Origin of the sequence: Acinetobacter sp. P1(2025) (genome assembly GCF_051390655.1) — a bacterium.
Lineage (GTDB): Bacteria > Pseudomonadota > Gammaproteobacteria > Pseudomonadales > Moraxellaceae > Acinetobacter > Acinetobacter junii.
This window is the reverse complement of record NZ_JBPKBJ010000005.1, coordinates 1-95,190: the sequence shown is the minus strand read 5'-3', so window position 1 is coordinate 95,190 and position 95,190 is coordinate 1. Positions and strand designations below refer to the sequence as shown.

Genomic DNA, 95,190 nt, shown 5'->3' with positions numbered 1-95,190 from the left:
TGGGTTATGTATCACCTTTTGAGTTTGAAGCAATGTACTATGATAAGATTAACCCGTTAGGTCAGGTGGCCTAACTTAAATAAAAAAGTCTCCGACAAACCCGGTACGGTTCATGATAATCAATGGTACAGTCAAAGTCAGCTTGGCCCAACCTGAAAAAGCAGGGATACGTCTGTTGGCAGATTTCCTCAATCAGTATTGTGCCTTCGCTAAAGCTCAAACGCAGACTCAAAGTCAAAACCTCAATACGATTACCAATCTACAACCCATCATGAAGCTCTATGCCTACCTATTGATGGGGTGGAGAGGAGAGTGGAGCCAATCCACAAGAACCTTGATAACACAATTGTTTGACCGAGACATGGTTCATCCCAATGACCAACAGTTTCTCAAACAGATGATGCAACAGAATCATCAATTCGACTTTTTTGATATCTTGGATGAAATCACACTGATTCAGCACAGCCTACCTCCTTCGTTAAGCCTTGCTTTGCTCGAAGAAGTATTGGTGTTAATGAATAAAAGAAACTTTGACGCTGAAACAGCACGCAGCCATTTCTTTCAGATCAGTACAGCATTCAATGTTGAGCAACAAACAGCATTCGCCATACTGACCAAGTATCCTGCATATACAGATACCCAAGCTAAGCAGCATGCTCCTCAATCTTCCATACCGATCCATCAGCTGACACCCGTACAACTCGCTGCCTGTGAGTTACTTGATATCACCCCTGAACAATTAGATCGACCAAGCCTCACGCTTGCCTACCGTCGTAAGATGGCTGACTTCCATCCTGACCAATACCAACAATTACCTCCAGCAGTGAGGCAATTGATTGAACAACAGGCGCAGCAGATCAATCAAGCACGCAGTTGTTTAGAAGCTCTGCTAGCGTCGCTTTGACGGAAAATCAAAATAAAGAAATTTCAGATACATATTACCTATTTGAACAACCAGCACCAAGCGAACGCAATGAATCGCTGACGACTGTCCAAACACAAATCAAGCCTTATCAAATAGAGGATAAAATAATGATGAATAAATTGAAGACTTTCCTATTGCCTGTACTACTCATACTTCCTTTGAGCTTATCGGGATGTGGTACTGAATTTAATCCTGAACAAATGGAAGTTACGCTCAATACAGAATATAGCCCAGGCGGATTATACGATCGGACTTATGTGATCCTCACCATCCGTTCACTCGATGCAAATCCAATCACACTGAATAAAGTGGATGTGAATAATGGCCGTTGTGGATATACCGCACGCTACCGTAATCCCATTCAATTACCAGCACATTTCCAAATGGGCCAAGCCTTAGAGTTATATTTAAACTGCTCTTACGAATCGATTGTGAAAGTTGATATTGAAACAGATCAAGGTGCAGCAAGTTATCGCTTTAAATAACACGGCAAAACTCAGGACGAGTATCACTGTATAGCGTAAAAGCAAGCAAACAACCATGCCCAAATTGGGCATGGTTTTTTTATGCCTACAGAGAATGCTTGTCATCACTTTACTCACTACGAGGACACTCATGATGAATCCCGTACATTGTCCTTATTGCCATTCAGATCAAGTGATCTTGAAAGCCACACAAGCGCATGGCCCTCAGTATTTTGAAAAAATCCTAGAAAATTTCTCACCCTTCACGATGGCTGTACTTGGAATAAAGCTGGCAAGAAGTGCGGGCATTCCCCCCTATGTCGGTGGATTGATTGGTGTAGTTGCAGGGGGCGTATTGATCTTGGTCAGTCAACATTACTTTTATCGACATTACCACGCGGCTCAACATTACCAATGTTTGCAATGCGGACAAAGCTTTGCCGTGGCTGATTAAAGAATTACCGCATTCATCACTGTCTCAACGCTAGCTGCAACAACCCTTGCTGCAACACCCCTAAACACACTGCATTTTAAGTTTTAAACATCACATCTTTATTTTTATAGAGGAATTCTGCTCATGGCACATTTAGTTGAAACAATGGCATTCACAGGTCAAACCCCTTGGCATGGATTGGGAAATCAACTCACGCCCAATCAACCCATCGAAGTTTGGGCACAACAAGCAGGTATGGATTGGCGTATTGAATCCTCTGATGTCAGTTACATGGCGAAAAACCAACGCGGACAAAACATCATCTTACCCTTTGAAGAACAACGAGTACTGTATCGCTCAGATACCCATGCACCTTTATCCGTGGTGAGTCAGCGCTTTCAAGAAGTACAACCCAAAGACATTTTAGAGTTTTATCGTGATCTGACTGAACAATCAGGCTTTGAGCTGGAAACCGCAGGAGTACTCAAAGGTGGGAAGAAATTCTGGGCATTAGCCAAAACTGGACAGACCTCAGCACTGAAAGGCAAAGATGTCAGCAATGGCTATATTCTTTTAGCGACGGCGTGTGATGGTACCTTGGCGACTACCGCACAATTCACCTCTATTCGTGTGGTCTGTAACAACACCTTAGCCATTGCACTCAAAGCACAAAACGCTGGATCGAACAACACAGGTGTGGTTAAAGTCCCGCACAGTACTCGTTTCGATGCGGAAAAAGTCAAACAGCAATTGGGCATTTCAGTCCGAGCATGGGATGAACACATGTATGAAATGAAGCAACTGAGTCAACGTAAAGTAACGCAACAAGAAGCAGCCGCTTACTTTGATGCGGTATTTAACAATACTAATCTGAGTATCGCTGAACAGGATGAAAGCATTATTCAGTTTTATCGAAATGCAGCCATGCCGAATCAAACAAACTCATCAAAAGCCGACAATAAAACCGAACCGAATGGACGTGCCATGTCAAAAGTCATGACTATGTTTAACGGACATGGACGAGGGGCAGAACTCAGTTCAGCCAAAGACACAGCCTATGGTTTACTGTGCGCAATCACGGAATTCACTGACCACGAAAGACGAGCGATGAGTACAGATCATCGACTCGATTCAGCATGGTTCGGAGCGGGGGCAGCGATTAAACAACGTGGCTTAGAACAAGCACTCAGAATGGTGGCATAAATTCAGTTTCAGTTAAGCAAGCTATATTAGCCTAAGCAATAACACCCTTCGCCACATTCTTCAGATGTGGCTTTTTTTATGCCTGAAATTTAGCTTTTACGATTTTATTCATACAGGAATATTCATAATGAATAGTAATACTCAAATTCAAAATACTTTAAACCATCTACCCTTATTGCCTTATGTACCTCAGCTTAATCCAACCCCACCTACCCAACAGGTCGAAGTAGGCACCCGAAGCAAACGTCATTCATCCAATCCAGCTCAAACTAAACAACCACGCAAAAGCAGAACACCTGTTGCTAAACGCTTAGCTAACACCAAGCAACTCAATTACCAGCAATGGCTTGAAGTCAGAAAGCAAGGCATTGGCAGCAGTGATGCTGCAACGGCCTGCGGACTGAATCCCTATATGTCGATGCTCGAACTCTGGATGATTAAGACAGGACGCATGCAACAAAACATTGAAGATGAAAGTGCAGGCTATGCACCGTTGTATTGGGGGAAACAGCTTGAACCTTTGGTGGCTGAATACTACAGCATGCATACCAACCATAAAGTCCGTCGAGTTAATTCCGTGCTACAACATCCTGATGAAGACAAACACTTTATGTTGGCGAATTTGGATTATGCCGTAGTCGGTAGCGATGAAGTGCAGATTCTAGAATGTAAAACCGTAGGGGAATATGGTGCAAAGCTTTGGCGGGATGGTGTACCACTGTATGTACTGTGCCAAGTGCAGCACCAACTGGCGGTAACAGGCAAACAAGCGGCACATATCTGTGCCTTGATCTGTGGACATGAAACCAAAATCTATAAAGTGACAAGAAATGAAACCGTGATCCAGCACATCATCAATGCTGAACGTCACTTCTGGCAATGTGTGGAATCAGGTATTCCACCGAGTGTCGATGCTTCGGATTCCGCTGCTAGAGCCTTACAACAACTTTATCCAGAGCAGATACCTCTGACCGTAGAAGACCTCAGCCAAAATGAACAGGCTAACTATCTCTTTAATCAATTACTTGAGGAGCGGCACAAAGTTGAACAACACCAACAGTATTTCGATGAATTAAAACATCAAATACAAATGATGATGAAAGATGCAGAACGTGCTGTGTTTACAGGTGGCTCAGTGACATGGAGGAAGTCACAAGACTCTATCAGCTTAGACACTAAGGCTTTATTGAAACAATACCCTGAATACCTCCAGCAGTTCCCACAAACTAAAGTGGGTACACGGCGTTTTCAGATTTATCCGAATGGTGGATAACTCATTCTTTATCCACAATGTAAAAGTCAAAAATAATGAAAGCATGACCAGTAGTATTAAAGTCATTCATTTGAAAGCATGGTTTTAACTGTGCTTTTATATTTCAACATCTCGTTTCAATAGACCACACAAACAACTAGCTCAGATTAAGAAACCCTACGTCCTCTGGGAACGTAGGGTTTTTTATGGCTTAACTTTTAAACTCCATAGAGGATACATTATGATCAAAGGTCTCGCAATTACACCACCCGTACTAGGTCGTATCAGTATTGGCAAGGTCGTGGAAAAGAATGGTAAGCGTGTCCCTGAAAAAGATGATCAATTTACTATTACCAGCCAAATCCAAGGAAAAGATGGGTGGATTAAGCACCCCTTGGATGAACAACTACGAGCTAAAGCACCGAACCAAAAACTCAGAAGCATTCCAGTGCGTATGATCTTTAACGATCCTGAACTAAATTTAAGGGCAGAGTACAGTCTGTTTGACCGACAAACTGGACGATTAATCTGCTCAGGCAATGGTGAAACCTGTCAGCGACTTGGACAAAATGGCATTGAACAACATCCATGTCCATCACCTGATTTATGTCCGTTGGCTCAAGGTGGACTATGTAAACCTTATGGCAGACTTTACGTCAATCTCGATGAATCGGATGAATTCGGTACATTCATCTTTAGAACCACAGGTTTTAATAGTATTCGAACTTTGGCAGCACGATTACGTTATTACAGCTCGGCTTCAGGTGACTTGCTTTCATGTTTACCATTGCAACTAATGCTAAGAGGCAAGAGTACCACTCAAAGCTACCGTACCCCGATCTACTACGTGGATTTAACCTTAAGGGATGGCACAAACCTGAAAGATGCGATTAGTTCAGCCAATCAGATCGATGAACAAAGCAAGGCAGTAGGATTTTATCAGGAGGCGTTGGACCATGTGGCACGGCAGGGTTATGGCAATGCCAGCTTTGAGGTGGGAGGTGAAGAGGGGCTGGATATTGTTGAGGAATTTTATACAGATGAATCAAGACCAGAACAGTCTCAACAAACACATGACCTGAGCCATGTGCAGGATATTCAGAAAGGCTTGCAGCAGTCGGTGCAGGCTTTGAATTGAAATGAATTTAATTAGAAAAGAGTACTCGTACTCTTTTTTTTTTGCAGATTTTGGTCTATAGATAAGAAGATATTCACTTCTAGAATATCTAAGAGATGGATTTACTTTAATAACGCTTTTTAGTATTTTGTTAGCAAATCAGAAGTATGTCCATCGTTATGCGTTCAAGTAGGTTGTCTAAGCTTATACTCGCATTTATCCTGTTCTTGTTTACGATAACAATTACGGGAGTTCATGCGTGGGCACCTGTTTTACTTGAAAATATTGAACACCAACATGAATTAAGTATTGTTGTGGAAGATGATGCATCTAGTCATTGGTCTTTGCAGCACTCAAAGGATTCTCCCAGAAGTACTGCTGATCATGAGGCAGAAGTACATAGTTGGAAGAATTTTGATGAGCCAATCTACCATCACTCGGTGAAGCCTATTTCTTCTGATAGTGATCTAAGCATAGACCCTGTGTTTATTCTAAGTTTTATCACTGCTCTTATTTTTCTGTTCTTAAAGTTATCTGAACATCAGATTCGGGTATTTGACTTTAGAAAAAGAATATTTATTTTACGTAATTCTTATACCTATACAAAAGCTCTTATTGTTCTAAGAAATTGATTTTTCTATACAAAAAATAATTCTTCATTTTTTTGTATAGGTAAAGTCATGTCTAAAATTTATCAGCTATTTCTTAGCTGTGGTTTTGTAGTAACGGCAGCAAACGCATTTGCGGAAACGAATTATGCTGAACTACAAAAGCAGGTAATCGCAAGTGATGCTGTACTCAATAGCTTACAGCAGTCCGAGCAAGCTTATGAAATAAATCAAAAGTTTGCTGGTATATTAAATAATCCGACTTTCAATGTGGAGTTGGATAATCTCGGTAATTCTAAACTGAAGGATTTGGATGGCCCAACAACCTTGTTGGGACTGTCACAAGAGATTCCTCTCAGTAATAAACTTTCCTTGAGAAAACAGATTGCGAGTTTTCAAGGTGATCGTAATGAGTTCGAAATAGCAAAACGTCAGGCTGAACTCAAAGCAGATTTAAGAATCTGTATGGCGAACTGGTATGTAGCTACTCGGCGTGCTGAAATTTATTCTTCTGAGAGTAAATTGAATGCCAGACAAGCTAACGTTCTTTCCGAACGGCTTAAGTACGGGCGAGTAATTCCTTCCGATGCTCAACTAAGCATAGCACTTTCATCTGAATCGAAATTGCGCCATCAAAATGAAGTGAAGAAGATTCAGTTCCAGAAAAATCTGTGCTCTAAGTTCACTTCCAACCTGCCAAGTAATGCATTGGAGGTTCCGTTAAGCTTTAATTTCACAAACAAAATAAGTTTGTCTGAGCAAGAAGCAACACTGAATTCGAAGCTGAAAAAGACTCAGTTTGAACTGGCCCGTAAAGAAGCAATACCAGATATTACTTTGGGAGTAGGGGTTAGGAACTACCAAGAAACCAATGACAAAGTCTTCCAAGTTTCAACGTCAATACCTCTCAATGTCTTTAATCGAAATAAGGGCAATATTGCGATTGCTCAAGCAGAGCATACGAAAGCAGAAACACAGTCTGTGCTTGTGAGTCGTAACTCTAAAATTGAATTGGAAAACAAATCAATTGAGGTTTCAAATTTAATTGATGCGATTAAGCAATATGATCAAACCGTTTTGCCCGCAACAAATGAAAGCCTGCGAATTGCAGAGATGGGTTACCAAGCAGGGAAAAACTCTTTACTTGAGTTCAATAACATCAAGCAAATTTGGCTAGACAAACATCTTGCTCGATTCGATTTGTGGTTGGCTTTGCAGACAGAAATTGCAGAAGTCGAGCGCAACTACATTACTCATTTAGATCAAGAATAAGGGCAAGAATATGAATAAACAAACCAATACATTGATTGCAACTGGTGTCGTTGCCTTACTTATCGTCTTATGTGCTATTGCTTGGTATAAAACCGGAAATAAGACACAAGCGAGTGGACATGGTGAGGTCGCCGAAGAAAAAGTAGCTGTAGCTGGAGATGAGAAAGGACCACACGGTGGTCGTTTGTATCGAGATGGAGATTTCTCTGCTGAGGTTAAGATATTTGAAGAAGGAGTGGAACCACACCTACGTGTTTATGGGTATTTGAAAGACAAGCCACTTAAACCTGAAGACTTAAAAGCGAATATTTACATTAAGCGTTTAGATGCTGAGCAGAATATTCAATTTAAACCAGAGAGTGATTACTTGATTGGAAATGAAATTGTCTATGAGCCACATTCGTTTCTAATGGTTGTAAATGTCGATTATCAAGGAAAAAAACATACTTGGAAGTGGGATACGAAAGAAGGTCGTGTCACCATGTTAGACAGTAGTATTAAGAGCAGTGGTTTAGAGCTTTTAAAAGTTGAACCAATGATGTTTGAAAATGCTTTGGAACTGAAAGGTGAATTGAAGTTTCCTGATAATTTTGAAAGCCTTGTTGCACCAAAAGCCAGTGGAACACTGATAAAAACCTACCGTAATATTGGGGATAAAGTAAGTCAAGGAGACTTACTTGCTGTTGTCCAAAGCCAAGATTTAATTCGTTTTAATGCGGATCGTAAAGTTGCTTTGGATACTCTACGGTTTGCTCGCCAAAAAATGGAACAAGAACGAGCATTATGGCAAAAGCGTGTATCACCTGAGATTGATTATATTTCTGCAAAGAGAGATTTTGATGCTGCTCAAACTCGTGCAAATGAGTTGAATAACTTAATAAGCTCTTATGGCGGTTCAGGTAATGGAACAGTTGAAGTTCGTGCAGCAATGTCAGGAACAATATTAGAAATCCTTGGTGCTGTTGGATCTAATGTAAGCTCTTCAACCCCTATTTTTAAAATCGCAAATACTTCGCAACTCTTGGCGGTAGTAAATGTTCCTGCTGACAAGCTTAATGCTATAAACCCTACAAACAGAGTCAAAGTTAAACCTCAAAGTCCGACAGGCACAGAAGAGGCATTGGGCAAGATCAAATATATTAGTGATGTCATCGATACTAAGACACGTACAGCGCAAGTATTTATTGAGATACCAAATCAGTTTAAGTGGCGTTCTGGACAGTTAATTACGGCTCAAATATTTGAAAATCAAAGTCAAAAGCCAATGGTTGTACGTGAAGATGCGTTACAGAATTTCCGTGATTGGGACGTGGTATTCATTCGTGTTGGTAACGATTTTGAAGCTCGACCTCTGGAGCTTGGCGATAAATACAATGGGTATGTGGAAGTTAAATCTGGATTACGAATAGGACAGGTTTATGCCGCAGGAAATTCATATCTTTTAAAAGCAGAGCTAGGTAAATCTGGCGCTACTCATGACCATTAAGGGGAGTAGCGAATATGTTTGATCAGATTGTTAAACTCTCGATTAAGAATCGTTGGCTTGTACTCATCGTATTCCTATTTGTCGGTGCATTGGGGGCTTATAACTATTTTAAGCTACCAATTGATGCTGTTCCCGATATTACGAATGTACAAGTTCAGATTAATAGTGAAGCTCAAGGACTCTCTCCAATGGAGATGGAGTCTCAGGTGACTTATCCTATTGAAACGGCTTTGGCTGGTATTCCAAATTTAGACTATACCCGATCAGTCTCTCGTTATGGCCTGTCACAAGTGACGGCAATTTTCAAAGAAGGGACGGATATTTATTTTGCCCGACAATTAGTGAATGAGAAGCTACAAGGGGTGACACCAAATCTTCCCGTTGGAATTGCAACTTCTATGGGGCCTGTTTCTACAGGACTTGGCGAAATCTTCATGTATACCGTTGAAAATGCCAAGAACAATCCTAATCCACTTTCACCAACGGAATTACGCACCTTACAAGACTGGGTGATTAAACCTCAGCTTCGAAATGTAGAGGGTGTTAATGAAATCAATACCATTGGTGGTTATCTCAAACAATTTGTAGTTCAACCTGATTATGCTTATTTACGTAGCATAGGGCTGGATCAGAAGGCAATTTTAGAGGCTATCTCTAAGAACAGTATGAACAAAGGCTCGGGATATATTGAGAAAAATGGTGAACAGTATTTAATTCGCTCTGATTCTCAAATTAACTCGATTGAGCAAATCCAGAATATCCCAATTACGACGAGCAATGGTTATATCCTCAGATTGAAAGATGTTGCCAAAATATCGATTGGTCACGAATTACGTACAGGTGCTGCGACTAAAGATGGGCAAGAAATTGTACTGGGTACAGCATTCATGCTTATTGGCGAGAACTCACGAAATGTTGCTCATGCTGTTGATCAAAAACTACAGCAAGTTCAAAAATCATTACCAGAAGGTGTAGAAGCAAAAGCCGTCTATAACCGTACAACTTTGGTTGATGCAACGATACAGACGGTGAAAAAGAATCTTCTAGAAGGTGCGATTCTGGTAATCGTTGTTCTGTTTGTATTTCTTGGTCATTTCCGTGCCGCGCTGATTACAGCTCTAGTTATTCCATTATCAATGTTGATGACAATCACAGGTATGGTGAACCAGAAAATTAGTGCCAACCTTATGAGTCTTGGGGCACTAGATTTCGGGATTATTGTAGATGGTGCTGTTGTAATTGTTGAGGCTTCCTTAGCAAAGTTGGCAATTAAACAAAAAGAGCTTGGGCGAGTTTTAACAAGGCAAGAACGCTTTACGACTGTGTTTGAAGCGACTAAAGAATCCCGCAAAGCGATTCTCTATGGTCAATTGATCATTATCTTGGTGTATCTACCTGTAATGACTCTGACTGGTGTTGAAGGAAAGATGTTTACACCAATGGCTGCAACAGTGGTTATGGCTTTAGTGGCAGCAATGATTCTTTCAATTACGTTTGTCCCTGCAATGGTGGCATTAGTCACTACCGGTGAAATTAAAGAAGAAGAGTCAAAAATCGTCCATGGCATCAAAAGATTTTATAACCCAATTTTAGATTGGTCTTTAAATCATAGATATTTGCTAATTGCTTTTGTCTCTATTTTCTTTGTTTTTAGTGCAAGTCTTTCGACTCGTTTAGGCTCAGAGTTTATACCTTCCTTGGATGAGGGAGATGTAGCACTACATGCCTTGCGTATTCCTGGCACGTCGTTGACTCAAGCAATTGAAATGCAATACACGTTAGAAAAAGAGATTAAGAAAATTCCAGAAGTTCAGACTATTTTTGCCAAAGTGGGGACTGCTGAAATTGCGACTGATCCTGTTCCACCTAACGTTGCAGATAACTTTGTCATGCTGAAACCTCGTAGTCAGTGGCCTAATCCTGATAAGGAAAAGTCTGCGGTTGTTGCTGAAATTGAACGCGTATCTAAAGGCGTATATGGAAATAATTATGAGTTTACACAGCCGATTCAAATGCGTTTTAACGAACTTATTTCAGGTGTCCGAACCGATGTTGCCGTAAAAATTTATGGTGATGATTTGGAACAGTTACTTGAATCAGCAAACGCTGCCGCTAAGATTTTAGAGGGAGTCAATGGTACTGCTGATCTTAAAGTCGAACAGATGTCTGGTTTACCCATGGTTTCTGTTGAGCTGAAAAAAGACATGATTGCCAACTATGGGCTTGATGCAGAGGATGTACAAAAACAGGTTTCTAGTCTAATCACAGGCGAGACAGCAGGTAAGGTGTTTGAAGGAGATCGAAAGTTCGACATTGTGGTACGCATGGACCAAAACTCGGTAACAGACCTCGAGAAGCTTTATCAGATTCCTGTGAGTTTAGCTGATGGTTCTAGTGTTCTTTTATCAGAATTGATCGAGTTAAAAAATGTTCAAGGACCAAACCAGATTTCTCGCGAAAATGGTAAACGTCGTATCGTCATTACAGCAAATGTTCGTGGAACAGATATTGGTAGTTACATTTCAGAAGCACAATCTAAGCTGAATGCTGATTTTAAATTACCAGATGGTTATTGGCTGACTTGGGGCGGTACGTTTGAGCAAATGGAATCGGCTTCAAATCGTCTTATGGTTGTAGTACCGATTGCTTTAATTCTGATCTTTGCCATGATCTATATGGCTTTAGGTAATATTAGAAACAGTATCTTGGTATTCACAGGTGTGCCATTTGCCTTAACAGGTGGTGTGATTGCTTTAGCTTTACGAGATATTCCGTTCTCAATTTCTGCTGCCGTTGGCTTTATTGCCTTGTCAGGTGTGGCTGTGCTGAATGGATTGGTTCTTGTTTCTGCTATTCAAAGGCTTCGAGTGCAAGGTGAAAGTGTCATTGATGCGGTGAGACATGGTGCAATTGAAAGGCTACGTCCCGTATTAATCACGGCTTTAGTGGCTTCTTTAGGCTTTATCCCAATGGCTTTAAACGTAGGTATTGGTTCTGAAGTTCAACGTCCAATTGCAACAGTTGTGATTGGTGGAATCATTTCATCGACATTACTAACTTTGATTATTTTGCCGACCTTGTATGTGTGGTTCAACCAAGGTAGATCAAGAAAATCTAACGATGCCGCTGAACAGGTCGTTTAGGGGCATCTTTAATGACAAATATATTGCGAGATAAACAAAGCAAATTTGTGATGATGTGGCTAGTCTGCATGATCAGTCTCGCTTTATGTTTGCACTTTAATGAGCATGTAACTGTAAATGAATTTCAGAGACACGTTTCAATTGATGCAATTCACTCTCACCATCATGAGATAAGCCAACAACATTCACATAGTCACCAAGATAATTACTATGAACATTTTGTTGGCTATGACGCACTTAAATCGACCGCTTTAGCCCATCTCTTAAAAGGGATATTGATTCTAGATTGGTCAAAAGAATATGTTTATCTGATGGTGAGTCGTATTTTTAAACCGCCCAAAAAGTTAATGGATTTTCAATTCATTTTAAATTTTGGAGTTTGATATACATGCAAATTATTGCTTCACATATTGTGAAATTAAGTGCTTACATAAAGCTATTACTTGCTTTATTCATCATATTGGTAAGTCCTACACTTTTTGCTCATGGAGTAGCAGAAGGTGATAAGGGCTATATTCAAGAAATTTATGGCGTTCATGTCATTCCATTCATCTATTTGGGTGCGAAGCATATGGTCACTGGATATGACCATTTACTATTTCTTGTTGGCATTATCTTCTTCTTATACCGAATGAAAGATATCGGCTTGTACGTCAGCCTATTTGCACTTGGGCATTCGATTACGATGCTGGTGGGTGTTTATTACAATATCTCGATAAACGCCTACATCATTGATGCAATCATAGGTTTTTCAATAATTTATAAGGCTCTTGATAACTTAGGGGCTTATCAGCGTTGGTTTGGTTTTCAACCAAACACGAAAATCGCGACTTTAATTTTTGGTCTGATTCATGGTTTTGGACTCGCAGTAAAAATTCAGGAATATGAAGTTCCGAGTGATGGACTGTTGGCAAATTTAATCTCATTCAATATTGGGGTTGAACTAGGTCAGTTTATGGCTCTGTGCATCATCTTGTTATTATTGACGTTTTGGAGAAAGACACCTTATTTCTTTAAAACAGCCTATCAAAGCAATGTCTTCCTCATGTTCCTCGGTTTTTTACTTGTTGGCTATCAACTTACTGGCTTCATTACTCAATAAGGATCTAAATTATGTATAACGCTGAAATTCCAAAAGATATCGAATTGCCTTCTTCAAAAAAGTTAATTAAATCAACAGCAATTGCTGCCGTAAGTGCCGTTGTTGTGTTAGTTACTTGTGTCATGCCTGCGGAGTATGCAATTGATCCGACAGGTATGGGTAAAGTGCTTGGTTTAACGAAAATGGGTGAAATTAAACAATCTCTGGCTGAAGAGTCAGAGAATGGTATTAATTTTCAACAGGTAGTGAATAACTCTGATTTAGTTGCCACAGAAATTTCGACTGAAGTAGCGACTGAGAATGATCAAATGATTATGCCTGCTATTAATAAAGAGAGCATTAGTATTGAGCTTAAACCGGGCCAAGCTACTGAAGTGAAACTGACGATGCCACAAAGTGCAAGTGTCAACTTTGATTGGAAAGCTGTAGGAGGTGGTCTTAACTATGATACCCATGGTGATCCTGTGAACGCTCCTAAAGGGTTCTATCATGGCTATGGAAAAGGAAAGAATGAAACAACTCAGCAGGGTGTCTTAAAGGCAGCTTTTGATGGCAAACATGGTTGGTTCTGGCGTAACCGTACGGAAAAGCCAGTGACTGTAACTCTACTTGTAGAAGGGCAGTTTAGTGAAATGAAGAAAGTCTTTTAAGTTTTGATCGATCTCCTTGGAATAATATTCCAAGGAGATTCAATTGCTAAAGAAGTCAGGTTCTAAAAGGAATCCATAAGATGCTAGAAGTACTAAAAAACACAATATATCGGCATTTGTTTTTGGCTCAAGTAATAGCACTAATCGGAACGGGGTTAATCACAATTGCCCTAGCTTTACAGGCATACGATATTGCAAAGGGGGAGGCAGCTCAAGTTCTCGGTATTGCATTGGCAATTAAAATGATTGCTTATATCGGTTTAGCACCTATAGCATCTGCATTTGCTGAGAGATTACCAAGAAAACAAGTATTGGTTGGACTAGATGTTATTCGAGCATTAACAGCATTGTGTCTACCGTTTGTGACGCAAATTTGGCAAATTTATATTCTCATTTTTATTTTGCAATCTGCTTCTGCTGCATTTACACCAACATTTCAGGCAATGATTCCAGATGTTCTTCCTGAAGAAAAAGACTATACCAATGCATTATCATTGTCTCGATTAGCCTATGATTTAGAAAATATCATCAGTCCAATGATGGCAGCATTTTTATTAACCCTGATGAGCTATCACAATCTGTTTTTGGGAACAGTATTAGGTTTTATCGGTTCTGCTCTATTTGTAGTGAGTGCAAAACTGCCAGTTGCAAAAGTACCTGAGTTTAGAGGCGTTTATAGTCGTATTAAGCAGGGAGCTAAAATTTATTTTAATACGCCAAGACTTAAAGCATTACTTGCTCTAAATCTAGCAATTGCTTCAGCGAGTGCTGTTGTGATTATAAACACCGTGGTATTGGTTCAATCGACATTTAAACTTACTGAAAATGCGACAACTTGGGCATTTGGTTTATTTGGGTTAGGTTCTATGCTTTCAGCGTTCATCTTACCTAAGATATTGGATAAGTTTTCAGATCGAACAGTGATGTTGACGGGAACGACAATTCTTGTAATTGGGTTATTCATTGGTTCTTTGATTGCATCTTATAATGGTTTGTTAGCACTTTGGTTTGTGCTTGGTATTGGATATTCAGTTTCACAGACTCCTACAGGTCGTTTGATTCGCAAGTCTGCATCGAGTGAGAATAGGGCTTCTCTATTCGCAGCCCAATTTGCGTTTTCACATGCTTGCTGGTTAGTGACTTATCCTTTAGTGGGGTGGCTCAGTACTAACATAGGAACATTACAAACATTTATACCTATGGCAGTGATTGCAACTATTTCTTTATTACTTGCAATGCGTCAGTGGCCATCCAAGGATGAGGCTCATTTACCACACAGCCATGATGATTTACCACCAGATCATGAACATGTGATTCAGCATCAAATCAATGGTGTGCATGTGCATGAATATGTGATTGATGACTACCATCAAAAATGGCCTAAATAATTCTTTTCGACTAATAGATTAGAAAAGCATCGTTTGTTTGTTGTACAATTTAAAACGGCTATTTGCATTATATGGTTGAAATTAGTTCTTCATCTAAATATTCATCACCGCCATACAATTCAACTAAGGTTGGAATATAAGCGCCATATTCCAACTTAGTATTCTCTTGCTTGGTTGGAAATGCAATTAAACCCTCATAACCTTTGGTTGATTTTAATGAAGATGATGGAGTCTTTAAAGTTGTAATAGATCGAGCCACTTTGTTATATAACATTTTTGCTCGAAGCACCTCAAAGGTATATCCTCGTCCCATTCGATTTGCGACCCTTGTAATACCATTATGCCCCTCAGTATAAGCATTGGTAATTCTTATTGGCGCATCCCAATAGGTAAATATATCCTCAAAGTTATTATTCACAGTTTTAGCAACGTCACGGAAAGACTTTAAATACTTGGGAATACAGCTTTCCCATTCATGAAACCTTTGTATGGCATCGTCTTTGGTTGTTGCTTCATAAATATTATAAAACTGCTCTTTGAGGTCATAAGCTTCCTTAAATTCAGGATGCCATTTTTCTAAATTTCCTAAAATTCTTTGTTGATCTTCGGTCAATGAATTTGGCCGTCTAAGCAGTATCCACCGTAAATGTTTTTTCAAATTCAGTCGGGCATCACGGTCCAAACTACTTTGTAAAGCTTTACGTTCAGTGTCTAAAGCTTCACTTGCCATTCTCACTACATGAAATTTATCAATGACTAACTTGGCATTGGGTAGGTGCAGACGAAATGACTTTTTGAAGGGTCGCCACATATCACTACAAATCCATTCTACTTTGTCTGCATCAGGCAGTTTGGCGAAGTATGGTATCAATGTATCTTGAGTTCTTTCAGGCAGCATGTCATACAAGCTGTTCATCGCAAGGTTAGTAATGACACAACGATATGAACCCATCAGCATGAGTTCATCAATACCCATAATCGTTGGCGTTTCAAACTTAATATCTCGTTCTAATTCTTCCACGAAATCGAGCGTAATGTTTTTAATGGTGTTCACGACTACACCCGTATCTTCGGCAAGTTGTGTAAAGGTTCGATCTAAGCAACGCTTGCGTACTTGCTGAATCAGCCGATGGGTCGCTCTACGTTTTTCATCTAAGAAGCTGAGTTGAGGGGTAATCATGCTTTTGCATTCAGAACAGCGATAGCGTGTTCGTATCACCTCAATTTTTACTGGTTGCATCTGCAAAGGGGTATCAGCAAAATGATTGATACGCTGACCGTGCTTATATAAGCGTCCACCGCATTCAGGGCATGTTTCCAAATGCTCACCGCTTGGCTGTACGGTAATCATAATACAGCCATCTTCATTACGGTAATCTATCGGCTGTACACCTTCCAGTTGCAGAATATCAATCATGCCCATACTCCGTTATGTTAGACGATGCACATCAATGGTTTCACCATCTTTTAGCAGCTTATACAGCACCTTGATCACATTCTGCATCGCTTGTGCATCGGTCTTGAGCAACAATGCTGATAAGTCTTGATGTGAGGTCAGTGCTTGAATAATTGCGCCTTTCGTTGCCGATGGCAAATTACCTTGCAAGGCTGTGGATTCAGGATTATTTTCAATCTGAGCCATAACTACATCGTTATTTCGTAGAATGGTTACTAAATGATTGATGTATACCACCTGTTCTTCACGGGTAGAAATATCGCCAAAAGTCTGAGCAATAAGATCAATAACTTCTTTCAGATAAGTCATTTTGGTTGGCTGTAAATCACCATTGGCTGTACCTTGGATGGGGGCTAATGGTTGAGGTTCATCCGCTTCGGGATGATCGGTATCATCGGTTTTAAGTTTCTTTTTAAAGATGCCAAAGCCAGTCAGTACCAAGCCTGAAATATCAATTTCTTTAGCAGACATACCATTTAATCGTTTGGATAAGAGCTTGGTAAATGCCGAGAAGTTTTCAAGTTCAGGATCGCCAAAGTCAATAAGCTGTGCTACATAGGAATAAATACGGCTAAACTTATCCAAATTGCCCTTAAAGCGCATCAAGGTTTGTAATTCTACGTCTAATTGCTTGCGCTCAAATTCGGCTTTTTCTGCGCCTTCATCATTACCGTCTGCTTTGGCTTGATCAAATGCAGTTTCCTGTAGCTCAATCGCCTGTTTGAGCATTTTCAGTTTTTGGTTAAACAGGCGGGCGACACGATCGGTTGCTTTAAACAGGTCGGGATGTGTGGTTTCTTTGAAATCATGATTACTAATATCGCGGATAGTTTTAAAACGAGCTGCTTTAAACTCCTCCAAATCATCTTCGGTAATCAGATCAAGTTCTTCAATATTGTCTTTGATGGTATAAACCACATTCGGGTCTTGCACATCCACCATTTTTGCCCCGTTGTCGTACTTTTTGAAGCACTTTAAAATCCATTCAGGGTCATTTACAAAGTCAATTACAAAAGTTTGATCTTTGCCTGTGGTGGTACGGTTTAAGCGTGACAAGGTTTGTACCACTTCAACTTCATTGGCAATGACTTTATCAAGGTACATGGCGCAGAGTTTAGGTTGGTCAAAGCCTGTTTGGAATTTATTCGCCACTACCATTAAGCGATATTCAGGGCGGTCAAATGCGATGCGTAAATCAGAATTAGGTGCATCGGCATTCATATTGGCTTCGGTAAATTCAACATCTTCACCAACTCGAAATAGCACCCCATTTTCTGTATCACCATCTGCTTCATGGCTGATCTGTTTGCCCGTAAGTTTGCCTGAGAATGCCACCAAGACACGGTAGGCACTGTATTCAGGGTTATCTTCAATATATTTTTCCAAGGCAATTTTATAACGTGCTGCCGCAGGGCGTGAACTGGTCACGATCATGGCTTTGGCTTGACCATTAAGCAAATTGGCAACATTGTGGTGGAAATGCTGAATAATAAACTGCACCTTTTGTGTGACGTTGGTGGCATGTAAAGCCATCCAACGGGCTAAGGCTTTCTTTGCTGCTTTAGAGTTGACTCGTTTATCATCATCAACTGCATCACCACCGAGCTTAAAAGCTGTCTTGTACGGCACATAGCCTTGCAATACATCTAAAATAAAGCCTTCGTCAATGGCTTGGCGTTGTGGGTACAGGTGAAACGATTCAGGCAAATTATCATCACTGGCAGGCTCGCCATTTTTGGTACGACCAAACAGCATTTTAGTCGAGTGTTTTGGAGTTGCAGTAAAGGCAAAGTGACTGATGTTTTTGGACTGTACACGCGCTTTTTGAATCTGCTCAAGTAGTTCCTCAACAGTCAGATTCGCCATTGCTTCGCCCGACTGCAATGCCAATGTCGCTTGTAGTTTAGATGCCGTTGAGCCTGTTTGCGAGGTATGTGCTTCATCAATCACGATACCGTAGTTACGGTCGCTTAAACTGGTATTGGTCAGAATCGCTTCCATCACATGCGGGAAAGTCTGAATGGTCACAATAATGATCTGTTTATTGGACAACAGTGCATCTTCAAGCTGTTTGCTTTTAGATTTGCCTGCATGTTCTTTGTCATCACGGTTAATCGCAGCAATTAAGCCTTTCTGATGGTCTAATTGTTGAATGGCTTCCTGTAACTGGTCATCCAGTACCGTTCTGTCTGTCACCACAATGACGGAGTTATAAAACGGTGTACCGTCATTGTGACGCAAACGCACCAGTGAATGACACACCCAAGAAATCGTAGAGGTTTTGCCTGAGCCTGCACTATGTTCACACAGATAATTCAGTCCTACGCCTTTTTCTTGCACATCGGCAATGATTTTATTCACCGCATCAAACTGGTGGTAACGTGGAAAAATCAAGCGTTCCTGTACAGTCCAGTTGCCATATAGATCGACTTTATTTTTCTTTTCCACATAGACAAAGTTATGGAATATTTTCAGCCAATTATCACGTTGGCAGACATAATCCCAAAAATACGCCACTGGATAATCTTCACCTTTAGCCACATCCGCAGGGGGGTTGCCTGCATGTCCCTGATTACCTTTATTAAACGGCAAGAAATAGGTGCTTTCACCATCTAAAGCCGTGGTCATGGCAATTTCAGATTCAGACAAAGCAAAATGCACAATTGCACCACGCTTAGGTGTCAGCAATGGCTCTTTACGTCTTGTTTTAGGGTCTATCGGCTTACGGTCATTTTTATACTGCTCAATGGCATCTTCTAAAGACTGGTTAAACTCGGTTTTTATTTCTACCGTTGCCATTGGCAAGCCGTTAATAAAGAACACAAGGTCCAAAATGCCTGCATCTTTAGAAGGATGATATTTGAGTTGTGGAACAACACGCAGAATATTGGCGTTATAGCGGTCAATGACAGCTTGATTGCGTCCATCTTCGGGTGCGCTTTCACTGAGGTCGATTGTGCCTGCGCCCGCCATACTAAAGCCATTGCGGAAGATATGAATCGTGCCTTTCTTATTCAGTTCATCATCCAAGCGGTCGATGATGCGTTTTTCGGTATTACTACCATTCAGTGCTTGCAGTTTTTCCCACTTTTCAGGCTGTGTCGCTTGAATCCATGTGATTAAATCTTCGGGATAGAGTGCATACTCGGTATGATAATTTTTACTCTGCCCAACCACCCAACCTTGCGCTTGCAGTTTTTGCACAATATAGGCTTCTAAGTGACTTTCGTAATGGGCTTTGTCTGCCAAAATATTCATGCTTTTTCCCCTAATTTTTAATTCTGTTGTAATGCGTGTTGCCAAAACGGGTCTTGATGCCATAACTCAGGCATTCCCATATTGGCTTTAGATAGTGATGGATACTGCTCAATTAAGTCTTTGAGTCGTTTTGCCCATGTTGAATTTGGGCTGATCTTATACAGTAAGGTTTGTATTGCCACCAAAAGCATATAGGTACGCTTCTCATAGCGAATCGCGGTATTACTTAATATGATTGGTTGTTGAAGCCATTGAATTGCATTTGAAGTTGGAATCTTGATACTTCGCCCATGTTCTTTATTCCATAGTCGGCTATGGTGGGCGCAAATATTGCGTACATCATTCAGGGTTTTCAGCCATGATTCTAAAACTTCGGCATGTATTCCTAAGTTTTGAGCAATCTGTTTTTTGGCTTGAGTCGATTTGAGTCCAACATAAAGATGGCTGAGTTCGCCCCAAGTCAGCATTTCAATCATCATCCACGAAGGCGGTAATTTCGGGCTGTCATATTTAGATAAATAGTGGCGTAAGAAGTTTTCTTTACGCACTTTGTCTTTTAAAGCATCTTTATCAGCTTGTGATACAGATTTACGTTGATCAATGGCTTTCTCGTCACGCTCTAAACGGCTTTTTTCTTCCAGTAATTGCCGTTCAATACTGGCAAGCAAACGCATGTGGGCATAGTTATAGCTAAAATGCTGTTCATCGGTATACCAAAAAGCATCATTGGAAAGATGACACAGCACATTGCAAATTTGCGCCCGTATTGCGACTTCAATGCGTTCAATCGCATCCATGACCAAGAGCCTTAACTCCCGATCAAAGATATACAGGTTGAGTACATCATCAAATGTGGTATTGGCTTTGAATTGATGCAATACGTTTGAATTGGCTGTGACTGCTTGCTGAAAAGGAATGGTATAAGCAGATAGGCGATAGTAGCCAATAAAGCTTAAATAGCGGTCTGCCCGTGCAAGATCGGGAATGATCAAGCCACGGTCTTGCCATGTTTGGAGGTGTTCTTGATTGCTTTTTGCCTGTTTAGTGAATTGAACCATCGTCTTTTCTCAGGCAAAAAAAACCTGCCGATTTGTGCGTGAACAAGCGAACTTGAACATAGGCATGGCAGGTATGTTGATAAGAATCATGCAATATGATCGACCAAAAGTAAAGCTAGATTTACAATTTACCAAGAATTTCATGCCACAAACTCCCTTACGTCAATTTTGCCTGTGACCGCATGAGAAATAATCGACTTACGCTGTTCTTCTAAAAGTTCGATTAACTTTTCTTGCTTGGCAATAAGGTTGTCAATTCGGGCAGTTTCGGTGTCGAGAAATGAAACGATTTGGGTTTGTTCATCTTTATTTGGTAAAACAACAGGCATTTTATTTAATTCGTCCATCTTTAAAGATTGACGCATACCTTCGCCCATCGAATAAAATACTTTTTGTAAGTCGTAAGCACGAAACAAATAATTATAAAAATCTGCATTCTGTTTGGTTTTGACGGCAATATATGCAGACGTAATAATTCCGTGATACTTTGAGATAGCACTTCTTAAACTACGTTTATCATTTTGCAAATCCGTAAAGCGGAAAACAATATTATTTGGTTCAATAATTTGATAAGTTTCAAAGGATTCAGGCAATAAACCTTTATTGTCATCAATATTCTTTTCTTTAATATTTCCATAACTTAAAGACAAAACATTAGTTTCTTTTAAGCCAATATTTTTCTTTTTGTTTTCATCAAAAAGATAACCAAACCTTTTTAAATTCCAATGCTCAGGTACATCACCTAACCATTCCACACCACTGTCTTTCATCGGTGCATTAGGATTTAAACCTTTAGTCACAGCATGAGAAATAATCGACTTACGCTGTTCTTCTAAAAGTTCGATTAACTTTTCTTGCTTGGCAATCAGGTTGTCAATTCGGGTGGTTTCTTGTTCTAAAAAGTTTGATATTTGGGTTTGTTCTGATATTGGAGGAACGGATATTAAAAAACTAGATATTTGGCTCTCATTTATTGATGGCACAGCACCGGGATTAACTAAGTATTTGAAATCAATTAAACTCATTAGATAAAATGCAAAATCAAAACTTAGCTCATTTTGGATTACAAACCCCATCATATTATTATCTATGCAACATGGTTGTTGATTAGTTCTAATTCTTTCTAGAAGTAATGCAGCTCCAACTTTTGCAAAAAATATAGAGTTTTTGGGAAAAATTTTTGCTCCAAGTTTTTTTGCGGTTTCTTCACCAACAAAATCAGAGAAACTTGACAAGAATCTCTTATCTTTAGATAGGGAGTTTACTTTAAAGAATGGTATATTTTCCTCAGTGTTTCCTTGATAGGCATGAGGGAATCCTGCGCCACCTTTAAAATAACCGTATCTTTTTAATGATGATATACGCCAATGCTCAGGTACTTCACCTAACCACTCCACACCACTATCTTTATAGCTTGGATACTGTTTAAACTGCATTGTTAAATCTCCCCAAGTAATTGTGCTACTTCGGCAGACAGTTCTTTAATCTCCGCCATAATCTCATTGGGGTGGCGTGGCTGCTCGAATACATAGAAATAGCGGTTAAAGTTAATTTCATAACCTACCACACCCACTTGACCGTCTTTGCTATCGGTATAACTGGTATCAATTACCGCATCAGGCGCATGAGGAAGTACCTCTTTTGCCATATATGCAGCAATATCTTGATTTAGCGGGATGTTCTCGTAATCTGTAAGTTCACTGTCCATTTGCACTTCACCGTTAATTTCTACGGCTTCGGCATCAGGATTTTGCACCCCAAACGCAGCGATCAAAGCATTCTTTAAGCCCTTACTGACTTTGCTGAGGGGGAGATTTTTCAGGAATGTATTGTCAAACCAAGCATAGTCTTTGCTGTCACCAAACTGCTGCTCAATATAAGCCGATACCGCATTTTGGTCGCTGTCGGATAACTTGCCAAACTCTTTCGATGCTTTAAACGATTCCAGTTTTTCCGCATCAAATTGAAGATCAATACGCAAAGGACGCAAGACTTTTACTCTGCGATAGCCAAAATCGGTATAGTCAAAAATTTTGCTGACTGAGCTTTGTTCAAAGTCGGCATAAATACGGCTAATTTCATCAATCGAATTTTGGTCAATAAACTTGCGCTTGTTGCCCTCATTCTTGCGCATAGATGAACCCATGCCTGTAGCATCAATGAGCTGTACTTTGCCTTTGCGCTGTTCAGGTTTACGGTTTGAGATCAACCAAATATATGTACCAATACCTGTACGGAAGAAAATATCAGTCGGCAATGCCACAATTGCTTCGAGATAATCATTTTCTAAAATGAAGCGTCTAATCTCCGACTCGCCTGAGCCAGCACCACCGTTAAACAATGGTGAACCTGATAGCACAATCGCACCACGACCACCACCATTTTCAGGCAGTTCTAGTTTGGAAATCAGATTTTGTAAAAACAGCATTGAGCCGTCACTGGCTTTAGGCAAGCCCGCACCAAAACGCCCATTTAAGCCTTTTTCTTTATGCTCTAATTGAACCGCACTGGCATCTTTCGCCCATGACATACCGAAAGGCGGGTTAGAACATTGATAGTGGAAACGCTGCCCTGCAAATAAGTCATTACTGAGGGTACTGCCCAATTTAATATTTTGCGATAAATCACGGCTTGGGTCAGATTCTAGTTTTTTTAGCAGCATTGAACCCAATGCGACAGCATGAGTTTCAGGCTGTAATTCTTGTCCGTGGGGTACAAGTACAGGGGCAACTTTATAGCGGTCTTTAAAGCCATCTACATAGTTCATCATGTCGGTTAGGAAGCCCGATGTACCGCACGTTTGATCATAGATAGTTCTGATTAAACCATTCTTTTGTTCAAACAGCTCATTATCAGGCTCAAGCAATAAAGTCGCTGCCAAATGCACAATATCACGCGGAGTCATAAAGTCCTCAGACCCCGTACCGACTTCCGCACCAAATCTTGCAATCAAATGTTCATAGACATTACTCATGGTGCGGTCAGGAACAACATTCGGATGTAAGTCGATGGCAGCGAAATTATTGCAAATGCGTAGCAGTAAATTCGCTTTAGAAAGCTTGTTAATCGTTGTATTGAAATCAAACTGTTCAAAGATCACACGCACGTTATCTGAGAAGTTAGCAATATAATCTTCTAGGTTGGCTTTTGTTTTTGTTCCACCTAAATTAGATAAATTATAATTAGAGGTATTGTAAAACGGATTCCCACTCACATTCTTGAGAATGTCATCCATCATCATGCCTTGATCTTTGAATTGGTTATAAGTATTGAGAACGGCATTTTTAGTTGGCTCAAGTACACATTCCAAACGTCTTAATACCGTAAAGGGCAAAATGATTTTACCGAACTCTGTATGCGGAAAATCACCCCAAAGATCATTTGCATTGTTCCAAATAAAACTTGCCAGTGTAGATTCGGTATTGTTTGGTGCAGAAGCCATTTTGTTTTTCAACCTTATTTTGCAATAGTTAAATATTATGCAATAAAGGTAGATTTCTCAACCTTGAAATACAATATTTAAAAAATTCAAATCTGACTACTTTTTTATTTCATAATAAAGACTTAATGTTAAAATTTATCACAGGATAATCATTAGGCTTGGTGTGAGATGCCAAATAAGCAAGAAAAAATGACAGCATTTGGACAGTTTCGTATCTTAAAAATTGGAACAAAGTATATTCAAGCTGAACTGATCGGTAGTGTAAAAAATTATCAAGCCCAACTTGTCAAAAATACCGTACTAGCAGATATAAAAATAGGTGCAACCATTTTTCTGCGAGTAAATGATCAATCTACCCAAAACAGATACGGCACTAAAGTTCAGTTTGAACCAATTGAGCTTTTAACTGACCAAGCTGAAATTGAGAAATACATTTTGGCTGACAGGAAGCGAGTAGCAGAAATTTACATTCAAGCAGCACAAGAAAATTTGGATAAAGGTTGGTATAGCGGTGATGCCATAGATAAGGCACTATTTTTTAGCGCAAGTCATCCAACTTATAAACCAATCAATATTGAGCTACGCCACAGACGACTCAAAAATATCATTCATGCTTGTTGTAATTATCAGCACAAAACAACAGAACACTTCATTCATTTGTGTCGAGCAACTATAGATATGTACAAAGATGAGCAACGATTGAGTGATTTGGAATTGAGCAAGTTTGAACAAAGCATCATTAAGATTCAATCTGATTTGAATTTATCAGAAGAAAATGCTCAACAAAAAACAAATGAATATTTGAGTCAACTAAAAGGATTATTAAAAAGCTAAACTCACTTTCAACCTTATAATGCAAATTTTAAAAACGATTAGCTCAAGTAGTTTCAACCTTAGATTGCAAAATTAGAGTTTGTTAAGTTAAAAATAAGGTGAGATTTATAAAAACCCCACCCTAAAATGCAAATAGCCTTTTTTATTAAAGCTAAAAATTTATGTACCAATATACAAAATTAAGCCACAGAATGCTGAAGCAAAAATGACATACATGACTTTGACTTCAAATTGAAATAAGGCAATAAATGCTGCTATCGCAATAACCATTGCTTCATAGTTGAATGGATGGTCGAATCCATTTGGCCACAAAACGTGGTAACTGAAGAAAAGTGCAAGATTCAAAATTACACCAACAACAGCGGCAGTGATTGCCGTCAAAGGTGCAGTAAATTTTAATTCATTATGGGTTGATTCAATCACTGGTGCGCCAGCTAGAATAAAAATGAAAGAAAACAGGAAAGTAAACCAAGTCACAATCATAGCACCCAGCGCACCCGCTAAGAACAGATGCTCATTGCCTAACAGAGCATGATTAAAGCCACCTAAGAATCCTACAAACGCAACAACCATAATCAGAGGACCTGGGGTGCTTTCTCCAAGGGCTAATCCATCGATCATTTGTACTGGACTCAACCACCCGTAAAAATTAACAGCACCTTGATAAACATAAGGTAATACTGCATAAGCACCACCGAATGTGAGCAATGCAGCTTTAGTAAAGAACCAAGCCATTTGAGTATAAGCATGATCCCAACCAAGCGTTGAAATCAAACTGATAATTGGTGCAAGCCATAGTATTGCTCCAATCAAAAGTATCTTAGCTAAATGTTTCCAACTAAATATTGCATGTTTTGGGGTAGGTGTATCATCATCAATGAATGCGGGACCATAATCTTTTTTACCTTGTTGGTGTGAACCTCCGCCTGTAAAAACGTTTGGATATTTTTTACTTGCTAAATATCCAATGATCGCAGCCGTTAGAACGATTAACGGGAATGGCAAGTTAAAGAAAAATATAGAGATAAATGCAAGCGCAGCGATTGCCCATAAAAACTTATTTTTCAATGATCGGCTACCAATCCGATATGTCGCATGAAAAACGATAGCAACAACAGCAGGTTTAATCCCATAGAAAAGACCTGCAATAATAGGAACATCACCAAATCTCACATAGACCCATGAAAGACCTATCAGGATAAATAAAGATGGTAAAACAAATAGGATTCCTGCAACTAATCCACCAATGGTTCGATGCATCAACCAACCAATATAAGTTGCTAATTGTTGTGCTTCTGGCCCAGGCAGTAACATGCAGTAGTTAAGAGCATGTAAAAAACGTTTTTCTGAAATCCAACGTTTTTGTTCAACGAGTTCTTGGTGCATGACCGCAATTTGTCCTGCTGGCCCACCAAAACTAATAAACCCCAATTTCAACCAGAATAGGAATGCTTGCCAAAATGAAACTGACAGTACCTCTTGTTCTGGTTGTATAACAAGTTCTTGTTCCATGATTATTCTCTTGATAGGTTGGCATATAAGCCATCGAAAATGTGATTCGATAATGCAAATAATTGGTCATCATCACTTATCTGACTTCGAATTCCTTGAATAACTTTTTCAATACCGATCGCTTCTGGAGGCTCAATCCCTCCTACATCAAGGTAATGAACAATTTCAGCGATTTTCTTTAATGCGGGTGTTTCTAAATTAAAACTATGTAAAAGAACCTCGAAGGTCACCCAATTATTGATGTGGCTGAAAGTTGCACCATCAAAATCGAATCCTAATGCTTCTTCTGGGCAGTCACTCGGTGTTTCTAACCAAATGAATGTTGGTGAGGTATCAATAAATGTTTTGATTAACCATGCAGAGGCTAGACGATCAATCCAAGGTCTTTTACGTGTTGCCCAAGTTCTATTTTGATAACTAGCTTTTTCTAGAAGTTGAATATGTGCTTGTATCGCTTGAGGCTCATTCACTTCACCAAGACGTGCAATTGAAAGTTCTAATGAAGATAGCTCATTCAAAACCTGTGCCTGAGTCTCATCGGGGTAGAAGTCAATTTCTACAAGCGCATCGATACTTTTTCTTAATTTACGAACTTGCTTGAGTAGCTCTTTTTTTTCATCTTTAGTCTGTCGATCTCTTAACTCAGAGAGTTGTTTATAGAGAGTGTCGTATTCTTCTTTGCGACTGAAAAAAGGAGCAAGTTCAATATTTAAGGGTTGCTCAGCATGAAATATATAAGCAGATCCTTGCTCTGAAATAACATCATTAGCAATAGGGTCAAACTTTTCACTATGCGAAATAGGGAGTAAGTAGACCCCATCTCTTAGAATTGCTGCACCACTTGCTTTGAGAGATCGCCAGACTCTCATTCGAGTGGTTGTGTTCTGCGTAGGCAGTGAGGATATGAGTAAAGATATTTTCATGTTATATACTTAACTTATTTGTTTAGTATATTACTTTTATTTTTATTGTGGTACAAATATGAAGAAATGATTTCTTATATCAGAATAGATATTAAGATGAATGTAAAACTGAAGTTTCTATAGGGCACAAGATGATTTGATAATGTAAGTGTTAAAGAGGCATAAATTGCTTAAATGTGAGAGTTTTGAAAAAGTACTCTTTAAAAAAAAGAGAACTTTTAACGTTCTCTTTTACATGAAATATTAGTCCAAAATTGTTAACTGGCTTCGGCGTCGTAGTGCTTCTAAATTTTGATATTTATTTACCAGATTAAAGGTAAGATTGTTAACCTCGTCTAGGTGCAGACATAGATCATTTGTTAACTTCGATAGATCAAATTTTTCCTGAGCTAAAACTTGAAAGACCTTATCGAGTAAAAGAGAAGACTCATGGGCGATTGGATTAGGTTCATTATTTCGTCCTCGTTGCGCTAATTGTTTATAAATACTTGTGGCATTCCAATCAGTAATAATACCTAATTTACTATAACGATACGTTAAGGCAGCAGCAGAAACTTGCCATATCTCTTTTTTGGACAGGATACTTTTTAATGATGGGATTCTTAGCGGATCTGCTAGCAGGCTTCTACGTGGCATTAAAAAGGCGGAAGCAAAAGCATTTGCTTCTTGTTCTACGTGGATACCTTCAATTATTCCATGTTTGTGCATAACTAAATGACCTAGTTCATGGGCTAAGTCGAATCGACATCTTTCAGCTGTTCTGGATGTATTTAGAAAAATAAATGGGCGGCCACTTGTCCATCTACAGCACGCATCAACATCTTGAGCTTCATCTGTAAGAGAAAAAACTCGAATACCTTTAGACTCTAAAAGTGCAATTAAATTGGGAATAGGCTGTTCTCCTAGTCCCCAAGCTTTTCTTACTGTATCGGCACATGCTTCAGGATAAGAGTATTCAAGATAATAATTACCCTCATCCTCATTAGCTTCGTCTAATGATTCAATTGTATCCGTAGAAAAGTCGCTTCTTAATTCATGTAAATCAGGTACATTGGGAAGTGGCAACTCAAAGTTCTGATCAATCCAGTCACTGATCATTTCAGCTAAGATAGTTTGGCTGATTGCCATATCTCTTTTTTTAGCTGTCATTTTAGATAGTGCTCTAAAACTAACAGATTCGACATGAATTTTTTCTACGTCATTTCCATAAAAGAAGCTGAGAGGAAAATCGAGAATCTCAGCTGCTTTTTCTAAAATTCTTTCATCAATTTCTTGGTTGTTATACCAGTTTGAAACAGTTCTATCAGTTACGTTTAATTGATGAGCCAAATCTCTCTTGGTCAAACCACGACGTTGACGAGCGAGATCGAAACGACCCATATTGAACATAATATTGCCTCTTAAGCATTTTTGCGTCTGATTTCAAAATCAATCGACGGGGGAGTTGGGACAGGGGAAAGAATACTATCAAATTCAGACTCAGGATCGAAACTAATTTCTTTTAAAATAATTCTTTCATGGTACTCAGCAAAGAATTTACCATTGTCTGTGAGTTTTGAGGGGCATGATAGCTCGCTTCTAATTATTTTGTTTTTATAATCAATGTAGTACATCAAAACCCAGCACCAAGTGTCTACAACTGCTTGTTCAGTTAACATGTCACCATGTAATTGAGCATTCGCAATTTTAGCAAACATACTTCCTTTGGGATTTCTATTTCTAGCAACCTTTCCAATCTTTAGGGATTCTGTATTTGAAGGAGTTTGTCCCTTTAATCCAACACATGTATTTCCCGCCATAAAGCTAATTAAAATCCCTCGTTTCTCATTACGAACCCATTCAGAGTTCCCTTGGGTGTATTTTGAATAACCTTTGGTTAATAGTCGTTCTCTTAAAAAAGCGGTTCCTTCAGCAAAATGCCTATAGCCACCATAAATTTTAGGGTGATTACTTGTTGTCTCATTACGTGCTGTAAAACCATCTTCTATGACTCCAAGTAAAACCTTCGAGTCAAAATCAAAAACTTCTTTTAATCTATTTTGGGCATCAAGTGGATCATCAATTGTTAGGTATAATGGCTGCATAAAATTGGCTCTATTAGCTTATCATTTATTCAGCATACATATTTTTAGGTGAAAAAAATAGAAATATTCATAGTTTTTGGTTAAAAAAATAGAAATTAAATTGTTTCAAGATTTATAAGAAACAATAATATCGATTGGTAGGTATATTCGTAGGATTTAGGTAGAATTGTGGATAATTCATGAGTTGTTAACATTTTACGAGGTTTTTTTAACAAAAGACTATTTTTTTAATTACTGTTAATAAGTTTCTACACCAATTTTACACCTCAAACTTTTCTTACTTTAATATATTATTGATTTTAATTTATATTTTAAATATTTTTCTCCAATCCATCATTGGGGCAACGGAAATACGTGGCTTTAATGATTCAAGTGGTTGCATAAAATATTCTCGGATGTGGACAAGAAAAGAAAGGGCAGCATTATACGAGTTTTAGGAAAAATTCACCAATCATCCTCATCCTTGAGAAATCTAAATATTGGTTTATCTAAAGTTGATGCATTGCAGTGTTTTTTCGAGTGAGTAGTAAATCTAATAAGCTAAAGATCATACATGCCAGAACTAAGCCAATACCTGCAAAGCAAGTCATCGTCCAACCACCATGGTTCCATGCAAAAATTCCTAAAGCAGAACCGCACGCGCCACCGGTAAAATAAGCAGTCATATAAATGGCATTAATACGTGATTTTGCATCAGGGCGTAAGCGAAAGATTATGCTTTGATTGCTTGTGTGGACTAATGCAAGCGCCAACTGAATCAGTGCAAAACCCAAGATATAGCTAAATAAATAGAGTTGACCAAAATAAAAAAATATCCAACTCAAGATAAACAATCCACAACCCATCCAAGTGAGTTGATTGGTAAATCCCTGATCCGCATATTTACCAATATATTGGGTTGATAAAGCACCAAAAATACCAACTAAAGTCACCATACCAATAAATAAGTCAGGTAATTGATGTGCAGAGCTAAGTAGTAAAGCAATCGTTGAGTACAAGATACTCACTGCTGCAAAAGCAAAACCACCTGTCAGCGCTCTCAGCACTAAACGTTTTTCTTGTTTTAATAGTTGCCCCATTGAAACAAATACTTGCCCATAATTCAGTTTCATCTTCATGACGTATGGCAGACGGCTTTTAAGTGCAAAGGCAAGAAACAGCATCAAAATTCCACTGACGATATAAATTACCTTCCAATGAAACAAGTTTGAGAATAAGCCAGCTAGGCTAGTCGACAAAAGAATACCGACCAGTAGTCCACTCATTAAAAAGCCTACAACTTCACCTGTTTTCTCAGGTTGAACCGTCATCGTTGCCAACGGTATCAATACTTGTGCTGCTACAGAAAATAATCCAGCCATAATGGTACCGACCCAAAGCATCGGTAAGTTCACTGAGAACGCACTGATAAACAATCCCGCTGCACATAAGCTCATTAAGAGTGGAATAAATTTGGTTTTATTCACCACATCGCCCATAGGGACAATAAAAAGTAAACCGAAAGCATAAGAAACTTGCGCAAAGGTAACTGTAAGAGCAGCTTGGCTTTGACTAACAGAGAAATACTGCTGTATGGAGTGGATCAGTGGTTGACTATAATAGTTTGCACCGGCACATAGACCACATGCAGCCGCCATAAACCAGAGTAAGGCTTTATTTTCACTAATATCTTGAGTGTTAGGCATAATGTTCTCTTAAACTGGTTTACACAGTATATGCAGTTGCTTCGATTTCAATTTGCATACCTTCCAATGCTAAACACGGCACGGGAATGAGCGTACATGCAGGAAATGCAGCATTTTTCCAAAAGTGTTGAATAGTCTGTGTGAGCAAATGTAGCTTTTCAGCATTGTGATTGACAATTAACACGCGCAAAACAGCAATATCTTTGAGCTGTGCTTGTACTGAATTGAGTGCTGTTTGAATATTATAAAAGACTTGTTGTACCTGTTGGTCAAAATTCTGTGAAAGTTCACCTTTATTATTTTCTCCGCCTTGCCCTGAGATATGAATGATCTTCATATTAGGCTGAACGACAGCAATGTGACTATATCCATTTAGGCTAGGATCATACAGCCCATTAGGATTAATGAGTTTGAATGCGAGAGAATCTGAATCTTTCATGACTAAACCGTTCGTAGAAATTCTAAAAATGTTAGTATCAAAGCTCAAGTTAACTAGAGGTCAAGCAGATTTTGAAAAAACAACAATCTCCAAGTTGGCTAACGATAGGTGAGCTTGCAAAGCGAAGCGGTGTAAGCGTTCCAGCCATTCGCTTTTATGAGGAAAAAGAATTAATTTGGGGGATACGAACGACAGGTAATCAGCGTCGTTATCAAAGGGCAATGCTGAGGCGTATTGCTATTATTAAAACAGCGCAGCAAGTTGGAATATCATTACAACAAATCAAGCAAACCTTCGAAACTTTACCTAAACATCGCAGTGCGACAAAAAAAGATTGGCAAATCATGTCTCAACAGTGGCAAGGACAACTGGATCAACAAATTATGATGTTACTCCAATTGCGACAGCAGTTAGATCAATGTATTGGATGTGGGTGCTTATCTCTGGAACAATGTCCTTTACGAAACCCTGACGATTGTCTTGCTGAAGAAGCAATGGGAGCACATTTTCAAAAAATTTTGTTTTTGATAAATCAAGACGACATTGATATTCCAACATAATGTCTATTTTTGCACTAAAATTGTGCAATATGGTGCTTTTAGTAAGACAATCTCCTATAAATATCACTTGAGAAAATGCCATTTAAACTTTTTACATTTCTTTTTTAGTTTTCCAATCTTTTTTTGCGTAGTGAGATCAACCCAATCTTAAGAAAAATGAATCAAGTGAAAGTGAAATAAGCTGTTGTTATCAGATAAATTGATAGAAAAGTCGCATTTAAAACCAGTAAAACTTTTAAACAAGCCAATCCTTCTCATTAAATGCGTGATTAAGATGCAAATTGACCTAATCAATTGATATATACATAAGCAAATCGAATCATTCAGAGACGATCTGCGACCTTTATGTATCAGAGATAGTGAGAGAGGGTTTTAGTTTATTTATGAGATATCGCTATACAGGCTTTTATATCAATAAAAGCTTAGGCAAGAATTGAGCTGTATTGATAATAATCAAATCGAATTATTTTGTTTGTATAAATTTGAATCATTGCTTAACGGGAAGACAAACGTGCTGAGCATACAAGGTTTAAATGCAAATATGAATCATCAGTTCAAAATATAGGTATTTATTAAATAAATATTGGGTGGAATTTTAAAAAACTTCCATTAGAATCCAAAATTCTACAAAGAATACTCCTGGGGGAAACATTGCTATAAGCGATGTTTACTTAAGAAAAACTAGCTTGAGGAACGCTCATGCAGATCGGAATCCCAACCGAAACTGTCGTCGGTGAAAGTCGTGTAGCTGCTACACCTGAGACAGTAAAGAAGTTGATTAACGCAGGTCATAGCGTTGTCATTGAACGTGGTGCTGGTGTTAAAGCTGCGTATATTGACAGTGCTTATGAACAAGTTGGCGCAACCATTACGGACGATGCATATACAGGTAGCCAAATTATTTTGAAAGTACGTGCTCCGAAAGGTGACGAGATTCAAAAGCTTGCGGCTAACACTACTGTGGTAGCAATGTTTGACCCTTACCGCAATCCAGAATTAGACCAGTTTGCTACTCAGCAAGTGTCTGCTTTTGCATTAGAGTTACTTCCACGTACACTTTCACGTGCACAAAATATGGATGTACTTTCTTCACAAGCAAACTTGGCAGGTTATAAATCTGTATTGTTAGCAGCGGCTGAATATCAACGTATGTTCCCAATGTTAATGACTGCTGCGGGTACCGTAAAACCTGCACGTGTTGTGATCATGGGTGTTGGTGTTGCAGGTCTTCAAGCTATTGCGACTGCAAAACGTTTAGGTGCAGTTGTAGAAGCAACAGACTTACGTCCAACAGCAAAAGAGCAGGTTGAGTCTTTAGGCGGTAAATGGTTAGACGTACCAATGTCCGATGAAGAAAAACAACGTGCTGCTGAAGCTGCGAAAAGCGGATACGGTTGGCAGCCTGGTGAGCAATACATCAAAGATCAAGCTGCGATTGTAGATAAAGCTGTATCAAATGCTGACATCGTAATCACGACCGCATTGATTCCAGGTCGTAATGCTCCACGTCTGATCAAAGCTGAAACTGTTGCCAAAATGAAACCAGGTTCTGTCATCTTAGATATGGCTGTTGAAACTGGTGGTAACGTTGAAGGTTCTAAAGAAGGCGAGACTGTTGTTACTGAAAATGGCGTGAAAATTTTGGGTATCCCAAATATTCCAGGCACAGTTGCAACAGAAGCATCTGCATTGTATGCACGTAACGTTTTCAACTTCCTTGAAACATTATTCGACAAAGACAAAAACTTTGCGATCAATCAAGAAGATGAAATCCAAAAAGCGTTACTCGTGACTCATGGCGGTCAAGTACTGCTCAAGCGCGGTTAAGGAGAGTTCTCATGGTTGAAACGATTACAATTTTCGTCCTTGCCATCTTCGTAGGTTACTACGTAGTTTGGGGAGTAACACCTGCGTTACATACACCACTTATGGCTGTAACGAACGCATTGTCTTCAATCATTATCGTTGGGGCAATGATCCAAACCGTGGGTATGCCTGTGATTGGTGTTGAAGCAAATGTAGCTTTCCAAAGCGTAAACGTTGTGAGCATCTTAGGTGCGATTGCTGTGTTCTTGGCAAGTATCAACATTTTTGGTGGCTTCGCTGTAACTGCTCGTATGCTTGAAATGTTCAAGCCGAAGCAAAAGAAAAAAGAGGGCTAATAGATGGAATTTATTCGAGACTATGCGGATTGGTTCTACCTGATTGGTGCCGTCCTTTTTATCTTAACTTTGCGTGGTTTGTCAGGTCCTAAAACTGCAATCGCAGGTAACCGTTACGGCATGATCGCTATGGCGATTGCTGTAGTGACAACATTCTTTGTTGCAGAACATCCAGTTGTTTGGATGATCGTTGGTGCGATGGTACTTGGTGGTGTGGTTGGTATCGCTCGTGCGCGAACTGTTCCGATGACTCAAATGCCTGAAACAGTTGCTTTAATGCACTCATTGGTTGGTTTGGCTGCGGTATTAATTGCGATTGCTGCGATTTTACACAACAATCAATTAACAGCATTATTTGCTGAAAATGAAGCTGCTTTAACTGCTGCTGGCGTACAGCATGCTCATATGAGCAAAGTTCATTTATTTGAATTGTTTGTGGGTTGTTTCGTTGGTGCGATTACATTTACAGCATCAGTATTTGCTTACGGTAAATTAGCTGCTAAGAAATGGGCAAAAACGATTTCTGGTGCATGGGTTAAACCTGTTCAAGCGCTAATCTTTGCTGCAATGCTTGCTGCAGGCATTATGTTCTTCTTGACGAATAACATGACTGCTTTCTGGGCGATGACAGCACTTGCACTTGCATTTGGTTGGGTTTGGATTGCGCCAGTTGGTGGCGGTGATATGCCAGTTGTGGTATCGCTTCTTAACTCATTCTCTGGTTGGGCTGCAGCTGGTATTGGTTTCACACTAGAAAACAATATGTTAATCGTTGCTGGTTCACTTGTAGGTTCTTCTGGTGCGATTCTTTCTTACATCATGTGTAAGGCGATGAACCGTTCAATCATCAACGTATTGTTTGGTGGTGCGATGGGTGGTGCAGCAGTTGCTACAGCGGACAAAGGCGAACAAGTTCAACGTAACTATCGTTCTGGTTCAGCAGATGACGCAGGTTTCTTGATGTCAAATGCTGACAGCGTTGTGATTGTACCTGGTTATGGTATGGCGCAAGGTCGTGCACAGAATGCAGTTAAAGAATTATGTGAAATCTTAAAAGAACAAGGCGTAACAGTACGTTTTGCGATTCATCCAGTTGCTGGTCGTATGCCTGGTCACATGAACGTATTACTTGCTGAAGCTGATGTTGCGTATGAAGACATCTTAGAGATGGATGAGATCAACTCAGACTTCCCAGCAACAGATGTAGTACTTGTAATCGGTGCGAACGACGTAGTTAACCCTGCAGCGAAAGATGATCCAAGTTCACCAATCTATGGTATGCCGATTCTTGAAGCTCACAAAGCTCGTACAATCATGGTAATCAAGCGTTCTATGGCAACAGGTTATGCTGGCTTAGACAATGACTTGTTCTACAATGAAAAAACAATGATGATCTTCGGTGATGCGAAGAAAGTTGTTGAAGATATGACGAAAGCAATCAATGGTGGTGGTCACTAATCTGACCTCATCAGGATTGAGAAAGCCACCCTTGGGTGGCTTTTTTATTTCGTTCTTATCAATTAAAGAAAATTTTCTACAAGATCCATGGATTGATCATAGAGTTCACGAGCGAGTTGTTGATTTTTTGCGTGTGGTGATTTCCAGTCTGGCATATGTGCACTGACATATTCACCATTACGATTTGCCCAATGATCTGCAATAGCCATATCTGTAATTAACTTAGCTGGAACAGAAGTGGGGACTAAGCCGATTTTCATAACTTCATAAACAGGCTTTGGTAGTTCGCGATAGATGTCTGATGCAACGCCACCTGGATGCAAAGCATTATTGGTAATGGTGCTATTCGCCATACGTTCAGCTAAAGCATTACTGAATAAAAGATTCGCTAACTTAGATTGCCCATAATAAAACAGCGGATTGTAAAAACCTTCTGCGCGAAATTTATTAGGTTTGATTGAACCTGCCCAATGTGCAATTGAAGCAAGGTGGATGATGCGGGCTTTAGGTGCTTTTTCTAAAACTGGGAGAAGCTTTTGGGTAAACAGGAAGTGACCGAGATAATTCACACCAAATTGTTGTTCAAAGCCATCTTGAGTGAGTTGTTTGGTCTTAGCAAACAATCCTGCATTGTTAATTAATACATCTAAATCACCATAACGATCCGAAATTTCATCCGCTGCTTTTCGTGTATGTTCTAGGCTATTTAAATCTAAAGAAATAAAATCCACTTGCCCTTGGTCTAATGCACGTAACTTTTTCAGTGCAGCCTGTGCCTTTAGAGGGTTACGACAAGCCAAAATGACATGTTGTCCATTTTTCACAAGTTGTTCAGCGGTAGCGAAACCAATCCCAGTATTCGCACCTGTAATTAAAATTTTCATTCCTATGCTCCAGCAATACTTATATTTCTAAAACTTTAAAGCATTGTTATATTGCTTTAATTTTGACAATTTGTCATGTCAATTTTGTGCGTAAGGTGATTCATATTTATTTGAGATGCGTATTTGTCAATGAAGAGACTGATATTCAATGTGATTTCTACAAGATATCTATGGCATATCTAAGTTTTTATTTTTTTACATTGAATAAATATAAATACTTGAAAATATAAAAAGAAATATATGTTTATCTTGGCATTCTCCTTGCACTGGATTGAATGATCTTTTAAGGGGAATTTAATGAAAAATATAATTTTGATTTCTACATTTTTAATATTTCTCTCAACATCAGTATCCGCCTCAACAGCACCGAATATTCAAGAAATTCGTATTTCACTCGATAGTGTTTGGGTGGTTATTGGGGGGATCTTGGTGTTTTTCATGCAGGCAGGATTTGCATTGATCGAAAGTGGATCAGTGCGTAGTAAAAATACGGTCAATGTACTGATGAAGAACTATATGGATACCTGTATCGGGGGCTTAGTATTTTGGTTGTTTGGATTTGGATTAATGTTTGGCTTAAATCAATCGGGATGGATTGGATTGAGCCACTTTATGCCAAATCAGATGGATGATTGGCATTGGAACTTACTTTTCTTCCAAATGATGTTTGCTGCGACGGCTACAACCATTGCGAGTGGAGCAATGGCAGAGCGTATCCATTTTGTTGCCTATGTGGTAAGTGCCATTTTTGTGAGTGGTGTGATTTATCCAGTTTTTGGCAGTTGGGCGTGGGGTGGTTTGTTTGGGGGAGATGGTTGGCTTAAAGCAATGGGCTTTATTGATTTTGCAGGTTCTACAGTTGTGCATTCTATTGGTGGTTGGGTGGCTCTTGCAGGGATTATTGTACTTGGTCCTCGTTTAGGGCGATTTGGGCGTAAAGGACAAAGCCATTTTTTAGCTGGACATAATTTACCTCTAGTTGCGCTAGGTGGGTTTATTTTGTGGTTTGCTTGGTTTGGTTTTAATGCTGCTTCAACTGTTTCAGCAAATGTCAGTATTGGTCGTATTGCGTTGAATACACATTTAGCTGCATGTGCAGCAGCTTCAACTTATATGATTTTGGCATTGATTCGATCTAAAGCTGTATTAATACGCAATACCATTAATGCTTCGCTGGCGGGGTTGGTCGCGATCACTGCTGGTTGTGCCACGATGTCTCCAATTTTCGCGGTTATGACAGGTGTTGGCGCAGGTATATTGATTAGCTTTGTGCCACAACTTCTTGTCAAAATGCAGTTGGATGATGTTGTAGATGCGGTGGCGGTTCATGGTGTTTGTGGTGCTTGGGGTACATTGGCGGCTGGCGCATTTTTGGAAACTAATCTTTTTGGTGCAAATGTGATGTATGTTCAGGTCATAGGAATTTTTGCTGCGTTCGTTTGGGGATTTGGTTTGGCATTGCTGGTATTTAAGATTTTGGACAAAGTTCTTGGAGGTTTGAGAGTGTCTCAGCAACATGAACAACGAGGACTGGATTATACCGAGCACGCGGAGCTTTCATATCCAGAGTTTCAAAGGGATTTAACCTTTGATGCTGACAATATTACGCATCGTCATTAATAGGAGCTGTGTTTATGGCTGAATTAACGATTGAGCAAAAGAGATTAGCAATCGAAAAAGGCTTATCTCAGTTTTTACCTGAGTCTGTTTTGCAGCGTGCTTTACGTTATTGGGAGCGTGAATATGGGCATCAGCCATCATTTGTTTTGAATCGATTTCTCAGTGAAATTTGTTCAAATGATGAATTGCGTATGCAGCGCAAAGAAATGTTGCGTCAAGTTCTATACGAAATCTCAATATTAGAGAAGCAGCAACATCTTAAAGTAAAGGATAAAAAAGTATCCACCACGCAGCCAAGTATTCAAATTAATGAAAATAATAATGCGCTTTTTCTGGTGTTTTATGATTTCGTGATGGCTGTATTAAAGGGTGTGATACGAGATGATTATCTAGAGTTTGTGGAAGAAATACAGAAAAGCATGAAGAAGCATCGATTACTTGCTGGATATTTTTATCTTCTGGGTGCAGAGCAGGAGTCATTAAAGCAAATTTCACAGCAACATTATGCTGATATGTTAACTATGCTATATGCGATTTATTGTGATTTTTACGGTCCGAATAAAGCAGATCAGCTTTATGCTGCAATACGGCAAGAAATCAAACAGAATTATACTGAAGTGAATCTCGCATCATTATTATAGATATAAAAAAGCGACCTACTAAGGTCGCTTTTTTGAGCTTTAAGCTACTGATTCAGGAGTGCGCCATAGGCTTTCGAGATCATAAAACTTACGGGCAGTAGGTAACATTACATGTACAACGACATAACCTAGATCGATAAGGATCCATTCAGCATCTCGTTCGCCTTCGACGCCGAGTGGGCGGAAACCTGCTTTACGTGCTTCATCAGCAACATTATCAGCAAGGGCTTTAACATGACGAGTAGACGTGCCGCTTGCGATCACAATTGCATCGGCAACATTACTGATTGAACTTACATCAAGTTCTAAAATATCTTTGGCTTTTACATCTGCAAGGGCTTCATGTACAACTTTTAGACAAGCTTGTACATCTTTATTAGATGATTGGATTTTTAGGTCGTGAGAATTAGAAGCGCTGGGCGATGGTTCTAAATTCATAGAGGGTATATTTTCCTGACAATTGCTCATTGTCAAATATACCGTTTTTCTCTAAAAAATTCAAATTTTAGCCGTAACAGTTTATGTATTCACATCATTGGAGAAGTACTTTTTTTTCCATCCAAATGATTGATATGATTGATCTTTTGGTCTATATTCAGCCCCAATGTAGCCTTTGTAGTCACTCTGAAGTAACCAATCGAAAATAGGCTTGTAGACAATACTACCTGTATCGGGTTCATGTCGATGTGGACAATCTGCAAATTGAATATGTCCAATAAGATCAATATTTTCCTGCAATCCTGCTAGAACATCTTCCCCCATCATTGCCATATGATAGCAATCGTATTGCATTTTAAGAGCAGGGTGGTTCACTGCTTCTAACATTTCTTGGGCTTGAGCAATATTTTGAACGAGAAAGCGGGGCATGTCGGTCCCGTTAATCATTTCAAATACAGGAGTAATACCTTGTTCTGTCAGCATATGGCAGGCAAGTTTTAAGTTGCTTGATAATGTGTTTAGGCAAGGTAAAAGGTCTGCATCCAAAGGTTGCTTACCTGCCAAAATATTGACACTTGGTACCTTGAGTGCTTTTGCATATTTGATGGCTAATTCAAGTGCGTGATGAAAAGCGATTTCCTGGCCTGGCACCCCTGCAAGACCATCACCACCTTGCATAAGATCCCCAGCTGGAACGTTAATTAAGCAAAGTGATAACCCATGTTGTTCAAGCTGAGTTTGAATGTCTAGGATGTCTAATTCGTATGGAAATTGAATTTCAACATGTTGAAAACCATGATTTCGAGCGAGTTCGAATCGTTCTATCAAAGGTACTTCAGTAAAAATCATGGATAAATTGACTGCAAGTCGGCTCATGTTCAATCTCCTTGAATTAATACTTTATTGTTCTATATATTGAATGATAGTCGCTAAATCCTTCTCAGCAAAGCCATTTTCTTGGTGAGCTTGTAACTGTAATAGAGCTTTTTGTGCAACAGGTATTGTTAAGTTAAAACTTTGAGCTAGTTTTAGCGCATTATTTAAATCTTTTGATAAAGTTTGCACTTTCCATTGCACAGGTTCGAATGTATGAGTTGCCATTCGTGGTGCAAGTATTTGAAATGGTTTGGAGTCGGCGAAACCGCCTGCAAGAGCAGGGGCAAGTAGTTGGGTGTCAACACCTGCTTGGTCTGCTAAAGCGACAGCTTCTGCAATCAAAGTGCTATTTGCAGCAACGATTAATTGATTACATATTTTTGTTGCTTGACCAGTGCCAGATGCCCCCATGCGCGTAACACGTTGTGATAATACTTGATATATCGGAGCAAGTTGCTGGATGGTTTGTTCATCTCCACCTGCAAAGATGACCAGTGTCCCTTGTTCAGCGCCTGCAGTCCCACCTGAAACGGGTGAGTCAATCCATGTTAGGTTTTTTTCTTGAGCAGCCCGAGCTAAATTTTGTGTTGCTGAGACAGACAAGCTTGAGAAATCGACAAGAATCTGTCCTGCGGCTAAATGAGGTTGAATTTTGCTGAAAACACTTTCGACGGCAGAGTCATCAGCCAAACAGATTAGAATAACGGGATATTCATTTATTTGTTCTAAGTCGAGTGCAATCGCACCTTGTTGAATGATTGAATCACATGCATGTGGACTTCGATTCCAAACAGCGACTTTATAACCTGCTTGGAGTAATCGGATTGCCATACGCGTTCCCATTAACCCCATTCCTAAGAATGCGATTGGTGTTTGCTGATTAACATGCATGTGAAAATACTCAGATCATAATTACTTGTATTGACGAGGTAAGAATTGAACTTCAGGGTTCTTATCTTTCTTACGAGCGAGGGCACTATTTTTACCTAATAACAGTTTGAGTTGCCATAATTTTTCAAGGCGTAATGCTTTTTCTGGTTGGTGCTCCATGGCGTCGAGCACTCGTTTTGCTGCCATTAATGCATCTGGTGAACGTTGCAGCATTTCTTGAGCAATCACATGTGCTTTTGCTAAAGGATCTTGATCAAGATGAGTCACTAAACCGATATTTTTTGCATATTCTGCATCAAAGATACGTGCAGTGAGTGTGAGTTCTTTCGCTAAATCAACACCGATCAGACCTTTTAATGAACGTGTTAAGCCCATGTCTGGTACTAATCCCCAACGACTTTCCATAATAGACATTTGGGTGTTAGGTGTTGCAATTCGAATATCTGCGGCAAGAGCGAGCTGCATTCCTGCACCAAAACAATATCCCTCAATCGCAGCAATGACAGGGATCGGAAGATTTTGCCAAATAAGAAATGCTTTTTGGAATAAGCTTTGCCCTGGTTTGATCAGTTCCCACGCTGCAAATGCCGTATTTTTGGGATTATTCAGGTCGGATAAGTCAATCCCAGCACTGAAGACATGTGCTTCACCTGTCAAAATGACACAACGAATCGAACGATCTTTTTCGATTTTTTTTGCAGTGGAAACAAGTTCTTTTAATAATGCAAAACTCATTGCATTACGTTTGTCTGGGCGGTTTAGATAAACCGTTGCAATTCCATTGTTTTTCTCAATACGTAAAAGCGACATTTGCTTAACTCTTATTGTGTGCGATAAGTCAGCATAGCATGAGTCCCAGAGTGGAAACATGACACAACAGTCACGCTAAATGTCATGAGAGTGTAAAACCAGATTAGCAGCTAGCTTGACTTGTTCGATTGCCGTATTGAGTTCATTAAAGCGATGATTTGTTTCACTAATAAATGCATCATCCGCTTTTCTACGCTCCTTTCGCAGTGTCGAAACAAATTGCTCAAATTCACCAGAAACACGTTGCAGGTTAGGTGTTCCAACATAACGTGTTGCACCATATAAGCGGTGCAATACATGTTCCAACTGAGGGAAATCTTCAAGTTCGATTAACTGTTGCATTTCAGCTAGTTCAGTATCAAAGCTATCGACTAACATATTGAGTAGGTCTTGAGCGAGATCTTCTTTGTTCGCGGCAAGTTGAATGCTTTGTTGCCAATTTAGAATTTGCGGGTCAATCGATTCAACAGGGCGTTTCTGCTCATTCACTTGAGTTTGAGAACTAAAATTATTCTTTGTCCAATGGGTAAGGATTTGAATGATTTGTTCCATTTGAATAGGTTTGGTGACGTAATCATTCATACCCACTTTGAGTAGCTTTTGTTTTTCATCCGCTAAAGCGTGTGCTGTAAGAGCAATGATTGGGAGCTGCATACCTGAATCTAAGGTTGACTCTAGTGAGCGAATCGCTCTCGTGGTATCAATTCCTGACATCACAGGCATTTGAATGTCCATGAAAACAAGATCAAAAGGCGGAAGTTTTTGCTCGATGCGTTCTTGAATCAGGTCAATAGCTTTTTGACCACTCAATGCTTTGGTTGTGGTGACATTTAACTCACCAAGTAAGGCTTCAAGAACGATGAGGTTTGGCAAGTGGTCATCAACGGCTAAAACATGCAAGCCTTGACCATTAAAGTCTTCAGGCTCTTGTTCGAAGATCGGTTGGTTGCTCAGGAGCTGTACAAGTTCACGACGACTCAATGGCTGATAAAGTGGTCGAGCGCGGTATTCATTGAGCATATTTGGTTCTAGGCTCATTTGATATCCATACACAGCTAAATTGCCGCTATAACGTTGACGGATTTCTTTGAGCAATGCTTCTGTATCGCCACTGTGATCAACGATCAACCATGTATTATCTTGTTGGCTTAAATGATTTAAGCGACTGAATAGATCCAGAATTGATTGGGTTTCAATATGTGAGACATGATAGTTTTCTAAATATGAACGTAAAACACTTGCTGTTGCAGGGTGGGCGAGATAAGACACCACTTGCAAGTGCTCAAAGTGTGGATGCTCAACATATTCATCTTGCTCTTCAACTTTAAACAGCGCCGTGAACCAAAAGGTTGATCCTTTTTCTGTCGGTGCGCGTTCTTGATTGTCCTCGAAGCCGATGTGACCATGCATTAAGTGTACTAATTGTTTGGAAATTGCTAATCCAAGACCTGTACCACCAAATTGGCGTGTAACGGATGCATCACCTTGCGAGAATGATTCAAATAATTTTTTACGATCGGTCCCACTTAGACCAATCCCGCTATCTTGAACACTGAAATGTAGTAAACATTGACCAATTTCATCATCCTCCATTCGAACGCGTACGATGATTTCACCATCGGGGGTGAATTTAATTGCATTTGAGATGAGGTTGGTCAGAATTTGTTTAAAGCGTAATGCATCGCCTACAACGTGTTGTGGGATATTTTCAGCATAGTAGAACGCCATGTTGATATGCTTTTGTGCAGCCAAAGGCGAAAGCATATCCATAACATCAAAAATAGCTTCTTCTAGGTCAAAAGGTGCAGTTTCGAGTTCTAGTTTTCCTGCATCAATTTTAGAAAAATCTAGTACGTCATTAATGAGTGCCAATAGATGTGCAGATGACTTGCGTATAGTTTGAAGATAAAGGTTTTGTTCATTACTCAAATTTTGTTGGCGGAGTAATAAATGAATAAAACCATCAATACTATTTAGTGGTGTTCTCAGCTCATGGCTGATATTGGCAAGGAAAACAGATTTTGATTGATTTGATGAAATTGCTTGGTCACGTGCCTGACGATAGGTAATGTTTTGGACTTCTAAGGTATCTAAGGTGCGGCGTAAATCTTCTTCTGTCTGTTCAGTATGTTCTTTAAGTTCCAAGAAACTGAAGTGTAGGCGTTTAACAACGTTGGCAATATCTCGCTGCAATAAACGTAGCTCACCAGTACTGTTCACTACAATATGTTGATCTAATGTATCTGCATTTAAACGTTGCATTTGCATCCGTATTTCATACAGTGGAGCTAACCAACGTCGTGAAAATACATTTAAGCAGAACAATAGGATGAGTAAGGTGATCAGACCTGTTACGACTAGTGATAATAAAATCTTATAGCGAGCCAGTTCTAAAGGGTGATTATCGAGCTCAACCATCAACCAAACTGGATTGGTAGCATCACTTTTAATTTTTGTACCGTAAATGCTGTTGTGATTGTGTTGTATTGGTCCAAAAAAATTACTGTTATTTGGGAAAGTTGGCCAGAAACGATTGTTTTGATAGCCGACGCTAAGATAGGTTTGTCCTTGACTATCAATCAAAACGGCTCGTTGTAAGTTCTTCTCATTAAACATCTTTTGCATGATGTTTTGAGCACGATAATATTGATCAGGACGTTCTTGCACCAGTCGCAGTAAATCTGCGGCAGTTTGATGATATCGAGCTAAGATTGCAGAAGCATCTGAACGTTGTTGTTGTTTTGCTGAGTTCGTCGTTTCTGATAAGACCCAAAGAATTCCAACGCTGGTCAATACCGCAATCGGCACTAAAATCAGTGCGATCAACTGTCCGTAAGCATGATTCAGCCGTAAACGCTTTGATAGGGTTTTATTGAAATTTGACATAGTGCGGTCAGATTTATCATTCTGCGAAACATCTTATCATGCTTTGAGAAAAGCGAGGCATTTACCAGCCAATAAAAAGCATATTGAAAAGGTGCAGTATTTTGGTTTTTTTCATACAATAGTCGCCACCTTAATATCGGTGTCGATCATGACGAATACGCAAACTGATTTTTTAGCAGAAGAATTTTTACTGGATTATTATGTCGGTAAAAGCCCCTTGGTGCGTTTACAGCGTTTAGCGAGTCATACTCAAGCCACGGTATTAGCAAAATTAGAAGGCAATAATCCTGCTGGATCAGTGAAAGACCGTCCTGCTTATAACATGATTATCCAAGCTGAAAAGCGTGGACAAATTAAGCCTGGTGATACTTTGATTGAGGCAACCAGTGGAAACACAGGTATTGCACTTGCGATGGTTGCGGCAATGCGCGGCTATAAAATGAAACTGATCATGCCAAACAATATGAGCCAAGAGCGTAAAGACGCAATGTCTGCGTATGGTGCTGAGTTAATTGAAGTGACTCAGAAACAAGGTATGGAAGGTGCTCGTGATCTCGCGATGCAAATGCAAGCTGAAGGTAAGGGCTTGGTGTTGAACCAGTTTGGTAATCCAGATAACGTGGAAGCACATTATCTCACGACAGGTCCTGAAATTTGGAAACAAACAGGTGGGAAAATCACCCATTTTGTAAGCTCAATGGGAACTACAGGTACCATCATGGGTGTTTCCAAATATTTAAAAGAACAAAATCCTGATATTCAAATTGTAGGCCTACAGCCGTCTGATGGTTCAAGTATTGCTGGAATCCGTCGTTGGCCAGAAGAGTACTTACCAACTATTTTTGATCGTAGTCGAGTTGATCGTATTATAGATATTCCACAAATTGAAGCTGAGCGAACTATGCGTAAGCTCGCTCGCCATGAAGGTATCAGTGCTGGTACATCATCGGGTGGTGCAGTGTGGGCATCTATTAAAATAGCAGAAGAAAATCCTGACGCAGTGATTGTATGTATTATCTGTGATCGCGGTGATCGTTACTTATCAACGGGATTATTCTCCGTACAAGATTAAAATCTCCGCCTAGCCCCTCTCTTTGAAAAAAGAGAGGTTGGGAGGGATTGAGCGAGATTCCGATGAACTTACGTTTTCCAATTTTAGTTTTTGATATTGAAACACTCACCGATCTAAAGGCAGGGGCCCATCTTTATCATTTAGATTTACCTGATACTGATGTGGAGCAAGCGCTTACAAAAATTCGTCGTCAAGAATCTGGTATGGATTTTCAGCGACTTCCATTGCATGAGATCGTTTGTATTTCAGGATTATGGATTGATGAAAAAGGGTTTCGACTTTTTTCGTTTAGTCAGGAAAATAACTCCGAAGCAGAAATGTTAACTAAATTTTTATCAATTTTTGATAAAAAACAGCCTACGTTGATCAGTTGGAATGGTTCGCAGTTTGATTTGCCCGTTATTTTATTTAGGGCGATGTATCATGGTTTATCTGCTCCAAGTTTATTTGATCAAGGCGAAATTGATAATCAGAAGCGGTATAATAACTACCAAAATCGTTATCACCAGCGTCATGTAGATTTGATGGATGTGATGGCGATGTTTAATGGTCGCAATTTCCAGAAGCTTGATGATATTGCCTGTTTACTTGGCTTCCCAGGCAAGCGTGGTGAATCAGGTTATCATGTACCAGAGTATGTGCGCTCGGCACAGTGGTTGAAACTGACCAGTTATTGCGAAGGCGATGTCTTAAATACATGGTTGGTTTATTTGCGTTGGTTATTGTTGAAAGGTCAATTAAATCAACTTGATCATCAACAGTTGATTCAATCAACAATTGATTATTTACAAACTCAAACGCAACAGACAGAATTTTTACAGGTATGGCAGCAGACATCGCAATATACTGTATTCACCGCAGATACGTTTGCGCAAAAAAATTAGGTTGATCTTTTGAAGCATAAAGCAAAAAAACGTCCCGTTCACCATCCGATTTACACCTTCGATATTGAAGCTTTTTCACACGAAGGGCGTGGTATAGCGCACTATGGAACGCATCCTGACCATCCTAAAGAAAAGCATGGTAAGAAAGTGTTTATTCGTTATGCTTTAGTAGGTGAGACAGTAAAAGCAAAAATCACCAACCAAACCACACGTTTAGAAGAAGCGGAAATGATCACACTAGAAAGTGATGCTTCGGAGCAACGAGTTGCACCTGTGTGCGCGCATTTTGGTGTGTGTGGTGGATGTAGTTTGCAACATATTCATCCAGATCAACAGATAGTGTTAAAGCAAAATGTATTGAAGTCACATTTAGAACATTTTGCCGGTTTACAACCAGAAGAATGGTTAGCTCCAATTCGTTCTGTCAAAACAGATTATCGTCGCCGTGCTCGCATTGGCGTGCGGTATATTCCAAAACAAAATCGACTAGTGATGGGGTTTCGAGAACATCATAGCAACCATTTGACTGATATACAGCAATGTAAGGTCTTAGATCAGGTTTTGTCAGATGCGTTGGTAGAACTAAAAACTTTACTCGAAAGTCTAACAGGCAAAGCCCACATCGGTCATATAGAATTGGCGATGGGTGATAATGAGGTCGCGTTATTAATTCGTCACTTGGATGAATTAAATGTGTCGGATGTCAACCAATTGCGTCAATTTACGTTACTCAAGGGATGGCAGTTATACTTTCAACCAAAAGGTATAGACAGTTTGCATCGAGTTGACGATGAACATGCACCTATGCGTTTACATTATAGTCTTGAGGATTTTAAGGTGAAGTTTGCATTTTCGCCTTTAGATTTTACTCAAGTGAATAGCCATGTGAATGCGCGTATGGTTCAGTTGGCATGTGAATTGCTTGATTTGAAAGAGGGTGAGCGAGTACTTGATCTGTTTTGTGGGTTAGGTAATTTCTCTTTACCTTTAGCACGCTGTGTGGGTGAAACGGGTCGAGTCATCGGTGTTGAAGCAAGTGATGAGATGGTTGAACGAGCAACTGAAAATGCGCAAGCAAATTATTTGACTCAAGCCAGCTTCTTTTCACAAGATTTAACAAAAGACTTTTCGCATCATTCTTGGGCAAAGCAAGGATTTGATGCATTATTAATTGATCCTCCACGATCAGGTGCTTATGAGGTTATGCAATACGTACCTAATTTTGGAGCGAAAAGAATCGTTTATGTTTCATGTAATCCTTCGACACTGGCAAGGGATGCAGGTGTACTGGCACAATATGGCTATCAACTTAAAAAAGCGGCAGTGATGGACATGTTTACCCATACTGAACATGTTGAGTCAATTGCCTTATTTGAAAAAATTGAACAGCTTGAAAAGACCCAAGAGATAAACGATTAGAAAATGAGTTACATATCCAGAGGAGAATGGTATGGTCACAGTACGTGAGCAGTTACCTGGACGACTTCACGAGTTGTCAGAGGAAACGACTGTAGAACATGCCGCTGAAGCGCAAAGTGGTCTAGTCTCATGGTTAGATCGAGTGCGCGATATCTTGGGTGGGGCAGAGTTAAAGCAACTACAAAAAGTTGCGCAACTTACCTTAGAAAAAGAGTTAGAAACAACGGTGAATCATCGTAGCAATACCTTTAGTACAGGTATTGGTATGGCGGATATTTTGGCACACTTACATGTTGATGAAGATACGCTTTCGGCAGCTGTCTTATATCGTAGTGTACGTGAAGGCCTGATTACTTTAGAAGATATTCAACAACAATTTGGAGAGCAAGTGTTGAGCCTTGTAAAAGGTACGCTTGCAATGGGTAAGCTCTCTGAGTTGATCGAAAAAAATAAACGTTTAGAAGATCATTTTAATAATAATCAGCGCGAACACCTGAGTGGCATTTATAAAATGCTGATCTCAGTGACGGAAGACGTTCGTGTTGTACTGATTAAGCTTGCTGAGCGTACTTATGCCTTACGTGAATTGGCGACTGCAAGTAAAGAGCGTCAAGAGCGTGTCGCACGAGAAATTCTAACGATATATTCGCCTTTAGCGCATCGTCTAGGGATTGCTCAACTCAAGTGGGAACTTGAAGATCTTGCATTCCGATATTTAGCGCCAGAGCGATACAAAGAAATTGCTTCTTTGTTGAATGAAAAGCGTTTAGAGCGCGAACAATATATCCAATTCGTGATTGATAAACTCAAAACTGAATTGGCAGAGCATGATATCCAAGCTGAAATTAGTGGTCGAGTAAAACACATTTATTCGATTTATCGCAAAATCAAAAGCAAGAACCTTAGCTTTGATCAGTTATATGATATTCGTGCTGTTCGAGTTTTAGTTAAGGGAGTTCCTGACTGCTATCACGCTTTGGGTATTGTGCATCAGTTGTGGCGTCATATTCCAAATCAGTTTGATGATTATGTAACCAATCCTAAGGCAAATGGCTATCGCTCTTTGCATACGGCTGTGATTGCTGAGAATAAATCGCTTGAAGTACAAATCCGTACGTTTGAAATGCACAATGAGGCAGAGTTAGGCGTATGTTCGCACTTTAACTATAAAGAAGGGGCAAAGAATACCGATCATTCATTTAATGATCGCTTACACTCTTTACGTGCAGTGCTTGAACATTACCAAGAACGTACTGAAACCACACCACATGCCGAAGATGATGAGTCTAATGGTATTGATCATATTCAAGATTTTGAAAATTTTGAAAAGATTTATGTGTTTAGTCGTGATGGGGATATTAAAGAATTACCCCGTGGTTCGACAGTTTTAGATTTTGCTTACCATGTGCATACTGAAGTCGGTAACAAGTGTTATGCCGCACGTGTTAACCAGCGTTATGTTCCTCTTACCTATACCTTGAAAACAGGTGAGCAAGTTGAAATTTTAACGAAGAAAGATCGTGAACCTAATCGTGATTGGTTGGTGAATTCTTTAGGTTATATTAAAACCGCTCGAGCAAGAGATAAGTTACGTCACTGGTTTAGACAGCAAGATCGTAGTAAAAATATTGAAGTTGGACGTGAGTTACTCAATAAAGAGTTGGCGCGTTTAGCGATTCATCCAAAGAGTATTGATCTCAAAGATTATTCATCACATTTTAACTTGAAATCTGGTGATGACATTCTAGTGGCTTTGGTGAGTGGTGATATCAGTCTACATGCATTGATTAATCAAGTTAATCGTCAAATGCATCTAGATCAAGATGAGCCTGAATTAGTGCTGAAACCAGCATTGAATCCACGTGCAAGCCATACTTTATCTGCGCATGGGATTTTGATTGATGGTTTGGATAACGTAGAACTGCATATTGCACAGTGCTGTCAACCTGTTCATGGTGAGTCAATTGGTGGTTATATCACTTTAAATCGTGGTGTAAGTATCCATAAAGTGGCTTGTCCTGATTATATTCGTATGACGACTCAAGAGCCTGAAAGAGCGGTTGAGGCGGATTGGGAAATGCAGCCAACACGAGGACAGAGTGTTCAAATCGTGGTGGAAGCGTATGATCGCCGTGGTTTACTGAAAGATCTCACACAGGTGATTTTCTCAGACCAAATTAATATTCGTCAGGTCAATACGATTTCTGAGGCAGATGGTATCGCCAATATGAAACTCTTGATTGAAGTTAAAGGTTTGGCGCAATTGTCTCGGTTATTAGCTCGTTTGGAGCAACAACCAGGGATTATTAGCGCTAGGCGTTTGGTTCAAGGAAGCTAAATTAATAAAAAGCTGCATGTTAATGCAGCTTTTTTGTATCAGCGCTTCGATAAGAAAATATTGGTGAGTCGATTTAAGAATTGTGGGCTAATACTCGACAATTGATACATCAGTTTGGTTTTGATGCCTACAGGCGTATGTGTCGGAATTAAAGCATGATCTTTTTGTTGTGCCAAATGTAATACTTGTTTGGCAACATCAGCAGGGGTTAAATCAACGCCGATATTTTGAATACTACCTGCATCCATATTCTTCACCATATTGGTTTGAACGAATAAAGGCATGACATCAAGTACACGAATATTGTACTTTTGCCATTCAACATCTAATGCTTCCGTTAAACCACGAACGGCAAATTTACTTGAGGAATATGAGGCTAAATCTGCTTGACCATAAATTGCTGAAGCAGAGGATAAATTGATAACACGAGCAAATTTTGCCTGTTGCAAATGATTTAAAGCCGTATGACAGCCATTTATAACGCCTTTGACATTGATATCAATGGTGCGATGGTGTGATTGGATATCTGTTTTTTCAAATGGCCCAGAATACAAAATTCCAGCATTATTGACTAAAATATTGAGTTCACCAGCCCAGTTTCTAAATTCTTGTAAAGCGATTTGCCATTGATGGTAATTGCTGACATCGAGATAACCAGCCTTAGCATTCTCACCTAACTCAGTGGCTAATTGCTCAGCAAGTTCTTGGTTAATGTCATAAATTCCAACTTTATAGCCATTCTTATGGAATAAACGTGCGATTTCAGCGCCAATTCCTTGTGCAGCACCACTGATAAAAACACTAGCTTGCATTGCTGTCCTTTATATTGATATTTCTTGAGTGGGTGTATATTACGCACAAGCGGCTTTATGCTGCAACAATTTAGCGGTTTAGGTTTGAGGGGGTCATCATGGAAAAATTATTAGAGATCATGCAGGAATTAAGACAAAAATGTCCATGGGATCAACAACAAACACCTGAAAGTTTAACTCGTTATGCAATTGAAGAGGCTTATGAGGTCGAAGCTGCCATACGTGAGGGCAATATTGATGAGATTCGAAATGAATTGGGTGATTTGCTGTTGCAAGTGGTGTTTCAATCACAAATGTTTAGTGAGAAAGGGGCATTTGATTTTAACGATGTGGTAGATGCAATCAGTGAAAAGTTGATACGTCGTCATCCACATGTTTTCCAAGCAGATCAGTTTAAAGATTTGAGTTCAGACCAAGTAAGTGAATTGTGGAAGCAAATTAAGCTACAAGAAAAAAAAGATAAAAGTGTATCTAGATTAGATGAAATCAAACATGCTCCAGCCTTGGTTCAAGCACAAGAGGTTCAAAAGAAAGCAGCGCAACTTGGTTTTGATTTTGAAACGGTGACTGATGCATATGCGAAATTAGAAGAAGAGTTAGGAGAGTTGCAACAAGCAATTAAAAATCAAAAAAATGATGAAATACAAGAAGAATTTGGAGACTGCCTATTTTCTTTGATCAACGTTGGCCGTAAACTTGGGCAGTCGAGTGAGACGGCATTGTTGGCAACAATTTATAAATTTAGAAGCCGCTTTGCTTATATTGAACAACAAGCACAACGACAAAATAAAGACTTGCAAGAAATGAGTTTAGCAGAAATGGATGAACTCTGGGAGCAAGCAAAACGACAATTAAAAACTGAGGGGAAAACACATGATTTTGTCGCAGCCACGCAGCAGACATAATCTATTTATACTGATTTTACTATGGGTTGGGTGTTATACAAGTGGTTATGCGCAGCAATTTGATCAATCTTATGAAAAGTGGAAAGCTCAACAGCAAGCGCGTGACCAGCAGTTAGCTAAACAGCCCAACAATAGTTACTATTTATCAAGACCTAGTCAGCAAAACACCAAACAATTTTCATCTTCTGTAAATATTCAGTCAGATAAAATTAGTTTGAATCAGGCAAATCTAGAACAGTTACAAACTTTGAATGGAGTGGGACAGAAAAAAGCTCAAGCAATCATTGAATACCGCCAAAAGAAGGGTGGTTTTAAAACAATAGATGAATTAATGAATGTAAAAGGAATCGGGCCAAAACTGCTTGAGAAGAATAAAGCAAAGCTCATACTTTAAGATTCAATAGGGAAAAAGTCGCTAATCTGAGCAATTGATCTGTTGAAACTTCAACAGAATAAATTGCCCTTTGTGTGTGTTAGAGCTATGATTAGCGACAAAATGTTATTTACGTCCTGACGTAGGAGACAGTGTCTTTTGCAAACTTTGCGCGCGTCAAAATGTGGTTTGTCCACAACTCAACTACCACCTTCAATTCTTGATGTAATTGATAGCCTCACTAAAGCAGGTTATGAAGCTTATATCGTCGGTGGTGGTGTTCGCGATATGATGCTTGGTCTTAATCCTAAGGATTTTGACGCAGTTACCAATGCTACACCAGCTCAAGTTAAAGAGGTTTTTGGTCGACGTTGCCGTATTATTGGTCGACGATTTGAGCTTGCACATGTTTATTCTGGTCGAGAATTAATTGAAGTTGCGACCTTTCGCGCACCGCCTAAAAAAGCAGTAACCAGTGCTTCTGGTATGATCTTACGAGATAATAACTGGGGAACGATTGAGCAGGACTTTGCTCGCCGTGATTTCTCAATTAACACTTTATATTATCAACCCCGTAAAGCCATCGTTCTAGATTTTTGTCATGCAGTTGATGACATTAAAACACGTACATTACGATTTCTTGGGGAGCCAGCACAGCGTTTCGAAGAAGATCCTGTAAGAATGCTACGTGCCTTGCGTTTTGCTGCAAAATTAAATTTTCAAATTGATTCTTCGATCTTAGATGTATTTAATCCTGAGATGACGCAATTGTTGCGTGATGTCTCACCGCATCGTTTATATGATGAATCTCAAAAATTATTTACGATGGGACACCTGAACCGTGTTCTACCGATGTTGATTGAGTTTGGTGTTTGGAAGCAATTGTTTGCTGAAATTCCACCGAACATCACTGCTTTTATTGAGCGTGCAGCTAGAAATACAGATCAGCGTATTCAAATTGGCAAAACCATTAATCCTGCATTTTTCTATGCGGTATTGTTATGGAAACCTTTTTTAGAGCGATGTGATTTTTATTTAAATAAAGGGATGGTTCCTGCAGAGGCTCGTGCACAAGCAGGTTTGGATGTTTTAAAACGTCAAGCGACTCGAACTATTATTCCTCGTTTTGCTGAAACTTTTATTCGTGAAGTTTGGGAAATGCAGACACGTTTGCTCAATCCAAAACCGCAACAAATAGAAGCCCTAGCAGGACATGCACGTTTTCGCGCAGGATTTGATTTCTTATTGCTTCGTGAGAAGTCTGGTGACACAAGCACAGATGGTATGGGTGTTTGGTGGGAAAACTACCAAGAGATGTCGATTGATCAAAAAGAAGCGGTCATTCGTCAATATAATCGCCAACGTACAAAATCAAGACGTAAGCTTGCTGAAGTTGATGATGTAAAGACTACTGAAATTGAACCTTTGGTGAATGTACCTGAACCTAAAAATCGACGTGCTAAAAAAGAGCGTGTTAGAACAGATGATTCGGTCAATCGTTTTATTGAGAAAGCTTCAACTGATTCAAATTTAATTCATGCTGATCATCCGATTTTGAAACGTAAACGTGTAAAACGTGATTTAGCAGAAGTTGTTTTTGGACCGACGCAATGACGATTCGTACTTATATTGGTTTAGGTTCAAACTTAGGTGACTCAAAACACATTCTTGCAGAAGCAGTTTTGAAATTATCAAGTTTGGGTACTGTTCAAGTCTCTAAACTATATCAAAGTCCACCGATGGGACCGCAAGATCAGCCTCATTATCTGAATGCTGTGGTTCAGTTAGATACAGAATTGTCGCCACTAGATTTGCTTGATCAATTGCAACAGTTTGAGAAAGATGCTGGACGTATTCGTTTGCGTCATTGGGGAGAGCGGACTCTTGATCTGGATTTACTGATTTATGGACAAGAGCAGATACACAATGAGCGTTTGACCGTGCCACATGTTGGTGTGTTGGAGCGTGATTTTGTCGTGATTCCATTATTAGATTTAGATGATCATTTACAAATAAATGGTCATTCTTTAAGAGATTTAGAACTTTTACAGCAAGCAAATTTGACTGTAATCGCAGATCAATCTTGGGCAAATGCTTAAGATTCGTCTGTTCTGGAAATGCCTGTAGAGGACACCATCATGATTAGTCTAAGTGACTTAAGAAAGTTTAAAGCCGAAGGACGCAAGTTTTCATGTCTAACTTGTTACGATGCAAGTATGGCTAAAGCAATGGAACTGGCTGAAATCGATACGATTTTAATCGGTGATTCTCTAGGAATGGCGATACAAGGACGGGACTCAACCCTTCCTGTAACAGTAGAAGATATGGCTTACCATACTGCTGCTGTTCGTCGCGGTAATTCGCATGCTTTGATCATGACTGATTTACCATTTATGAGTTATGCGACACTTGAAGATGGTTTGAAAAGTGCAAAAGCTGTGATGCAAGTTGGCGCGCAGATGGTCAAGATCGAAGGTGGTGCATGGTTAAGTGAATTGGTTCAAGTGCTTACACGTAATGGTATTCCTGTTTGTGTACATTTGGGTTTAACACCTCAGTCTGTTCATGTTTTTGGCGGTTATAAACTACAGGCGAGAACACGTGAAGCAGCTGATCAATTGATTGCAGACTGCCAAGCTGTAGTTGATGCTGGCGCAGCAGTTTTATTGCTTGAATGCGTACCAGCACAACTCGGTAAAGAAATTGCTGAATTATTTCCAAACACACCTGTGATTGGGATTGGTGCTGGTAATCAAACCGATGGTCAAGTGTTGGTTGTACAGGATATGCTTGGGCTAACATTTGGACGTGTTGCACGTTTCGTTCGTAATTTTATGAAAGAACAATCAGGTGAAACAGCAATCCTAGATGCTTTTAAAGCTTATCATGCTGCTGTACAAGATCAGTCTTTCCCAGCTAAAGAACATACTTTCCAAGTTGAGCTGTAATTCATGAAAACAGAAACAACAATTCAAGGCTTAACTGCGTCTCTTTCACCTGCGCGTGCTGCAAAAAAAATGATTGGTTTCGTACCAACCATGGGGAATTTGCATGAAGGTCATTTGACCTTAGTTCGTGAGGCAAAGAAGATTTGCGATGTCGTTGTCGTAAGTATTTTTGTTAATCCAATCCAGTTTGGTGCTGGAGAAGATTTTGATAGTTATCCGCGTACACTAGAACAAGACAGTCGTTTATTGGCTGATGTTGGTTGCGATATTATTTTTGCGCCTTCTGTTGAACAAATGTATGGTTCACAGCCACGTTTAACTAACATTAGTGTTGGTCAGATTACTGACGATTTATGTGGTAAATCACGTCCAGGACATTTTGATGGTGTTGCGGTTGTCGTGACTAAATTATTTAATATTGTTCAGCCAGATTATGCATTTTTCGGGCAAAAAGACTATCAGCAACTTGCTGTTATCCGTCAATTAGTTCAAGACTTGAATATTCCACTTGAAGTGATTGGGGTGCCAATTGTTCGCGCTCAAGATGGTTTAGCTTTAAGCTCTCGTAATGGTTATTTAACTGAAGAGCAACGTGCAACAGCACCGAAGATTTATCAGCTATTGAAACAAGCTGAGCAAGATCTCCATGAAGGTAAAGCCTTGTCAGCGGTTTTGGCTACAATCTCGGATCAGTTGACTCAAGAAGGTTTTGTTGTAGATTATGTCGAGGCTCGACAACCAAATTTACAGCCAATTGAACAGTTTACTCAAAACTTAGTGCTGTTTGTTGCTGCAAAACTTGGTTCGACACGATTGATTGATAATTTACAAGTCGAATATAAAACATAAAACAATAAAAGGGCAAAATGCCATGAAGCGTATTCTTATCGTTACAGGTCAATCAGGCTCAGGGAAATCTTCAGCATTACAAGTGCTTGAAGATCTCGGCTATTATTGTATAGATAACTTACCCTTGGCATTATTGCCTGAGATTGTGGCAAAACTAGATCATGAGAATAATTTGGAGCAACTTGCCTTAGGTGTTGATATCCGAAGCACTCGTGCAGATATGCAAGAGTTTGATCATGTCTTTGAGCAGTTAAAAAGACATGGTTCGGTCGATGTTATTTATCTGACGACTCAAGATCAAGACTTGATTGCACGTTTCAGTGCATCACGACGACCACATCCTTTAGCGAGTCGTTTTAATAGTCTGTTGCAATGTATTCAAGAAGAAAAGCAACTGCTTATTCCGATACAATTTCGCTCTACAGTTCATATTGATACCACAGATAAAAGTGTTCATGATTTAAAACATATTTTATTGTCAAAATTAGGTCAGTCAGATAATTTGATTGTGATCTTGCAATCTTTTGGTTATAAGCACGGAATTCCTTTAGATGCTGATTATGTATTTGACGTAAGACATTTACCAAACCCGCATTGGGATTTAGAATTACGTCGTCTGTCTGGCTTAGATGAGCCAGTCCGTCAATTTTTAGAAAGTAATCAGCAAACCAATGAGATGTTTGCTGATATTTATGCTTTTCTTGAAAAGTGGTTGCCTGCCTTTGCTGAAGGGCATCGCCATTACATGACCATATCTGTGGGTTGTACTGGTGGGCAACATCGTTCCGTTTATATTGTGGATAGACTCAAAAAGGCTCTTGAGGCAAAATGGGCTGTCCAAATTTTACATAGAGAAATGAAGCACTGGTCATGATAGACACAACGATTGATGTAATTAATAAACTCGGCTTACATGCACGTGCTTCTGGTAAACTCATCGAAGTCACCACAAAGTTTCGCTCTTCTATTCAGATTGGGAAAGGCGATAAATTGGTTGATGCAAAGAATATTATGTCATTGTTGATGTTAGGTGCAGGTAAAGGCACGACTTTAAGATTAGTGATAGACGGTGCTGATGAAGATAAAGCACTGGAAGAAATTCAAACGCTGTTCGCAGCAAAATTTTATGAGGCAGAGTAATAGTGGCACGTGGTACCCAGCGTTATACCGATGAGGATTTTGAATCATTAGAGGGACGTGCGAGTAGAACCGAACAGAAAAAAGCTGTGCAACGTATGGCAGCTTTAGGTGAGCAATTGGCTCAATTAAATGTAAAACAGATTCAAAAACTTCCTGTTGATGAGCGTTTGATTGATGCGTTGCTTGAAGTGCAAAAGATTAGCTCTTTTGAAGCACGTCGTCGCCAGTTTCAGCGAATCGGTAAACTCTTGCGTAATGAAGATGAAAGTACCATTTTGTCTTATCTTACCCCTCAACAAGGCGCTAAAAAGCAAATGCAATTGATGCGTTGGGTTGATCGTATGATTGATCAAGGTGACCCAATCATCAATGAATTTAGTAAGGTTTTTAATGCCTCTGAACGACACACTTTACGCCAACATGTTCTGCGTATTCATCGTGATATCAAGCAGCAAGTGAGTGAAGAAGAACTTGAGGCATCAAAGCGTAAATTTGTGAATTATGTCCAGCAAGTCGCTCTGTTATCGGATCAAGGTTAATTCAAAAAAGAAGTTTCAAATGAAACTTCTTTTTTTATTCTAGAGTTAGTTTCCAAACTCACCTGTCGCGCGTTCTTTTGCCCATTCTCTTAAAATAAATTTTTGTAACTTTCCTGTTGAGGTTTTTGGAATCTCGGTAATCACCACATCTTTCGGAACTTTAAAGCGCGCCAGCTCCTTTTGGCAATGCAGAATAATATCTTCTGCTGAAGCTGAGATACCTTGCTTTAATTCAATAAAAGCACAGGGAACTTCTTGCCAGCGAGGATCAGGTTTTGCAACGACTGCAGCAGTTAAAACGGCTGGATGGCGATAAAGAACATCTTCGACTTCAAGTGATGAGATATTTTCGCCACCTGAAATAATAATATCTTTGGAGCGATCAGTAATTTTCGCATAACCATCAGGATGACATACGGCTAAATCCCCTGTATGGAACCAACCGCCTTTAAATGCCTCTTCGGTGGCTTGTGGGTTTTTAAGATAACCTTTCATCACGATATTGCCACGGAACATAATCTCACCCATGGTTTCACCATCATTGGGTACAGGCTGCATGGTTTCAGGATCTAGTACACGCATACTGTCTTGTAACGGATACGGAACGCCTTGACGTGAATGTAATTGAGCTTGCTCTTGGATAGATAAATCACTCCAACCTGCTTGTGCAGCACATAAAGCAGACGGGCCGTAAGTTTCAGTCAAACCATAGACATGATTGACATTGATACCTATATTTCGCATCCCTTCAATAATGGCAACGGGAGGCGCTGCGCCAGCCACCATCACTTCGACATGATGATCAAATGATGTGCGTTGATCTGTTGGGGCATTGATGAGCATGGACAGTACAATAGGAGCACCGCAGAAATAATCGACTTTGTGTTCAGAAATATATTTGAAGATCAGAGCAGGATCGACACGGCGTAAACAGATATTGGTACCGCCACTAGCAGCAATAGACCAAGCAAAACACCAACCATTACAATGGAAGAGCGGTAATGTCCACAGATAAACAGCACGAGGTTTCATACCGCAGGCCAAGATATTACTTGCCGCATTGAGGTAAGCACCACGATGATGATAAACCACGCCTTTCGGATTGCCTGTAGTTCCCGAAGTATAATTCAGACTAATGGCATCCCATTCATCTTGTGGGAGCAACCATTCAAATTCAGGATCACCTTGAGCTAACCAAGATTCATATTCGTACTGCCCAAGTGCGATTTGTTCAGCATCATATTCCTCATCAAATACATCAATCACAATAATATCTTGATTGATCAGTGTTAATGCTTCTTCTGCAAGGGTTTTAAATTCAGGGTCGACAAGCAGTACTTTTGATTCTGCATGCGTGAGCATGAAAGCAATAGTTTTTGCATCCAAGCGTGTATTCAACGTATTGAGTACAGCACCTGCCATTGGTACTGCAAAATGAGCTTCGATCATTGCAGGGACATTTGGTAACAGTACCGAAACGGTATCGTTTTTTTGAATACCTAGATTTCTGAGTTGATGTGCAAACTGGCGACAGCGTTGATAGGTTTGCTGCCAAGTGATTTGACGAGCACCATGAATAATTGCTGCTTGATGAGGGTAAATATACGCAGCACGTTCTAAATAGCGTAAAGGAGATAATGCGACAAAATTTGCAGGGGTTCTTGGTAATTCATCATATGCACTCACCATGTGTCTGTACTCCATTTCTGTTATTTTCATATATCTATAACAACATAGTGTGTTGTTAAACGGAATTCATTTAGGCTTTAGTCTGAAGTGTTGCCTGAATGATTTTGGTTTTTCTGAATCAAAGGTTTCATCCTTATCTAAACCTGTGTAAAATCTTGAATACTTTTTTATCCGCCGTTTTTTATCTTTTGAGGATTCCTCCTCAATACATAATCTCGCGGTGATATGCTCCTTCGTATAGGGCATCACTCCTTAAGGATTTTATTATGCCAATCATTACTTTACCAAATGGTGATCAAAAGCAATTTGATCATCCGATTTCCGTGATGGAACTTGCTCAAAGCATTGGTCCAGGTCTTGCAAAAAATACAGTTGCTGGCCGTATCAATGATCGTTTGGTGGATGCTTGTGATTTAATCACAGAAGATGCGACAGTTCAGATTATTACCCCGAAAGATGAAGAAGGTCTAGAGATCATTCGTCACTCATGTGCGCACTTGGTAGGACATGCGGTTAAGCAATTGTTCCCTGAGGCGAAAATGGTTATCGGCCCAGTGATCGAAGAAGGTTTCTATTACGATATCTGGATGCCACGCCCATTTACTTTGGATGATATGGCGGCGATCGAAGAGCGTATGAAAAAGCTCATCGATCAAGACTATGATGTCATCAAAAAAATGACACCACGTGATGAAGTGATTGCAGAATTTACAGCACGCGGTGAAGAATACAAATTACGCTTGATTGCAGACATGCCAAATGAAACACAAATGGGCTTGTACTACCATCAGGATTATTTGGATATGTGTCGTGGTCCGCACGTACCAAACACTAAATTCTTAAAATCATTCAAACTCACTAAAATCTCTGGTGCATACTGGCGTGGTGATGCGAAGAATGAACAGCTACAACGTATCTATGGTACGGCTTGGGCTGATAAAAAACAGTTAGCAGCTTATATCAAACGTATTGAAGAAGCTGAAAAACGTGACCATCGTAAAATTGGTAAAGCTTTAGATTTATTCCACATGCAAGAAGAAGCACCTGGTATGGTGTTCTGGCATGCGAATGGTTGGACAATCTACCAAGTGCTTGAGCAATACATGCGTAAAGTTCAGCAAGACAATGGTTACCAAGAAATTAAAACACCACAAATTGTTGATTTCACTTTGTGGGAGAAATCAGGACATGCAGCGAACTATGCTGAAAACATGTTTACGACTCATTCAGAAAGTCGAAACTATGCAGTAAAGCCGATGAACTGTCCTTGTCACGTACAAGTGTTCAATCAAGGCTTAAAGTCATACCGTGATTTACCAATCCGTTTAGCGGAGTTCGGTTCATGTCATCGTAACGAACCCTCTGGTTCATTACACGGGATTATGCGTGTTCGTGGCTTTACCCAAGACGATGCACATATTTTCTGTACCAAAGAGCAAATTGGTAAAGAGGTTGCAGACTTTATTAAACTGACTTTAGATGTTTATAAAGACTTCGGCTTTGAAGAAGTGCAAATGAAACTTTCAACACGTCCTGAAAAGCGTGTAGGCGATGATGCACTTTGGGATTTAGCAGAAAAATCTCTTGCTGATGCTTTGGATGATGCGGGCTTGGCTTGGGACTTACAACCAGGTGAAGGTGCATTCTATGGTCCGAAGATTGAATTTTCATTAAAAGATTGCTTAGGTCGTGTGTGGCAATGCGGTACAATCCAATGTGACTTCAATTTACCTATTCGTTTAGATGCTTCATATGTGACGGAAGAAAACGAACGTGATCAACCAGTCATGCTGCATCGTGCAATACTTGGTAGTTTTGAGCGTTTTATTGGTATACTAATTGAACATTACGCTGGTTTCATGCCACCTTGGCTTGCTCCAGTTCAAGCTTGTGTTATGAACATTACTGATTCTCAAGCTGAGGCGAGTGAGCAAGTCGTTGCAAAACTCAAAGAAAATGGTCTTCGTGCTATTTCTGACTTGAGAAATGAAAAAATCGGATTTAAGATTCGTGAGCGTACCCTAGAGCGTATTCCTTATCTTCTGGTTCTTGGTGACCGAGAAGTTGAAGAGGGAACTGTCAATGTCCGTACTCGCTCAGGAAAAAATTTAGGTACTATGTCAGTGGATGCATTCATTGATCTAGTGAAATCTGCCGTAGCCGAACGTGGCCGGTACATTGTGGAGTAATAAAGATTAAACAGCCTGACCGTAACCAACAACAAGGTGCTAAAAGTAACCGTCCTGCGATTAACGACGAGATCCGTGCAAAAGAAGTACGCCTTGTTGCTGCAGATGGAGAACAAAAAGGTGTCGTTTCATTAACTGAAGCATTACGTGCTGCTGAAGAAGCAAATCTTGACCTTGTTGAGATTGTTGCTAATGCAGAACCGCCTGTTTGTAAAATCATGGACTACAACAAGCACTTGTTTGATTTGAAACAAAAGCAAAAAGATGCGAAGAAAAAACAGCATCAAGTGCAAGTGAAAGAAATCAAGTTACGTCCAGCAACGGATGTAGGTGATTATCAGGTAAAATTGCGCGCAATTTTACGTTTCCTTGAAGAAGGAAATAAAGTGAAAATTACCTTACGTTTCCGTGGTCGTGAGATGGCGCATCAGCAACTTGGTCTAGCTCAATTGCAAAAGATTGAAGCTGACGTTGCGGAGTTTGGTGTAGTAGAACAAGCTCCGAAGATGGAAGGTCGTCAGATGGGCATGTTACTTGGTCCGAAAAAGAAAAAGTAATTTTTCTAAAAAAAAGCACCGCAATAGGCGGTGCTTTTTTATGCCTAAAATTTCTTGCTTAATAGAAAAAATTAAAAAACTAGCAAATATGATAAAAGGTACAATATTGTAAAATTAGTTGAAAAGTGAATTATTGATAAGCGAGGATATATGTCAACTATCAATGGGACTGATGAGTTATCGGAAATTAATCAAAAAGTCGTGCAAGAAGGCGAAGCTCTACCTCAAGTCAGATTGAGGGATGGTAGTCGTGTACAAACAGGCACTGTCGCAACAATGCTACATAATATTCATTTGTATAAAATGGGTGTGCGTGGTGATGTGGAAGATGAGCTTGCTTTAGCGATTCCAACCTTAGTGAAAGTAGGATTGTTTGATTTGTTTAGTGTAGATGAGTGGATTAATGGCAATAATGCTGGTCGCAAATTTGTTGGAGAAAAAGCAAAAGCATTCTTGGAAAAATCAGACACAATTTTTTAAATCACTCTTTGCATAGACTTTTTATTGTTTCTTTTCGTGCTAGGCTGCTGATCAATAACTATGAACTGTGCTATAACGCAACAACAGTCAGAATAACGATGAATAGGGCAACATAAATGATTGACTTATATTATTGGGGAACTCCCAATGGGCACAAAATAACGATTGCTTTAGAAGAAATGAAACTCGATTATCAGATTTTCCCGATTAATATTTTAGAAAACGATCAGTTTCAACCCGATTTTCTTAGGATATCTCCAAATAATAAAATTCCTGCAATAGTCGATCAAAATGGACCGCGTGGAGAACCTATTTCAGTATTTGAATCAGGTGCAATTCTACAATATTTAGGTCGTAAAACAGGTTTGTTTTATCCAACTGATGAACAAGAACGTGTTGAAGTTGAGCAATGGTTGATGTGGCAAATGGGTGGTTTCGGTCCGATGCTTGGTCAGAATCATCATTTTAGTAAATTTGCACCTGAACGTATTCCTTATGCGATAGAGCGCTATGTGAATGAAACTAAACGTCTCTATGGTGTGCTCAATAAACAATTAATTGGTCAAAAGTTTGTAGCTGGTGAATACTCTATTGCGGATATGGCTATCCTGCCGTGGGCGTTGCGTTACGATTGGCAAGGCATTCAACTTGAAGATTATCCATATGTTCAAGACTATATTGAACGTTTGACCGCACGTCCTGCTATTCAAAAAGCATTATCGATCAAAGTTTAATTTTATTATTAGTACCGTGTTTAATGATTATATTAAGCATTGGGTTCTTCTCATGGGATTACTGATCGTAGTAGCAGTGAGTTGCAGTCTGATGCAATATTTTTTAGCGATAGATAACTTTGAATGGATGGTCTTTGTTTTAATCTTAAGTACAGGCTTTGTTTTTGCTTCACTATTTGCACTTTTACAAGTCAAAGCATTCTGTTTTTCATACAGGAGTTTGTGGAGGCATTTTCGCTTTATACCTTACCTTACTTTTTTATGTTGATCTCACAATGTTGATTGATTGGAATGCTGTTTCAGAGGGTGAGATACAATTAACAATATTACAGAAAATGATTAAATCTGATGCCGCATTTTGGATTGCTTTTATTGTTCCATTTTTATATTCAAGCCTAAGTTATATTGTCCGATCTAAATCGGAGCCCAAAGTTTCGTGATCTCTTATCTTTTGTTATTTATTTCTGCTTTTGGTGCAGCGACATTATTGCCTCTACAGTCAGAGGCGGTCTTAATGACTTTACTGGTGCAGGGGCCTTCTAGTCCATTTTATTTGATTTTAGTTGCGACTGTAGGCAATGTATTGGGTTCATGTGTGAACTGGTGGTTAGGGCTGAAAATTGAACATTTTAAAGATAAAAAATGGTTTCCTGTTTCTGAACAGCGTTTAGTACAAGCACAACAGATTTATCATAAATATGGTTTTTATTCTTTATTATTAAGCTGGACACCTGTCGTTGGAGATCCGATCACTTTAATTGCAGGGTTGATGAAAGAAAATTTTTGGCGCTTTTTGCTGATCGTTACGATTGCCAAAGGTGGGCGTTATTTAACTTTATATGCTTTATATCTAGGCATTTTCTGAGGGTAGGGAAAGCTTGCTCGCTTTCCCTAAGTGTTCTAATGATCCGAACCTTTGGTGATATCGACTTTAAATAAATCAGTAGTTTTAAACCAACAATAAGTCACCACAGCAAGTGTCATACATCCGCCAAAAATGGTTGCAGTTATGGTTCCCATATACTTAGCGGCTAAACCAGATTCAAAAGCGCCGAGTTCATTGCTTGAAGAAACGAACATGCCATTAACCGCAGCAACACGACCTCGCATATTCTCAGGAGGGAAAATTTGTAAGACGGTTTGACGAACAACAACAGAAACACTATCACATGCACCCGTCATTGCCAGTGCAAACAGAGATAGCCAAATGTTATTTGAGTATGCAAATAGAATAGTAAAAATACCAAAACCAGCAACAGCGAATAACATATTTCGCCAAGCATGATGCGTTGGTGGAAATTTGGTTAAAACAATCATTGTTAACAACGCACCAATTGATGGAGCAGCACGTAAATATCCCAATCCTTCTGGACCGACCTTTAAAATATCCTCAGCAAATATAGGCAGAAGTGCAATTACCCCTCCAAATAATACTGAAATAAGATCTAATGATATGGCCCATAAGACAATTTTGGTTTTCCAAATAAAGCGAAAACCGTCTGTCAGACTTTGAAGAACGTTCTCAGTTTCCATTTTTGGAAAAGTTCTTTTTTGAAGTAGGGTAATCAGAATAAAACAAGTTGCTAACAATCCTGTGACTGCGAACAAGCTGGTCTCTCGCCCAAGAAATGCCAGCATAAATCCTCCCAACATTGGACCGATAATCACGCCACTTTGCCAACCAATCGTCGTCCATGTTGCACCATTCGCATAAAGTTCACGTGGAATAAGAAATGGTTTGAGAGAGGTTGCTGAGGGGTTGTAGAAACCTCGAATTGTTCCTAATCCAAAAATGACTGCATAAATTCCCCATGACAAAGTTGAGACACTAATCTTTTCTAAACCATATAAATGGAAGAGTGCCCAAAGCACGAGTGGCAATAGTGCTGCAAAAAATAAACAGACCTTCATAATGGTTTGCTTATTGAGTTTATCTGCAAAATAACCACCCCATAAGGAAAGCGCAATAAATGGAATGGCTTCAGCTAAACCGATAAAACCTAATGTGAGTGGATCACGTGTGATTTGATACAGTGAATAAGCAACGATAATTTCTTGAATCAGAATTGCCAGTGTTAAGCAGAATTGATTCAAGGTAACGATAGAGAAATCTCGATAGCGCAATGCAGCAAAAGCATCTTGTTGTGTATTCATTTCGAGTGTTTATGATGGAATTGAAGCTATTATAAGTAAGTAATTAATGTAAATTTCTCGTATTTTGAGAATTAATAATGGAAAATTTCGTTTGAGTAAAAGTCTTGCTCTTACTCAAAAAATGAGCATTTTACTTTTGTTTTATTCGCAGATGTTATATCATGCTGCCTTCCTTACCTGCAGGTCGATTTGCAATAGTGCAAACGCGCCGAACAGGTGCCTAAAAGAGGTTACTATGGCTAAGTTAAAAACTCGCCGTGGTGCAGCTAAACGCTTCAAAGCGACTGCAAACGGTTTCAAGCGCAAACAAGCATTCAAGCGCCACATTTTGACCAAAAAATCTGCTAAGCGTATCCGTCAATTGCGCGGTTGTGTAATGGTTCACGTAAGTGACGTTGCATCAGTTCGTGCTATGTGCCCATACATCTAAGGAGATTATAAATGGCTCGTGTAAAACGTGGTGTAGTGGCTCATCGTCGTCACAAAAAAATTCTTGCTCGCGCTAAAGGTTACTATGGTGCTCGTTCACGCGTTTACCGCGTAGCGTTCCAAGCGGTAATCAAAGCTGGTCAATACGCTTACCGTGACCGCCGTCAAAAGAAACGTCAATTCCGTGCTTTATGGATTGCGCGTATCAATGCTGGTGCTCGTCAAAACGGTTTGTCATACAGCCGTATGATCGATGGCTTGAAAAAAGCTCAAGTGATCATCGACCGTCGCGTATTAGCTGACATCGCTATGCATGATGCAGTAGCATTTGCTGCTTTAGCTGAAAAAGCTAAAGACGCATTAGCTGCATAAGCTTAGAGATTCAAAAGAAGGCCGCTTTTTAGCGGTCTTTTTTATGGTTTTAGGATTTAGTAATAGAGAATAATGAGAGATCAATAAAATCTCCTAAAAGAATAGGAGCATCCATAATTTATTTTTTTATAACCGTAAATTATTGCTTTTAGTAGTCTAAGTTTTCACAATTTAAGTATGTGATTTAAATTGTGAAAACTCTATTTTTTATGGCTAAATTTATTTTAATTTAGAAAAATGATCTTAATAATTAGTTCGCTTTTGCACAGTTTTTGCTGCTTTAACATTCATATACAAGTTGGGTGATCAACATTTACCTGAACAAGTTTTTGTGGAGGTTGAATTGCAAAGCAATCGAAAAGGTCAAATACGTACAGCTAACTTTGGAGATGCAGCTAAAATCGCTGAGATTCATGTACAGTGCTGGAAAGAAACTTACGCAAATATCCTTAATCAAGAAATATTAGATCAATTAGATGTACAGGAAAAATTGATATTATGGCAAGCAATCACAAGAAGTTTAGATCATCAATTGTTAGTGTATATTGAAGATCAAAAAATAAAGGGTTTTTTAGATGGATATTTAAATCCTGAAAATAATGTGGCTGAAATTCGCGCTTTTTATCTTTTGCAGGACATCCAAAAACAAGGTATTGGGCGTGAAATGTTTCAATGCTTTTACGACTATGTTGTTCTGAAAAGATATCAGTTTATTCGTTTAGAGGTTTTTAAGAAGAACCCCAGTCGTTTCTTTTATGAAAAGATTGGAGCTGAATTGATTGGAGAAGCCGAACTTCCAGAGTTCGGCGAAGGAATAACGGAGCTAATTTATCAATGGGAAATTGAATCTAATTAAAAGTTGTACGCTTTTATTAAAGCCCAAAATAATAAGCGACCAAACAGATAATTACCGTAAGAATAATTAATTTAATGACGCTAGAAGTTCCAACCTTGTATGGATGAGCTTCATTGAACTGTTGTGGGGTTTCCATGGTTCGGTCGATGATCTCTGGTTCATCCATGGTAAGTTGAGCTGTCTGATAATGATTTGCTGTTTTGACGATTAATTTAGCGAATAAATCCTCAGCCTTCTGTGAAAAATTACGAAGATTGATTTGTTCTTCAGGGCTAATGAGTTCACCAGAATCTGTATAAGGGTGCTTTTTTTGTTCTTCTAAGTGGTCGATAAGTGCTTGTGTTCGATGTAATAATTGATGAGCACAATCAGCTGGATAATCTGTTGGGATCAACGCCAAAAGTGTTTCATCAGGCTGATTATGATCTATTTCGTAGCCATAAAATGGGAAATCTTGTTGTTCAGGTTCTAAAAAGTATTCCGCATATTTGCTATTAAATAATTCGCGCTCTAAAAATTTTGAGACATCGTTCCAATTGATTTTCTGTAAATCAGTATCGATTTTTTTAGCGTATTTATTATTTAATTCATAGCGCCAAAATGTCTCTTCTCTTATAGTGCTTTTTTGAGAAAAAGGTGTTTCAAATTCCTGATCAGTGTTAAACCATTCAGCGAGTTCATGTCCGCAAATCCAAGCAGTTTTTTTATTGGCTTGATGACTTACAATAAAATGTGCAAATGGTAGAAGCTCGACATTAGGATTAGGATTTTGTTCGTCGTTGAGAATACTAGAAAGATGTAAGCTTAGTTTTTTGACGCCTTGTTTTTTCAAACCCTCAAGCCAAATTTGGAAATGTTGTGCCAGCAAATGTTGTGATAGTAGATCTCTGAAGATTAAGCAGTTTTTACTGAAAATAGGATGTTCGATCCAGCGATTAAAGTTTAGATTTCCTGCAAGAAATTCATTGCCATAGCTAACAAGTGTAAGTTGTTGTTTCCAGATTTGATCAAGCGCCATCGTTATTGTTTCTCATTGACGATACTCGTATCTTATACATTTTATTCAGATATTGATTATTTTTTTGCGAAAATTTATTGCACCACGGGCATTTGTTGTCCATTTGGGCATAAAGTTTAACGCTAAAAAGTACTCTATTTAAACAGTCCTTTATCTTCATAAACTAGGTAAAAAGCTGATAAACTATAGCGTTTTATTATATTTCTATAATTTGTTGCTTTGAGAGTTACTATGTCACTGGAAGCCCTGACCACTGAAGCGCTTGCTGCCATTGCAGCGGCTCAAGACCTTGCCGCACTCGACCAAGTTCGTGTGCAATTTACAGGGAAAAAAAGCCAGCTTGCAGAGCAGTCTAAAGCATTAGGAAAAATGGATCCTGAAGAGCGCAAAGTACAAGGTGCTGCGATTCATGCTGTTCGTGAAGCTATCAATGCTGCTTTGACTGAACGTCAGCAGACACTACAACAAGCTGAGTTGGCAAAAAAATTGGCAAGTGAAACGATTGATATCACTTTACCTGGTCGCGGTCAGCGTATGGGAAGCATCCATCCTGTGACTCAAGTTCAGGAACGTATTTGTCAATTCTTTACCAAAGCAGGCTTTCAGGTTGCACATGGGCCAGAAGTTGAAGATGATTATCACAACTTTGAAGCCTTAAATATTCCAGGTCATCATCCAGCACGCGCGATGCATGATACTTTCTATTTCGATGCAACGCATTTACTTCGTACTCATACCTCGGGTGTACAAATTCGTACCATGGAAACGAGTCAGCCGCCAATTCGCATTGTGTGTCCTGGCCGTGTATATCGTTGTGACTCGGATCAAACGCATTCGCCGATGTTCCATCAGATCGAAGGTTTGTACGTTGCTGAAAACACCAGCTTTGCTGAGCTAAAAGGTCTATTGATTAATCTTCTGAATGAATTTTTCGAAAAAGATTTAAAAGTGCGTTTCCGTCCATCTTACTTCCCATTCACTGAACCAAGTGCTGAGGTGGATATTATGGATGAACGCGGTCGTTGGTTGGAAGTTTTAGGTTGTGGCATGGTACATCCAAATGTACTTCGTGCTTCTGGTATTGATCCTGATAAATACAAAGGTTTTGCTTTTGGTTTAGGGGTAGAGCGTTTTGCAATGTTGCGTTATGGCATCAATGACTTACGTATGTTCTACCAAAATGATGTGCGTTTTTTACGCCAGTTTGCCTAACAGTTTTTCAGGATTAAATAAGGTTTATACAGATGAAAATTAGTGAAAATTGGTTACGCACATGGGTGAACCCAGCGATTGATAGCGAAACCCTTTCTGATCAATTGACCATGCTTGGTCTGGAAGTCGATGAACTTGCACCTGTGGCAAAGCCATTTACAGGTGTCGTCATTGGAGAAGTACTCACTGTTGAACAACACCCAGATGCAGATCGCTTACGTGTTACGACGGTAAATATTGGCTCTGGTGATCCATTACAAATTGTTTGTGGTGCACCAAATGTCAGTGTAGGAATGAAGGCACCTGTTGCAACTATCGGTGCAGTACTACCAGGCGATTTCAAAATTAAGAAAGGCAAGCTTCGTGGTATTGAATCACAAGGCATGCTATGTGGTGCTTCTGAAATTGATTTAGAAGACAAGATTGATGGTTTGTTAGAGCTTCCTGCTGATGCACCTGTTGGCATGAATATTCGTGAATATTTAAAACTTGATGACAATGTGATTGACATCAGTATCACGCCAAACCGTGGTGATTGTTTTAGTATTCGTGGTATTGCACGTGAAATTGCAGTCATCAATCAATTGAATGTAAATGAGCCAAAGATTCAATCAATAGCAGCAACAATTGCTGATGAGAAAATTGTTAATATCACAACTGAAGGTACACCGCGCTATTTAGGTCGTATCGTAAAAAATGTAAATGTTAAAGCTAAAACACCTGAATGGATGGAACAAGCACTCGCTCGTACAGGGATTCGCACACATAGTATTTTGGTTGATGTGACCAACTATGTATTGCTTGAGTTAGGTCAGCCGATGCATGCCTTTGATTTAGCAAAAATCGAAGGAACAATTCAAGTTCGCCAAGCACAGCCTCAAGAAAAATTGGTGCTGCTCAACGATCAAGAAGTTGAATTACAAGATGACATTATGGTCATTGCTGATCAGCAAAAAGTTTTGGCAATCGCTGGAATTATGGGGGGCTTAGATTCCTCAGTTACAGACGATACGCAGGATATCTTCCTTGAAAGTGCTTTCTTCGCACCTTTAGCAATTGCTGGTCGTGCGCGTCGTTTTGGCTTGCATACTGACTCATCTCAACGTTATGAGCGTGGTGTCGACTTCGAGTTACCAATGATTGCAATGCACCGTGCTTCTGAGCTTATTCAGGCTTTTGCTGGTGGAGAATTTGGCCCAATTACAGTAGCAGAGCAAGCTGAGTTATTACCAAAACGAGAAGCAATTCCACTGAAGCAATCACAAGTCGACCAGTTACTGGGTTATGAAGTTGCTGGTGAGTTTATTGCTGATGCATTAGCTCGTTTGGGTTGTATGGTGGAAACTAAAGCTCAAGGTGAATGGAGTGTTGTTCCACCATCACATCGTTATGATATGGCAATCTATCAAGACCTGATTGAAGAAGTTGCACGTATTCACGGTTATGACAACATTCAAATCAGTTTGCCAAAAATTGATGTGAAATTAGAAAAATATCAGGATCGTTTCGAAGTCGCGCAGCTTCGTCAAACTGTTGCAACTTTAGGTTATCAAGAAGCGATTAGTTTCAGTTTTGCTGATGCAAAATTGGAAAAACAGTTAAATCCAAATGTACAACCTTTAATGCTTGCTAATCCGATTTCTAGTGATTTAGCGGCAATGCGTAGTACTTTATTATCTAGCTTGATTCCTTGTGTTCAATATAATTTGAACCGCCAACAGCAACGTGTACGCTTCTTCGAATTAGGTTTACGTTTTGATTATCAAAATGCAAAAGATATTCATGATCTTAAACAGATTCCAACACTGGCATTGATTGCGGTGGGCTCGCGTACTCCTGAATCTTGGCATATCAAGCCGCAAGCGATGGACTTTTTTGACTTTAAAGGCGAAGTAGAAGAGATATTAGCTGCTGGGCGTGTGAATGTTGATTATATTCGTACCGAAAGAGAGTGGTTACATCCTGGTCAATCTGCTGAAATATTGGTTGATGGCAAGTCAATTGGATATTTAGGGCGTTTGCACCCATCATTAGAAAATGCACTTGATCTGGGCATTACTTGGGTTGCGGAATTGGATCAACAGGCTGTTTTGCAATCTTATGTATCTAATTTTACAGAATTATCACGTTTTCCATCGGTTAGACGTGATATTGCGCTTTTAATCTCTGATAAGATTGAGGTAAGAGATATTCAGCAGTTAATCAAACAAACAGGTGGTCAGTTACTCGACTCAACTTGGTTATTTGATGTGTATACGGGGCAAGGGGTTGAACAGGGCAAACGCTCATTGGCATTTGCCTTGTTATGGCAGCATCCGACTCGTACGCTTGAAGATGCTGAGATCAAATCTGGTATGGATAACATTATTCAAGTGTTGGAAGACACTTACCAAGCGACATTGAGGGCCTCATGACAGCATTAACAAAAGCAGAGATGGCGGACCATTTAAGTGAGCTTACTAGCTTAAATCGCCGAGAAGCAAAGCAAATGGTTGAGCTATTTTTTGATGAAATAAGCCAAGCCTTAATTGCGGGTGAACAAGTCAAACTTTCTGGATTCGGTAATTTTGAATTGCGTGATAAACGTGAACGCCCTGGGCGGAATCCTAAGACTGGCGAAGAAATACCAATTTCTGCTCGTCGTGTAGTGACGTTTAGAGCGGGGCAGAAATTTAGACAACGTGTTGGAAATGAGCAGATCGATTGATCTGCTTTTTTTATATCTACTTTTTTATTTAAAATTAAACATAAAAGTATCAGGCATAAAAAAAGAGAACCGTAAGGTTCTCTTTTTTATAATCTAAAATTAGATTATTGAGCAGCAGAAGCAGCAACGTCAGAAGCAGCAACGTCAGAAGCAGCAACAACAGCGTCAGAAGCAGCAACAGTAGCTTCAGAAGCAGCTTCAGTAGCTTCAGAAGCAGCAGCTACAGCTTCAGAAGCAGCAGCGTTTGCATCAGTAGCAGCTTCTTCTTTCTTAGAGCAACCAACGAAAGCTAAAGTAGTAGCGATAGCAGCAACAACAGCAAATTTTTTGAATAACATGGCATCACTCTCATAAAATTGTGAGATTAAAAAAAACCTTAGCTAGTCTGTTTGTGCTTTTAATATTCCTAAACGCTTTTAGGTAACAACGCAGGGAGCAGCCTAACTGGTCTGTGGCTATCCTATCAAAGCAAATCATGAATTACTACTGTTCTGTCCAACAAAACGACAAAATTTGACAAAAATTGGCTAATTTTTGATAGAAAATAACTATTGATAATTGTTTTTTGATTGGTTTGTTGTTTGTATTCTGAGGTTGTATTTAGTTATTTTTAGTAAAATCAATTGCTTGTATTTTTATTGAGGAATGCAATTTAAATGTAAAAAATATGTAATCTTGTCAACCAATTAAAAAAAGCCACCATTAAGGTGGCTTTTTTATGTTGCTGTTATGTTGATGCTTTGCGTTTCATTTGATCAAAGAAATCATCATTCGTCTTGGTTTCTTTCATTCGATCTAATAAAAATTCCATTGCAGCAAGTTCATCCATTGGATGTAATAATTTGCGCAGAATCCAGACTTTACGTAAGTTTTCTTCGCCCATTAAGCGCTCTTCGCGACGAGTACCTGATTTCTTGATGTTCATTGCAGGGAATACACGTTTCTCTGCGATACGGCGATCAAGCGTAATCTCTTGGTTACCCGTACCTTTGAATTCTTCGTAGATAACATCGTCCATCTTACTGCCTGTTTCGATTAATGCAGTCGAAATGATCGTAAGTGAACCGCCTTCTTCAATATTACGTGCAGCACCAAAGAAACGTTTTGGACGTTCTAATGCATGAGCATCTACACCACCTGTAAGTACCTTGCCAGATGAAGGAATGACAGTATTATAAGCACGTGCAAGACGAGTAATTGAGTCAAGCAGAATCACAACATCCTTTTTATGCTCAACTAGACGTTTTGCTTTCTCAATCACCATTTCCGCAACTTGTACGTGACGAGCTGGTGCTTCATCGAAGGTCGAGGCAACTACTTCACCACGTACTGTACGTTCCATTTCTGTTACTTCTTCGGGACGTTCGTCAATAAGAAGAACAATCAGAAATACTTCTGGATTATTACGGACGATTGATTGAGCAATGTTTTGTAATAACATTGTTTTACCCGCTTTAGGCGGTGCAACAATGATTGAACGTTGACCTTTACCAATTGGTGCCACTAAATCTACTACACGTGCAGTGAGATCTTCAGTTGTACCATTGCCTAGTTCCATAACGAGTTGTTCAGTTGGGAACAATGGGGTGAGGTTTTCGAATAAAATCTTATTACGCGAGTTTTCTGGTGTGTCGTAGTTAATTTGATTTACTTTTAATAAAGCAAAATAACGTTCACCTTCTTTAGGTGGACGAATTGTACCTGTAATGGTATCGCCAGTGCGAAGGTTGAAACGACGGATTTGTGATGGGCTCACATAAATATCATCTGGTCCAGCTAAATATGAACCAGCGGCTGAGCGAAGGAAACCAAAGCCATCAGAAAGGATTTCAAGAACACCATCACCAAAGATTTCTTCGCCATTCATGGCATGGCGCTTTAAAATGGCAAAAATAATATCTTGTTTACGGTTACGTGCCATGCCTTCAAGGCCCATAAACTCCGCAATTTTAATGAGTTCGCCAATGGGTTTTTTCTTGAGTTCAGTTAAGTTCATAAGTGGTCAGACAGAATGGAATAAGTGGAGGATAATGTTAGGGAAAGAATAAAAAATCGACCGCATACATACGTGCTGATGTAATTGTATTTACACAACCACAATTCAGTAGTCTGGTTCATTGTTTCAGAGAGAAATGTGAAAACAATTGTTATTGCCGAGCGGCGATCTTATGTTTGTGTCTTGTAAGAAGCGTAATGAAGTAGATTCCATTCAAAGCTTCTTGATCCAGTAATATAGGTTAAATCAAGGAAAATGTCAATTTATACGAGGAAATACGCTATTAGACTAATAACGTATTTCAAGTCGAGTTCAATCTAAATAAAGTTAGACGTTTTGATCGATAAATGCAGCAAGTTTTGAGCGAGGAGCTGCACCAACTTGTTGAGCAACAACTTCACCATTTTTGAACATTAATAGAGCTGGAATATTACGAATATTGTATTTCACAGCTGTTTCTTCACATGCAGTTACGTCGACTTTAACGATTTTTACTTTACCTGCATATTCGTTAGAAAGGTCTTCTAGGACAGGTGCAATTGCTTTACAAGGTGCACACCAACCAGCCCAAAAGTCTACAAGTACAGGAGTTTCAGCATCTAAAACATCTGCTTGGAAGTTTTCATCAGTTGTATTAACAATAGTCGCAGACATAAGGTTGCTCCAAAATTTAGAAATAAAGTGCGAATTCAATCATCTTCACGATGAATATTACATTGCTACTTTATTCAATGTAAGGGTTTGTTGCCATTATTCAAGTATCAAAATGAAAAGTCCAATGGATGCTCACGATGTTCACTATCGACTTATACAATCATTTATGTGTTAAAAAGAGAAAATCTGCTGCTTTTATTGCTTAAAATGACTTTAAAATTCTAAGCATGTGAATTACTCTAATGCGTGAATTGAGCATGGGTTTATATGAAGAATGTCTGATTTTCTGATTGATGAAGAATTACTTGCTGCGATTGATATGGGATCGAATAGTTTCCATTTGGCAATTGCTCGTGTAGATCACGGAGAGGTTAAGAAAGTTGCTTCAATGTCAGAAAAGGTTCAGTTGGCCGCTGGACTCGATGAAAATAAAAATTTAACTGAAGCTGCGCAACAGCGTGGTTTGGCTTGTCTAGCTCGATTCGTTGGGCGTTTAAGTTCTGTTCAACCTAATCGTTTAAGAATTGTGGCAACCAATGCGTTACGACAAGCTAAAAATGGTCACGAGTTTATTCAAAAAGCTGCTGAAATTTTACCAAAGCCAATTGAGATTATTGCTGGTCGTGAAGAGGCTCGTCTAATTTATTTAGGTGTTTCTCATACCATGGCAAATGGTGGCAGACGTTTAGTCGTTGACATCGGTGGTGGTTCAACAGAATTTATTATTGGTGAAGAGTTTGAGCCTTTGCATACTGAATCGTTGCAAATGGGTTGCGTTGCCTTTAGTAAGGCATATTTTGCAGATGGTGAGATTTCAACAAAAGCCTTTGATAAAGCGGTAGTTGCTGCGCGTAAAGAGCTCTCTGCAATCGCAAATACTTATAAATCAGAAGGCTGGGATACAGTAGTTGGTTCCAGCGGGACGATTAAAGCTTGTCGCCAGATTTCTGTGAATCTAGGCTTAAGTGATGAGCAAGAAAATTTGACCCGTGAAGGCTTATATAAGTTAAAAGATCGTTTGTTAAAATTCAAACATGTCTCTGAAATTGATTTTGAAGGACTACGCGAAGATCGTCGAGCAGTTTTGCCAGCTGGTCTAGCAATTTTGTACGCTATTTTTGAAGTGATGAATATTGATAAATTGGCATATTCTGACGGTGCATTACGTGAAGGTGTGATGTATGACCTGTTAGGTCGATTTAAACATGAAGATATTCGTGACCGTAGTGTGCAAGCATTAATGGGACGTTACAACGCTGATCCTAAACAAGCCGAACGTGTAGTGAATACCGCGCAACAATTGTTTGATGGCGTTGCAGGTGCTTTAAATTTAACGACTGAAGACAGTGACTTACTACGTCGTGCAGCTTATTTACATGAAATTGGATTAGCGATTAGTCATGGTGGTTATCATCGTCATGGTGCATATTTATTGCAGCATTCTGATATCCCCGGTTTCTCTCAAATCGATCAAAATCACCTCTCTCATCTTGTATCGCACCATCGTCGTAAATTACGTGCAGATGCAAAAAATGATGTGATGAAGGTGGGTGGCAGCCATTTACTTTATTTGTGTTTGCTATTACGCCTCGCTGTTTTGCTGAACCATAGTCGTAGTGATCAGATGCTTCCTGCCATTGAACTGAGTGTTGTAAATGGTCAACAATGGCAACTCAGCGTTTCTGGCGATGCTAAACAATGGCCTTTATTGGTTGCTGATTTGCATGATGAGCAAGTGCAGTTTAAGAATTGGGACATTGAGTTAAATATTCAGTCAGACAATTTTGTTGATTAACAATACATCCTTGTTAGGGATTATCTACGACTTATGAAAAATAAAGCGACTCAGTCCAAGGCTTGGGCTACGGTTCAAATTGCGCGACATCCTGAACGCCCGCAATTTCTAGATTATGTTAGTGAAATCTTTACTGAATTTGATGCACTTCACGGTGACCGTTTGTATGGTGATGATGGTGCCATGATCGGTGGTCTTGCTCGTTTTGACGGACAACCCGTAATGGTAGTTGGTCAACATCGTGGACGTAGTACGCGTGAAAAGTTACAACATAACTTTGGTATGTGTAACCCAGAAGGCTATCGTAAATCACAACGTTTGCTAGATATGGCTGAGCGTTTTAATTTACCTGTATTTACTTTTGTCGATACCATGGGTGCTTATCCAGGTGTTGGTGCAGAAGAGCGTGGACAAGCAGAAGCGATTGCAACCAGTTTGGCTCAGCTTTCTAGTTTGAAAGTGCCAGTGATTGCGACTGTACTTGGTGAAGGTGGTTCAGGTGGTGCGCTAGGTATAGGTGTGGCAGATCGAGTAATTATGCTTTCACACAGTATTTATTCTGTGATTTCACCAGAAGGTTGTGCTTCTATTTTATGGAAAACTGCTGATAAAGCAGCGCAAGCGAGTGAAGCCTTAGCTCTGACTGCTGACAAATTGAAAGCGATTGGAATTGTGGAGTATGTTGTGGATGAAGGTGAGGGGGCACATTTGCAACCTGAGAAAGTCATGCATGATTTGAAAGATGTACTCAAACAAGCCTTAGAAGAATTGCAACCGATGGATGCTCAAGCACGATGCGAAGCACGTTATCAACGTTTAATGAAGTTTGGCAGCAGCAATTTAGGCATCGCGTCTTAGCACAAACACAGCATTTTTCTAAAGATACTCAATTCTTAATTGGGTGCAGCGGCGGCATGGATTCCATGCTGTTGTTGTATCTAATGTCCGAAATTTTCCCAAGTCAAACCCGTTCAATTTATGTTGATCATCAGTTGCAATCGAGCAGTACGGAGTGGGGATGTTTAGTTCAGAAACAATCTGAACAATTAAACATTCCTTGTGTGATCCAAAAAGTACATGTCGATGCAGGAAATCTTGAGCAGCAAGCACGTCATGCACGTTATCAAGCCTATACAAAGCATTTAAAAAGCCATGAAATCTTGGTGTTAGCTCATCACCAACAAGACCAAGCTGAAACTCTACTATTGCGTTTATTTTCAGGTGCAGGTGTTAATGGTTTATCCGCCATGCAAGCATATGATGTGCGAAAAGATTTGACGATATGGCGACCTTTTTTAGAGCTCAGCCGACAGCAAATTGAGGAGTGGACTAAACAAATTGGTTTTGAATATGTTGTCGATCCAACAAATCATGATACTCATTATGATCGGGCATGGTGTCGTGAAGAGTTATGGCCTGTATTAGAAAAGCGCTTCCCAAAAATGCAATCAGCTGTGTCACGAACGAGTTATCTGATGCAAGATGCCACAGAAATTTTAGATGATGTGCTGCAAAGTGATTGGAAATTATGTGCAACTGAGAATGAGCTGGATTTAACTCGCCTGTTGGAATTATCGGATGCACGCAAACGTCAATTGTTGTCCGCTTGGATAAAAGGCAAAGATCAATACCGCCCAAGTTATGACATGGTCAAACGCCTTCAAGATGAAGTGATTTTTGCTAAGCCTGATGCACAAGCAACTTTACATATTAATTCTTATTATTATGTCCGCTACCAGAAAAAATTGTATCGTCTAACCCATGCAGAGCTGTACGCAGAAAAGCTTTTTCCTATTCAACCTATTATGAATCAATCTTACAACTTGGAAGAAATGATTCAAACTGCTTCAGGTAAGTTCAAAATATTGACGCGAGATATAGGTCTTTCCAAACAATTATTAAATAAAGATTTACAATTGATTAAACGCCAAGGCGGTGAAAAAATTCATCTTTACGGGCGAATCGGGCATTGGCCACTGAAAAAAGCGATTCAAGATGCACAGATTTTGCCTTGGTTCCGTCATACAATTCAAATATTAGTCGTGGAAAATGTTATGCTTGGGGTTTTTAGCCCTAAAGGGTTTTGGTTGGCTCAATCTGACTATATCGAGCAGGGAGGGTGGCAACCAAGTTTAGTTTCAGATTGTCGAGAAAATTCTCCTCAATCTTTTTCAAATGACGAGTAGGAAATGGCGACAGCATTGAATCAAAACATCTGTTTTATTGGCGGCGGTAACATGGCTCAGGCCTTGATCGGAGGATTACTTTCTCGCGGGCTGCCAACAACACGAATTACAGTTTCAGATCCAGTAGAACAAATTCGTCAAATATTAGAAGAAAAAGGAATTCAAACAACCACGGACAATGTTGAAGCAATTCAAAATGCAGATGTGGTCGTACTAGCGGTTAAGCCTCAAGTATTAGCTACGGTTTTACAACCTTTAAAAGGTTTGCTATCCGATAAACTGGTCATTTCCATTATTGCAGGCGCAGAAATTCAAACAATTTCAGAGTTGATTGGTGGAAGCCAGCGTATTGTGCGTGTAATGCCAAATACACCTGCTTTAGTACAAACAGGTGCGCACGGTATTTATGCTTCAGAAGCTGTTAATGCTCAAGATCGTGAGTTAACGAGTCAAATTTTAGCTGCAACAGGTTTGACGATTTGGGTCGATAGCGAAGCTCAAATTGATGCGGTAACAGCGGTATCAGGTTCGGGACCTGCATATTTTTTCTATCTAATGGAAAGTATGATTCGAGCAGGAAAAAATTTGGGCTTAGATGAGAAAGTTGCAACTGCACTCACGTTGCAAACAGCATTGGGTGCAGCCCAAATGGCAATTACCAGCTCTAACTCACCATCAGAATTGCGTAAAAATGTGACATCTCCAAATGGTACGACTCAAGCTGCATTAGAAGTGTTTGATCGTGCGCAGATTTCACAAAATATTCAAGCAGCGCTTGCGGCAGCTCAAAAACGTAGTCAAGAGCTTGCACAAGAGTTAAGTGAAAAGACTAAATCAGTTTAAGTAGGATAAGACAAGTATGGGTGCAAGTTCTGCGCTAATTTTTGGTGTTTTGATCAATGTCGCAATTTTATTGGTCTTTTTCCGTTTTTTAATGCAATTGGCAGCGGTTAGCCCTTATAACCCAGTTGTACTTTCAACTGTTAAAGCGACCAAAATTGTAGATATCCTGAGCCGTAGTTTGCCAACCGTAGGCAAAGGGCGCGTCAATTTAGCGGCAATTGCTTTATTGATTGTGCTTTATTTGTTGAAAATTTTCGGGTTGATGTATCTATCAGGGCAGATGCCCCATAGTGCTGTCTATCTTGTGATTACGACATTCGTGACGATGATTCAGGATTTGATCCGTTTCTGTCGCTACTTGATTTTTGCAACGATTATTTTGAGTTGGGTGGTGATGTTTACACAGTCACGCTCACCATATATCGAAGTTATTCAGGAACTCGCAGAACCTTTACTTGCGCCTTTCCGTCGTTTACTACCAAATATGGGGATGATTGATTTGTCACCAATTTTGGCTTTCTTGGCGTTGTATATTGCTGAGATTTTGATGAATGAAGCTGCAAAAGTTCTGTTGACGGGTCTTTGATCGGTTTGAAAATAAAAAAAGGATTGTGTCAAAACAATCCTTTTTTTATGCCTAAAAATTAGTGTGCGGCATCCCAGTTTAGACCTTGTCCAACTTCCACCACAAAAGGTACGGAAATTTCTAATACAGACTGCATCACATCAGCAATTTGTTTTGAAAGTTCATCTGCAATTGCCACATCAGCTTCAAAAACCAATTCATCGTGCACTTGCAGTAAAAGTTTAGCTTGATCTTTAGGCAAAATTTTATCAACGGCAATCATTGCAAGTTTGATGATATCTGCTGCACTTCCTTGTAAGGGGGCATTAATCGCCGCTCGTTCAGCTGCTTGCTTGATCATTTTATTTGTTGCCAAAATATCTGGTGTGTATAGACGACGACCTAAAATGGTTTCTACAAAACCTTGCTCACGTGCAATCTGACGTGTACGTTCCATATAATCCAATACACCTGGATAACGTTGGAAATAACGTGCAATATAGCTACGTGATTCTTCACGAGTGAAACCAAGTTGGCGGGTTAAGCCAAACTCAGACATGCCGTAAAGCAACCCAAAGTTAACCGCTTTAGCTTGGCGACGTTGATCATTGGTTACGTCTTCAATAGCGATTCCCAATACTTCAGAGGCAGTACGACGATGAACATCCTGACCTTGTTGAAAAGCGTGTACTAGAGCATCATCTTGTGAAAAATGAGCCATTAAGCGCAGTTCAATCTGTGAATAGTCGGCTGCAAGGAGGACACGACCTTCGGGAGCGATAAATGCTTTACGAATTTGGCGACCAATTGGTGTACGAATCGGGATGTTTTGCAGATTAGGATCAGTAGAAGATAAACGCCCTGTCGCAGTTAAAGCTTGATGATAGCTAGTATGTACACGATGGGTTGCATCATGTGATTGCTCAACTAATCGATCAGTATATGTATTTTTGAGTTTTGCCAAGCCGCGATGTTCTAAAATCACTTCCGCTAAAGGATGTTCGATTTTTTCAAGAATACTTTCACTGGTACTGTATTGTCCCGTGGCAGTTTTCTTACCGCCTTTAATTCCCAACTTATCAAATAGAACCTCTCCGACCTGTTTAGGCGAGGCAATATTAAACATTTCACCTGCAAGCTCAGTTGCTTGATTCTCTAATGTTTGCATGGTGTCGGAGAATTCTACACTGAGCTGATCTAAGAATTTATGATCAAGCTTGATTCCATCTTCTTCCATCCCTGTCAGTACTCGTGCAACAGGCATCTCAATATTGTGGAGAATATTAACAAGTTCAGGATGGCTTTTTAGTTTTGAAGAAAGTACTTCATACAAACGATAAGTGACGTGTGCATCTTCGGCTGCATAATGTGCTGCAACTTCGAGTTCAATCTGATTAAAGGTTTTTTGCTTAGCGCCTTTACCTGCAATTTGTTCGAAAGTAGTTGTCAGGTGGCTGAGATAAACACGTGCTACATCATCCATACCATGACGAGTTGCAGCAGCATTCAAAACATAGGACGCGAGCATAGTATCGAAGTACCAGCCTTGGATTGTGATACCGTGATTGGCAAAGATATGAGCATCATATTTTAAATGATGACCAATTTTCTTGACTTGCTCATTTTCTAAAATTGGTTTGATTTGTGCTAAAACTTGTTCCCGACTGAGTTGTTCAGGAGCGCCTTCATAATCATGAGCTAGAGGAACATAGTAGGCTTCATTGGCATCAAATGCGATTGAGAATCCAACCAGTTCAGCCACTCGATAGTCTAAGTTGGTGGTTTCTGTATCAATTGCAAAGTGATCCGCTTGTTGCATACGTTGCAACAATAGCTCCCAGTCAGCTTGCTCTAGTACAGTATGATAAGTCGCTTCACCTAATTGATCATCTTGGCTTGAAAGATTTGCATGATCTTCTATCGCTATAGATTCAGTTTTTTGTTCAGCTTTGACAATACTTTGAGAGGTCTGTTGATAGACAGGCGTATTTGGATTATTAGGATGATCCAAAGATTGTAATTGGTTACGGAACTCAAGTTCTGTGTATAAATGACGAAGTTGTTCGGTGTTCGGTTGACTTAATTTTAGATCATGCCAATCTAAAGCGAGATCGAGGTCACAGACGATACTTGCCAATTGGTGGTCAATTTTAATATTGTCTAAATTATCTTTGATATTCTGACTGAGTTTACCTTTGAGTTGATCCACGTTCGCAATAATATTATTGAGTGAACCATATTCTGTTAATAGTTTTGCCGCAGTCTTTGCGCCTACTCCTGGAACACCCATGATGCCATCGGATGCATCGCCCATGAGCGTAAGATAATCAATAATTTGATGAGGGTGTACGCCAAATTTCTCTAATACACCCGCCTCATCAAGTACACGTTCTTTAAAACTATCTTCAAGTTTGACATGTGGATTAACAAGTTGAGCCATATCTTTATCACCTGTCGAGATTAAGACATGATGACCTTCTGATAATGCTCGTTTTGTTAAGGTCCCAATAATATCATCCGCCTCTGCGCCAGGAAGGCTATATAACGGGATGCCAAGAGCTTTGATTAGGGCATGTAAATAAGGAATTTGTTCAGATAACTCCTCCGGCATGCTTGGACGATCACCTTTATATATGGGTGATAATTTATGGCGGAAAGTTGGTTCTGGAGTATCAAAAATAACAGCCATATGTGTTGGCTGGGTACGACGCATTAATTTCTGAATCGCCGAAATAGCACCACGAATTGCATTAGTATGTAGGCCAGTAGACGTCGTTAATGGCGGTAAAGCGTGAAAAGCACGAAATAGAAAATAAGACCCGTCAACCAAGACAAAAGGTGGCATTGCGCAAATCCTTATTATGAACTGCGAGCTATTTTACGTGAAAAAGCAGTCCATGTCCTTGTTAGGCAGAATGATGATGACGATCTATGTCGTTTAAAAATTGCAGTTATTTGTATGTAAAAATGACGGTTTATAGACTGATCAAGTAAGATACGATTAATAAAGCTGTAATCATTGATATAAGTCTATGTATAAAAAAGATAAACAGGGAATCGTGATTGTTTTAGTTGTGCTGACAGTATTACTAGCATCAGCGATTGCATTTAAATGGCAAGGCACTATTGTTGCTTCTGCGATTGGTTTAACTGTTGCTATTGTGCACATTCTTTCAGAAATTCACACTCGATTACGTCAACTTGAATATGATGCTCCAAGTTATTTTGCTCAATCAGCTACAATTGGTGCTCAGAAGATCGTGATTTATAGTGCTGCATTAGTCGCACTTTTTGCCTATGCAAATACATGGATGTGGTTGGCAGGTGGGGCATTGTTAGTGTTATTACTTTGCCTCATTCAGACGATCAGTAGCTTTCAAACCCGATTATTGCATTTAGAACAATATGGAAAAACAGTCGTCCAAAATGATTTAAATAGTGTTTCTGCTCATATCAACCAAGCTAATCAATTATCAACACCTAATCATTCTGTCTCTGAAAGTCAGGTGCAACATCCAGCTACATGGATGCAAGCAGAATCTTCATCATCAAACGAATACTCATTAACTCCAGAGCCATCTAAGAAGCAATTATCGACATCATCTCAAACTGCATGGTGGCAACCTATCTTGCAATGGATGATTCATGGCAATCCGATTTTACGAATTGCTGTCGCTGTATTGATGGTTGGCGTCGTATTATTATTACGTTTCGCAAGTGAGCATTGGCAGTTAAGTTTAGGTGTAAAGCTTAGTTTTATTGCCCTTACAGGTACTGTGATCACAATCGCAGGATACTGGTTGCAACGAAAAAATCAGCTATTTGCTGTTGCTTTGCAGGGCGTCGGTCTTGCTATTGTGTTCCTCACATTAATTTTCTCACATCACTTTGCAGTGATTGCGAGTTTGAAAACAGCCAGTTTATTCTTTGTAATTTTATTATCAGTTACTGTTTATCTAAGTTTAAAACAGCAAGCATTATATTTGGCCATGCTAGCGCTGACGATGGCTTATATTGCACCACTTGTCATACCTCAATCACATCCTGACGTGATTTTTCTATTTGGCTACTATTTTGTGATTAACCTTGCTGTCGCAGCCGTTAACTTTATTCAACCTTGGAAAATTCTGCATCAGATTGCCTTTTTCGCAACGCTCTTTATTGGCGGGGCTATGATTGGGCTTTATGGAGAGACTCAACAGTTCGATACCTTAGATGTAATTTTATGGTTGCATATTGGTTTGTTTGTTTGGCTAAGTATTCGTTATAGCCAATTGATGCTGCGGGTATGGGATGGCGATTTATCAACAGAGAGTAAAGCGAATCAAAAGGAACAGCGATTACAGCCAATTCTAGATGTAGGTTTGATTTTTAGTGTTCCTGTATTGGGTTTCTCTCTACACGCTTATCTGATGCATAACTCTACTCAAGCATTGACTTGGGGTGCAGTTGCACTTGCGATTATTTATGGCGCTTTAAATATTTGGATTAAACAAAGGCATCCGCAGCTTTCTATTTTGGCTAAAAGCTTCTTTATTCTTGCCGTGGTATTTACGGCTTTGATATTTCCATTGGCAAAAGGGGCACATTGGACATCAACAGGTTGGGTCATTCAAGGAACAGCATTGATCGTTTGGGGAGTGACCGAGCGTTATCGTCTTAGTCGATATATCGGAGTTGCCTTAGTGCTATTGAGTTCTGTGGCACTTATTTTCCAAGTTTGGTCAAATGATGACTTCCCAATTTTGAGTACAGTGATTTTTGCACTTGCGCAATTCATATCAGCTTTCTATTTATTGCACTATCAAGAGGTTGAAAAATATTTTAGTGCGCGGATGCTAAGCGGGATTTTTTTAGCACTTGGCATGTATGCAGGATCAATTGCTGCGATAGAGTTTATGCATTGGCAAAATCAAGGCATGAATCCTTATTTGGCAATCGCAGCCGTTTTGTTGCTGTTATTTGGTTTTATGGTTCAGCTTAAGTCCAAAATCGAATGGGTTAATGTACAACTTATCTTGATCAGTGGATTACTTTTCTTAAGTTATGGCGTAAGTTTTGCGGAGAATGTTTACTCCACAGGTGATTGGTTTACACCTCTAAGCCAATTTAGCGCCCTGACGACTACACTTGCGCTGACTATTTTGCTCATCAAGATGAAATCTTTCTCTTCATCGCTATATTCTTTGATCTGGTCTGCTTTGCTTTGGTTAAGTTTAGCGGGTATTGGTATTACACTTTTTCCCAATATTGCTGTTATTGCATTGGCTGTTTTTCCTGCGATATACGCTGGCTGGTTATTTTTATCAAAAAACCTGCTTTTATTGGATCAAAAACCAGTGTGGGGGCTAACCTTATTTTGGTTACTTTTAATTTGTTTAGATTCATATTCTGCAACTCAGTTTTATGTGCTTCCTTTATTTAACTTAACTGATTTTCTCTCTTTACTAATGTTTATTGGTTTGATCTGGGTGATTTATCATCATCATTTTGACGATGAGCATTCGGTAGAATGGGGATTCAAAGTCTCAACGATTTTAGTCGGTTTACTTGTATTAAGTAGCATTGTTGTACGCGCTATGCATCATTATGTTGGAACACCGTTATGGGGGATAGAAATCTGGCAGAATGGCAATGTACAACTAAGTCTGACCTTATTATGGGTGATTTTAGCTTTTATCCTTATGACCTTTTCAAGCCGTCGGCATATCCGACAAATTTGGTTTGTTGGGGCTGCGTTGTTGGGGATCGTTGTGTTTAAGTTATTGTTATTAGATTTATCGCAAAGTGGTACTTTGACACGTGTTATTTCGTTTATTGGTTCAGGTGCAGTCATGCTTCTAATTGCATATCTTGCACCTTTACCACCTGCCCAAGAACAGTCTAAAGAATCTTCATCTATCTAACTTTATCTTCTTTTTTGAGCTCTTTTTGATGGGCATATTGATCGACCTCATCATCCTCTAAAGGGATGGGGCGATCAATTAAACCCATTTTAGGTACAGGGATTTCAATTTCATTTTCAAGGAAACCATTACGAACCCTTTCTTGCATTTCATCTCGGACTTTTAATGCATTTTCCTGACGACACCATACCGCAAACAACAGCTCAATTGAGGATTCACGAAATGCAGTTACTGTTACGGTTGGTTTAGGATCATCCATAACCAGTGGATATTTAGATGCAACATCCAATAGTACCTGTCTTACTTTAATAATGTCTTCGTGAAAATTAATCGCTAAGGTAATCGGAATACGCCGTATCGGGTATTTGGATAAATTCATGACAGGGGTGCGAATGAGCTGCTCATTTGGAAGCCGAATATAAACATTGTCGAGCGTCAGAAGTTTGACCGATAAAAGATCGATAGAGATCACTTCACCTTCAATGGTTTGTCCTCGAATCAACGTAATCTGTATTGTATCGCCGACTTCAAAAGAACCTTCACCGATTAAGAATAGCCCGCTGATTAAGTTTGTCGCTGAGGTTTGAGAAGCGAAACCTAGAGCAACAGTTAGTATCCCTGCTGCACCCAAGAATACACTGAGTTTAAATCCAGCTTCTCTTAAACTGGTCATGATGAAGAGTAGGAAAATAAAGTAAAAAATACCTCTTCGCCATAATAATCGTTGATGTGCGTTAAACCGACTACCAATGGTGCGGATAAAGGTATTAGAAACTAGACGTGCAATTACAAAGCCGATTAAACATAAAATTAGGGCTACAGCAATTTCACTTAGTCTTTCAAAATTAATATTGGTAAATATGCTGGTGAAGCTAGATGCGACATCTTTTGGAATATTGGTATCAGCCATAGCAACTCCTTAAAAGAATGAATCAAACATATTAAATAAGTTGCTTCCAGGCGCACGTGGAGGATGTACGTAAATGACTTCACCTGCCTGAGTTGGTGTTTTGTTTTCAATACGAATACGTGCAGGATGTTCTGAACCCTCATAATACACCTTGATTTGAGACGTCCAGAGACGACCTGTGCCTTCACTATAAAATAAAGGAAGGGCAGGAACAGGGACATTCATACGATCAAATCGCAGTTGATGCTGACTTGTATTATGAAACTCGATAGGTGTAACAGCTCTAAAGGCACGTGGCTTTAATAGATTTAGGTCAGTTCGTCCATCTACAGATGTTGCATAACAAATTTCACCATGCTGAGGATCTTTACCAAACCATGTGTCTTTCGGCTGAATCACAGGAATATCAAACAAAGGTTCACTTAAACCATCTACTAAGCCTGCAATCCATAACGGAGTACTGATATAAAGCGTTCCGCGTTGACCAGCAGGAATATAAATCGGATCAACAGGTTTAATAACAACAGAGCGATCTGCCAAACGTGGCATTAAATGAAATGAGCTATTGGTTTTATGAAACATATAGCGTTCAATTTTTGCAGGTTGTGGCATTGCAAATTCTGTATCAGATAAAACATGCCATTGTTGCTCGTAATCATGCTGACATTGTGGTCGATGATATTCTAAACGCCATTCTTTGATGCCTCTCGTTAAGCGAAAGAGCAGTGAACCAAATTGCCAAGCTTTGGCTTGTTGAATTTCAAATTGTTGTTCACCCCACCATCTCAATGTGTCAGAGTGAGGTGCTTTATATGGATTATTTTGAGACAAGGTGCAAAATTCCTTTGTGAGTATGCTAAACAGACTTCACGCTGTAATCTCCTTAGAGTACACTCAACTCTTCCTTTCATCATTATAAATTGTGATGCAAATACTTAAACAAATACAAATTCCATATAGTTTCGCCAAAAGGCATGGCGTTTTATTGCGCTATGAAGGCGATCAAGTTTTTATTGTACGACGCAAGGATACAGCGCGAATTGCATTACAAGAAGCACGTCGAATTTTGGGGAAAGCTGCGCATGATCAATTGTGTACAGATCAAGAGTTTCATGCACTACTCAGTTCCAGTTATGCAGGTGATACAGGCGAATCTCAGCAAGTTGCCGCTGGTTTAGAGGATCATCCTGATTTATTAAGTTTGGCTGATCAGGTGCCTGAAGCTGAAGATTTGATGGATCAAGAAGATGATGCACCTATTGTTCGTCTGATTAATGCGTTGTTATCCGAAGCGATTCGTGTCGGTGCATCTGATATTCATATTGAAGCATTTGAAAAAAAGTTGTCTGTTCGTTTACGTGTAGATGGACAATTACGAGAAATTGTCCAACCACGCCGTGAATTAGCTCCTTTGCTAGTCTCTCGTATTAAAGTCATGGCAAAGTTGGACATTGCTGAAAAACGTATTCCACAAGATGGTCGTATTTCTTTGCGTTTAGCTGGACGTGAGGTCGATGTTCGTGTTTCTACTTTGCCATCATCTCATGGCGAGCGTGTGGTGATGCGTTTACTTGATAAGCAGGCGGGTCGTTTAAATATGACACATCTTGGCTTGATGCAAAATGATTATGAACGTTTAACTCAATTGGTTCATCGTCCACATGGCATCATTTTGGTCACTGGTCCAACGGGTTCAGGTAAAACGACAACCTTATATGCAGCCTTGTCTGACTTGAATGATAATACGCGCAATATTTTGACGGCCGAAGATCCAATTGAATACCAACTAGAAGGGATTGGGCAGACACAGGTCAATACGAAAGTTGATATGACATTTGCTCGTGCGCTTAAGGCTATGCTGCGTCAAGATCCTGATGTTGTTATGGTGGGTGAGATTCGCGATCTTGAAACGGCAGAAATTGCGGTACAAGCTTCACTAACAGGTCACCTCGTTTTATCTACGTTACATACCAATACTGCAATTGGTGCGGTAACTCGTTTAAAAGATATGGGGATTGAACCATTCTTGCTTTCAAGTTCATTGATTGGTGTAATTGCACAGCGTTTAGTTCGAACATTATGTCCACATTGCGTAACTTGGCGAAAAGCAGATGATTTTGAACGACAGGTATTTCAGCATCTCAAGGTAGATGAACACATGGAATTACCAGAACCACATGGTTGCGAGAAATGTTCACATGTTGGTTTTAGTGGGCGAACAGCGATTTATGAAATTGTACCAGTCGATGAGTCGATGCGTCGATTAATTCATGGTAATGCAGCCGAATATGAGTTGGAAAATCATGCTCGCCGTCATGCCGCATCGATTCGTGATGATGGCTTATTAAAAGTCTTGGCTGGTAAAACCACTTTAGAAGAAGTGCTACGTGTTACAAACGAAGCAGCTGAAGAATAATTTTCTATTCTTAATGAAAAACAGCATGATCAATCATGCTGTTTTTTTATTTTATATATCAATTTGTTACTATATTGAAATTCACATCAATATTGTTGCGTGTTGCATTTGAATACGGACATACGATGTGCGCTGCCGCTACAAGCTCTTCAGCCTCGGTTTGATCCATACCGATTAAATAGATATTCAAAGTCACTTCAATACCGAAGCCATTTGGAATCGGGCCAATACCAACTTCACCCTCAATATAAGGATCTGGAGTAATCTTTAATTTATCTCGGTTTGCTACAAACTTCATGGCACCTAAAAAACATGCTGAATAGCCTGCTGCAAAAAGTTGTTCTGGATTGGTCACTTCACCACCTGCACCGCCCATTTCTTTAGGTACGCCTAATTTAACATCTAAAACACCATCAGAAGATGTCGCACGACCATCACGACCACCTGTTGCTTTAGCTTTTGCTCGATAAACTACTTTTTCTAATGACATATTGAATAATCCTAGCTGACACAGTTTGGTATTATTCAATCCTGCATAAATGGATGATGAAAGCAAAGGAGAAAACGGTAAATTTAATGACGGCTTTGGTAAAGAAGTAAAAGACAAAATATAAAATTGAAAAGAGTATCTACCCATCAAATAGATGCAGCAAATCTACCAAAGCTCGATGATTTTTTTCATCAATTTTGCTCTAAAACGTGCGGTTGGATTATTTATATCATTTTGAGATTGTTGTTCATAAAAACTATGCCAAGCTTTAATCATATCTTGAGTAACACCTTTCTGTTTGATGATCACCACATCTTCACGCTGGATGTTATCTAGTCTTTGTCGAGCACCTTCAGCACCAGTCCCCCAACCAATAATCCAAAGACCAAAACTATTAAATGATAAATTTGATGGTGTAGGTAAGTGCTGCATATCATTTGTTACTTCAACAGCATTAGCATAACTTGGTACCACATTAATGAATGTAGTTGCCCCTATAATCAACAAAATAGAAAGAAGTCTAAACATGGATACAGCTTAATTGGTGTTAAGAGGGAATTTTACAATAATCAAATAGCATAAATATTATGGTTTGTTTGACTATCCTAAATTATGTTTATTAAATCATGAACCTAGGTATGAAGGGGAGATAAAGCGTGACCAAAAATTTCAAAAACTAAAATTTTAATAATTAAAGTGAGACTTAGTAGGCAATTATTTTTCGATGTTGCATAAGTGGCATAGATAAGCGAATATTTTCTTGTTCAGCTTGATCGAAATCAGCGCTAATTAAACCATGTCCTTCGTAGTCGATTATTTGTAAAAGTTGTCCACGACTATTGGTTATACCCGAATGACCCCATGTTTGACGTTTTTCACCATGCCAACCCTGTTGTGCAGCACCTAATACAAAACATTGACTGTCCATAGCTCGTGCTTGTAGTAACAATTGCCAGTGCATTTGACCTGTTGTGTAAGTAAAAGCAGCAGGAGCAGATAAAATGTTTGCACCTTGTTGGCGTAAGGTTAGTGCGAGTTCTGGAAAGCGAAGATCATAACAAACCATTAATCCAATATGACCAAATGGAGTTTTTGCAACAACGACTTGATCACCTGGTTCAAAGAATTTTGATTCTTGATATCCACCAACAGCATCACCCACTTGAACATCAAACAAATGGATTTTGTCATAACGAGCCTCAGTACCTTCAGGACTAATACATAAGCTTACGGTTCTGACGCGTCCATCAGTAATGACTGATCCATCTGGGCGAAAAGGGCACGGTAAAGTGCCAGCGATAATCCATATTTGATATCGGTGTGATAATTGTTCTAAACGTTGCTGAATGGTTTCAAATTGATTTGCAGTCTCACGTTGTTTTCCTGCAGCAAAACAAACAAAGTTTTCAGGAAAAACGATTAATTCGCCACCCTGAGCCTTACTTTGTTGAATTAATGACTCGATGACAAGGAAATTAGATTCAATGTCATCTTGTGAATTCATTTGAGCAACAGAAAGTAAGGTCATAAGTGTGCAGACTTAGTTATCAATTAAGCATTTTGTTGGTGTGTATCAAGATTTAGACAATCTTGCTCTTTTTGCAATTGCTTCACCAATGGTTCAAACATATTTTGATTGTTTTCGTTCAAACGCATTAATGTTTTGTGTGCTTCTAATACTGTGTTGAGCATGGCGCTGTGAGTAACATGTTCTTCAGTTAGCTCAAGCGTGCAAACATTAGGATCACCACAGTAATTTAAAATCACAAAGACCTGACCCAAGCCCATGCTATTGGCTAGGGTGGTAATATCTGGATTAGTTGACAGCATCACTGCTTGTATATGATGAACTTGTTTGAGTTTTAAGCCCAACTTTGCAAGTACACCTAAGACAGTACTATCAATGAACGTTGTTTCAGTTAAATCAACGATTGCACCAACAACATTTTGCTGCTGTTCAATTTTGTTGAGTAATTTGTCTAGACTTATACAAGAATGTGCACGCACTTCGCCAATAAGCTTGAAAATATGCGTTCCGTTCAAACTTGCATATTCAACATGACCTGTTGACATATAAATGCCATTTTCAGAGAAAGGATATAAAATTATCCCATAGTGATATGGTAGACACAAGTGGTTGCATAGTTCTTTGTTTTTAAGCTTTTGATAATTAAACTAATTCATTCGGCATATGCTGAGTATAGCGATGTCATCTGCAACGTGTTCAGGAGCTTGGAATGAATTATTCTGAAGATGATCAACTAATTGGTTGAACTGATCATTCAAACCACCATCGAAGGGTTCAAGAGCACCATCTGAACATAAAATAAAACGTGCATCAGGATTTAATTTACAAATGTGTTCTTCAACATCTAAATCCTCAGTGAGTCCCAAAGGGAAACTACTGGTTGTAAGAATTTGAGGTGCTTGATTAGGTTCAAAGATAATTGGAGGTGGATAGTGCCCTGCACTAGACCATGTAATTTCATGAGTTTGTAGATTTAGAATACCTGCCACCATGGTGATATGTTTTTCAATATTCTCTTGAACTAACATTGCATTCAGTTTTTGAATGAGCTGGCGAGGTGTCTTGGAACGACCATGGAAAGCTGCCATCCATGAGGTTAGTAAACTACTTGTAACACCATGACCTGAAACATCAGCTAAATAAAACAGCACTTCATATTCATTGAGTTTCCAATAATCATACCAATCACCTGATAAATAAGCCGAAGGTTGAAAAAAAGACTCAACCTCATAATTGGGTAGACTTATTGGGTTCGGTAGTAAACGTTTCTGTAATGCTGCTGCTGAAGGAAGATCACGGCTATCTTGATTTCGTTTGTATTGCGCATCAATTTTGAATAAAGCATGTATTGGGTTTTTGGGTAAATTGTTCCAAATCCAACCGGCTAAAGCACCCATTTCCCAAGCTTGGGCTAATGCAGCACCTTCATCTTCAAATGCTAATACGATCGTTGGGAGCTTCCATTGATATTTCAAAAAGTCCTGTACATCGGCAATTGCAATAATTGTTTGATCATATAAGTCTAAATCATCAGCTTGAATGATCTGTAGACTGGGTAGCTCATTCAGAGCTTGATCTAAACAAGGTATTGAGCGCGATGGTTGAATGAAATACATAGATGAATAGCCGATCCTTTGTATGATCATTTTTTAATTCATCATAGATGAAATATGATGGAAAACATAGTATTACTCACATTTAAAATAGAGAGTAATACTTATGTCTATAAATATAAAAATGCGAATTTACTGATTATCCGAAGATTCTTCAGTATCTTCAGTATCTTCAGTATCTTCAACAAATGATACATCTGCAGAGTCACCATGTTTTTCAGCAATTTGGAAAGCCTTTCTTTGCAGATAGAAATCTCGAATCATTGCATATTTATCGCCTTTTAAGCTTTCTTCAATATCTAAAACTTGAGCACGAGCATCTATAGCTTGTAACACATTTGTAGACCAATAAATTCCTTGTTGGTCGTCGAGCATATATTTTTGTGGGCGACCATAACGATCGATAGCTAAGCCAAACCCATCACGAAAAGTACTAGGTCCGAAAAAAGGAAGCATTACATAAGGACCAGACGGGACGCCGTAATAGCCTAAAGTCACACCAAAGCTTTCCTCTTCGGTTGGTAATCCTAAACGACGTGCTGGGTCAGCAAAACCTAAGGTTGTTAAAGTATTTAAAGTAAAGCGTCCTAATGTTTTTGCTGCGCGAGATGGACGCCCTTGTATAAGTTGGTTGACGGCATTCCAGGGCTCACCGAGATTTTTGCGAAATTGACGGTAAGGACTTCGTACAGGTTCTGGTACTTTTTCAACATATTGGATAGCTACTGGCTTAAGTACATATCGGTCTAATGTATCGTTGAAGGCAAAGATTTGGCGATTTAATGGTTGTAGAGGATCTTTAACCGCATCAGGTTGCGCTGCATTAGCATTTACCTTCAAATCATCCTTGGTTATTTTTTTTAAATCTTTAATTGCTTGCAGAGTTGATGTTTTTTGTTGTGTATTTAATTGGTTTTCAATTGATTCAGTTACGACTGGGGATTGCTCAGATACATCTTGAGCTATTGCTGTATTAAATGCTCCAGCAGTTAACAACCCAAGCAAGAAAAAATTTGAGTAATGCATATAAGTCCTTGATCGCAGTTAGAGCGAAATTACAGTCATTAAAATGAATGCGCTAATTAAACGCAAAACATAGATAAAGTAAGTACAATTTATTTGTTCTACTATTATTAAAGCAAATTCGATCGAAAAATATAAGAAATATTGTGAATTTGGTTTAAAAATGTTCACTCGAAATAAAATCCTATTGAAGGGTGTTGCATTGGTGTGAGAATGCTGTAGAATGCACATCCATCGGCGGTGATGCGGATAAAAACTTGTTGAGAAACAAGGATTTGGCTGAATTGGTTGGATTCTTGAGTTGGTTGATAAGTTTTAAAAATATCTAAATTACCTGTTGACTTTAAAGAAATTTAGAGTAATATAGCCGACCTAGCTTGATGATGACGAATCATCGAGAAGATCATTAAGAGAATAGAAGAACAACTTGTGTGGATTTTTACTGGTTGATCGATCGAATATATTTTCATTGATTGAATGGTAGAAATTTCTCGAAGTTTATTTGAGCGAATTTTTAGTCAGAAAATTGATGAGCCAGAATTAGCACCTTGTCTTAACTAAGGTGCAAAATGATTTTAACTGAAGAGTTTGATCATGGCTCAGATTGAACGCTGGCGGCAGGCTTAACA

Annotated in this window: 84 protein-coding genes and 3 pseudogenes; 54 read left to right on the top strand and 33 right to left on the bottom strand. The window is 39.4% G+C overall.

Annotated elements, in window-relative coordinates:
• From ACSC97_RS02585 to ACSC97_RS02515, 15 genes and pseudogenes are all read left to right on the top strand, one after another.
• A pseudogene (locus ACSC97_RS02585) lies at positions 1–74 on the top strand (type II toxin-antitoxin system HipA family toxin); the annotation flags it as partial.
• Positions 75–112: 38 nt separating this feature from the next.
• Positions 113–904: a J domain-containing protein gene (locus ACSC97_RS02580; RefSeq protein WP_436659169.1), complete on the top strand. Its 792-nt coding sequence runs from the start codon at positions 113–115 to the stop codon at positions 902–904.
• Positions 905–1,035: 131 nt separating this feature from the next.
• On the top strand, positions 1,036–1,410 hold the full coding sequence (locus tag ACSC97_RS02575) for a hypothetical protein (RefSeq protein WP_125299936.1): 375 nt from the start codon (positions 1,036–1,038) through the stop codon (positions 1,408–1,410).
• A gap of 133 nt (positions 1,411–1,543) precedes the next feature.
• On the top strand, positions 1,544–1,843 hold the full coding sequence (locus ACSC97_RS02570; RefSeq protein WP_075696204.1) for a hypothetical protein: 300 nt from the start codon (positions 1,544–1,546) through the stop codon (positions 1,841–1,843).
• Between the two features lie 123 nt (positions 1,844–1,966).
• The gene (locus tag ACSC97_RS02565; RefSeq protein ID WP_436659167.1) at positions 1,967–3,025 is read left to right on the top strand and encodes a DUF932 domain-containing protein; all 1,059 of its coding nucleotides are present in this window, start codon (positions 1,967–1,969) and stop codon (positions 3,023–3,025) included.
• Between the two features lie 127 nt (positions 3,026–3,152).
• A complete protein-coding gene (locus ACSC97_RS02560; protein WP_436659165.1) occupies positions 3,153–4,298 on the top strand; it encodes a YqaJ viral recombinase family protein in 1,146 nt (381 codons plus the stop codon).
• A gap of 220 nt (positions 4,299–4,518) precedes the next feature.
• Positions 4,519–5,415, top strand: coding sequence for a recombination directionality factor (locus ACSC97_RS02555; RefSeq protein ID WP_436659163.1), 897 nt, complete (start codon positions 4,519–4,521; stop codon positions 5,413–5,415).
• A gap of 158 nt (positions 5,416–5,573) precedes the next feature.
• The gene (locus ACSC97_RS02550) at positions 5,574–6,026 is read left to right on the top strand and encodes a hypothetical protein (RefSeq protein WP_087548250.1); all 453 of its coding nucleotides are present in this window, start codon (positions 5,574–5,576) and stop codon (positions 6,024–6,026) included.
• A gap of 48 nt (positions 6,027–6,074) precedes the next feature.
• Positions 6,075–7,274, top strand: a complete 1,200-nt coding sequence (locus ACSC97_RS02545; RefSeq protein ID WP_436659161.1) for a TolC family protein — start codon at positions 6,075–6,077, stop codon at positions 7,272–7,274.
• 10 nt (positions 7,275–7,284) lie between these two features.
• Positions 7,285–8,760 (top strand): efflux RND transporter periplasmic adaptor subunit, encoded by a 1,476-nt coding sequence (locus ACSC97_RS02540; protein WP_194597191.1) that lies wholly within the window; start codon positions 7,285–7,287, stop codon positions 8,758–8,760.
• Positions 8,761–8,774: 14 nt separating this feature from the next.
• Positions 8,775–11,903, top strand: a complete 3,129-nt coding sequence (locus tag ACSC97_RS02535) for an efflux RND transporter permease subunit (RefSeq protein WP_436659159.1) — start codon at positions 8,775–8,777, stop codon at positions 11,901–11,903.
• An 11-nt stretch (positions 11,904–11,914) separates the two neighbouring features.
• Positions 11,915–12,286, top strand: a complete 372-nt coding sequence (locus ACSC97_RS02530) for a hypothetical protein (protein WP_436659157.1) — start codon at positions 11,915–11,917, stop codon at positions 12,284–12,286.
• Between the two features lie 5 nt (positions 12,287–12,291).
• The gene (locus tag ACSC97_RS02525) at positions 12,292–13,005 is read left to right on the top strand and encodes a HupE/UreJ family protein (RefSeq protein WP_194597192.1); all 714 of its coding nucleotides are present in this window, start codon (positions 12,292–12,294) and stop codon (positions 13,003–13,005) included.
• Between the two features lie 11 nt (positions 13,006–13,016).
• Entirely contained in the window at positions 13,017–13,655 is a 639-nt protein-coding gene (locus ACSC97_RS02520; protein WP_436659155.1) for a transmembrane anchor protein, read from the top strand.
• An 80-nt stretch (positions 13,656–13,735) separates the two neighbouring features.
• Positions 13,736–15,043, top strand: coding sequence for an MFS transporter (locus ACSC97_RS02515; RefSeq protein WP_194597194.1), 1,308 nt, complete (start codon positions 13,736–13,738; stop codon positions 15,041–15,043).
• Between the two features lie 67 nt (positions 15,044–15,110).
• Here the strand turns inward: ACSC97_RS02515 and ACSC97_RS02510 are convergent, their stop codons facing one another.
• From ACSC97_RS02510 to ACSC97_RS02490, 5 genes are all read right to left on the bottom strand, one after another.
• Positions 15,111–16,460 carry an ISL3 family transposase gene (locus ACSC97_RS02510; protein WP_436659153.1) on the bottom strand — a complete coding sequence of 450 codons (1,350 nt, stop codon included), beginning with the start codon at positions 16,458–16,460 and terminating at the stop codon, positions 15,111–15,113.
• Positions 16,461–16,472: 12 nt separating this feature from the next.
• A complete protein-coding gene (locus tag ACSC97_RS02505; RefSeq protein WP_436659151.1) occupies positions 16,473–19,757 on the bottom strand; it encodes a type I restriction endonuclease subunit R in 3,285 nt (1,094 codons plus the stop codon).
• A gap of 17 nt (positions 19,758–19,774) precedes the next feature.
• Positions 19,775–20,815: an Abi family protein gene (locus tag ACSC97_RS02500; protein ID WP_436659149.1), complete on the bottom strand. Its 1,041-nt coding sequence runs from the start codon at positions 20,813–20,815 to the stop codon at positions 19,775–19,777.
• A gap of 140 nt (positions 20,816–20,955) precedes the next feature.
• Positions 20,956–22,251 (bottom strand): restriction endonuclease subunit S, encoded by a 1,296-nt coding sequence (locus tag ACSC97_RS02495; RefSeq protein WP_436659147.1) that lies wholly within the window; start codon positions 22,249–22,251, stop codon positions 20,956–20,958.
• Positions 22,252–22,253: 2 nt separating this feature from the next.
• Positions 22,254–24,257: a type I restriction-modification system subunit M gene (locus tag ACSC97_RS02490; protein ID WP_436659145.1), complete on the bottom strand. Its 2,004-nt coding sequence runs from the start codon at positions 24,255–24,257 to the stop codon at positions 22,254–22,256.
• Between the two features lie 168 nt (positions 24,258–24,425).
• Here ACSC97_RS02490 and ACSC97_RS02485 point away from each other — a divergent pair, with 168 nt between their 5' ends.
• Entirely contained in the window at positions 24,426–25,091 is a 666-nt protein-coding gene (locus tag ACSC97_RS02485; RefSeq protein ID WP_061403653.1) for a hypothetical protein, read from the top strand.
• Between the two features lie 159 nt (positions 25,092–25,250).
• On the opposite strand, the gene chrA is transcribed toward ACSC97_RS02485, so the two are convergent.
• The 6 genes from chrA to ACSC97_RS02455 all read right to left on the bottom strand — a co-directional run bounded on the left by chrA (position 25,251) and on the right by ACSC97_RS02455 (position 31,734).
• Positions 25,251–26,603, bottom strand: a complete 1,353-nt coding sequence (chrA, locus tag ACSC97_RS02480; RefSeq protein WP_194597203.1) for a chromate efflux transporter — start codon at positions 26,601–26,603, stop codon at positions 25,251–25,253.
• A 2-nt stretch (positions 26,604–26,605) separates the two neighbouring features.
• Positions 26,606–27,526: a chromate resistance protein ChrB domain-containing protein gene (locus ACSC97_RS02475; protein ID WP_436659142.1), complete on the bottom strand. Its 921-nt coding sequence runs from the start codon at positions 27,524–27,526 to the stop codon at positions 26,606–26,608.
• 243 nt (positions 27,527–27,769) lie between these two features.
• The gene (locus ACSC97_RS02470; RefSeq protein WP_194597205.1) at positions 27,770–28,915 is read right to left on the bottom strand and encodes an XRE family transcriptional regulator; all 1,146 of its coding nucleotides are present in this window, start codon (positions 28,913–28,915) and stop codon (positions 27,770–27,772) included.
• 11 nt (positions 28,916–28,926) lie between these two features.
• Positions 28,927–29,610: a hypothetical protein gene (locus tag ACSC97_RS02465; RefSeq protein ID WP_194597206.1), complete on the bottom strand. Its 684-nt coding sequence runs from the start codon at positions 29,608–29,610 to the stop codon at positions 28,927–28,929.
• A gap of 488 nt (positions 29,611–30,098) precedes the next feature.
• Positions 30,099–31,295 carry an MFS transporter gene (locus ACSC97_RS02460; protein ID WP_042891689.1) on the bottom strand — a complete coding sequence of 399 codons (1,197 nt, stop codon included), beginning with the start codon at positions 31,293–31,295 and terminating at the stop codon, positions 30,099–30,101.
• 19 nt (positions 31,296–31,314) lie between these two features.
• Complete coding sequence (locus ACSC97_RS02455; RefSeq protein ID WP_004955634.1) at positions 31,315–31,734, bottom strand: RidA family protein; 420 nt, start codon at positions 31,732–31,734, stop codon at positions 31,315–31,317.
• A 71-nt stretch (positions 31,735–31,805) separates the two neighbouring features.
• Between ACSC97_RS02455 and soxR the strand changes: the two genes are divergently transcribed.
• The 4 genes from soxR to ACSC97_RS02435 all read left to right on the top strand — a co-directional run bounded on the left by soxR (position 31,806) and on the right by ACSC97_RS02435 (position 35,914).
• Entirely contained in the window at positions 31,806–32,294 is a 489-nt protein-coding gene (gene soxR, locus ACSC97_RS02450; protein WP_436659138.1) for a redox-sensitive transcriptional activator SoxR, read from the top strand.
• 699 nt (positions 32,295–32,993) lie between these two features.
• The gene (locus ACSC97_RS02445; protein WP_004906659.1) at positions 32,994–34,121 is read left to right on the top strand and encodes a Re/Si-specific NAD(P)(+) transhydrogenase subunit alpha; all 1,128 of its coding nucleotides are present in this window, start codon (positions 32,994–32,996) and stop codon (positions 34,119–34,121) included.
• 11 nt (positions 34,122–34,132) lie between these two features.
• Positions 34,133–34,456, top strand: a complete 324-nt coding sequence (locus ACSC97_RS02440) for a proton-translocating transhydrogenase family protein (protein WP_004681730.1) — start codon at positions 34,133–34,135, stop codon at positions 34,454–34,456.
• Between the two features lie 3 nt (positions 34,457–34,459).
• Positions 34,460–35,914 carry an NAD(P)(+) transhydrogenase (Re/Si-specific) subunit beta gene (locus ACSC97_RS02435; RefSeq protein ID WP_004906661.1) on the top strand — a complete coding sequence of 485 codons (1,455 nt, stop codon included), beginning with the start codon at positions 34,460–34,462 and terminating at the stop codon, positions 35,912–35,914.
• Between the two features lie 62 nt (positions 35,915–35,976).
• Here ACSC97_RS02435 and ACSC97_RS02430 read toward each other — a convergent pair whose 3' ends face one another.
• Positions 35,977–36,798, bottom strand: a complete 822-nt coding sequence (locus ACSC97_RS02430) for an SDR family NAD(P)-dependent oxidoreductase (protein ID WP_004955639.1) — start codon at positions 36,796–36,798, stop codon at positions 35,977–35,979.
• 297 nt (positions 36,799–37,095) lie between these two features.
• Between ACSC97_RS02430 and ACSC97_RS02425 the strand changes: the two genes are divergently transcribed.
• Together ACSC97_RS02425 and ACSC97_RS02420 are read left to right on the top strand one after the other, a co-directional pair.
• Positions 37,096–38,418, top strand: a complete 1,323-nt coding sequence (locus tag ACSC97_RS02425; protein WP_436659135.1) for an ammonium transporter — start codon at positions 37,096–37,098, stop codon at positions 38,416–38,418.
• A gap of 14 nt (positions 38,419–38,432) precedes the next feature.
• A complete protein-coding gene (locus ACSC97_RS02420) occupies positions 38,433–39,059 on the top strand; it encodes a hypothetical protein (protein ID WP_436659133.1) in 627 nt (208 codons plus the stop codon).
• A gap of 39 nt (positions 39,060–39,098) precedes the next feature.
• Here ACSC97_RS02420 and rsfS read toward each other — a convergent pair whose 3' ends face one another.
• The 5 genes from rsfS to ACSC97_RS02395 all read right to left on the bottom strand — a co-directional run bounded on the left by rsfS (position 39,099) and on the right by ACSC97_RS02395 (position 44,960).
• A complete protein-coding gene (gene rsfS, locus ACSC97_RS02415) occupies positions 39,099–39,497 on the bottom strand; it encodes a ribosome silencing factor (RefSeq protein ID WP_436659172.1) in 399 nt (132 codons plus the stop codon).
• Positions 39,498–39,578: 81 nt separating this feature from the next.
• Positions 39,579–40,373, bottom strand: a complete 795-nt coding sequence (locus tag ACSC97_RS02410; RefSeq protein ID WP_436659131.1) for a hydroxypyruvate isomerase family protein — start codon at positions 40,371–40,373, stop codon at positions 39,579–39,581.
• 24 nt (positions 40,374–40,397) lie between these two features.
• Positions 40,398–41,264, bottom strand: a complete 867-nt coding sequence (locus tag ACSC97_RS02405) for an NAD(P)-dependent oxidoreductase (RefSeq protein WP_234856442.1) — start codon at positions 41,262–41,264, stop codon at positions 40,398–40,400.
• A gap of 21 nt (positions 41,265–41,285) precedes the next feature.
• Positions 41,286–42,074 carry a crotonase/enoyl-CoA hydratase family protein gene (locus tag ACSC97_RS02400; protein WP_004906675.1) on the bottom strand — a complete coding sequence of 263 codons (789 nt, stop codon included), beginning with the start codon at positions 42,072–42,074 and terminating at the stop codon, positions 41,286–41,288.
• A gap of 75 nt (positions 42,075–42,149) precedes the next feature.
• Entirely contained in the window at positions 42,150–44,960 is a 2,811-nt protein-coding gene (locus ACSC97_RS02395) for a GacS-like sensor histidine kinase (protein WP_436659128.1), read from the bottom strand.
• Positions 44,961–45,108: 148 nt separating this feature from the next.
• Here ACSC97_RS02395 and cysM point away from each other — a divergent pair, with 148 nt between their 5' ends.
• The 4 genes from cysM to ACSC97_RS02375 all read left to right on the top strand — a co-directional run bounded on the left by cysM (position 45,109) and on the right by ACSC97_RS02375 (position 50,673).
• On the top strand, positions 45,109–46,032 hold the full coding sequence (gene cysM, locus ACSC97_RS02390; protein WP_004955667.1) for a cysteine synthase CysM: 924 nt from the start codon (positions 45,109–45,111) through the stop codon (positions 46,030–46,032).
• A gap of 62 nt (positions 46,033–46,094) precedes the next feature.
• The gene (locus ACSC97_RS02385; RefSeq protein ID WP_004906686.1) at positions 46,095–46,916 is read left to right on the top strand and encodes a 3'-5' exonuclease; all 822 of its coding nucleotides are present in this window, start codon (positions 46,095–46,097) and stop codon (positions 46,914–46,916) included.
• 9 nt (positions 46,917–46,925) lie between these two features.
• Positions 46,926–48,335 (top strand): 23S rRNA (uracil(1939)-C(5))-methyltransferase RlmD, encoded by a 1,410-nt coding sequence (gene rlmD / locus ACSC97_RS02380; RefSeq protein WP_199956165.1) that lies wholly within the window; start codon positions 46,926–46,928, stop codon positions 48,333–48,335.
• 31 nt (positions 48,336–48,366) lie between these two features.
• The gene (locus tag ACSC97_RS02375) at positions 48,367–50,673 is read left to right on the top strand and encodes a RelA/SpoT family protein (protein ID WP_436659125.1); all 2,307 of its coding nucleotides are present in this window, start codon (positions 48,367–48,369) and stop codon (positions 50,671–50,673) included.
• 38 nt (positions 50,674–50,711) lie between these two features.
• On the opposite strand, the gene ACSC97_RS02370 is transcribed toward ACSC97_RS02375, so the two are convergent.
• Entirely contained in the window at positions 50,712–51,485 is a 774-nt protein-coding gene (locus tag ACSC97_RS02370; RefSeq protein WP_436659123.1) for an SDR family oxidoreductase, read from the bottom strand.
• A 98-nt stretch (positions 51,486–51,583) separates the two neighbouring features.
• Here ACSC97_RS02370 and mazG point away from each other — a divergent pair, with 98 nt between their 5' ends.
• The 9 genes from mazG (at position 51,584) to yjgA (ending at position 58,239) form a co-directional block, all read left to right on the top strand.
• Positions 51,584–52,390 (top strand): nucleoside triphosphate pyrophosphohydrolase, encoded by an 807-nt coding sequence (mazG, locus tag ACSC97_RS02365; RefSeq protein ID WP_168154674.1) that lies wholly within the window; start codon positions 51,584–51,586, stop codon positions 52,388–52,390.
• The gene (locus tag ACSC97_RS02360) at positions 52,359–52,784 is read left to right on the top strand and encodes a ComEA family DNA-binding protein (RefSeq protein ID WP_004906696.1); all 426 of its coding nucleotides are present in this window, start codon (positions 52,359–52,361) and stop codon (positions 52,782–52,784) included. Before mazG ends, ACSC97_RS02360 begins: the two co-directional genes overlap by 32 nt.
• Before the next feature lie 138 nt (positions 52,785–52,922).
• Positions 52,923–54,377, top strand: coding sequence for a polynucleotide adenylyltransferase PcnB (pcnB, locus tag ACSC97_RS02355; protein ID WP_126131868.1), 1,455 nt, complete (start codon positions 52,923–52,925; stop codon positions 54,375–54,377).
• Positions 54,374–54,862, top strand: a complete 489-nt coding sequence (gene folK / locus ACSC97_RS02350) for a 2-amino-4-hydroxy-6-hydroxymethyldihydropteridine diphosphokinase (RefSeq protein WP_004960709.1) — start codon at positions 54,374–54,376, stop codon at positions 54,860–54,862. The genes pcnB and folK overlap by 4 nt, the downstream gene beginning before the upstream one ends.
• A gap of 39 nt (positions 54,863–54,901) precedes the next feature.
• Entirely contained in the window at positions 54,902–55,711 is an 810-nt protein-coding gene (panB, locus tag ACSC97_RS02345; RefSeq protein WP_004906704.1) for a 3-methyl-2-oxobutanoate hydroxymethyltransferase, read from the top strand.
• Between the two features lie 3 nt (positions 55,712–55,714).
• Positions 55,715–56,560: a pantoate--beta-alanine ligase gene (gene panC, locus ACSC97_RS02340; RefSeq protein ID WP_099948113.1), complete on the top strand. Its 846-nt coding sequence runs from the start codon at positions 55,715–55,717 to the stop codon at positions 56,558–56,560.
• A 22-nt stretch (positions 56,561–56,582) separates the two neighbouring features.
• On the top strand, positions 56,583–57,434 hold the full coding sequence (rapZ, locus tag ACSC97_RS02335; protein WP_004906708.1) for an RNase adapter RapZ: 852 nt from the start codon (positions 56,583–56,585) through the stop codon (positions 57,432–57,434).
• The gene (locus ACSC97_RS02330; RefSeq protein ID WP_004637957.1) at positions 57,431–57,700 is read left to right on the top strand and encodes an HPr family phosphocarrier protein; all 270 of its coding nucleotides are present in this window, start codon (positions 57,431–57,433) and stop codon (positions 57,698–57,700) included. The genes rapZ and ACSC97_RS02330 overlap by 4 nt, the downstream gene beginning before the upstream one ends.
• A 2-nt stretch (positions 57,701–57,702) precedes the next feature.
• Complete coding sequence (yjgA, locus tag ACSC97_RS02325) at positions 57,703–58,239, top strand: ribosome biogenesis factor YjgA (RefSeq protein ID WP_004955693.1); 537 nt, start codon at positions 57,703–57,705, stop codon at positions 58,237–58,239.
• Between the two features lie 45 nt (positions 58,240–58,284).
• Here the strand turns inward: yjgA and ACSC97_RS02320 are convergent, their stop codons facing one another.
• Positions 58,285–59,928 (bottom strand): acyl-CoA synthetase, encoded by a 1,644-nt coding sequence (locus ACSC97_RS02320; RefSeq protein WP_279675662.1) that lies wholly within the window; start codon positions 59,926–59,928, stop codon positions 58,285–58,287.
• Positions 59,929–60,194: 266 nt separating this feature from the next.
• On the opposite strand from ACSC97_RS02320, the gene thrS reads away from it, so the two are divergent.
• The 5 genes from thrS (at position 60,195) to ACSC97_RS02295 (ending at position 64,753) form a co-directional block, all read left to right on the top strand.
• Entirely contained in the window at positions 60,195–62,117 is a 1,923-nt protein-coding gene (thrS, locus tag ACSC97_RS02315; RefSeq protein ID WP_004906717.1) for a threonine--tRNA ligase, read from the top strand.
• 5 nt (positions 62,118–62,122) lie between these two features.
• Positions 62,123–62,674 (top strand): translation initiation factor IF-3, encoded by a 552-nt coding sequence (infC, locus tag ACSC97_RS02310; protein ID WP_075696111.1) that lies wholly within the window; start codon positions 62,123–62,125, stop codon positions 62,672–62,674.
• Between the two features lie 150 nt (positions 62,675–62,824).
• Positions 62,825–63,154: a DUF7709 family protein gene (locus tag ACSC97_RS02305; protein WP_436659117.1), complete on the top strand. Its 330-nt coding sequence runs from the start codon at positions 62,825–62,827 to the stop codon at positions 63,152–63,154.
• 116 nt (positions 63,155–63,270) lie between these two features.
• A complete protein-coding gene (locus ACSC97_RS02300) occupies positions 63,271–63,888 on the top strand; it encodes a glutathione S-transferase N-terminal domain-containing protein (protein ID WP_004906725.1) in 618 nt (205 codons plus the stop codon).
• Between the two features lie 439 nt (positions 63,889–64,327).
• The gene (locus ACSC97_RS02295; RefSeq protein WP_130575940.1) at positions 64,328–64,753 is read left to right on the top strand and encodes a YqaA family protein; all 426 of its coding nucleotides are present in this window, start codon (positions 64,328–64,330) and stop codon (positions 64,751–64,753) included.
• 35 nt (positions 64,754–64,788) lie between these two features.
• Here ACSC97_RS02295 and ACSC97_RS02290 read toward each other — a convergent pair whose 3' ends face one another.
• Positions 64,789–66,042, bottom strand: a complete 1,254-nt coding sequence (locus ACSC97_RS02290; protein WP_436659115.1) for an MFS transporter — start codon at positions 66,040–66,042, stop codon at positions 64,789–64,791.
• Between the two features lie 235 nt (positions 66,043–66,277).
• On the opposite strand from ACSC97_RS02290, the gene rpmI reads away from it, so the two are divergent.
• The 3 genes from rpmI (at position 66,278) to ACSC97_RS02275 (ending at position 67,699) form a co-directional block, all read left to right on the top strand.
• Positions 66,278–66,472 (top strand): 50S ribosomal protein L35, encoded by a 195-nt coding sequence (rpmI, locus tag ACSC97_RS02285; protein WP_004637967.1) that lies wholly within the window; start codon positions 66,278–66,280, stop codon positions 66,470–66,472.
• Between the two features lie 11 nt (positions 66,473–66,483).
• Positions 66,484–66,843 (top strand): 50S ribosomal protein L20, encoded by a 360-nt coding sequence (rplT, locus tag ACSC97_RS02280; RefSeq protein ID WP_336723009.1) that lies wholly within the window; start codon positions 66,484–66,486, stop codon positions 66,841–66,843.
• 298 nt (positions 66,844–67,141) lie between these two features.
• Complete coding sequence (locus ACSC97_RS02275; protein ID WP_436659112.1) at positions 67,142–67,699, top strand: N-acetyltransferase family protein; 558 nt, start codon at positions 67,142–67,144, stop codon at positions 67,697–67,699.
• 16 nt (positions 67,700–67,715) lie between these two features.
• Here ACSC97_RS02275 and ACSC97_RS02270 read toward each other — a convergent pair whose 3' ends face one another.
• Positions 67,716–68,717, bottom strand: a complete 1,002-nt coding sequence (locus ACSC97_RS02270) for a hypothetical protein (RefSeq protein ID WP_436659110.1) — start codon at positions 68,715–68,717, stop codon at positions 67,716–67,718.
• Positions 68,718–68,948: 231 nt separating this feature from the next.
• Between ACSC97_RS02270 and pheS the strand changes: the two genes are divergently transcribed.
• The 3 genes from pheS to ACSC97_RS02255 are packed head-to-tail and all read left to right on the top strand — an operon-like array spanning position 68,949 to position 72,636.
• Positions 68,949–69,929: a phenylalanine--tRNA ligase subunit alpha gene (gene pheS / locus ACSC97_RS02265; RefSeq protein WP_004955712.1), complete on the top strand. Its 981-nt coding sequence runs from the start codon at positions 68,949–68,951 to the stop codon at positions 69,927–69,929.
• A gap of 32 nt (positions 69,930–69,961) precedes the next feature.
• A complete protein-coding gene (gene pheT / locus ACSC97_RS02260) occupies positions 69,962–72,343 on the top strand; it encodes a phenylalanine--tRNA ligase subunit beta (RefSeq protein WP_436659107.1) in 2,382 nt (793 codons plus the stop codon).
• Positions 72,340–72,636 carry an integration host factor subunit alpha gene (locus tag ACSC97_RS02255; RefSeq protein WP_004664224.1) on the top strand — a complete coding sequence of 99 codons (297 nt, stop codon included), beginning with the start codon at positions 72,340–72,342 and terminating at the stop codon, positions 72,634–72,636. The genes pheT and ACSC97_RS02255 overlap by 4 nt, the downstream gene beginning before the upstream one ends.
• 104 nt (positions 72,637–72,740) lie before the next feature.
• Here the strand turns inward: ACSC97_RS02255 and ACSC97_RS02250 are convergent, their stop codons facing one another.
• From ACSC97_RS02250 to trxA, 3 genes are all read right to left on the bottom strand, one after another.
• Positions 72,741–72,974, bottom strand: a complete 234-nt coding sequence (locus ACSC97_RS02250; RefSeq protein WP_151831147.1) for a hypothetical protein — start codon at positions 72,972–72,974, stop codon at positions 72,741–72,743.
• 389 nt (positions 72,975–73,363) lie between these two features.
• Positions 73,364–74,632 carry a transcription termination factor Rho gene (gene rho / locus ACSC97_RS02245; RefSeq protein WP_004955720.1) on the bottom strand — a complete coding sequence of 423 codons (1,269 nt, stop codon included), beginning with the start codon at positions 74,630–74,632 and terminating at the stop codon, positions 73,364–73,366.
• A 327-nt stretch (positions 74,633–74,959) separates the two neighbouring features.
• Entirely contained in the window at positions 74,960–75,286 is a 327-nt protein-coding gene (gene trxA / locus ACSC97_RS02240; protein ID WP_004906753.1) for a thioredoxin, read from the bottom strand.
• A 274-nt stretch (positions 75,287–75,560) separates the two neighbouring features.
• Here trxA and ppx point away from each other — a divergent pair, with 274 nt between their 5' ends.
• Genes ppx through ACSC97_RS02215 form a run of 5 tightly spaced genes read left to right on the top strand, consistent with a single transcriptional unit; the run spans position 75,561 to position 80,696 of the window.
• On the top strand, positions 75,561–77,081 hold the full coding sequence (gene ppx, locus ACSC97_RS02235; RefSeq protein ID WP_004906756.1) for an exopolyphosphatase: 1,521 nt from the start codon (positions 75,561–75,563) through the stop codon (positions 77,079–77,081).
• A 33-nt stretch (positions 77,082–77,114) separates the two neighbouring features.
• The gene (locus tag ACSC97_RS02230; RefSeq protein WP_004906758.1) at positions 77,115–77,939 is read left to right on the top strand and encodes an acetyl-CoA carboxylase carboxyltransferase subunit alpha; all 825 of its coding nucleotides are present in this window, start codon (positions 77,115–77,117) and stop codon (positions 77,937–77,939) included.
• Positions 77,876–79,267, top strand: a complete 1,392-nt coding sequence (gene tilS / locus ACSC97_RS02225; RefSeq protein ID WP_436659103.1) for a tRNA lysidine(34) synthetase TilS — start codon at positions 77,876–77,878, stop codon at positions 79,265–79,267. The genes ACSC97_RS02230 and tilS overlap by 64 nt, the downstream gene beginning before the upstream one ends.
• A 3-nt stretch (positions 79,268–79,270) precedes the next feature.
• Positions 79,271–80,110: a pyrroline-5-carboxylate reductase gene (proC, locus tag ACSC97_RS02220; RefSeq protein WP_004955724.1), complete on the top strand. Its 840-nt coding sequence runs from the start codon at positions 79,271–79,273 to the stop codon at positions 80,108–80,110.
• 16 nt (positions 80,111–80,126) lie between these two features.
• The gene (locus ACSC97_RS02215) at positions 80,127–80,696 is read left to right on the top strand and encodes a YggT family protein (protein WP_004906765.1); all 570 of its coding nucleotides are present in this window, start codon (positions 80,127–80,129) and stop codon (positions 80,694–80,696) included.
• A gap of 58 nt (positions 80,697–80,754) precedes the next feature.
• Here ACSC97_RS02215 and polA read toward each other — a convergent pair whose 3' ends face one another.
• A complete protein-coding gene (polA, locus tag ACSC97_RS02210) occupies positions 80,755–83,520 on the bottom strand; it encodes a DNA polymerase I (RefSeq protein ID WP_436659100.1) in 2,766 nt (921 codons plus the stop codon).
• Positions 83,521–83,707: 187 nt separating this feature from the next.
• Here polA and ACSC97_RS02205 point away from each other — a divergent pair.
• Positions 83,708–84,083: pseudogene (locus tag ACSC97_RS02205) on the top strand (DUF2339 domain-containing protein); the annotation flags it as partial.
• A 197-nt stretch (positions 84,084–84,280) separates the two neighbouring features.
• Positions 84,281–86,581 (top strand): annotated as a pseudogene (locus ACSC97_RS02200) (DUF2339 domain-containing protein); the annotation flags it as partial.
• Here the strand turns inward: ACSC97_RS02200 and ACSC97_RS02195 are convergent.
• Entirely contained in the window at positions 86,574–87,491 is a 918-nt protein-coding gene (locus ACSC97_RS02195; RefSeq protein ID WP_004906771.1) for a mechanosensitive ion channel family protein, read from the bottom strand. The pseudogene ACSC97_RS02200 and the gene ACSC97_RS02195 overlap by 8 nt on opposite strands.
• A gap of 9 nt (positions 87,492–87,500) precedes the next feature.
• Positions 87,501–88,322, bottom strand: a complete 822-nt coding sequence (locus tag ACSC97_RS02190; protein ID WP_004906776.1) for a hypothetical protein — start codon at positions 88,320–88,322, stop codon at positions 87,501–87,503.
• A gap of 94 nt (positions 88,323–88,416) precedes the next feature.
• On the opposite strand from ACSC97_RS02190, the gene gspE reads away from it, so the two are divergent.
• Positions 88,417–89,907, top strand: coding sequence for a type II secretion system ATPase GspE (gene gspE / locus ACSC97_RS02185; RefSeq protein WP_004955732.1), 1,491 nt, complete (start codon positions 88,417–88,419; stop codon positions 89,905–89,907).
• Positions 89,908–89,965: 58 nt separating this feature from the next.
• On the opposite strand, the gene ACSC97_RS02180 is transcribed toward gspE, so the two are convergent.
• From ACSC97_RS02180 to ACSC97_RS02155, 6 genes are all read right to left on the bottom strand, one after another.
• A complete protein-coding gene (locus ACSC97_RS02180; RefSeq protein WP_436659097.1) occupies positions 89,966–90,397 on the bottom strand; it encodes an organic hydroperoxide resistance protein in 432 nt (143 codons plus the stop codon).
• Positions 90,398–90,562: 165 nt separating this feature from the next.
• Positions 90,563–90,925, bottom strand: coding sequence for a DUF4951 domain-containing protein (locus ACSC97_RS02175; protein WP_004955734.1), 363 nt, complete (start codon positions 90,923–90,925; stop codon positions 90,563–90,565).
• 175 nt (positions 90,926–91,100) lie between these two features.
• A complete protein-coding gene (locus ACSC97_RS02170) occupies positions 91,101–91,925 on the bottom strand; it encodes a carbon-nitrogen hydrolase family protein (RefSeq protein ID WP_004955736.1) in 825 nt (274 codons plus the stop codon).
• Positions 91,926–91,948: 23 nt separating this feature from the next.
• Positions 91,949–92,470, bottom strand: coding sequence for an anti-anti-sigma factor GigB (gigB, locus tag ACSC97_RS02165; RefSeq protein ID WP_004906790.1), 522 nt, complete (start codon positions 92,468–92,470; stop codon positions 91,949–91,951).
• Between the two features lie 102 nt (positions 92,471–92,572).
• On the bottom strand, positions 92,573–93,541 hold the full coding sequence (gigA, locus tag ACSC97_RS02160; RefSeq protein WP_004955739.1) for an RsbU family protein phosphatase GigA: 969 nt from the start codon (positions 93,539–93,541) through the stop codon (positions 92,573–92,575).
• 129 nt (positions 93,542–93,670) lie between these two features.
• Complete coding sequence (locus tag ACSC97_RS02155) at positions 93,671–94,564, bottom strand: MlaA family lipoprotein (RefSeq protein WP_436659094.1); 894 nt, start codon at positions 94,562–94,564, stop codon at positions 93,671–93,673.
• Between the last annotated feature and the right edge of the window lie 626 nt (positions 94,565–95,190).

Excerpts from the sequence above, each read along its gene's own strand:
- ACSC97_RS02470 (WP_194597205.1), bottom strand. The coding sequence starts at position 28,915 with ATGTTCAATATGGGTCGTTTCGATCTCGCTCGTCAACGTCGTGGTTTG.
- ACSC97_RS02375 (WP_436659125.1), top strand. The coding sequence starts at position 48,367 with ATGGTCACAGTACGTGAGCAGTTACCTGGACGACTTCACGAGTTGTCA.
- ACSC97_RS02370 (WP_436659123.1), bottom strand. The coding sequence starts at position 51,485 with ATGCAAGCTAGTGTTTTTATCAGTGGTGCTGCACAAGGAATTGGCGCT.
- ACSC97_RS02230 (WP_004906758.1), top strand. The coding sequence starts at position 77,115 with ATGAAAAATAAAGCGACTCAGTCCAAGGCTTGGGCTACGGTTCAAATT.
- chrA (WP_194597203.1), bottom strand. The coding sequence starts at position 26,603 with ATGGAACAAGAACTTGTTATACAACCAGAACAAGAGGTACTGTCAGTT.
- ACSC97_RS02330 (WP_004637957.1), top strand. The coding sequence starts at position 57,431 with ATGATAGACACAACGATTGATGTAATTAATAAACTCGGCTTACATGCA.
- polA (WP_436659100.1), bottom strand. The coding sequence starts at position 83,520 with ATGCCACCTTTTGTCTTGGTTGACGGGTCTTATTTTCTATTTCGTGCT.
- ACSC97_RS02255 (WP_004664224.1), top strand. The coding sequence starts at position 72,340 with ATGACAGCATTAACAAAAGCAGAGATGGCGGACCATTTAAGTGAGCTT.
- ACSC97_RS02170 (WP_004955736.1), bottom strand. The coding sequence starts at position 91,925 with ATGACCTTACTTTCTGTTGCTCAAATGAATTCACAAGATGACATTGAA.
- ACSC97_RS02495 (WP_436659147.1), bottom strand. The coding sequence starts at position 22,251 with ATGCAGTTTAAACAGTATCCAAGCTATAAAGATAGTGGTGTGGAGTGG.
- ACSC97_RS02445 (WP_004906659.1), top strand. The coding sequence starts at position 32,994 with ATGCAGATCGGAATCCCAACCGAAACTGTCGTCGGTGAAAGTCGTGTA.
- ACSC97_RS02565 (WP_436659167.1), top strand. The coding sequence starts at position 1,967 with ATGGCACATTTAGTTGAAACAATGGCATTCACAGGTCAAACCCCTTGG.
- ACSC97_RS02430 (WP_004955639.1), bottom strand. The coding sequence starts at position 36,798 with ATGAAAATTTTAATTACAGGTGCGAATACTGGGATTGGTTTCGCTACC.
- rpmI (WP_004637967.1), top strand. The coding sequence starts at position 66,278 with ATGGCTAAGTTAAAAACTCGCCGTGGTGCAGCTAAACGCTTCAAAGCG.
- proC (WP_004955724.1), top strand. The coding sequence starts at position 79,271 with ATGGCGACAGCATTGAATCAAAACATCTGTTTTATTGGCGGCGGTAAC.
- ACSC97_RS02510 (WP_436659153.1), bottom strand. The coding sequence starts at position 16,460 with ATGATTGATATTCTGCAACTGGAAGGTGTACAGCCGATAGATTACCGT.
- mazG (WP_168154674.1), top strand. The coding sequence starts at position 51,584 with ATGGAAAAATTATTAGAGATCATGCAGGAATTAAGACAAAAATGTCCA.
- ACSC97_RS02455 (WP_004955634.1), bottom strand. The coding sequence starts at position 31,734 with ATGAAAGATTCAGATTCTCTCGCATTCAAACTCATTAATCCTAATGGG.
- ACSC97_RS02580 (WP_436659169.1), top strand. The coding sequence starts at position 113 with ATGATAATCAATGGTACAGTCAAAGTCAGCTTGGCCCAACCTGAAAAA.
- ACSC97_RS02525 (WP_194597192.1), top strand. The coding sequence starts at position 12,292 with ATGCAAATTATTGCTTCACATATTGTGAAATTAAGTGCTTACATAAAG.
- ACSC97_RS02485 (WP_061403653.1), top strand. The coding sequence starts at position 24,426 with ATGCCAAATAAGCAAGAAAAAATGACAGCATTTGGACAGTTTCGTATC.
- ACSC97_RS02175 (WP_004955734.1), bottom strand. The coding sequence starts at position 90,925 with ATGTTTAGACTTCTTTCTATTTTGTTGATTATAGGGGCAACTACATTC.
- rho (WP_004955720.1), bottom strand. The coding sequence starts at position 74,632 with ATGAACTTAACTGAACTCAAGAAAAAACCCATTGGCGAACTCATTAAA.
- trxA (WP_004906753.1), bottom strand. The coding sequence starts at position 75,286 with ATGTCTGCGACTATTGTTAATACAACTGATGAAAACTTCCAAGCAGAT.
- ACSC97_RS02560 (WP_436659165.1), top strand. The coding sequence starts at position 3,153 with ATGAATAGTAATACTCAAATTCAAAATACTTTAAACCATCTACCCTTA.
- ACSC97_RS02410 (WP_436659131.1), bottom strand. The coding sequence starts at position 40,373 with ATGAGCCGACTTGCAGTCAATTTATCCATGATTTTTACTGAAGTACCT.
- ACSC97_RS02425 (WP_436659135.1), top strand. The coding sequence starts at position 37,096 with ATGAAAAATATAATTTTGATTTCTACATTTTTAATATTTCTCTCAACA.
- ACSC97_RS02435 (WP_004906661.1), top strand. The coding sequence starts at position 34,460 with ATGGAATTTATTCGAGACTATGCGGATTGGTTCTACCTGATTGGTGCC.
- ppx (WP_004906756.1), top strand. The coding sequence starts at position 75,561 with ATGTCTGATTTTCTGATTGATGAAGAATTACTTGCTGCGATTGATATG.
- ACSC97_RS02155 (WP_436659094.1), bottom strand. The coding sequence starts at position 94,564 with ATGCATTACTCAAATTTTTTCTTGCTTGGGTTGTTAACTGCTGGAGCA.
- ACSC97_RS02505 (WP_436659151.1), bottom strand. The coding sequence starts at position 19,757 with ATGAATATTTTGGCAGACAAAGCCCATTACGAAAGTCACTTAGAAGCC.
- tilS (WP_436659103.1), top strand. The coding sequence starts at position 77,876 with ATGCGAAGCACGTTATCAACGTTTAATGAAGTTTGGCAGCAGCAATTT.
- ACSC97_RS02250 (WP_151831147.1), bottom strand. The coding sequence starts at position 72,974 with ATGTTATTCAAAAAATTTGCTGTTGTTGCTGCTATCGCTACTACTTTA.
- ACSC97_RS02290 (WP_436659115.1), bottom strand. The coding sequence starts at position 66,042 with ATGAATACACAACAAGATGCTTTTGCTGCATTGCGCTATCGAGATTTC.
- ACSC97_RS02305 (WP_436659117.1), top strand. The coding sequence starts at position 62,825 with ATGTCAACTATCAATGGGACTGATGAGTTATCGGAAATTAATCAAAAA.
- ACSC97_RS02465 (WP_194597206.1), bottom strand. The coding sequence starts at position 29,610 with ATGCAGCCATTATACCTAACAATTGATGATCCACTTGATGCCCAAAAT.
- ACSC97_RS02540 (WP_194597191.1), top strand. The coding sequence starts at position 7,285 with ATGAATAAACAAACCAATACATTGATTGCAACTGGTGTCGTTGCCTTA.
- rsfS (WP_436659172.1), bottom strand. The coding sequence starts at position 39,497 with ATGAATTTAGAACCATCGCCCAGCGCTTCTAATTCTCACGACCTAAAA.
- folK (WP_004960709.1), top strand. The coding sequence starts at position 54,374 with ATGACGATTCGTACTTATATTGGTTTAGGTTCAAACTTAGGTGACTCA.
- gspE (WP_004955732.1), top strand. The coding sequence starts at position 88,417 with ATGCAAATACTTAAACAAATACAAATTCCATATAGTTTCGCCAAAAGG.
- ACSC97_RS02270 (WP_436659110.1), bottom strand. The coding sequence starts at position 68,717 with ATGGCGCTTGATCAAATCTGGAAACAACAACTTACACTTGTTAGCTAT.
- panC (WP_099948113.1), top strand. The coding sequence starts at position 55,715 with ATGAAAACAGAAACAACAATTCAAGGCTTAACTGCGTCTCTTTCACCT.
- ACSC97_RS02545 (WP_436659161.1), top strand. The coding sequence starts at position 6,075 with ATGTCTAAAATTTATCAGCTATTTCTTAGCTGTGGTTTTGTAGTAACG.
- ACSC97_RS02405 (WP_234856442.1), bottom strand. The coding sequence starts at position 41,264 with ATGCATGTTAATCAGCAAACACCAATCGCATTCTTAGGAATGGGGTTA.
- ACSC97_RS02520 (WP_436659155.1), top strand. The coding sequence starts at position 13,017 with ATGTATAACGCTGAAATTCCAAAAGATATCGAATTGCCTTCTTCAAAA.
- ACSC97_RS02530 (WP_436659157.1), top strand. The coding sequence starts at position 11,915 with ATGACAAATATATTGCGAGATAAACAAAGCAAATTTGTGATGATGTGG.
- ACSC97_RS02400 (WP_004906675.1), bottom strand. The coding sequence starts at position 42,074 with ATGTCGCTTTTACGTATTGAGAAAAACAATGGAATTGCAACGGTTTAT.
- gigA (WP_004955739.1), bottom strand. The coding sequence starts at position 93,541 with ATGTATTTCATTCAACCATCGCGCTCAATACCTTGTTTAGATCAAGCT.
- ACSC97_RS02460 (WP_042891689.1), bottom strand. The coding sequence starts at position 31,295 with ATGCCTAACACTCAAGATATTAGTGAAAATAAAGCCTTACTCTGGTTT.
- ACSC97_RS02195 (WP_004906771.1), bottom strand. The coding sequence starts at position 87,491 with ATGGCTGATACCAATATTCCAAAAGATGTCGCATCTAGCTTCACCAGC.
- ACSC97_RS02420 (WP_436659133.1), top strand. The coding sequence starts at position 38,433 with ATGGCTGAATTAACGATTGAGCAAAAGAGATTAGCAATCGAAAAAGGC.
- ACSC97_RS02575 (WP_125299936.1), top strand. The coding sequence starts at position 1,036 with ATGAATAAATTGAAGACTTTCCTATTGCCTGTACTACTCATACTTCCT.
- ACSC97_RS02475 (WP_436659142.1), bottom strand. The coding sequence starts at position 27,526 with ATGAAAATATCTTTACTCATATCCTCACTGCCTACGCAGAACACAACC.
- ACSC97_RS02570 (WP_075696204.1), top strand. The coding sequence starts at position 1,544 with ATGAATCCCGTACATTGTCCTTATTGCCATTCAGATCAAGTGATCTTG.
- panB (WP_004906704.1), top strand. The coding sequence starts at position 54,902 with ATGATTAGTCTAAGTGACTTAAGAAAGTTTAAAGCCGAAGGACGCAAG.
- ACSC97_RS02320 (WP_279675662.1), bottom strand. The coding sequence starts at position 59,928 with ATGGTGAGTGCATATGATGAATTACCAAGAACCCCTGCAAATTTTGTC.
- ACSC97_RS02515 (WP_194597194.1), top strand. The coding sequence starts at position 13,736 with ATGCTAGAAGTACTAAAAAACACAATATATCGGCATTTGTTTTTGGCT.
- thrS (WP_004906717.1), top strand. The coding sequence starts at position 60,195 with ATGCCAATCATTACTTTACCAAATGGTGATCAAAAGCAATTTGATCAT.
- ACSC97_RS02385 (WP_004906686.1), top strand. The coding sequence starts at position 46,095 with ATGAACTTACGTTTTCCAATTTTAGTTTTTGATATTGAAACACTCACC.
- gigB (WP_004906790.1), bottom strand. The coding sequence starts at position 92,470 with ATGTCAACAGGTCATGTTGAATATGCAAGTTTGAACGGAACGCATATT.
- ACSC97_RS02555 (WP_436659163.1), top strand. The coding sequence starts at position 4,519 with ATGATCAAAGGTCTCGCAATTACACCACCCGTACTAGGTCGTATCAGT.
- pheS (WP_004955712.1), top strand. The coding sequence starts at position 68,949 with ATGTCACTGGAAGCCCTGACCACTGAAGCGCTTGCTGCCATTGCAGCG.
- ACSC97_RS02300 (WP_004906725.1), top strand. The coding sequence starts at position 63,271 with ATGATTGACTTATATTATTGGGGAACTCCCAATGGGCACAAAATAACG.
- ACSC97_RS02500 (WP_436659149.1), bottom strand. The coding sequence starts at position 20,815 with ATGGTTCAATTCACTAAACAGGCAAAAAGCAATCAAGAACACCTCCAA.
- cysM (WP_004955667.1), top strand. The coding sequence starts at position 45,109 with ATGACGAATACGCAAACTGATTTTTTAGCAGAAGAATTTTTACTGGAT.
- rplT (WP_336723009.1), top strand. The coding sequence starts at position 66,484 with ATGGCTCGTGTAAAACGTGGTGTAGTGGCTCATCGTCGTCACAAAAAA.
- ACSC97_RS02215 (WP_004906765.1), top strand. The coding sequence starts at position 80,127 with ATGGGTGCAAGTTCTGCGCTAATTTTTGGTGTTTTGATCAATGTCGCA.
- ACSC97_RS02535 (WP_436659159.1), top strand. The coding sequence starts at position 8,775 with ATGTTTGATCAGATTGTTAAACTCTCGATTAAGAATCGTTGGCTTGTA.
- ACSC97_RS02395 (WP_436659128.1), bottom strand. The coding sequence starts at position 44,960 with ATGTCAAATTTCAATAAAACCCTATCAAAGCGTTTACGGCTGAATCAT.
- rapZ (WP_004906708.1), top strand. The coding sequence starts at position 56,583 with ATGAAGCGTATTCTTATCGTTACAGGTCAATCAGGCTCAGGGAAATCT.
- ACSC97_RS02440 (WP_004681730.1), top strand. The coding sequence starts at position 34,133 with ATGGTTGAAACGATTACAATTTTCGTCCTTGCCATCTTCGTAGGTTAC.
- pheT (WP_436659107.1), top strand. The coding sequence starts at position 69,962 with ATGAAAATTAGTGAAAATTGGTTACGCACATGGGTGAACCCAGCGATT.
- ACSC97_RS02360 (WP_004906696.1), top strand. The coding sequence starts at position 52,359 with ATGATTTTGTCGCAGCCACGCAGCAGACATAATCTATTTATACTGATT.
- ACSC97_RS02490 (WP_436659145.1), bottom strand. The coding sequence starts at position 24,257 with ATGGCTTCTGCACCAAACAATACCGAATCTACACTGGCAAGTTTTATT.
- ACSC97_RS02550 (WP_087548250.1), top strand. The coding sequence starts at position 5,574 with ATGCGTTCAAGTAGGTTGTCTAAGCTTATACTCGCATTTATCCTGTTC.
- ACSC97_RS02180 (WP_436659097.1), bottom strand. The coding sequence starts at position 90,397 with ATGTCATTAGAAAAAGTAGTTTATCGAGCAAAAGCTAAAGCAACAGGT.